Source organism: Neomesorhizobium albiziae, from assembly GCF_900114255.1.
Lineage (GTDB): Bacteria > Pseudomonadota > Alphaproteobacteria > Rhizobiales > Rhizobiaceae > Neomesorhizobium > Neomesorhizobium albiziae.
The window spans coordinates 1-88,429 of sequence record NZ_FOSL01000021.1 but is presented as its reverse complement, the minus strand read 5'-3'; the positions used below and the strand labels follow the sequence as shown (position 1 = coordinate 88,429).

84 protein-coding genes, 1 tRNA gene and 1 pseudogene are annotated in these 88,429 nt (G+C 62.8%); 49 read left to right on the top strand and 37 right to left on the bottom strand.

From position 1 onward, the window contains the following. Both F3H98_RS24265 and F3H98_RS24260 read left to right on the top strand, forming a co-directional pair. On the top strand, positions 1-231 hold a 231-nt coding region (locus F3H98_RS24265), incomplete at its 5' end, for a response regulator transcription factor (RefSeq protein ID WP_149762916.1). 9 nt (positions 232-240) lie between these two features. After that, positions 241-723, top strand: a complete 483-nt coding sequence (locus tag F3H98_RS24260; RefSeq protein WP_149762915.1) for a hypothetical protein — start codon at positions 241-243, stop codon at positions 721-723. A 156-nt stretch (positions 724-879) separates the two neighbouring features. Here the strand turns inward: F3H98_RS24260 and F3H98_RS24255 are convergent. After that, positions 880-1,259 (bottom strand): annotated as a pseudogene (locus tag F3H98_RS24255) (L-2-hydroxyglutarate oxidase); the annotation flags it as partial. A gap of 266 nt (positions 1,260-1,525) precedes the next feature. Between F3H98_RS24255 and F3H98_RS24250 the strand changes: the two are divergent. The 6 genes from F3H98_RS24250 (at position 1,526) to F3H98_RS24225 (ending at position 7,187) form a co-directional block, all read left to right on the top strand. Next, positions 1,526-2,470 carry an alpha/beta fold hydrolase gene (locus tag F3H98_RS24250; protein ID WP_149762914.1) on the top strand — a complete coding sequence of 315 codons (945 nt, stop codon included), beginning with the start codon at positions 1,526-1,528 and terminating at the stop codon, positions 2,468-2,470. Positions 2,471-2,522: 52 nt separating this feature from the next. After that, a complete protein-coding gene (locus tag F3H98_RS24245) occupies positions 2,523-3,731 on the top strand; it encodes an ABC transporter substrate-binding protein (RefSeq protein ID WP_149762913.1) in 1,209 nt (402 codons plus the stop codon). Between the two features lie 90 nt (positions 3,732-3,821). Then, complete coding sequence (locus F3H98_RS24240) at positions 3,822-4,574, top strand: ABC transporter ATP-binding protein (protein WP_149762912.1); 753 nt, start codon at positions 3,822-3,824, stop codon at positions 4,572-4,574. Further along, positions 4,567-5,313, top strand: coding sequence for an ABC transporter ATP-binding protein (locus F3H98_RS24235; RefSeq protein WP_149762911.1), 747 nt, complete (start codon positions 4,567-4,569; stop codon positions 5,311-5,313). Before F3H98_RS24240 ends, F3H98_RS24235 begins: the two co-directional genes overlap by 8 nt. Positions 5,314-5,316: 3 nt before the next feature. Continuing rightward, positions 5,317-6,204: a branched-chain amino acid ABC transporter permease gene (locus F3H98_RS24230; protein WP_149762910.1), complete on the top strand. Its 888-nt coding sequence runs from the start codon at positions 5,317-5,319 to the stop codon at positions 6,202-6,204. Continuing rightward, complete coding sequence (locus F3H98_RS24225) at positions 6,204-7,187, top strand: branched-chain amino acid ABC transporter permease (RefSeq protein WP_149762909.1); 984 nt, start codon at positions 6,204-6,206, stop codon at positions 7,185-7,187. The genes F3H98_RS24230 and F3H98_RS24225 overlap by 1 nt, the downstream gene beginning before the upstream one ends. Positions 7,188-7,384: 197 nt before the next feature. On the opposite strand, the gene lhgO is transcribed toward F3H98_RS24225, so the two are convergent. Beyond that, positions 7,385-8,566, bottom strand: coding sequence for an L-2-hydroxyglutarate oxidase (gene lhgO, locus F3H98_RS24220; protein WP_210249706.1), 1,182 nt, complete (start codon positions 8,564-8,566; stop codon positions 7,385-7,387). 204 nt (positions 8,567-8,770) lie between these two features. Here lhgO and F3H98_RS24215 point away from each other — a divergent pair, with 204 nt between their 5' ends. Continuing rightward, a complete protein-coding gene (locus F3H98_RS24215) occupies positions 8,771-10,996 on the top strand; it encodes an adenylate/guanylate cyclase domain-containing protein (RefSeq protein ID WP_149762907.1) in 2,226 nt (741 codons plus the stop codon). 22 nt (positions 10,997-11,018) lie between these two features. Here F3H98_RS24215 and F3H98_RS24210 read toward each other — a convergent pair whose 3' ends face one another. Both F3H98_RS24210 and F3H98_RS24205 read right to left on the bottom strand, forming a co-directional pair. Then, positions 11,019-11,525: a YHS domain-containing (seleno)protein gene (locus F3H98_RS24210; protein ID WP_149762906.1), complete on the bottom strand. Its 507-nt coding sequence runs from the start codon at positions 11,523-11,525 to the stop codon at positions 11,019-11,021. 38 nt (positions 11,526-11,563) lie between these two features. Further along, complete coding sequence (locus F3H98_RS24205) at positions 11,564-12,178, bottom strand: ankyrin repeat domain-containing protein (protein WP_149762905.1); 615 nt, start codon at positions 12,176-12,178, stop codon at positions 11,564-11,566. A gap of 355 nt (positions 12,179-12,533) precedes the next feature. On the opposite strand from F3H98_RS24205, the gene F3H98_RS24200 reads away from it, so the two are divergent. Both F3H98_RS24200 and F3H98_RS24195 read left to right on the top strand, forming a co-directional pair. Continuing rightward, on the top strand, positions 12,534-13,556 hold the full coding sequence (locus F3H98_RS24200) for a 2-dehydropantoate 2-reductase (protein WP_149762904.1): 1,023 nt from the start codon (positions 12,534-12,536) through the stop codon (positions 13,554-13,556). Positions 13,557-13,595: 39 nt separating this feature from the next. Continuing rightward, complete coding sequence (locus F3H98_RS24195) at positions 13,596-15,257, top strand: FAD-binding dehydrogenase (protein ID WP_149762903.1); 1,662 nt, start codon at positions 13,596-13,598, stop codon at positions 15,255-15,257. A gap of 161 nt (positions 15,258-15,418) precedes the next feature. On the opposite strand, the gene F3H98_RS24190 is transcribed toward F3H98_RS24195, so the two are convergent. Further along, positions 15,419-15,658: a DUF2188 domain-containing protein gene (locus F3H98_RS24190; RefSeq protein WP_149762902.1), complete on the bottom strand. Its 240-nt coding sequence runs from the start codon at positions 15,656-15,658 to the stop codon at positions 15,419-15,421. A gap of 275 nt (positions 15,659-15,933) precedes the next feature. Then, positions 15,934-16,995, bottom strand: coding sequence for a dipeptidase (locus F3H98_RS24185; protein WP_149762901.1), 1,062 nt, complete (start codon positions 16,993-16,995; stop codon positions 15,934-15,936). Positions 16,996-17,227: 232 nt separating this feature from the next. On the opposite strand from F3H98_RS24185, the gene F3H98_RS24180 reads away from it, so the two are divergent. The 15 genes from F3H98_RS24180 (at position 17,228) to F3H98_RS24105 (ending at position 32,422) form a co-directional block, all read left to right on the top strand. Continuing rightward, positions 17,228-18,373, top strand: a complete 1,146-nt coding sequence (locus F3H98_RS24180; protein WP_149762900.1) for an amine dehydrogenase large subunit — start codon at positions 17,228-17,230, stop codon at positions 18,371-18,373. After that, positions 18,373-18,957, top strand: coding sequence for a MauE/DoxX family redox-associated membrane protein (locus F3H98_RS24175; RefSeq protein ID WP_149762899.1), 585 nt, complete (start codon positions 18,373-18,375; stop codon positions 18,955-18,957). The genes F3H98_RS24180 and F3H98_RS24175 overlap by 1 nt, the downstream gene beginning before the upstream one ends. Then, complete coding sequence (mauD, locus tag F3H98_RS24170; protein WP_149762898.1) at positions 18,957-19,562, top strand: methylamine dehydrogenase accessory protein MauD; 606 nt, start codon at positions 18,957-18,959, stop codon at positions 19,560-19,562. The genes F3H98_RS24175 and mauD overlap by 1 nt, the downstream gene beginning before the upstream one ends. Before the next feature lie 10 nt (positions 19,563-19,572). After that, positions 19,573-20,112, top strand: a complete 540-nt coding sequence (locus F3H98_RS24165) for a methylamine dehydrogenase light chain (protein ID WP_149762897.1) — start codon at positions 19,573-19,575, stop codon at positions 20,110-20,112. A 316-nt stretch (positions 20,113-20,428) separates the two neighbouring features. Beyond that, positions 20,429-20,869, top strand: a complete 441-nt coding sequence (locus tag F3H98_RS24155; RefSeq protein WP_149762896.1) for a c-type cytochrome — start codon at positions 20,429-20,431, stop codon at positions 20,867-20,869. Between the two features lies 1 nt (position 20,870). Next, entirely contained in the window at positions 20,871-21,302 is a 432-nt protein-coding gene (locus tag F3H98_RS24150; protein ID WP_149762895.1) for a c-type cytochrome, read from the top strand. Between the two features lie 313 nt (positions 21,303-21,615). Then, positions 21,616-22,752, top strand: a complete 1,137-nt coding sequence (locus F3H98_RS24145) for an MFS transporter (RefSeq protein ID WP_149762894.1) — start codon at positions 21,616-21,618, stop codon at positions 22,750-22,752. A 315-nt stretch (positions 22,753-23,067) separates the two neighbouring features. Then, positions 23,068-24,234: a Gfo/Idh/MocA family protein gene (locus F3H98_RS24140; RefSeq protein ID WP_149762893.1), complete on the top strand. Its 1,167-nt coding sequence runs from the start codon at positions 23,068-23,070 to the stop codon at positions 24,232-24,234. 2 nt (positions 24,235-24,236) lie between these two features. Beyond that, complete coding sequence (locus F3H98_RS24135) at positions 24,237-25,121, top strand: carbohydrate ABC transporter permease (RefSeq protein ID WP_149762892.1); 885 nt, start codon at positions 24,237-24,239, stop codon at positions 25,119-25,121. After that, the gene (locus tag F3H98_RS24130; protein ID WP_149762891.1) at positions 25,118-25,978 is read left to right on the top strand and encodes a carbohydrate ABC transporter permease; all 861 of its coding nucleotides are present in this window, start codon (positions 25,118-25,120) and stop codon (positions 25,976-25,978) included. The genes F3H98_RS24135 and F3H98_RS24130 overlap by 4 nt, the downstream gene beginning before the upstream one ends. A gap of 45 nt (positions 25,979-26,023) precedes the next feature. Continuing rightward, positions 26,024-27,238 carry an ABC transporter substrate-binding protein gene (locus tag F3H98_RS24125; RefSeq protein ID WP_244621865.1) on the top strand — a complete coding sequence of 405 codons (1,215 nt, stop codon included), beginning with the start codon at positions 26,024-26,026 and terminating at the stop codon, positions 27,236-27,238. A gap of 110 nt (positions 27,239-27,348) precedes the next feature. After that, positions 27,349-28,458, top strand: a complete 1,110-nt coding sequence (locus F3H98_RS24120; RefSeq protein ID WP_149762889.1) for an ABC transporter ATP-binding protein — start codon at positions 27,349-27,351, stop codon at positions 28,456-28,458. 96 nt (positions 28,459-28,554) lie between these two features. Further along, positions 28,555-29,439: a MurR/RpiR family transcriptional regulator gene (locus F3H98_RS24115; protein ID WP_149762888.1), complete on the top strand. Its 885-nt coding sequence runs from the start codon at positions 28,555-28,557 to the stop codon at positions 29,437-29,439. 41 nt (positions 29,440-29,480) lie between these two features. After that, positions 29,481-31,508 (top strand): beta-N-acetylhexosaminidase, encoded by a 2,028-nt coding sequence (locus F3H98_RS24110; RefSeq protein WP_149762887.1) that lies wholly within the window; start codon positions 29,481-29,483, stop codon positions 31,506-31,508. Beyond that, positions 31,505-32,422 (top strand): isoaspartyl peptidase/L-asparaginase, encoded by a 918-nt coding sequence (locus F3H98_RS24105; RefSeq protein WP_149762886.1) that lies wholly within the window; start codon positions 31,505-31,507, stop codon positions 32,420-32,422. The genes F3H98_RS24110 and F3H98_RS24105 overlap by 4 nt, the downstream gene beginning before the upstream one ends. Here F3H98_RS24105 and F3H98_RS24100 read toward each other — a convergent pair. Beyond that, positions 32,417-32,683: a hypothetical protein gene (locus tag F3H98_RS24100; protein WP_149762885.1), complete on the bottom strand. Its 267-nt coding sequence runs from the start codon at positions 32,681-32,683 to the stop codon at positions 32,417-32,419. The two genes, F3H98_RS24105 and F3H98_RS24100, sit on opposite strands and share 6 nt — an antisense overlap. Before the next feature lie 142 nt (positions 32,684-32,825). Between F3H98_RS24100 and F3H98_RS24095 the strand changes: the two genes are divergently transcribed. Then, the gene (locus tag F3H98_RS24095; RefSeq protein ID WP_149762884.1) at positions 32,826-33,302 is read left to right on the top strand and encodes a GNAT family N-acetyltransferase; all 477 of its coding nucleotides are present in this window, start codon (positions 32,826-32,828) and stop codon (positions 33,300-33,302) included. A 24-nt stretch (positions 33,303-33,326) separates the two neighbouring features. On the opposite strand, the gene F3H98_RS24090 is transcribed toward F3H98_RS24095, so the two are convergent. Next, a complete protein-coding gene (locus tag F3H98_RS24090; protein ID WP_149762883.1) occupies positions 33,327-34,532 on the bottom strand; it encodes an ROK family transcriptional regulator in 1,206 nt (401 codons plus the stop codon). Between the two features lie 173 nt (positions 34,533-34,705). Between F3H98_RS24090 and F3H98_RS24085 the strand changes: the two genes are divergently transcribed. From F3H98_RS24085 to F3H98_RS24050, 8 genes are all read left to right on the top strand, one after another. Further along, on the top strand, positions 34,706-35,479 hold the full coding sequence (locus F3H98_RS24085) for an SDR family NAD(P)-dependent oxidoreductase (protein WP_149762882.1): 774 nt from the start codon (positions 34,706-34,708) through the stop codon (positions 35,477-35,479). 107 nt (positions 35,480-35,586) lie between these two features. Continuing rightward, entirely contained in the window at positions 35,587-36,612 is a 1,026-nt protein-coding gene (locus F3H98_RS24080; RefSeq protein ID WP_149762881.1) for an ABC transporter substrate-binding protein, read from the top strand. Positions 36,613-36,681: 69 nt separating this feature from the next. Beyond that, positions 36,682-38,187: a sugar ABC transporter ATP-binding protein gene (locus F3H98_RS24075; RefSeq protein WP_149762880.1), complete on the top strand. Its 1,506-nt coding sequence runs from the start codon at positions 36,682-36,684 to the stop codon at positions 38,185-38,187. Beyond that, a complete protein-coding gene (locus F3H98_RS24070; RefSeq protein WP_149762879.1) occupies positions 38,184-39,176 on the top strand; it encodes an ABC transporter permease in 993 nt (330 codons plus the stop codon). The genes F3H98_RS24075 and F3H98_RS24070 overlap by 4 nt, the downstream gene beginning before the upstream one ends. Further along, positions 39,176-40,138: an ABC transporter permease gene (locus tag F3H98_RS24065; RefSeq protein ID WP_149762919.1), complete on the top strand. Its 963-nt coding sequence runs from the start codon at positions 39,176-39,178 to the stop codon at positions 40,136-40,138. Before F3H98_RS24070 ends, F3H98_RS24065 begins: the two co-directional genes overlap by 1 nt. Continuing rightward, positions 40,135-41,175 (top strand): LacI family DNA-binding transcriptional regulator, encoded by a 1,041-nt coding sequence (locus tag F3H98_RS24060; protein WP_149762878.1) that lies wholly within the window; start codon positions 40,135-40,137, stop codon positions 41,173-41,175. The genes F3H98_RS24065 and F3H98_RS24060 overlap by 4 nt, the downstream gene beginning before the upstream one ends. An 11-nt stretch (positions 41,176-41,186) precedes the next feature. Continuing rightward, complete coding sequence (locus tag F3H98_RS24055) at positions 41,187-42,431, top strand: Gfo/Idh/MocA family protein (protein ID WP_149762877.1); 1,245 nt, start codon at positions 41,187-41,189, stop codon at positions 42,429-42,431. Beyond that, a complete protein-coding gene (locus tag F3H98_RS24050) occupies positions 42,421-43,326 on the top strand; it encodes a carbohydrate kinase family protein (RefSeq protein WP_149762876.1) in 906 nt (301 codons plus the stop codon). The genes F3H98_RS24055 and F3H98_RS24050 overlap by 11 nt, the downstream gene beginning before the upstream one ends. A gap of 106 nt (positions 43,327-43,432) precedes the next feature. Here the strand turns inward: F3H98_RS24050 and F3H98_RS24045 are convergent, their stop codons facing one another. The 8 genes from F3H98_RS24045 to F3H98_RS24010 all read right to left on the bottom strand — a co-directional run bounded on the left by F3H98_RS24045 (position 43,433) and on the right by F3H98_RS24010 (position 50,572). Next, the gene (locus F3H98_RS24045; RefSeq protein ID WP_149762875.1) at positions 43,433-43,702 is read right to left on the bottom strand and encodes a hypothetical protein; all 270 of its coding nucleotides are present in this window, start codon (positions 43,700-43,702) and stop codon (positions 43,433-43,435) included. A gap of 160 nt (positions 43,703-43,862) precedes the next feature. Further along, complete coding sequence (locus F3H98_RS24040; RefSeq protein WP_188130540.1) at positions 43,863-44,582, bottom strand: 2'-5' RNA ligase family protein; 720 nt, start codon at positions 44,580-44,582, stop codon at positions 43,863-43,865. Further along, complete coding sequence (locus F3H98_RS24035; RefSeq protein ID WP_149762873.1) at positions 44,579-45,964, bottom strand: NAD(P)/FAD-dependent oxidoreductase; 1,386 nt, start codon at positions 45,962-45,964, stop codon at positions 44,579-44,581. The genes F3H98_RS24040 and F3H98_RS24035 overlap by 4 nt, the downstream gene beginning before the upstream one ends. A gap of 27 nt (positions 45,965-45,991) precedes the next feature. Further along, positions 45,992-47,101 (bottom strand): ABC transporter ATP-binding protein, encoded by a 1,110-nt coding sequence (locus F3H98_RS24030; protein WP_149762872.1) that lies wholly within the window; start codon positions 47,099-47,101, stop codon positions 45,992-45,994. Position 47,102: 1 nt separating this feature from the next. Beyond that, positions 47,103-47,888, bottom strand: a complete 786-nt coding sequence (locus F3H98_RS24025; RefSeq protein WP_149762871.1) for an ABC transporter permease — start codon at positions 47,886-47,888, stop codon at positions 47,103-47,105. After that, positions 47,885-48,790 carry an ABC transporter permease gene (locus F3H98_RS24020; protein ID WP_149762870.1) on the bottom strand — a complete coding sequence of 302 codons (906 nt, stop codon included), beginning with the start codon at positions 48,788-48,790 and terminating at the stop codon, positions 47,885-47,887. The genes F3H98_RS24025 and F3H98_RS24020 overlap by 4 nt, the downstream gene beginning before the upstream one ends. Before the next feature lie 22 nt (positions 48,791-48,812). Continuing rightward, the gene (locus F3H98_RS24015; protein ID WP_149762869.1) at positions 48,813-49,883 is read right to left on the bottom strand and encodes an extracellular solute-binding protein; all 1,071 of its coding nucleotides are present in this window, start codon (positions 49,881-49,883) and stop codon (positions 48,813-48,815) included. A gap of 32 nt (positions 49,884-49,915) precedes the next feature. Then, positions 49,916-50,572 (bottom strand): helix-turn-helix domain-containing protein, encoded by a 657-nt coding sequence (locus tag F3H98_RS24010; protein ID WP_149762868.1) that lies wholly within the window; start codon positions 50,570-50,572, stop codon positions 49,916-49,918. A 249-nt stretch (positions 50,573-50,821) separates the two neighbouring features. Here F3H98_RS24010 and F3H98_RS24005 point away from each other — a divergent pair, with 249 nt between their 5' ends. Beyond that, positions 50,822-51,526 (top strand): DUF2161 domain-containing phosphodiesterase, encoded by a 705-nt coding sequence (locus tag F3H98_RS24005; RefSeq protein WP_149762867.1) that lies wholly within the window; start codon positions 50,822-50,824, stop codon positions 51,524-51,526. Positions 51,527-51,535: 9 nt separating this feature from the next. Here the strand turns inward: F3H98_RS24005 and F3H98_RS24000 are convergent, their stop codons facing one another. Next, positions 51,536-51,994: an Lrp/AsnC family transcriptional regulator gene (locus F3H98_RS24000; RefSeq protein WP_425294868.1), complete on the bottom strand. Its 459-nt coding sequence runs from the start codon at positions 51,992-51,994 to the stop codon at positions 51,536-51,538. Positions 51,995-52,149: 155 nt separating this feature from the next. Between F3H98_RS24000 and F3H98_RS23995 the strand changes: the two genes are divergently transcribed. Both F3H98_RS23995 and F3H98_RS23990 read left to right on the top strand, forming a co-directional pair. Then, on the top strand, positions 52,150-55,596 hold the full coding sequence (locus F3H98_RS23995) for an indolepyruvate ferredoxin oxidoreductase family protein (RefSeq protein ID WP_149762865.1): 3,447 nt from the start codon (positions 52,150-52,152) through the stop codon (positions 55,594-55,596). A 21-nt stretch (positions 55,597-55,617) separates the two neighbouring features. Further along, entirely contained in the window at positions 55,618-56,802 is a 1,185-nt protein-coding gene (locus F3H98_RS23990) for an amino acid aminotransferase (RefSeq protein WP_149762864.1), read from the top strand. Here the strand turns inward: F3H98_RS23990 and F3H98_RS23985 are convergent. The 7 genes from F3H98_RS23985 to F3H98_RS23960 form a co-directional block, all read right to left on the bottom strand. Continuing rightward, positions 56,799-57,833: a trans-3-hydroxy-L-proline dehydratase gene (locus F3H98_RS23985; RefSeq protein WP_149762863.1), complete on the bottom strand. Its 1,035-nt coding sequence runs from the start codon at positions 57,831-57,833 to the stop codon at positions 56,799-56,801. The two genes, F3H98_RS23990 and F3H98_RS23985, sit on opposite strands and share 4 nt — an antisense overlap. 318 nt (positions 57,834-58,151) lie before the next feature. Then, entirely contained in the window at positions 58,152-58,997 is an 846-nt protein-coding gene (locus F3H98_RS23980; RefSeq protein WP_149762862.1) for a sugar phosphate isomerase/epimerase family protein, read from the bottom strand. Further along, positions 58,994-60,340 (bottom strand): DUF6005 family protein, encoded by a 1,347-nt coding sequence (locus F3H98_RS23975; RefSeq protein WP_244621863.1) that lies wholly within the window; start codon positions 60,338-60,340, stop codon positions 58,994-58,996. The genes F3H98_RS23980 and F3H98_RS23975 overlap by 4 nt, the downstream gene beginning before the upstream one ends. Continuing rightward, positions 60,337-61,608, bottom strand: a complete 1,272-nt coding sequence (locus F3H98_RS31255; protein WP_188130539.1) for an AMP-binding protein — start codon at positions 61,606-61,608, stop codon at positions 60,337-60,339. Before F3H98_RS31255 ends, F3H98_RS23975 begins: the two co-directional genes overlap by 4 nt. Before the next feature lie 9 nt (positions 61,609-61,617). Continuing rightward, positions 61,618-63,327 (bottom strand): IucA/IucC family protein, encoded by a 1,710-nt coding sequence (locus F3H98_RS31250; RefSeq protein ID WP_188130538.1) that lies wholly within the window; start codon positions 63,325-63,327, stop codon positions 61,618-61,620. Continuing rightward, entirely contained in the window at positions 63,311-65,083 is a 1,773-nt protein-coding gene (locus F3H98_RS23965) for an IucA/IucC family protein (protein WP_149762861.1), read from the bottom strand. Before F3H98_RS23965 ends, F3H98_RS31250 begins: the two co-directional genes overlap by 17 nt. Before the next feature lie 294 nt (positions 65,084-65,377). After that, positions 65,378-65,454 (bottom strand) — tRNA-Met (locus F3H98_RS23960). 218 nt (positions 65,455-65,672) lie between these two features. Here F3H98_RS23960 and F3H98_RS23955 point away from each other — a divergent pair. Further along, complete coding sequence (locus F3H98_RS23955) at positions 65,673-66,626, top strand: Gfo/Idh/MocA family protein (RefSeq protein ID WP_149762860.1); 954 nt, start codon at positions 65,673-65,675, stop codon at positions 66,624-66,626. A gap of 35 nt (positions 66,627-66,661) precedes the next feature. On the opposite strand, the gene mnmA is transcribed toward F3H98_RS23955, so the two are convergent. Further along, positions 66,662-67,852: a tRNA 2-thiouridine(34) synthase MnmA gene (mnmA, locus tag F3H98_RS23950; protein WP_149762859.1), complete on the bottom strand. Its 1,191-nt coding sequence runs from the start codon at positions 67,850-67,852 to the stop codon at positions 66,662-66,664. Between the two features lie 327 nt (positions 67,853-68,179). Between mnmA and sciP the strand changes: the two genes are divergently transcribed. Continuing rightward, positions 68,180-68,455 carry a CtrA inhibitor SciP gene (sciP, locus tag F3H98_RS23945; RefSeq protein ID WP_146299287.1) on the top strand — a complete coding sequence of 92 codons (276 nt, stop codon included), beginning with the start codon at positions 68,180-68,182 and terminating at the stop codon, positions 68,453-68,455. A gap of 15 nt (positions 68,456-68,470) precedes the next feature. Here sciP and F3H98_RS23940 read toward each other — a convergent pair whose 3' ends face one another. Further along, complete coding sequence (locus F3H98_RS23940; protein WP_149762858.1) at positions 68,471-69,340, bottom strand: LysR family transcriptional regulator; 870 nt, start codon at positions 69,338-69,340, stop codon at positions 68,471-68,473. Positions 69,341-69,462: 122 nt separating this feature from the next. Between F3H98_RS23940 and F3H98_RS23935 the strand changes: the two genes are divergently transcribed. Further along, positions 69,463-71,004 carry an MFS transporter gene (locus F3H98_RS23935; RefSeq protein ID WP_149762857.1) on the top strand — a complete coding sequence of 514 codons (1,542 nt, stop codon included), beginning with the start codon at positions 69,463-69,465 and terminating at the stop codon, positions 71,002-71,004. 58 nt (positions 71,005-71,062) lie between these two features. Here F3H98_RS23935 and F3H98_RS23930 read toward each other — a convergent pair whose 3' ends face one another. Beyond that, positions 71,063-71,440, bottom strand: coding sequence for a flagellar export protein FliJ (locus F3H98_RS23930; RefSeq protein ID WP_149762856.1), 378 nt, complete (start codon positions 71,438-71,440; stop codon positions 71,063-71,065). A gap of 446 nt (positions 71,441-71,886) precedes the next feature. On the opposite strand from F3H98_RS23930, the gene ctrA reads away from it, so the two are divergent. Beyond that, complete coding sequence (gene ctrA / locus F3H98_RS23925) at positions 71,887-72,582, top strand: response regulator transcription factor CtrA (protein WP_149762855.1); 696 nt, start codon at positions 71,887-71,889, stop codon at positions 72,580-72,582. Between the two features lie 85 nt (positions 72,583-72,667). Here the strand turns inward: ctrA and F3H98_RS23920 are convergent, their stop codons facing one another. Together F3H98_RS23920 and chpT are read right to left on the bottom strand one after the other, a co-directional pair. After that, on the bottom strand, positions 72,668-73,036 hold the full coding sequence (locus tag F3H98_RS23920) for a response regulator (protein ID WP_149762854.1): 369 nt from the start codon (positions 73,034-73,036) through the stop codon (positions 72,668-72,670). Between the two features lie 159 nt (positions 73,037-73,195). Continuing rightward, positions 73,196-73,825, bottom strand: coding sequence for a histidine phosphotransferase ChpT (gene chpT, locus F3H98_RS23915; RefSeq protein WP_149762853.1), 630 nt, complete (start codon positions 73,823-73,825; stop codon positions 73,196-73,198). A 341-nt stretch (positions 73,826-74,166) separates the two neighbouring features. Between chpT and F3H98_RS23910 the strand changes: the two genes are divergently transcribed. Then, positions 74,167-74,745, top strand: a complete 579-nt coding sequence (locus F3H98_RS23910) for a DUF1134 domain-containing protein (RefSeq protein ID WP_149762852.1) — start codon at positions 74,167-74,169, stop codon at positions 74,743-74,745. A gap of 234 nt (positions 74,746-74,979) precedes the next feature. After that, positions 74,980-76,125: a coiled-coil domain-containing protein gene (locus F3H98_RS23905; RefSeq protein ID WP_149762851.1), complete on the top strand. Its 1,146-nt coding sequence runs from the start codon at positions 74,980-74,982 to the stop codon at positions 76,123-76,125. Between the two features lie 16 nt (positions 76,126-76,141). Here F3H98_RS23905 and F3H98_RS23900 read toward each other — a convergent pair whose 3' ends face one another. From F3H98_RS23900 to F3H98_RS23875, 6 genes are all read right to left on the bottom strand, one after another. After that, positions 76,142-76,939 carry a TrmH family RNA methyltransferase gene (locus F3H98_RS23900; protein ID WP_149762850.1) on the bottom strand — a complete coding sequence of 266 codons (798 nt, stop codon included), beginning with the start codon at positions 76,937-76,939 and terminating at the stop codon, positions 76,142-76,144. Positions 76,940-76,993: 54 nt separating this feature from the next. Beyond that, positions 76,994-77,335, bottom strand: coding sequence for an ArsR/SmtB family transcription factor (locus F3H98_RS23895; protein WP_149762849.1), 342 nt, complete (start codon positions 77,333-77,335; stop codon positions 76,994-76,996). A 161-nt stretch (positions 77,336-77,496) separates the two neighbouring features. Next, positions 77,497-78,276: a HugZ family pyridoxamine 5'-phosphate oxidase gene (locus F3H98_RS23890; protein WP_149762848.1), complete on the bottom strand. Its 780-nt coding sequence runs from the start codon at positions 78,274-78,276 to the stop codon at positions 77,497-77,499. Positions 78,277-78,310: 34 nt separating this feature from the next. Then, positions 78,311-79,489, bottom strand: a complete 1,179-nt coding sequence (locus tag F3H98_RS23885; protein ID WP_149762847.1) for a CaiB/BaiF CoA transferase family protein — start codon at positions 79,487-79,489, stop codon at positions 78,311-78,313. Positions 79,490-79,499: 10 nt separating this feature from the next. Continuing rightward, on the bottom strand, positions 79,500-80,261 hold the full coding sequence (locus F3H98_RS23880) for a 3-hydroxyacyl-CoA dehydrogenase (RefSeq protein WP_149762846.1): 762 nt from the start codon (positions 80,259-80,261) through the stop codon (positions 79,500-79,502). A gap of 997 nt (positions 80,262-81,258) precedes the next feature. Beyond that, positions 81,259-83,028, bottom strand: a complete 1,770-nt coding sequence (locus tag F3H98_RS23875; protein ID WP_149762845.1) for an adenylate/guanylate cyclase domain-containing protein — start codon at positions 83,026-83,028, stop codon at positions 81,259-81,261. A 149-nt stretch (positions 83,029-83,177) separates the two neighbouring features. Here F3H98_RS23875 and F3H98_RS23870 point away from each other — a divergent pair, with 149 nt between their 5' ends. The 4 genes from F3H98_RS23870 to F3H98_RS23855 all read left to right on the top strand — a co-directional run bounded on the left by F3H98_RS23870 (position 83,178) and on the right by F3H98_RS23855 (position 85,456). Continuing rightward, a complete protein-coding gene (locus tag F3H98_RS23870) occupies positions 83,178-83,507 on the top strand; it encodes an ArsR/SmtB family transcription factor (protein WP_149762844.1) in 330 nt (109 codons plus the stop codon). A 258-nt stretch (positions 83,508-83,765) separates the two neighbouring features. After that, a complete protein-coding gene (locus F3H98_RS23865) occupies positions 83,766-84,179 on the top strand; it encodes a DoxX family protein (RefSeq protein WP_149762843.1) in 414 nt (137 codons plus the stop codon). A gap of 28 nt (positions 84,180-84,207) precedes the next feature. After that, positions 84,208-84,582 (top strand): DUF1801 domain-containing protein, encoded by a 375-nt coding sequence (locus F3H98_RS23860; RefSeq protein WP_149762842.1) that lies wholly within the window; start codon positions 84,208-84,210, stop codon positions 84,580-84,582. Positions 84,583-84,595: 13 nt separating this feature from the next. Continuing rightward, on the top strand, positions 84,596-85,456 hold the full coding sequence (locus F3H98_RS23855) for an alpha/beta fold hydrolase (RefSeq protein ID WP_244621862.1): 861 nt from the start codon (positions 84,596-84,598) through the stop codon (positions 85,454-85,456). 86 nt (positions 85,457-85,542) lie between these two features. Here F3H98_RS23855 and clpS read toward each other — a convergent pair whose 3' ends face one another. Then, complete coding sequence (clpS, locus tag F3H98_RS23850) at positions 85,543-85,848, bottom strand: ATP-dependent Clp protease adapter ClpS (RefSeq protein ID WP_149762841.1); 306 nt, start codon at positions 85,846-85,848, stop codon at positions 85,543-85,545. Between the two features lie 232 nt (positions 85,849-86,080). Here clpS and F3H98_RS23845 point away from each other — a divergent pair, with 232 nt between their 5' ends. Next, on the top strand, positions 86,081-87,994 hold the full coding sequence (locus tag F3H98_RS23845; protein ID WP_149762840.1) for an adenylate/guanylate cyclase domain-containing protein: 1,914 nt from the start codon (positions 86,081-86,083) through the stop codon (positions 87,992-87,994). An 89-nt stretch (positions 87,995-88,083) separates the two neighbouring features. Here the strand turns inward: F3H98_RS23845 and F3H98_RS23840 are convergent. Beyond that, positions 88,084-88,429, bottom strand: a 346-nt coding sequence (locus tag F3H98_RS23840) for a transposase (RefSeq protein ID WP_149762546.1), incomplete at its 5' end; no start/stop codon positions are given.

Sequence of the window (88,429 nt, the reverse complement as noted above, 5' to 3'; positions counted from 1 at the left end):
GAGTTCCAGGTGCTTGCCCTTGTGGCCAATGGGCTGCAGAACAAGGCTATCGCGGCTTCGCTGGGACTGTCGGAGTTCACGGTGAAGATTCATCTCCACAACATCAACACCAAACTCGGCACCCACAACCGCACGCAGGCTGCGGCTCTCTTCCATGCACAGCGCAAAGCGTCGCCCTCGTTCGGGCGGGTTTTGGCCCAGCCATCATACCTGGCGTTACCGCTTTCCTGAGGCTTCCGGATGACCCGTCTACAGGACGTGCTGCTGGTCGTGGGCCAGCTCAACTATACCTGGACAAACACGGAGAGCCTGCTCATCTATCTGATCGCCGGGCTCGCCAAGGTCGATAAAGAGACCGCAATCATCATCTTCCTGACCTTGAATACGACCCGCGCTCGCATCGAGCTGGTCGAGCGCCTGGCCAAGATGAAGAAGACCCCGGCGGACTGCCGCAAGGCCGTGCTGGCGGTGACCGAACAGCTGAACAAACAAGCCAAGCTGCGGAACAAGTATAGTCACTGCATCTATTCCTTTGACGAAACCGGGACCGAAGCCACCACGCAATTGATGCGTATCGCCGACGGCAAGGACGCAGTGCGCTACGGCAAGATCGAGAAACTGGACGATGCAGAGATCAAGCGCATCCGGGCATCGATCGACGCCATCACGAAGATCAACACCGGCGTCTGGGCAATCGTTGACGACTACGGCTTCCCAAAGTGAGCGGTTCCGCCCTGGTGGCTCGCCTGATGCGCAAGCTGAGGCGCAAGGCCATGGGCATTGGTCATGATCTCGGACAAACTGTGATCGTATGGCCGGGCAAAGCAGGATATCAGACCTGACGTCGTGGCGCTGCCCAAGCAGTCCCTATCAACGTTTCTAAGTCACACGGTCGACGATCATCGCAGCTATCGGGATTGCGGAAGTGGCTGCCGGTGACGGGGCGTTGCAGACGTGGAGCATGCGTTCGGTCTGGGCGAAGAGAAAATCATGAATGAGCGCTCCGTCCCTGCGCACCGCCTGCGCGCGGATGCCCGCCTCGCAGGGCAAGAGGTCGACAAGTTCGAGGCTCGGGCAATATTTGCGGCATTCTTCGAGATAACCGGGTTTCCAGAGCGAGTTGCGCAGTTCCGTCACCGCGGACTTGCGGTTGGCAAGAACGGTTTTCCAGAAGCCGGGGAGGAGCGCGTAGTCGGCCATGTCGGCAAGATGGACGAGAGACGCGGACAACCCTCGCGCGCAAAGTCGATCACGGCATTCCGCCAGAGCACCCCGTTGACGAAAGTGAGATTATCAGCCCCGAGCGGCCCGGATCGCCGAGCTTACGGGGTTGCAAATCCCCGACACGGCGCCATTGCTCAGGCGTAAGCTCCTACCGCTTCGGCTTCAAAGGTTTCCAGATCAGCGAACCTGGGAACCCCATGAATCACACATCACTTTTTTTGTTGCCTATACGTTCAACCCCTGATAGCAGGTTCCGCAGGGGAATGGGGTTAGACCATCTTCCGGGAGGGGAAAAATAGAAATGTCTGTCACGGCGCTGGCGGCGCCGGATGACGGTGCGGCCACGCTTTGGCGCGGCGCACCGTTCTATTCCGGCACGCCCGAATGCATCATCTACGTGGACCGGGTCTTTCCGGTTTCGTCCGCTCGATCCACTCCGATCGTCATGGTGCACGGAGGCTGCCACACCGGGGCCTGCTATCTCGGCACGCCTGATGGGCGCGAGGGATGGGCGCAGATTTTCGCGCGGGCGGGATACGATGTGTTCGTCGTCGACTGGCCCGGACATGGGCGGTCTCCGGTCCGGAACGACCTCGCGACGCTTTCTACGCACCAGATGGCCTCCGCGATCCTTGCCTTGATCCGCTCAGTAGGTCCCGCAGTTGTCATGGCGCATTCGGCATCCGGACCCATGGCATGGTGGATCGCAGAGCAGGCTCCGGATTCGGTGGCCGCGATCGTGGGAATCGCGCCGGGCGCACCGGCGAACGTCCTTCGCGTTCTGCCTGAAGACCCGCAAGCCATCAAGCCGTTGCGCAACGACGAGTCGCTGGGGTGTCCGGTCATGTTTCCCGAGCACGAGCCCGTCGTCGTCGATGAGGAGTTCATGAGGAGCTACTGGGCGAACGCGCCGCGTTTCCCACTGGAAGCCTTCGATCAGTATCGCCTTTCGATAGTCCCGGAGAGCGCCCGTCTCTTTAACGAGAGGTTCAACATTGGCGGCCGCGGGCTTCGCATTTCCAATCCCGGGAACATCGCCCGGATCCCCAAAGCGGTACTCACTGGCGGCCACGACCCGCGCCATCCGCGCGAGATGGACGAAGCGACCGCCCGCTACGTCGGGGCGGACTTCGTCTGGCTCCCCGATCAAGGAATCATCGGGAACGGCCACATGCCGATGATCGAGAACAACAACGCCGAAGTCGCGGAGCAGGTCATTCGCTGGCTGAAGAAACACGGCCTCTGAAAGGGGTCGGGTAACTGCCGAACTGAGTTTCAAGTCCTGGGAGAGAGACTACATGTGTTACAAGACCATTATTGCAGGAGCGCTTGCAGCCGCAGCCTATACGTTGCCGGCTCATGCCCAAGTCAGTGACGACGTCCTCAAGATCGGCGTTCTCACCGACATGGCCGGAGTGGCCGCCGACATCACGGGCAAGGGTTCAGTAGTGGCGGCCGAGATGGCCGTCGAGGAATTCAGCAGCACTGTACTCGGCAAACCGATCCAGATCATCTCGGCCGACCATCAGCACAAGGCAGACATCGGCGCGTCGATCGCCCGCAAGTGGCTCGACGTGGAAAACGTGGACGCGATTGCAGACATCCCGAATTCGGCCGTTGCGCTCGCGATCCAGAACCTGGCGCGCGAAAAGAAGCGGATCGCCCTCTTCTCCGGCGCAGGCTCGACAGCGCTCACGAACGATCAATGCTCTCCTTACGGCTTCCACTGGACCTACGACACGTACAGCGTCTCGCACGGCACGGCGTCCGCCGTCGTGAAGGCCGGGGGAGCGTCCTGGTTCATGCTGGCATCCGACTACGCCTTCGGCCATCAGCTCGCGAAGGACGCGGGCGACGTCGTCAAGGCGAGCGGCGGCGACGTTTTAGGCGAAGTCCTTCACCCGCTGGGAACCGCTGATTTCTCGTCCTTCCTGCTGCAGGCCCAGAGTTCGGGAGCGAAGGTCATCGGCATTGCCAACGCCGGAGCCGACACGGTCAACGCCATCAAGCAGGCCGGAGAGTTCGGCATCGTCGAACAGGGGCAGAGTCTGGCGGCCCTCATCCTCTTCCTCCAGGACGTTCACAGCCTCGGGCTGGCAGTGGCGAAAGGCACATACCTGACCACCGCGTCCTACTGGGACATCGACGATCAGTCGCGTGTGTGGTCCGAGAAGTTCAAGAGCCGCACGGGTATGATGCCGTCAATGGTCCATGCCGGGGTGTACGGCTCCGTGCTGCATTACCTCAAGGCGGTCGAGAAGGCCGGGACCGACGATGCCGGCAAGGTCGCCGCGGCTATCCGGGAACTGCCCATCAACGACGCGTTCACGCACGACGCGCATGTCCGTGAGGACGGCCGCGTGCTGCGCGACATGTATCTCGCCCGTGTGAAAGAACCGTCGGCGTCGAAGGGCGAGTGGGACTATTTCGAGATCGTCTCGAAGATTCCCGCGGCGGACACGGTCTGGCCGCTCGATAAGTCGACCTGCCCGTTGGTGAAGAAATAATCAGCCTCCCTAAGGCGTTCGGATGCCACCGTGTCGGCCCGCAGGCTGACCGAGGCATCCGAATGGCCGCTGTGGAGCCAGGATGGACCTATGAATGACGTGATTCTAGCAGCCGAGAACCTGACCAAGGAATTCAAGGGTTTCGTGGCGGTCGATGGCGTGAACCTCAAGATCCGCCGAGGCCAGATCCACGCCCTGATCGGCCCGAACGGGGCAGGCAAGACAACCTGCTTCAACCTCCTGACCAAATTCCTGCGTCCGACCAAGGGCACGATCACCTATGCAGGGAAGGACATCACTTCGCTTGAGCCTGCGGACATAGCGCGCCTTGGGCTGGTCCGCTCGTTCCAGATTTCCGCAGTCTTTCCGCATTTGACCGCGGCAGAGAACGTCCGCATTGCCCTGCAGCGCAAGCGCGGCGCCAGCTTCGATTTCTGGCGCTCCCAGAAGGTTGTATCCGAATACGACGACGCTGCGCATTCCCTGCTGGACGAAGTGGGTCTGTCCGAATTTGCCGCCACCGAAGCCAGCGAGCTGTCTTACGGACGCAAGCGTGCATTGGAGATAGCCACCACGTTGGCGCTGGACCCTGAAATGCTGCTCCTCGACGAACCAATGGCTGGTATGGCCCAGGCCGACATCGAACGCATATCGGCGCTGATCAAGCGGATCTCTGCGAACCGCACGATCCTGATGGTCGAACACAACCTCTCCGTCGTCGCTTCGCTTTCGAACACCATCACCGTCTTGGCGCGCGGCAAGGTCCTGGCGGAAGGCGACTACGCCATTGTGTCCAAGGATCCGCGCGTCGTCGAAGCCTACATAGGATCCGGACATGTCTGAAGAAGCGCTCGCCACTGCGCCCAAGTCGGCGGAAACTTCGGCCCCACTGCTCGCCGTGCGCGGCTTGGAGGCCTGGTATGGCGAGAGCCATGTCCTGCACGGCATCGACATCGACGTGCGGCGGGGCGAGGTCGTTACCCTGCTCGGGCGCAACGGCGCCGGGAAGACGACGACCCTGAAGTCGATCATGGGAATCCTGCCCAAGCGCAAGGGTTCAGTCGTCTTCGAGGGCAAGGAACTCATGCATCTTCCAGCCCGCTGGATTGCGCGGGCAGGCATCGCGTTCTGTCCCGAGGAACGCGGCATCTTCTCCTCCCTTTCGGTCCAGGAGAACCTGATGCTGCCGCCTAAGGTGAAGCCCGGCGGCCTGTCGGTCGAACATATCTTCACGCTGTTCCCGAACCTCAAGGAACGCCTTTCGAGCCAGGGAACCAAGCTTTCCGGAGGTGAGCAGCAGATGCTTGCTATCGGCCGAATACTGCGGACGGGAGCCAACCTGCTTCTTCTCGACGAGCCGACCGAGGGGCTCGCTCCGGTCATCGTCCAGCAGATCGGCCGCACGATCGCGCAGCTCAAACAGCAAGGATTTACGATCGTGCTGGTGGAGCAGAACTTCCATTTCGCGTCGTCAGTGGCGGACCGTCACTACATCGTCGAACAGGGCGAGACCGTGGACATGATCGAGAACAGCGACCTCGAACGCAACATCGGCAAGCTGCACGCCTATCTGGGAGTCTAAGAAATGTTCGAGCTAATAGGAATTCCGCCCCAGGCGCTGTTCGGCCAGCTTCTGCTCGGCGTGATCAACGGAGCGTTCTACGCCATGCTGTCGCTTGGGCTGGCCATCATCTTTGGCCTGCTCAACATCATAAACTTCGCACATGGCGCGCAGTATATGCTCGGAGCGCTGGTCTCTTGGATGCTCCTGGATTATCTCGGCGGGTCTTACTGGTGGGCGCTGCTACTCGCGCCCGTGACGGTCGGCGTCTCCGGAGTGATCCTCGAGCGCGTGCTGATCTCGCGGCTCTACCATCTCGACCATCTCTACGGCCTGCTGCTGACCTTCGGTCTCGCGTTGATCATTCAAGGCCTGGCGCGCAATTACTACGGCATCTCAGGCCTGCCTTACGCCATCCCGCCGGAACTCTCGGGCGGCCAAAATCTGGGCTTCATGTTCCTGCCGAACTACCGCGGCTGGGTGGTCATCGCCTCGCTGGTCGTCTGCCTCGCTACCTGGTTCGTGATCGAGAAGACCCGGTTCGGCGCCTATCTGCGCGCCGCCACCGAGAACCCGACGCTGGTCGGCGCGTTCGGCATAAACGTGCCGCGCATGATCACTCTTACCTATGGCTTCGGTGTGGCGCTCGCCGCCTTCGCCGGAGTGCTCGCCGCCCCCATCTATTCCGTCAACCCGAACATGGGCGCCGACATCATCATCGTGGTGTTCGCGGTCGTCGTCATCGGGGGCATGGGTTCGATCCTGGGTTCGATCGTCACGGGGTTTGGCCTCGGCATCGTCGAAGGCCTGGCGCGTGTCTTCTATCCTGAGGGTTCGGCGATGATGATCTTCGTCATCATGGCGATCGTGCTGCTCGTTAAACCCACCGGATTGTTCGGGAGGACTGCCTGATGACCATCGCCGTCGAGGCCACCAATGATCCCCTTTCCGTCAACCATGCGAGCGGCACGATGCCGGTGACGCACCGCGTGGTCTTCCTCCTGCTGATCCTGCTCTCGCTGATCGCGCCCTTCTTCGTCTACCCGGTCTTCCTGATGAAGGTGATGTGCTTCGCGTTGTTCGCATGCTCCTTGAACCTGCTGCTGGGCTTCGGCGGGCTCATGTCCTTCGGCCATGCCGCTTACTTCGGTGGTGCTGCCTATGTGGCGGCGCATGTCGCCAAGGTCTGGGAAACGACGCCGGAGGTCGCCATCCTCCTCGGTACGCTATCGTCCACGGTGCTGGGCCTCGCCATCGGCTCGCTCGCGATTCGGCGGCAAGGAATCTACTTCGCCATGGTGACGCTCGCCTTCGCGCAGATGGTCTTCTTTGGAGCTCTGCAATTTCCGTTCACGGGCGGCGAGGACGGCATCCAGAACGTGCCGCGCGGCGACCTGTTTGGACTGTTCAGCCTGCGCTCCGATTTCTCGCTCTACTTCGTCGTACTGGTCATCAGTTTCGGCGGCTTCCTCGCGATCTACCGAATCATTCATTCGCCTTTCGGCCTGGTCCTGAAGGCGATCCGGGAGAACGAGGTGCGTGCGGTTTCGCTCGGCTACCAGGTCAACCACTACAAGCTCATCGTCTTCGTCCTGTCGGCGACGCTCGCGGGCCTCGCCGGGGCGACGAAGACAATCGTCTTCCAGCTCGCCTCGCTCACCGACGTCCACTGGTCGATGTCCGGCGAAGCGGTGCTCATGACGCTGATCGGCGGCATGGGAACGGTATTCGGTCCGGTCGTCGGCGCTGCGGTCATCGTGACGATGCAGGACTACCTCGCCTCGCTCGGCGCATGGGTCACGGTGATCCAGGGCTGCATCTTCGTGATCAGCGTGCTCCTATTCCGCGAAGGTATCGTCGGACTGATCGCCAAGGTCTTGCGGCGGCCGCTCTAAGCGGCCTTGCCTGCCCGGCCACTGGACACCATACAGGAGATCCGCCATGAACAAGCTCCCGCTGAGCGGCTATCGCGTTGTCGAATTGTCCCAGATGATCATGGGCTGATGCGCAAGCTGCTGAAGGCGCAAGGCCATGCGCTCCAGACGTCACGCCTGGCATCGTGACGCTGCCCAAGCGGCCCCTATGGACCTTTCTAAATCACACGGTCGACGATCATCGCCGCTATCGGGATTGCCGAAGTAGCTGCCGGTGACGGGGCGTTGCAGACGTGGAGCATGCGTTCGGTCTGCACGAAGAGGAAATCATGAATGAGCGCTCCGTCCCTGCGCACCGCCTGCGCGCGGATGCCCGCCTCGCAGGGCAAGAGGTCGACAAGTTCGAGGCTCGGGCAATATTTGCGGCATTCTTCGAGATAACCGGGTTTCCAGAGCGAGTTGCGCAGCTCCGTCACCGCGGACTTGCGGTTGGCAAGAACGGTTTTCCAGAAGCCGGGGAAGAGCGCGTAATCGGCCATGTCGGCAAGATTGACGGAGAGACGCGGATAACCCTCGCGGGCAAAGCCGATCACGGCATTCGGCCCGACGGTCACGCTGCCGTCGATCATGCGCGTCAGGTGGACGCCGAGGAAGGGCAAGGCGGGGTCCGGGATCGGATAAATGAGGTGGCGGACGATGTCGTTCTTGTCGGCCGGCAGGCGAAAATATTCGCCGCGGAAGGGCACGATGCGATGTTCGATCGAAAGGCCCGCGAGGATGGCCAGCCGGTCCGATTGCAGGCCGGCGCAGGCGACCAGCTTTTTCGCCCGCCAGCTTTCGCCTTCCGACGCGATGTCGACGGCGTCGATCGTCTCGCGGATGCCGGTGACGCGGGTCGAAAGGCGGATTTCCCCACCGAGCGCCATGATGCGCCGGCTCATGGCCCGGCAGACTTCAGCATAGCTGACGATGCCGGTCGAAGGCACGAAGAGTGCGCCGCGGCCGCGGATGTTCGGCTCGCGCTCCTTCAATTCGCCCTCGCTGATGCGGTGGACCTCGATCGTGTTCTGCTCGGAGCGTTCGTAGAGGGCGTCCATGCGTTGCATCTCGAGATCAGAGGTGGCGACGAGCAGCTTGCCGCAGGCCTCGAAGCGAATGCCGTTCTCCGCGCAAAAAATCTTGGTGGCCTCCGCTCCCTTGCGGCACAGCTCGGCCTTGAGGCTGCCCGGCGGATAGTAGATGCCGGCGTGGATGACGCCGCTGTTGTGGCCGGTCTGGTGCTTGCCGAGCGCATCCTCCTTTTCCAGGAGGATCAGGCTGCTGCCGGGCCTCTCTTCGAGAAGACGCATGGCCGTCGCCAAGCCGACAATGCCACCGCCGATAATGCAATAGTCGAAAATCATCTGTCCTGCCCTTACCCCGCCCGATTATGCGGGCGCCGCCTGGTATTCGCCATAGCGACGTTTTCTAATTCCAAGCTGTTTTCTGTGGCTGTGTCTTCGCTCACGATGCAGAACGAGATGGATGAAGGGACAAGGCCAAGTCCACGTCACATGGCTTTTGAAACGACGCTAAGGTAATCTCTTTTTCATGGAGATGTGAGCATGGAACGCCGGCTGGCCGCGGTCCTTGCCTTTGACATGGAAGGTTACTCCCGCCTTATGGGCGCGGATGAGCGCGGCACTCTGGCGGCGTTTCGGCGACACTGCAACGACATCTTCAATCCCCGGGCTGCTCAATATCATGGAAGGATCGTCAAATTCACCGGCGACGGTGCTCTCATCGAGTTCGCCAGCGTGGTGGATTCGGTGTGCTTCGCGGTGGAGATGCAATGCGCGTTGCAGGCTGAAAATTCCGTCATCGCGCCGGAAAGTAGGCTTTGCTACCGCATCGGGATCAACACCGGCGACATCATGGTTGACGACGGCGACATTTATGGCGACGGCGTGAATGTTGCTGCGCGGCTTCAGGAACATGCCGACCCGGGCGGCATCAGCCTCTCAGAAACCGCGTTCAACCAGATCAGGGGCAAGCTGGACCTCAGCTTCGATTACTACGGCAAGCGCCAAGTGAAAAACATCGGAGAGCCCGTGGCGATCTACAAAGTCCGGCTCGACGACAAGGCTCAGGCGCTGCTGACGCCGTTGGTGCGAAAGGCGCCGTGGGCTTATCCTGGCCGTCTTCGATGGTACGCCGTGGCTGCCGCCGCGGTGCTCATCGCGGGCGCCGCCTTGATCTGGATGCGGCCGTGGGAGCCAGCGTCGCTTGCTCCCGAACGTTTCGCCTATCCATTGCCCGACAAACCTTCAATCGCCGTGCTTCCATTCATCAATGTGAGCAACGACACGGAACAGGACCACCTTGCGACAGGCTTGACGGATGATCTGATAACGGAGCTTTCGAAGGTCTCGGGTCTTTTCGTTATCGCTCGGCATTCTGTCTTTGCCCTTCGCACCACCTCGGTCAGCGTCCAGGACGTGGCCGCCGAACTTGGCGTGCACTTCGTTCTGGAAGGCTCCCTGCAGCGGACAGAGTCCAAGTTGAGAATTAACGTCAACCTCATCGACGCCCTTACAGGGCTTTCTCTGTGGGCGGAGCGTTACGACCGGGAGTATTCCGACATTTTCGCCGTTCAGGACGATGTGATCAGCAAGATCATCTCGGCGCTGGCGATCAAACTGACCAAGGGGGAGCGCGATCAGCTGGCGCGAATCCCCACCGATAACCTCGAAGCTTACGATTATTATCTTCGGGCGGAGAAGGAAGGCTTTCTCTACAGCGACGTGGATACATATCGCCGGGCATTGTCCTTTTACCAGAAGGCCATCGATTTGGACCCCGACTTTGCGGAAGCGCATGCCGGCATCGCGCGTATTGCGGTGGATGTCTGGCGCAACGACTACAATCTGATCTGGTCGGCGGCGGTAGCACGTAAGATCGCCTACGACGCCGCCGGGCAGGCGCTCAAGCTGGATTCCGGGAATGCGCGCGCCCATACCGTTCTGGCACTGTTGCAGCTTGTCGACGGACGGCGGGAGGAAGCAACCGACTCTGCCACGAGAGCCATCACCGTTCAGCCAAACGATTCCGAGGCCTTCGGCAACTTCGCCCTCATTCTGGCCCAGACCGGCCAGCGTGAGCAGGCCATCGGGGAAGTCGACAAGGCAATGCGCCTCGATCCGGCGCCGCCCATGAGTTTCCGTCTGCTGGCCGGCATCACACTTTACCTATCGCGGGAGAACGATCGGGCTGTCCCGCTTCTGGAAGCGGCGCGCGACGGCTTGCCGAACGCCGAACCGGCGCGCGAATATCTGGCTGCGGCCTACGCACATCGGGACGACGAGCAGCACGCAAGCCAGGAAGCTGCGAAACTTCTAGAGCTCTTTCCCGACAGCAACCTGACTTATTATGGCTACCTCTACGATTATTGGCGCGAGGAGGATCGCAACTATCATCTGGAGGGCCTGCGGCGGGCCGGAATCACGGATTGGCCGTTCGGCTTCGAAGGCAAGGAAGCAGACCAGATCGCCGGAGACGAGCTGCGCGCGCTGGTGGGCGGCACGACATGGTCCGGCAGGCATAAGAACGGAACTGAATTCATGCAGTATTTCGACAATGCCGGACACACAGCCTATCGCAGCGCAAACACAAACGTCACAGGCATGGTCGAAGTTGACGCCAACCGGATCTGCGAAAAGTTCGAAGGTTATTTCCTGGATCGCATGACCTGCGGATACGTCTATCGCAACACCACGGACGAGGCCCGCGACAAGGACTATGTCCACGTCTCGCCGCAGGCCCTCAAGTTCTTCTCGGTCACGCCACAGTAGGAAGGGAGAGCGTCAAAGACGCTCATTCCCAGCTTTTAAGCGACTTCTCGGCAATCAACGTCTGCTCGACCCCGGGCCAGTATTTTTTGGAATCGACAACCTTGGTTGGCTTTTTCTCGAAGCCATCGGCCGCACCGGGATCGTAGCTGAGATACAGCTTCCCATCGATGATCCTCCACGCTTTCGGATCAATGTTCGTGGTGATCGTGCCGAGTGAGACTCCATCCGCGCAATAGCCGCCGTATTGTGGTGCGTATTTGACCGGTTGGCTGACAAAAAGATCGCGATTCTCTGCGCTGGCGAAGTGCCAGGTCGCGCCGAGCCAACGATACGAAAATTCTGCCGATCCCTGGACGGCCTGATTTTGCGTGAAGTAGGCAACAGGGTCATATCCCTTGATGGCGACGTCGCCGAAATAGCCTGTATTGACGACTTCGTCGGCCGCAACACTGCCCACGAATGCCAGGAGAGACAGAGCGCCTGCAGCCGCATGAATACGCAGGCCGGCCTTTCGTTTAGCATCACACATTATTGTTCTCACTTTTAACTTGCGTTGCGCACGCCAGGTTATTTGGCGCTCGCTGCAGGTGCTGTTTTGCGTTTGTTGCATTCGGTGTAGAGCCATTCACCCACGAGATCGGCCTTTTGACATGTAGCGCCGGCCGCCATCAGCATCGTTGCGGTCGGCCAGTGTTCGCGCCAGCCTGCCTGGGTGAGAGGAGTGTAACCGTTTCGCTCGGTCGCTTCGATTTCGGCATCGTGATCCAGGAGAAACTCAGCCACTTCGGCATGGCCTTCCTCCGCGGCTGCATGCAAAGGCGACATCTTGTAGAAGTTCTTTGTGTCGTTGACGTCGGCTCCTTTTGTGACAAGGAGGGAAGTCACCTCAAGGCTTCCGCCGTACGATGCAGCATGCAGTGGGGTGAGGCCATGTCGGTTACGGACGTGGATATCTGACCCGCGTTCAAGCAGAAGAACGACGACAGCCTTGTTTCCGGCCAGCGAAGCAATGACGAGCGCCGGATCGCCGGCAGGGTCAAGTTCCTCAATGGCGGCACCGGCGTCCAGCAGCTGTTTTGCCTGTTCGACGTCGCCGGTTTTTGCCGCATCGTGCAGGGGACCTGCTAACGCCGTCGAGATCCCGCAAACGAAAGCTAAGCAGGATGCGCAAAGATATTTCATGAGCGATAACTCCACCCCCGCGGGTAGAAGTTCTATTCTATCACGACCGCAAGCAATCCTTCAATATTAAATGCGGGAGTGTAGATAACGATATGAAATACTTCACACATTAATTGCTGGTACTTCAACTCTGAAACCATCGGTCGAGAGAGGAGTGGAGCGGTTATTTACGGTTGCCGAATCGATATTTCAGATCACAGACTTCTCCGCTGCTACGCCCCGTTTCGGTCTGGCCATTGGATGGACGAAGATGGGGACGATGCCTGGGATGGTTCCGCGGCTAGTCGCAGGGGTTGAAGGTTTTGCTTGAGCAAAGCGCCGAGAAAATAGAGGCTGTGCCGGCATCAGGGTGAACATGAGCGCTTCCCAGCCCAAAATCTCGGTCTTCGGGGCCGGCAGCATCGGCTGCTATGTCGGCGGGCGGCTGGCTGCGGCCGGCGCCGATGTGAGCTTCGTCGGGCGTGAGCGGCTGGCCACGGAGATCGCGAAACATGGTTTGCTGCTGACCGACTATCGCGGCGCCGATCTGCGTATTTCGTCTGGCGACGTCGATTACCGCACCGATCCCGCCGGAACTGCCGATGCCGGCCTGATCCTCGTCACGGTGAAATCCGGGGCGACCGCTGAAGCAGGCAAGACGCTGGCAGGACTGGCGCGGCCGGATGCCGTCATCGTCAGCTTCCAGAACGGCGTCGGCAATGCCGAGATCCTGCGCGAAGCCGTTCCCGGCCGCAACGTTCTGGCCGGCATGGTGCCGTTCAACGTCATCCGGCGCGGCCCCGGCCATTTTCATCAGGGCACCGAAGGTGCGCTCGATGTCCAAAAGGATGAAGCACTGGCGCCGTTCCTGCAGGCGTTCGGGCAGGCCGGCCTGCCGCTCCACCAGCATGCCGATCTCGCTCCGGTGCAATGGGCAAAGCTGCTGCTCAATCTCAACAACGCGGTCAACGCGCTGTCGGGCCAGCCGCTGAAGGCCGAGCTTTCGCAGCGCGACTACCGGCGCTGCCTGGCGCTGGCGCAACAAGAGGCGCTCGACGTCCTCGGCGACGCCGTCATTCGCCCGGCGAAGCTGACGCCGCTGCCGCCATCTTGGCTGCCCTTCGTGCTCAGGCTTCCCGACGCGCTGTTCCGCATCATCGCCGGCAGGATGCTTGCCATGGACCCGCTGGCGCGCTCGTCGATGCTCGACGACCTCGATGCCGGCCGCGCCACCGAAGTCGACTGGCTGAACGGCGAAATCGTCAGGCTGGCAGGAAGCGGAAGCCCGGCGGCGCGGGTCAATGCCCGGCTGGTCGAACTGGTTCACGCCGCCGAGCAGGGCGGCCGCCGCAACTGGCCGGGGGATGCATTGCTGGAGCGCTTGCAATCGCCGCGCTGAACGGCTGATGTGGGGACGGTCGGGGAGTAGGGGAACAACATGGCAATGGATGCGGACGCCATCATCGTGGGCGGCGGGCTGGCGGGCCTTGTCGCCGCGGCGGAACTCGCGGACGCCGGCAAGCGAGTGATCGTGCTGGAGCAGGAGGGGGAAAATTCGCTCGGCGGCCAGGCGTTCTGGTCGCTCGGCGGTCTGTTCTTCGTCGACAGCCCGGAGCAGCGGCGGCTGCGCATCAGGGACAGCCGCGCCCTCGCGCTGCAGGACTGGTTGGGTTCGGCGCAGTTCGACCGGCCGCAGGATTTCTGGCCACGGCAGGTGGCGGAGGCGTTTGTCGATTTTGCCGCCGGCGAAATGCGGCCATGGCTGCACAGCCAGGGCATGCGCTGGTTTCCGGTGGTCGGCTGGGCCGAGCGCGGCGGCGCCATGGCGCATGGCCACGGCAATTCGGTGCCGCGTTTCCATATCACCTGGGGCACCGGCCCAGGCGTGATCGAACCGTTCGAGCGGCGGGTGCGGGCGCATGTCGCCAGCGGGCTGATTTCACTGAAGTTCCGCCACCAGGCGAGCCGGCTGGTCAAGACCAAGGGCGCGGTCACCGGCGTTGCCGGCGAGATCCTGGAGCCATCGACCGTGGATCGCGGCCAGCAGTCGGGCCGCACCGTGGTCGGCGATTTCGAGTTCGGCGCCAGCGCTGTTTTCGTCACCTCCGGCGGCATCGGCGGCAACCACGACCTAGTGCGCAGGAACTGGCCGAAGGAGCGGCTGGGCAATCCGCCGAAATTCATGGTGGCGGGCGTGCCGCATCATGTCGACGGCCGCATGGTGGCGATCACCAAAAAGGCCGGGGGCGCTGCGATCAACGAAGACCGCATGTGGCACTATGTGGAAGGGGTGAAGAACTGGGCGCCGATCTGGCCGAACCACGGCATCCGCATCCTGCCTGGACCGTCGTCGCTGTGGTTCGACGCGCGCGGCAACCGGCTGCCGGCGCCCTGCCTGCCGGGGTTCGACACGCTGTCGACGCTGAAGCACATCCTGGCGACCGGCCATGAGTATTCGTGGTTCGTGCTGACCCAGAAGATCATCAAGAAGGAGTTTGCGCTTTCCGGGTCCGAGCAGAACCCCGACTTCACCTCGAAATCGTGGCTGGCGGTGCTGAAAAGCCGCCGCGCCAAGGGAGCGCCGCCGCCGGTGGAATCCTTCAAGCAGCATGGCGAGGATTTCATCGTTCGCGACAATTTGATCGATCTTGTCGAGGCGATGAACGGACTGACGGGCGAGGGGCTGATCGACCACGATCATCTGCTTTCGCAGATCGAAGCGCGCGACCGCGAGATCGACAATCCGTTCAGCAAGGACGCACAGGTGACGGCGATCAACGGCGCCCGAAACTATCTCGGCGACAAGCTCATCCGCACGGCCAAGCCGCACAAGATCCTCGATCCCGCCAACGGGCCGCTGATCGCGGTGAGGCTGCATGTGCTGACGCGCAAGACGCTGGGGGGCATCCACACCAATCTCGACGGGCAGGTGCTGGATGGGCAGGGCGAGGCGGTGCCCGGCCTCTACGCGGCGGGCGAAGTCGCCGGCTTCGGCGGCGGCGGCTACCACGGCTACAACGCGCTCGAAGGCACGTTTCTCGGCGGCTGCATCTTTTCGGGCAGAAATGCCGGAAGGCATGCGGCGAAGACGGTGGGATAGCTTCCGAAAGCGGTGCTGCGCCCGGCCGGCTCCCTGGATCGGTTCACGATTCCATGGAATCGTTCAGCCGCTCCAAGTCCTTGTTTTGTCGCGTTTCCGAACCGGAAAACCGCTACACACTTGTCCTGGAACGCTCTGGATCGATTCCGATTTTGGGGCTATCAGTCGGAAACTTCGGTTTCCGGACGGTCGCTGCCTTTCACGACTTCGCCATGCCAGTTGCCTTCGGCATCCTCATACTGGATGCCCTGGGTCTCGCCGGCGACCTGCTGTTCGGCGGCGGCCGCCTTGGCTGCCTGCGTCGCCTGCTCCCGCGTCCTGAAGGTCTCTGAAAAGGTGGCGCCGACCTTGTAGGCCCAGCCGCCGTCATGCTCGACGATGTCGTATATCACTTGTGCCATGTCTTTCTCCATTGTCGCCGTGCCACAACGAATGGCGGCGGCCAGAGTTCCGGCTGATTGTTAGCTGCATTTGTTCGACGCCAGGCGATTCCACCTGGTTGCAAAATGCTCCATCAGTTCAACCTTCCCGTCGAATTGTCTGGGTCAAGCTGCTTGCGGTCGCGGTCGCGGTGTTCGGCTTACGTCTCCGGTCGCAATGCCGATGTCGATAATACCACCCCGGGATGCCCGGCGCGATCCGGTTTGTTCGACAATCGAGACGGTCCAACTGTCGTTCAGGCCGCCGGCTTCTCGTGCCAGGCCGAACGCAGCACGCGCAGCCAGTTTTCCCGGCAGATTTTGGCAAGCTCCGCATTGCCATATCCGGCCTCGCGCAGCCCGGCTACGAGATTCTGAAGCCCGGCAGCCGAACCGATCGCCTGCGGGATCAGCGCGCCGTCGAAATCGGACCCGAGCGCCACGCCATCGACGCCCAGCCGTTCGACCAGGTAATCGATGTGGCGGATCATCTCGTCGATCGGCGTATCGGCCTTGTCGCGGCCGTCGGTGCGCAGCATGGTGACGGCGAAGTTGAGCCCAACCAGCCCGTTGCTTTCCTTGATTGCGTCGAGCTGCTTGTCGGTGAGGTTGCGGGCCACCGGCGTGATCGCATGTACATTGGAATGGCTGGCGACCAGCGGCTGGTCGCTCAGTTCGGCGACATCCCAGAAGCCCTTTTCCGTGATGTGCGACAGGTCGATGAGAATGCCGAGTCGGTTGCATTCCCTGACCAGCGCGCGGCCGGCCTCGGTGATGCCCGGACCGGTGTCCGGGTCCATCGGATAGGCGAAAGGCACGCCGTGGCCGAAAATGTTGTTGCGGCTCCAGACCGGGCCGAGCGACCGCAAGCCGGCGGCGTAAAAAACCTCGAGCTCGGCGAGATCGGCGCCGATCGCCTCGCAGCCTTCCATGTGGAGCACCGCCGCGAATTTGCCCGTGGCCATGGCGCCCGCAACGTCGGCGCTGTCGCGACAGAGTTTCCATGCACCGGCGCGTTCCAGCTTCAGCGCGATTGCCGCCATCTGCAGCGCGATGTCGAGCGAGGGCGCGCGTTCCAGTGGCGGCGACAGTGGAGTGGTATAGCGGCCCCGGGAGTCCGGCTCCTTGAGCACTAGTTCGCCGGCCGGAATGTAGATGGCGCAGAGGCCGCCGGCGAGACCGCCCTGCCGGGCGCGGGGCAGGTCGATGTGACCCTTCTTGGTGCCCCCGGTGAATTCGTCGACAGGGTCGGATCCTTCGCGGGAGTTTCTCCACAAACGGAGCAACACATCGTTGTGCCCGTCGAACACTGTTTCCATCAAGTGACTCCCGCTTCTGCAGCGATGATGACTAGCCGCCGCCCGAGATCAAGCGAGCAATCCATCAGCATGCAACAAAACTGTCTGTTGGGAACCACATACAACTCTAGATACATTTGTTCTGTTACGAAAAGAAATTGAAGACATGTTCTTTCGTACAGTTTCCCTAACGGCATCGCCGCGATAACGTGATGCCTCAATCCGTTGCCGCCATGCATTGAGGGGAAATCAGATGCGCAGCGCCTTGCTTGGATTGTCTTTTATATCGCTGCTGGCGTCGGCCGCCTTTGCGCAGGATGAAATCCAGCCGGAAACCGTGGGCAATCTGACGATCCCGCGCGGGACCGAGATAGTGTTCTCCGTCGACCTGGCGCTGAACCACGTTGTCGACGGACGCGTCTACGCCCTCAACTCCAAGGACCTGAAACTGCTCGGCATCATCGGCACGGGCAGCCTGGGCATGGTGCATGTGCCGCAAGGCACAAGCGACATCTATGTCGCCACCAGCCATCTGTCGCGCACAACGCGCGGCACACGCAGCGACTTCGTCGAAATCTATTCGGGCGAGGATCTGACGTTCAAGGAAGAGATCCCGATCTCCAACAACCGGGCGCAGGCGCTCAACTACCGGTCGCTGATCTGGACGTCGAGCGACCTCAAATACCTGTTCATCCAGAACGCCACGCCGGCAACCTCGGTGACGGTCGTCGACATGCTCGCCAAAACGCAGGTCGCCGATATCCCTAACCCGGGCTGCTACGGTATCTTCCCGGCCAGCAAGACGCCGACGCGTTTTGCCACCACCTGCGGCGACGGCACCTTCGGCACAATCAACGTCACCGCTGACGGGTCGGCCGAGATGAGGGCATCCGAGCCCATATTCGACGCCGACAAGGATGCCCTGTTCTCCGGGGCGTATCGTTGGGGCGAAAACTGGGTGTTCACCTCCTATGCTGGCAACATCTATGTCGTCGATGTCGAAGGCGAGACCGCCAAGCTGGTTGACAAGATCGCGGTCTCCGAAGGCGTCGAGGGCAACTGGCGGCCGGGCGGATACCAGCCGATCACTGTCCGCAACGACACCGGCATGGCCTATCTGCTGATGCATTCGAACGGCACCGAGGGCAGTCACAAGAATCCGGCCGAAGAAATCTGGGCCGTCGACCTCAAGACCAAGAAGGTCGTTGGCCGCGCGGCCTCGGTGCCGGGCATCGCGCTGTCAGCTAGCCAGGGAGACGCGCCGGCTCTCTTCGTTATCGACGGGTTGAAAGCCGAAATCGTGCGCTACGACCTTCCCGCCGCTGGCCAGGCTTTCGCGCTGACGCCCGGGGTGGCCGCCTCGGGCGGCGCGCTGCCCGACCAGGTGGAGGTGCGCTGATGCAAGCGGGCTTCGCTCTGGCCCACCCGATCTTCATCATCGTGGCGGCGGGCACGCTGGTCTGCGTTTTCCTGCGGGGTGCTACACACAAATTCTTTGATTTCACCTGGTTTTCGCACATCCTGGCCGAATACCGCATCCTGCCGGGGGCGATTGCCGTGCCGGCCGCCGCGCTACTCACTGTTCTGGAGGTTGCGGTGGCGTTCGGCCTGGTCGTGCCGCAGACACGGCCCGTCGCGGCATTCGCCGCTGCTGCTCTGCTGCTCATCTACGTGGCCGCCATGGCGGCAAACCTGTTGCGCGGCCGAACCCGCATCGATTGCGGCTGCGGCGGCGCCGGGCAAGGCATCTCCTGGCTCCTTGTCGCCCGCAATGTGGCGTTGACCGGCCTCGCGCTGATTGCCGCGCAGAACGCCGCGCCGATCGATTTCGGCGCCTTCGGCTGGCTCGTAGCAGGTGCGGGAATCGCTTCTTTCTGGCTGCTGATCATCGGCCTGGAAAAACTCGCCGAGAATCTTTCCTACCTCGCCGCGGCGGACGACAACGCCCATGATCATCAGCATCATCATCTGGAGACGCATTGATGGAACCCTTGATGGTTGCGGTGGTGGTTTTGTGGGCGATCGTGATTGCGCTGCTCATCGTCGTCTTCGCGCTGGCTCGCCAGGTGGGCATCCTGTTCGAGCGGGTGGCGCCGATGGGCGCGCTGATGACCGACGCCGGGCCGAAGATCGGCGAGGCTTCGCCGCGCTTCGACCTGATGACGCTTGACGGCAAGCCGCAGACGGTCGGCGGCGCGTCGGGCAAGAACACGCTGGTGTTCTTCCTGTCGACCACGTGTCCTGTCTGCAAGAAACTGCTTCCCGTGCTGAAGTCGATGCGCAGCGCCGAGGGCCGGACCCTCGACATCGTGCTGGCCAGCGATGGCGAGCACGCAGTGCACCGCGCCTTCCACAAGGCGGCGGGGCTCGATGATTTCCCCTATGTGCTGTCGTCCGACCTGGGCATGACCTACCGTATCAACCGGCTTCCCTTCGCGGTCGTGCTCGACCAGCAGGGCATCGTGCGCGGCAAGGGTCTCGTCAATTCGCGCGAACAGCTTGAAAGTCTGATGAACGCCCGCGACCTCGGCCAGCCGTCGATCCAGAACTGGATCGCGACGGAGACGGCCGGCCGCGCGATCAATTAGGAGGATCCGCATGGCCCGCATCACCGACCGTCTGTTTGGTCTTATCGACGGCTACGCCGAGAACGGCGCGCGCTATATGGCTCAGCGCACCGGCCGCCGCAGCGTCCTGTCGCTTATCGGCAAGGCGGCCATCGGCGGCGCGCTGCTGCCGATCCTGCCCTTCGACCGGGCCGGCGGCGGCACCGCGCGCGCCCAGGCCGAGAAGACCGATGTGGAATGCGAATATTGGCGCTACTGCGCGCTGGACGGGTTCCTGTGCACCTGCTGCGGAGGCTCGGTCAACCAGTGCCCGCCCAACGCCGCGGTATCGAAGGTCACCTGGGTCGGCACTTGCCAGAATCCCGCCGATAGCAAGGAATATCTGATCAGCTACAACGATTGCTGCGGCGTCTCCTCGTGCGGCCGCTGCCTGTGCAACTTCAATCTGAGAGAACGCCCCGGCTATCGCATGGGCGTCCACAACGACATCAACTGGTGCATGGCCAATGAAGCGAGCAACTATCACTGCACCGTCGCGGCCGTGGTCGGGCTCGGCTCAAGCGGTGGCTAGGGCGGCATACGCTCAGGTGGAATCGTTGCGCCGCTCTGTCTCCTTTCTGACACCTGGAACTACAGTTGCGGATTTTAAGTCTTTGGTTGATTGCGCCCTACGTCGCCCCCCTCTGTCCTGCCGGACATCTCCCCCACAAGGGGGGAGATCAGCCGGCCGCTTTGACTTCACCAATCTCAAGCGAAGCAGAATCGGCGAAGTCGGGGAAGCGCATGATCTCCCCCCTTGTGGGGGAGATGTCCGGCAGGACAGAGGGGGGCAACGTAGAGCACAATCTTCATCTGCGTCGAAGCGCAATACCAGGACTGTTCCCGGAATGCTCGCCGCCACGGCGCTGGCTCTTCTGATTTCGGGTCAGCTTGGCAACACCGCCGACGGCAAGGCGGCGTTCGAAAGCGCCTGCGGGGCGTGCCACAAGAAGGACGGCATGGGGGTCGCCGGCCTGGCGCCGCCGCTTGCTAGGGCGGACTGGGCCAAGAGCGCCGATCCCGCGATGCGCACCTATCTGCCGCTGGTGGTGCTCAACGGCATCTCCGGCAAGATCGTTGCAGGCGGCAAGACGTTCATGAGCGCAATGCCGCCGCAGAAGCAGCACTCCGACGAGGAACTGGCGGCGATAGCCGCCTATGTCGTCGGCACCCTGAACCCGCCGCCGGCAGGCTGGACGGACTATACGACCGCCGAGATCGCCACGCTGCGGACCGAAAAGACCGATCGCAAGGCGCTGTTGGAATTGCGCGGCAAACTGGTGGAATAGGGTGATACGGTATCTGCTCCCCGCCCTCCTGGCGATCGCCGCACAGCCGGCGGCGGCAGGTGGCGACGGCCGCTATCTCTACATCCTGCATTGTTCCGGCTGCCATGTGCCGGACGGCTCGGGTTCGACCGAAGGGCGCATTCCGAGGCTCGATGGCGTCACCGGCCATTTCCAGAAGATTCCCGAGGGACGCAAGTTGGTCATCCAGGTGCCCGGCGTGATGAACTCCGGGCTGAACGATGCCGACGTCGTCGCACTGATGAACTGGCTGGTGCCGCACTTCGCCGGCGACTCACTGTCGGCGCCTTTCGTGCCCTACACGGCCGGCGAAGTGGCCGCCGCGCGCACCAGCCGGCCGCTCGATATTTTCGCGGCGCGCCGAAAGGTGACGGCGAAACTTCGCAAGCAGGGCATCGAAATCGCCGACTACTAGGATGTGTTGATATTCAGGTGATGCCGGCCTGCAAATGGCGGCTTTCTCCGCTTCCGGCGCTTACGTACTATAGGTACGCTCCGCTTCGGTTCTCGAAATCCACCATTCTCGGCTCGGTCTGACCGGAATCTCGACACATCCCGGAGCAGCGAACGTCCTCTGGTGGTCGCCTGCCGGTGACCCAACCCAAGCAATCAGGCTGGCCTCTCGACAAACATGCCGGAATCCGCCTCGTTTGCGCCCGGTACTGTTTCCCCGCCATCCCCGCGCGTGACGAGCGTCACCGCCTGCTTACCTTCCTGGACAAAGCACGATGACCCATCAGCGCCTGACCATGCTCGTCTTCTTCCTGCAGCCCATAGCCTTCGGCGCCTGGCTGCCGCGCATCCCCGACATCCAGCGGGCGCTCGGCCTCGGCTCGGCCGACCTTGCGCTGGCGTTGCTCGGCATGCCGATCGGCATCCTGCTGACGCTGCCTTTCGCCGGACGGTTCGTCGCTTATGCCGGTGCGCGGGCAACCATCCTCTACGGGTTTCCCGTCTTCCTGGCGCTGGTATGGCTGCCGACAATGTCATGGAATCTGACGGCGCTGTTTTTCTTCCTGGCGATCGTCGGCATCGCGCTGGCCACCCTGGAACTCGGCCTGAACGTGATGGCGGATGCGGTCGAGAAGGAAACGCGTTCGCTGATCATGAGCACCTGCCACGGCTTCTGGAGCCTGGGCATCATGCTGGGCAACCTGATCGGCGCGGGGCTCGCCGGATTGCATCTCGCGCCGCATTCGGCGGTGATGCTGGTTGCGGCGGTTGTTCTTCTGCCGTCAATGGCATTCGCCCGCGGCCTGCCCAACCCCAGGGGCGGCGCGCACGACCCTTTGCACGCCAGATCAATGCCGTTCAGGCTGCCGGGCGGCGCGCTGCTCGCGGTCTGCGCCTTCACCTTCGGGGTTACGATGACCGAGGGCGCGGTCGCCGACTGGTCGGCGGTGTTCCTGCGCGACGTGTTCGACGCCGGCAGCATGCAGGCCGGCCTCGGTTATTCGGTATTCGCGGTGATGGTCGCCGCCGGCCGCTTTTTCGGCGATCGCCTGAAGGCCCGCTACGGTCCGGTCAGGCTGGCGCGCGCATGCGGTCTCGCCAATGTGCTCGGGCTGGTGCTGCTCTATCTCAGCCCCGACACGGGGGTGGCCTTCCTCGGTTTCGCGGCGATGGGGCTCGGGGTGTCGGTGGGTTTCCCGCTCGCCGTCACCGCCGCCGCTAGCCTGACTGACCGCCCTTCGGCTTCCAGCGTCGCCATCCTGTCGTTCATCGCCCTGCTCGGATTCCTCGTCGGGCCGCCGGTGATCGGCTTCGTCGCGGAACTCGGCGACATGCGATTGGGCCTTGCGATGCTACTGCCGGTTGCGATCGTTTCGCTGCTGTTTACCGGGGCGCTCAAACCGCGCGCCTGATGCGATGCTTCGGCAAGCGCGATACTCTAGCGAAATGGTTGAAATTTACATTTTTGCCGGACCTGCCGTGAATCTGCATGCCAATGTGGTATCGACCAATTTTGTAAGATTGATCGAAGCGGGGTTCCGTGCGCCTGGTTTTCTCTCTTGTTGGGCAATTTTCTCGGGTTTGTTTCGATTTTTCCGAAATTTTCAGCAAATATCTTGCGCATGAAAGTATTTTCAGGCCTGTTTCAAAAGGCTTGACATTCTCCTCTCCCCGAAATTTAGTTATGAAAATTGTTTTCAAAATCTCCAGGGAGAGGAGGGCGCCGCATGAAGGTCGGTATCGTCGGCTTGGGTTTCCGCCTTGGCTATATCGTGCCGCTTTTCGTGGCCGCGCACCCGGATTTCGAAGTCGTGGGTTATGTCGACCCGGCGCCCGCGGGCCTGCCGCGCCTGCAGAATGCCAAGGTGTCTGCGGGCAAGCAGTACAACACCCTGGAAGCGCTGCTCGACAACGAGGAACTCGACCTTCTGATGGTCGGCTCGCCCAACACGATGCATCTCGACCATATCCGGGCCGGGCTCGATCGCGGGCTGAAAATCTTCACCGAAAAGCCGGTGGTCACCACCGAAGCCGAAACGATGGAACTGGCCAGGCTGATCGGCGAACATGGCGCCGACAGGATCATGGTCGGGCTCGTGCTGCGTTATGCGCCGCTCTATACGGACCTGCGCAAGGCGCAGCAGGACGGGCTTCTCGGAGACGTCGCTTCGATCGAGGCTTCCGAGCACATTCCGCCTTATCACGGCGCTTTCTTCATGCGCGACTGGCGCCGCTACGACAGGTATGCCGGCGGCTTCCTGCTGGAGAAATGCTGCCACGACCTCGATCTCTACAACGGCGTGATGGGATGCCGTCCATCGCGTGTGGCGAGTTTTGGCGGCCGCCGGTCGTTCACGCCCACCAACGCGCCGCAAAGTCACGGCGCCAACGACCTGGAAGTCTACCATCGCAAGCCGAGCGGCTGGCTGGGGTCGGACAAGGTCTTCGACAGCGATGGCGACATCATCGATTTCCAGACGGCGATCATCGAATACGCCAATGGCGCCTCGATGACCTTCCACACCAATCTCAACGTTCCCGACGATTTCCGGCGCTTCGCGGTGATCGGCGCCAAGGGCATGGCCGAGGGCGATTTCGTCCGCAACTACTTCAAGGTCACCGACGCCCGCACCTGCGACAAGCTGATCGACAAGACCTACGTCCATTCCGAACTGTCCGACCATTATGGCGCCGACGAGCAGATGGCGGCCGATGTGCTGGCCCATCTGCTCACCGGCGCGCCGCTCCCAGTTTCGGTGGTGGACGCGCTGGAAGCCGGGCTGCTGGCGATCAAGATCGACGAGGCGCGCCGGACAAGATCCGTCATCAACCTTGCCGAAACCTGGCAGCGTTTCGATGCCGCCCTTGCCGGCAAGCAGCGGCTGAGGGCCTGATCATGTCGCGGTCGAAGGGTGCCTCGCTATTCGCCTTTTGCCTGCTCCTTCCGGCGCTGCTCTACATCACCGGTATCGTCGCCTATCCCCTGGTCGAAACGGTCAACCTGTCGTTCACCGACGCGGCGCTGAAGCCGGTGACCAAATGGGTCGGCTGGGCCAACTACGAGAAGATCTTCAACGTCAATTTTTCGACGATCATCGTGCGGACCTTCATCTGGACGTTCTTCTCGGTCGCCATAAAGATGATCATCGGGGTTTGCGCGGCTGTGCTGCTCAACGCCGCGCTACCCGGCCGCGCGCTCTTCCGCATCCTTTTGATGCCGCCATGGATCGTGCCGATGGCCATCGGCATCTTCATGTGGGGCTGGATGTATAACGGCCAGTTCGGCATGATCTCCGGCCTGCTGCAGAATTTCGGCATCACCGACGGGCCAGTGGCCTTCCTCGGCTATGGCCGCAGCGCCTTCTGGGCGACCATCATCACCGATGTTTGGATCGGGGTGCCGCTGGTCACCATCTATATGCTGGCCGCCATCCAATCGATCCCGAAAGATCTTTACGAAGCCGCGTGGACGGACGGGGCAGGGCGCTTCTACCGCTTCCGCCGCATCACCCTGCCGATGATCGTTCCGGCGCTGATCACCATGTCGATGCTGTCGCTGATCGCCACCTTCAATTCGTTCGACATCATCTGGATCCTGACGCGTGGCGGGCCGAGCGGCGAGACGACGACGATGATCATCGACACCTACAAGACGGCGATCGGCTCCTACAAATACGGCGAGGGCGCGGCGCGCGCGGTGCTGATCTGCCTGTTCCTGTCGGTGTTCTGCTTCTTCTATTTCAGGACCGTCAGCCGAATATCGAGCGGAGACATTCGATGAAAAACTCCAAGCCGATGATCGACCGCTACACCTGGTACGAGACGATCGGCATCTACGCCGGCATCGCGGTTCTCATGTTTTTCGTGCTTGCGCCCTTCATCGAAGGGTTCCTGGTCTCGCTAAAGCCGCTGGCGCTGCTGTTTTCGTCGCCCTACAGCTTTTGGCCGGAGAACGGCTCGTTTACGGCCTACTTCACGCTGTGGGATCGCGTGCCGATGATGGGCTGGTACATCTTCAACAGCCTGCTGCTCGCCTTCGTCATCACCGTCGTGGTGATGTGCCTTGTGGTGCCGGCCGCCTATGCGTTCGCCCGCTTCGAGTTTCCCGGGCGCGGCGCGCTGCTCGGCGCCTTCCTGGCGGTGAACATGTTCTCCGGCGCGGTGCTGCTCATCCCGCTCTACCGGCTGATGCGGTCGCTCGGCGTACTCAACACCTATTTCGCCATGATCGTTCCGGGTGTCGCCTTCCTCATCCCGACTGCAATCTGGCTGCTGCGCGCCTACATGATGCGCATCCCGCGCGAACTCGACGAGGCTGCCTGGGTGGATGGCGCGAGCCGCCTTTACACGCTGCGGCGCGTCATCCTGCCGATCGCCATGCCGGGCATCATGGTGGCGGCGATCGCCACCTTCATCGGCGCCTATGCCCAGCAGTTCATCTTCGCGCTCACCTTCAACTCCAAGACCGAATACATGCCCATCGGCGTCGGCCTGTTTGCCTTCTTCGGTCGCCAGGAGGTGATCTGGAACGAGTTGATGGCGGCGTGTTTCATCGGCATCACGCCGGCGCTGCTGATCATCGTGTTCCTGCAACGCTATCTCGTCGCCGGTCTTACGGCCGGCGCCGTGAAACAGTGAACCGCCCGTTCGAGAGGGCACAATAGGAGGAGTACCGGAATGAATATGCATACCAAACTGCTGGCAGGGGTAGCGTTCGCGCTCATCGCCCTGCCAGGCGCCGCCTCGGCCCAGGATAAGGTGATCACCGCGCTGTTCTGTGGCGACACGATGCAGCCGGCGCATGCCGAGTTCATCAAGACCTGGGAAGGCAACAACCCCGGCTTCAAGATCCAGACCGAAGTGGTGGGCTGGGACCAGTGCCAGGACAAGGCAACCACGCTGGCGGCCGCCGGAACGCCCTACGGCATCGCCTATGTCGGCTCGCGTACATTGAAGCAGTTCGCCCAGAACGACCTGATCGTGCCGATCCCGTTCTCTGAAGACGAGAAGAAGGCTTATTTCCCATTCGTCGTCGGGACAGTAACGACCGACGGCCAGCAGTGGGGCATCCCGGTCGCCTTCTCGACCAAGGCGCTCTACTGGAACAAGGACCTGTTCGCGCAGGCCGGTCTCGACCCCGAAAAGCCGCCGCTGACCTTCGCCGAGGAGATCGCCTACGCGAAGCAGATCAAGGAGAAGACCGGTATCGCCGGCTTCGGCGTCGTCGCCAAGGACTATGACAACACCATGCACCAGTTCCTGCACTGGGTGTATTCGAACAACGGCACGGTCATCGACGATGCCGGCAACATAACGCTCGACAGCAAGGAGAACCTGGAAGCGCTGACAGCGCTCAGGGACATTACGGCCTTTGCCGAAGAAGGCCCGACCTCCTATGAGCAAAACGAGGTGCGCTCCATTTTCCTCGACGGCAAGCTGGGCATGATCCAGGCATCGATCGCCGCCGCCAACCGCCTTAAGGAAGCCAACAAGTTCAAGTGGGGCGTCACCAACCTGCCGCTGGGTCCGAGCGCCAAAGGCCCCGGCACGCTGCTGATTACCGACAGCCTCGCCGTCTTCAAGGGCAGCGGCGTCGAGGAGAAGGCGATCGAGTTCGGCAAGTTCCTGACCTCGCCCGAGAACCAGCCGGTTTACGAGAAGCAGGAAGGTCTGACGCCGCTGCGCCCCGGCCCGGCGGTCGACAAGATGGTGGCCGATGATCCGTCGTGGAAGCCGTACATCGACGGCATCTCCTTCGGTGGCCCTGAGCCGCTGTTCACCGACTACAAGGGTCTGCAGAACACCATGATCCAGCTCGTGCAGTCGGTGGTGACCGGCACGGCAGAACCGGCCGACGCCCTGAAGAAGGCGGCTGCCGACCTCGAGCAGTACAAATAAGATCACCCTGAAATCTCCACCGCCGCGCTAAACGCACGGCGGTGGTCTCTTCATGCGCCTTCAGCCTGCCCGCCTGCCAACCACAGGCCCGACAGAGGAAGACTTTTTTCATGAGCCAGCTCGTTCTCTCCGACTTGCGCAAGTCGTTCGGCGACCTCGAGATCATCAAGGGCGTCAACCTCGACGTCTCCGAAGGCGAGTTCGTTGTGTTCGTCGGTCCCTCGGGCTGCGGGAAATCGACGCTGCTCAGAATGATCGCCGGCCTCGAAGACGTCAGTGGCGGCGAGATCGTCATCGGCGGCAAGCAGGTAAAAGACCTGCCGCCGGTGAAGCGCGGCATTGCGATGGTCTTTCAGTCCTATGCGCTCTACCCGCATATGTCGGTGTTCGAGAACATCGCCTTTCCCTTGAGGGTCGAGGGCCTTTCGGAGGACAAGATCAAGGAACGCGTCGGTGCGGCGGCCAAGGTTCTGCAGCTCGAAAGCCGGCTTCAGCAGCGGCCCGGCACGTTGTCCGGCGGCCAGCGCCAGCGTGTCGCCATCGGCCGCGCCATCGTGCGCCAGCCGAAGATTTTCCTGTTCGACGAGCCGCTCTCCAATCTCGATGCGGCGCTGCGCACCGAAATGCGCGTCGAACTTATGAGCCTGCACCAGAAGCTCGGCTCCACGATGGTCTACGTCACCCACGACCAGGTCGAGGCGATGACCATGGCCGACAAGATCGTCGTGCTCAATGCCGGCACGATCGAGCAGATCGGCAGTCCACTGGAACTCTACCACAAGCCGGACAACATTTTCGTAGCCGGCTTCATCGGCAGCCCGAAGATGAATTTCCTGTCGGGAACGGTGACGGCGTCGGACCGCGGCAATGTCGTCGTCGATCTTGGCAAGGTCGGCACCATCAAACTGCCGCGCGGCGGCCATCCCGATCTGGTCGGCAAGACGGTGACGGTGGGCATGCGTCCCGAGCATCTGGCTTTGGGCGAGGATAAGTTCAGTTTCGAGGTGACGCCAGGCATCGTCGAGCGGCTTGGCATCCATACGCTCGCTTATTGCACACTGGCCGACGGCAAGAACTTCGTGGCGCTGTTCGAGGGCGATCCCGAAATCAACCAGGGCGTCAGCTTCACGGTGGGGATAGACCCGGCGAAATGCCAGCTCTTCGACAGCGACGGCATCGCCGTGCACAAGGAAAGCCAGAGCGGAATGCATTCAAGTTGAACCGGGCATTCCGCTCTATCTGTTTGTTTAGCCGCATTTGTGCGACGCCAGGTGGCGCCACCTGGCTGCAAAATGCTTTAAGACCGGCGGTCCGCCATGCTGCAGAGACCTTCAGTGCTTGACCTGGTTGGCCTGTTGCGGCTGGAGAAAGATACGTTCAGCCGCTCGGAACGGCGGCTGATCGATGTCGTGCTCGGCGATATCGAGGTGGCGCTGAATTCCTCTATCGTCGAGCTTGCTGCACTGGCTGATGTGTCGCCGCCGACCGTCACGCGGTTCTGCCGCCGCCTCGGCTGCGAGAGCTTCAGCGCCTTCAAGGTGCGCCTGGCGCAGAGCCGCTTTCTCGGCCAGCGCTACCTGCAGCCGCCTGGCGGACCGGAAACAGTGCCCGACATTGCCCGCCATATCGTCAACTGCGTGCAGTCGACGCTCTACAAATTCTTCGAGAGCATGGATGGCGACGCCGTCCAGCGTGCTTCGGTCAGGATCGCGGAGGCCAGCTATGTGCTGACCTTCGGCTCCGGCGGCGCTTCCTCGATGATCGCGCTCGAACTGGAGAACCGGCTGTTCCGGCTCGGCCTGAAAGTCGCCGCGTCGGTCGATCACCAGGGGCAGCTGATGCGTGCGGCGGGAGCGCCGAAAGGCACGGTGATCGTTGCCTCGTCGATGAGCGGCAACAACGCGCCGCTCGCCAAGGCGCTGGCGATTGCCGGCTGCTACGGCATCACCCGCATCGTCATGACGCGGCCGGAGACGCTGGTGGCGCAGGAGGCCGACATCCTCCTGGGCCTCGACATTCCGGAAGCCCAGGACATCCTGAGGCCCTCCGCCTCGCGTTACGCATTTCTGGCGATGACCGATGTCATCGCCCAGGTCGTCGCGACCCGCATGCAGGCGCCGGCGATCGCCACCATGCGCCGCATCAAGCACCAGCTCGTCATCAACCGCGATGGCGACGACACCCAGGCCCTTGGAGACTGACTCGTCTCAACCACAAGCAGCCCGACAAGAGGAGGCCCATTTTGACCCAGTCCACCCGCGTGCCGTTCACCCTGCAGACCAATTGGATTCCCGCATCGGATGGCCAGGCGCTCGCCTACACGCTGACGCTGACCAACCATTCCGGCAAGCCGATTGAGAATTTTCGGTTGTTCGTCTCGGGTCCGGCCCGTATCGACCCCGCCGCAACCGTCGAGGGCGGCAAACTGGCGATGCGGCTCTCCAATCATTCCGGTTTCGCGCCTGACGCCGGCTTCATGCTGGCGCCCGGCTCGTCGTGGAAGCTCACGGCGCGCGGCCTCTCCTATCCGCTGCGCCACTGGAGCGACGGCGCCAACACGGCCTATGTTGAATTGGCTGACGGCTCCGTTGCGCCGGTCTCGATATCGCCGACACAAGCTAAGGGCGACAACGCCCCGTTGAAGAAGGGCGCCGCCGTGTTTCCCGTGCCGGCCACCGCGCCGGTGACGGTCTCCATCGTGCCCTGGCCGAAGAAGGTGGCGGTCGGTGCGGGGCAGCCTGTGCCGGAGGGGCTGGATCTGCGAGCCGAAGGCGGCCCGGCCGAAAAGGCGGCGGCGGCATTCGCCGATCTGGTCGGGCATCTGTTCCCGGCGGAAGGCATTCTGCGACCGTCGGCCGAGAATGGCTTTCCCGTTGCCTTCGAAGTGTCCCCCATGCTCGCCCATGCGGGTTATTCTCTCACCTTCGCGCGTGATCGCGTCACGGTTCGGGCGGCTCTAGAGACCGGTTTCCTCTACGGCCTGATCACGCTCGGTCAGATCTTGCGCGGCGCCAAGAAACACAAGGGGATATTTGTCTTCCCGGCCTCCGGGTCGATCGAGGACGAGCCGCAGTCAGGCTGGCGCGGCTGCCATCTCGATGTCTCGCGTCAGTTCTACTCAAGCGCCGAAGTCAGCCAGCTTCTGCGCGTCATGGCGTGGAACAAGCTCAACCGCTTCCACTGGCATCTCTCGGATGATGAGGGCTGGCGCGTCGAGATCGACGCCTTCCCGGAACTGACGCAAATCGGCGCCTGGCGTGGCCACGGCTTGCCACTGCCGCCGCTGCTTGGTTCAGGTCCGCAGAAATGGGGCGGCTATTATTCGAAGGCGGCAATCCGCGAGATCGTGGCGCTTGGCCAAAACCTTGGCATCGAGACTGTTCCGGAAATCGACATCCCTGGCCATTGCTACGCAGTGCTGCATTCCCTGCCGCAACTTCGCGACCCCGGCGAGACCGGCGAATATGCCTCGGTCCAGGGCTTTCCCAACAACTGCCTCAACCCGGCCCATGAAACGACCTACACCTTTCTCGAGAAGGTGATCGACGAGCTTGTCGAGCTGTTCCCGTTCAAGACCATCCATGTCGGCGCTGACGAAGTGCCGCTCGGTGCGTGGTCGGGCTCACCACTGGCGCTCGCCATGCTGGAAAAGCTTGCGGGCAAGAAGGCTGCCGATGAGCACGCCAAGCGCAACAACCAGGTCACCAACCTGCATGGCGCCGACGAGATCGAAGGCTCCGGCACGGCGATCCTGCAGGCCGAGTTCCTGCGCCGTGTCCAGACCTATATCGCGTCAAAGGGCTGCGTGACCGGCGGCTGGGAAGAAGCAGCGCATGGCAACGTTATCGACAAGGGAAAAACCTATCTGGTCGGCTGGCGCAACGTCGCGGTGAGCGCGGCGTTGGCGGGAGAAGGTTACGATATCGTCGTTTCGCCGGGCCAGCGCTATTATCTCGACATGGCCAATGGCGTCGCCTGGTCAGAGCCCGGCGCCGGTTGGGCCGGCTGGAGCGGCCCGCGCGAGACCTACGACTTCGATCCGGTTGAAGGCTGGACCGACGAGCAGAAAAAGCACTTCATGGGGGTGCAGGCCTGCATCTGGTCGGAATCGATGACCGACCGCGCCATCTTCGACCGGCTCGTCTTTCCACGTCTTTCGGCTGTGGCCGAGACCGGCTGGACAAAGTCCGACGCCAAGTCCTGGGGACGGTTCAGTGCACTCGTCGGGCTTATGCCGATCCTCTACGGCAACTGGGCGACCGAGGGATGATCCTGCTGGCGAATTCCGAGGCGTGGCCGGGTTTCGTCGAAACGGTCGATCGGCTGAATGCCGGCGAGCATGGCCTCGGCGCCATGGTCGCCGGCATTTCCAAGGTCGAGCATGAGGTGAGCGTGCGCAGCGTCGGCCTTGGCGGCTGGCCGAACATGCTGGGCGAAATGGAATTCGATGCCGGTGTCATGGACGGCACCACGCGCGACGTCGGCTCCGTCGGTGCGCTCCGCGATATCCTGCCAGCCGCCGCATTGGCGCAGGCGGTGATGCAGCGGCTGCCGCACGTGATGCTGACAGGCGACGGCGCCCGTCGTTTCGCGCAGGAGATCGGTTTTCCGCTGGAAAACACCCTATTCGACGATTCCAAGCGCGTCTGGTGGGCGCGCCTGGAAAAGGAACTGACGCCTGAGCAGCTTGCCGCCTTTCCCTATATTCCGCTGGCGCCGCTCAGCCGCACTATTACCGACCCGGAACGTGTGCGCGACACCACCGTCTTTTTGTGTCGCGATGGTTCCACCGGCATCCATGCCGCCACCTCGACTTCCGGGTGGGCGTGGAAATATCCGGGCCGGCTGGGCGACAGTCCCATTCCCGGCGCGGGTTTCTACGCCGATAGCCGCTATGGCGCGGCGGCCTGCACCCACACCGGCGAGATGACGATGCGCTGCGGAACCGCGCGCACCGTCGTGCTTGCCATGCGGCTCGGCCACTCGCTTGGCGACGCGGTGAAGCTCGCCGTCGACGAGCTCTCCGAATTGTCGACGGGCTTTCTCGGGGGCGTGGTCATTCACGCCATCGACGCACAGGAAAACCACAAGGTCGTCAGTTTTCGGTGCGGCGAGGGGATCGAATACTGGCTGTGGCAAACAGGCATGCCAGGACCGGAGAGACGTCTGGCCGAGACTTTATGAGGCTACAGGAACGCCGCGCCGGGCCGTCGTCTTTCGAGCGGCGGCCAAGGATAATTCCGGTGTCGGAAAGGTGCTGGCACCGCGGAATTGGTAGATACCTCTTTGCCAACTAAAATCTTCGAAACAAAGCGTTTCGCCGATTGACGGCATTTCCGACGGTTCGTTGCTGGCGAAAGCGCCAATTTCCTGCGCAGCGCCGAGGAAATCCGGCGGATTTCGCGTCCAGCCTCGGATGGCGTAGATCAGGTCGGGGCCAACCATTTCGTGCGCAGACTCGGCAGCGCCTAGAGCGGAATGCATTCGTGTTGAACCGGCATTTCCGCTCTATCTGTTTTGTTTAGCCGCATTTGTGCGACACCAGGTGATTCCACCTGGCTGCAAAATGCTCTAGTCAGGAATACGAATGGACCTTCTCGTCAAACTGTACTCCCTTGAGCCTAATCCGGAACTCGATGCCCGCGTCGCCAAGGCGGGCGTCAGCATTCGCCGCGCGTTGGCGCCAGAGCTTCATGTCGTGACGGAATGGGTGGGCAGAACGTTCGGCACCGGCTGGGCGAGCGAAACGGCGGTCGCCTTCGCGCGGCAGCCGCCGTCCTGCTTCGTTGCGACTAAGGCCGGCAAGCTGATCGGCTTTGCCTGCCACGAGGCAACCGCGCGGGGCTTCTTCGGGCCGACCGGCGTCGACGAAGCGGCAAGGGGCCTCGGCATCGGCCACGCGCTGTTGCTTGCCTGCCTGCTCGACATGCGCGCGCAAGGCTACGCCTATGGCATCATCGGCGGCGCCGGGCCTATCGAATTCTACGCCAAGGCGGTGGGGGCGGTGCCGATCGAAGGGTCGGAACCCGGCATCTACGCCGATCTTCTGAGGACAGAGAATTGAGCCTGGCGGCCGGCAGGCCGGCCGTTACGAATGCGGCTTCAGCAGCACGTCGAACTGCGGGTTGATCTCAGCAAAGATCGGCAGCGCCGCGGCGCCCAGAACCGAGGTCTCCTTGCCGGCGGCGCCGACCAGCACGCGGGGCACTGTGCGTTCGCGCGTGGCGCTGACCGAGATCGGCAGCGGGTCGATCCGCTTGGCCAGAAGTTCGATCAGCGAAACCGGCATGAAGCCGCCCAGCACCACGGCGTCCGGGTCGAGCGTCAGTTCGAGAATGTTGATGGCCTGCCGCAACGGGTCAGCGGCGGCCGCCAGCCAGGCTTCGATGCGACTGTCATTGCGGGCCAGCAGCTCCTCCAAAATATCGGGCGAAGCATGGTCCGGATCGGGCAGGTCGAGGAACTCGAAGACGGCCCGCAGCGAGACGTAGCGTTCGAGACAGCCGCGCTTGCCGCAACCGCACTCCAGCCCACCGGGCTGGACGACGACGTGGCCGATTTCGCCGGCGTTGTGGCCGCTGCCCTTGTAAAGGTGTCCATTGAGGAACAGCCCTGCGCCAAGCCCGGTGCCGATGAAAAGGTAGACAAAGCTGTCGAGATTGCGCGCCACGCCATGCAGGCGCTCGCCGATCGCGGCGGCCGTCGCATCGTTTTCGACCGTTACGGAAATGCCGGTCAGCGCCTCGAGTTCGCTGGCTACCGGAAAATCCTGCCAGCCAGGCAGCGCGGTCGGCCCGACCGAGGTCATGCCTTCGACATTGAACGGACCGGGCATCGACAGACCGATGCCGAGCAGCCGCGAGCGGTCGAAGCGGAAGGTCGACATGAGTTCGTCCACCGCGGAAGCAAAGACCGGCATCGCCTGCGCCGGCGTCGGGCGATCAACCTTGCGCTCGACGCGCGCGCGAACGGCGCCGGAAAGATCGGTGATGGCGCCGAGCAGCAGCTGGTGGTCGAGCTGCAACCCTATCGAATAGGCGCCGCGGGGGTCGATCGAATAGGGCACCGCAGGCTGGCCGCGCGCGCCCTTCAGGCTTGCCTCGGGCCGCAGGATCTCGGCAGCCTGCAATTCCTCGACGATGTTCGACACGGTCTGCGAGGAAAGCGCTGTCAGCCTGGCAATCGCCGCCCGCGACAGCGCGCCGTTGGTTCGTACCGCCTCGATCACCACGCGGCGGTTGTGCGACTTGGCCTGCTCGAGATTGGTTCCGGCGATAGATTTCTTTGATTTCATTGACTTGACGGGAAATTGAATGGAGTGACTATGTCTGGAAAAATTAATATAATCAACTTGATTTAATTAACTGGTATAGACCACTTTTGCGTTGCTGTGAGTAATACCCATTGGCAGGTTTGCGCGAGAGCAACGGTTATCCCTGGGGTGCTGAAAACAACGGAGGCGAGCGCATGAAAACCGACTTCACGCCGAAGTTCGACCTCGACGGCAAGGTAGCTCTCGTTACCGGCGCGACACGCGGTATCGGGAGGGCCTGTGCGCTGGCATGCGCGGGATCGGGCGCCGACATGATCGTCGGCGTTCGCAACGCGGCGGACGGCGCCGAATTGGTGGCCCAGATCGAGAAGCTCGGCCGCCGCGCGCTGGCCGTCGCGATGGATCTTGCGGATCTCGATCAGGTGCGGGCCGGCATCGCCAAAGCTCATGCCGAATTCGGCCGCATCGACATTCTGGTCAACAATGTGGGGCTAGGACCGGAAAATCTGGCAGAAAACGTCACCGAAGAGGATTTCGAACTCACGGTGAACATCAATCTTAAGGGCACGTTCTTCACCACCCAGGCGGTGGCAAAACTGATGATGGCCCAGAAATCGGGCCGCATCGTCAACATCAGCTCGCAGGCGGGCAGCGTCGTCCTGAAGGGCGAGGCGATCTACTGCATGACAAAGGCTGCGATCAACCATCTCACCCGCTGCCTCGCGGTCGAGTGGGCGCCGTATGGCATCGCCGTCAACAGCGTCGCGCCGACCTTCATCTGGACCGACGGCACCCGGCCGAGCCTCGCCGATCCGGAATTCCACGCCCATGTGCTCGGCCACATCCCGCTCGGCCGCATCGGCGATCCGATCGATGTCGCGGGCACCGTCGTCTTCCTGGCTTCGCCGGCGGCGTCTCTGATCACCGGCGCCAACATCCTGGTCGACGGCGGCTGGTCGGTGGCCTGAGCCCCAACGCATACGCCCGATGTAACGCGGGTCACGCAAAAAAGGTAGTTGAAATCGATTTCATTTCCCCATACAAACGATTTCATTCGCGTATCAGGGAGGAAATCGTGAAGAAACTCACCGCTATTTGTTTGTCCGCCGTCGCCTCGATCGCCATTTCGGCGTTTTCGGCCAATGCGGAAGATTTCAAAATCGGCCTGTCGAACGGCTGGGTTGGCTCGGAGTGGCGCACCCAGATGATCGACGAGGCGAAAGCCGCCGCCGAGAAATGGAAGGAAAAGGGCGTCAACATCGAGGTCGTGGTGCAGAGCGCCAATGTCGACGTGCCCGGCCAGATCGCCCATGTGCGCAACTTCATCTCGGAAGGCGTCAACGCGATCATCATCAATCCGAACAGCCCGACGGCCTTCGATCCGGTTTTCGCGCAGGCCAAGGAAGCCGGCATCCTGGTCATCTCGACCGACGCCGAAGTCTCCTCGCCCGACGCAACCTATGTCGGCATCGATCAGAAGGCCTGGGGCGCGGCAGGCGCCAAGTGGCTTGCCGAGACGCTGGGCGGCAAGGGCAATGTCGTCGCCATCAACGGTGTCGCCGGCCATCCGGCCAACGAGATGCGCGTCGCCGGCTACAAGGAAGTGTTCGGCCAGTATCCCGACATCAAGATCGTCAATGAAGTGAACGCCAACTGGGACCAGGCGCAAGGCCAGCAGGCGATGCAGAACCTGCTAGCCACCTATCCCGACATCAGCGGCGTGTGGGTGCAGGACGGCATGGCTGCCGGCGCCTGGAAGTCGATCATGGATGCCGGCAAAACCGGACAGACCGCTGCCACCGGCGAAATCCGCAAGGACTTCATCGACATCTGGACCAAGGACAAGCTGAACTCCGGCGCTTCGGTCAATCCTCCCGGTGTCATGGCCTCGGCGCTCAACGTCGCGGTGCTGATGCTGCAGGGCAAGGAACTGAAGGAGCCGGCGACGGCGGGACAGTACAAGAATGCCATGTATCTGCCGATTCCGTTCATCGATTCGAAGAACCTCGCCGAAGCTGCAACGCAGCTTGAGGGCAAGCCTGGCTACTATTCCTACACCAGCCAGCTTTCGATCGAAGACGCCGAAGCGCTCTTCAAGTAGAATTCTCCCGGGGTGAGGGTGCGGTCCGGGGCCGGATCGCACTCTCTCCCGCAGGGGACGGGGAAACTCATGCCCAAACTGAAGCTCAGCGGCGTAAGCAAGGCTTACGGCGCAACGGTCGCGCTCAAGCGCGGCGACCTCGAAATCGACGGCGGCGAAGTGCACGTCCTGATCGGCTCGAACGGCTCGGGCAAGAGCACGCTGTGCAAGATCGTCGCCGGCAGCGTCAGGCCGGATGCCGGCGAAATACTGCTTGACGATCAGCCGGTTACGGTTTCCGGCCCGCAGGCGGCCCGCGCGCTCGGCATTGGCATCTTCTATCAGGAACTCAGCCTCGCCGCGCACCGCACGGTGGCGGAGAACATCTCGCTTCCGGACCTGCCGATGAAGGCCGGAATCTTCGTCGACCGTGAGGCCCTGGCGTCGCGCGCGGCACGCTACATCGCGCTTTTCGATGGCGTGACGGGCGACGGGTTTTCCGCCGATGCGACGGTGGAGACCTTGCGCGCCGACCAGCGCCAGCTGGTGGAGATCATGAAGGCGCTGGCCGCCGAAACGCCGGTCCTCATCTTCGACGAGCCGACCTCGGCGCTCGACCGCGCGCAAGTCGACCGTTTCTTCGACATTCTGCGCGACCTCAAGGCCAAGGGCCGCAGCATCGTCTTCATCTCGCACCGGATGGACGAGATTTTTGCTATTGGCGACCGCGTCACCGTCATCCGCGACGGCGAGACAGTGGGCACCCGGCGCATCGCCGATATCGACCCGGCAGGTGTCGTGCGCCTGATGGTCGGCGAACAGGACGAGCTGGCGCCGCCGGCAAGCGCACCGCCTGCAGCGAACCACACAGGCGCAGGGTCCGTGCTCGGCGTCAAAGACCTTTCCGGGCGCGGCTTCGCCAACATGAATTTCGAGGTGGCGCGCGGCGAAATCCTCGGTTTCGGCGGCCTGCACGGGCAGGGCCAGTCTTCCGTGTTGCGGGCGATCTTCGGCGCGACGCCGCCGGCGCAAGGCGCCATCACGCTGAACGGCAAGCCGTTCGCCGCATCGAGCCCGCGCGAAGCGATCCGCAACGGCTGCGCCTACGTTTCCGGCGACCGCACGCGCGACGGCGTGGTGCATGGACGGCCGATCCTGGAGAACGTGACGCCTATCCATTATCTGCGCGACCGGCTGTTTCTGGCGCGACCTTCGGCGCTCAGGGACAAGGCGCTTCCGGCGCTGCAGGCGCTGCACACGAAATTCGCCACGCTGTCGCACCCGATCAATTCGCTTTCCGGCGGCAACCAGCAGAAGGTGGTGATCGCCCGCTGGCTGATCGACCGGCCGGATGTTCTGCTGCTCGACGATCCCACCAAGGGCATCGACCTGTCGGCCAAGGCCGACCTTTTCGCGCTGGTGCGCAAGCTGGCGGAGGAGGGCGTCGGCATCGTGCTTTATTCGTCGGAGGACGCCGAGCTGCTGAACAATGCCGACCGCATCCTCGTCTTCAATGGCGGGCAGGTGACCCGCGAACTGACCGGCACCGAGCGGACACGCTACAATCTCTACCAAGCCGCTTACGAGGCCGCATGATGGCGAGCGCGGTTGCCAACCCAAGGCCAGCATCGAGCGGCATCAAGCGGCTGTTCGAACGGTTTCCCTTCCTGCCCGCGCTGATGATCCTCGCGGTGCTTCTGGCGCTGAACGGGCTTTATCAGCCGCGCAGCGTCAGCTTCATAGGCATGACCGGGCTGGTGAAAACGTATCTGGCGCTGATCATGCTGGCGATTGCCCAGACCTATGTTGTCTTTGCCGGCGATATCGACCTTTCGGCCGGCGCCATCGTGTCGCTGGTCAATGTCGTCATCGTGGTGCTGATGGAGCAGTGGGGAGGCAGCGGACTTTCCGTCATGGCTGCCCTCGGCGTCGGTCTGGCGGTCGGCTTGGCCTGCGGCATCGTCAACGGCATCGTGGTGGCGGCGCTGCGCCTGCAGGCGATCGTCGCCACCTTCGCCACCTCGATCTTCTTCACCGGCCTGGCGCTTTATGTGCTGCCGGTGGCGGGCACGCCTGCGCCGGCAGCCTTCTGGCGCACCTATGGCGGCCGTTTCTTCGAAATCCCCTTCGTGCTTTACGCCGTGGTGGTTCTTGCCATGGTGATCTACGTGCTGGCGCGGACGCGGCTTGCAACGCAATTGCTGGCGATCGGCGACGACAGCCAGGCGGCCTTCCAGAGCGGCCTGCCGGTAACGGCGATCCGCATCAGGGGTTACGCGCTGTGCGGGATCTTCGCCGCACTCGCCGCCTTCTGCATCACCGGCGACACCGCCAGCGGCGATCCGCTGGTCGGCGGCAAGATGACGCTATTCAGTGTCGCGGCCGTGGTGCTGGGCGGCAGCGCTCTTTCCGGCGGCTTCGGCACAGTGGTCGGTTCGCTGATCGGCGCGCTGATCATCGGCCTCATCAACTCGCTGGTGTTCTTCGTCGGCACACCTTCGGAATGGCAAAACCTCGTGCAGGGCCTTGCCATCCTGGTGGCGCTCATGGCCGGCGTCCTGGTCGGGCGGAGGGCGCGGGCATGATGAACGCCACCTTGCTCATGGAATTCGCCAGGAAGCCGCTGGTGATCGCCCTGCTGCTGATCGTGGCGCTGCTTGTGCTGGGTGAGGCGCTGTCGCCAGGCTTTGCCTCGGCGCAGCAGATACTGCGCCTGCTGATCGTCGCCGCCTTGCTGGGCATCGTCGCCGCCGGACAGAACCTCGTCATCCTCGGAGGCCGCGAGGGCATCGACCTTTCGGTCGGCGGCGTCGTTTCGCTGTCGGCGATCATCGCCGGCAATCTGATGAACGGTATGGACAGCGGCATTCCGCTCGCGGTTCTCGGCTGCGTTGCCGCCGGCGCGCTGTTCGGGCTGTTCAACGGCCTCGGCGTCACGCTGTTGCGCATCCCGCCGCTGGTGATGACGCTCGGCATGCTGGGCGTGCTGCAGGGCCTGCTGGTGGTGATCCGCCAGGGAATCCCGTCCGGGCGTGCTGCGCCTGCCTTGTCGAACTTCGTCTCCCAGCCGTTCCTGTTCGGCCTGCCCGGCATCATCTGGCTGTGGATCGTCATCGGCGTGGTGATGGCTTGGCTGCTTGGCCGCACCGTCTTCGGCCATCGCATCTATGCCATCGGCTCCAACGAACAGGCGGCGTTCATGGCCGGCGTTCCGGTCAAGCTGGTACGGATCGCGCTCTTCGTGCTTTCAGGCGTGTTTGCCGCGATCGCCGGCATCTGCCTGCTCGGTTATTCCGGCTCGTCCTTCGCCAATGTCGGCGAGCAGTACATGTTGCCATCGATCATTGCGGTGGTGTTCGGCGGCACGCCGCTTTCCGGCGGCAAGGGCGGCTACACCGGCACGATGGCGGGGGCCGTGCTGCTGGTGATCCTGCAGAGCATCCTGACCACGGTGAATATCGACGAATCCGGCCGTCAGATGGTGTTCGGCGCGACATTATTGGTTCTGATGCTGTTTTATGGCCGTGGCCGGGCGATGCGCGCATGAGCGAGCGCCCGACCATCAAGGATATTGCCGGGAAACTCGGTGTCTCGCCGGCGACGGTGTCACGCGCGCTGAGCGACAGCGGCCTAGTGGCCGAGCCAACGCTGTCGCGCATCCGCGAGGCGGCGCGGGCGCTGAACTACCGGCCGAACGTCAGCGCCAGGAACCTGCGCACCCAGCGCTCGATGGCGGTGCTGATGGTGGTGCGCGATGTCGGCAACCCGTTCTACCTGGAAATCCTGAAAGGCGTTGAGGCGACGGCGCGGGGCGCCGGCTATTCAGTGCTGATGGGCAATACGGAAAACGACCCGGAGCGGGAGATCGAGTATTTCGACATGCTGCGCGACGGCCATGCCGACGGCATGATCCTGATGACCGGCAAGCTGCCCTGGAAGCACGAGGAATATGCCGAGCGGCTGGCCGGACTGTCGGTGGTCGTGGCGCTCGAAATGATCGGCGGCAGCGGCCTGCCCCATGTGCAGATCGATAACGCGGTCGCCGCGAGCGATGCGGTGCGGCACCTGATTTCGCTGGGGCACAAACGCATTGCCCATATCTGTGGGCCGATCCCGGAGATCATGAGCGTGCGCCGCCGCGACGGCTACCGTATCGCCATGAAGGAGGCCGGCCTCGACATTCCTGCCGGCTACGAGCCGGTGGGCGACTATCTGCTGCGATCCGGCGAGGCGCTTTGCCAGCAGCTTTTCGAGCTGACTTCGCCGCCGACGGCGATCTTCGTCGCCAACGACGAAATGGCCTATGGCGCAATCCATGAATTGCGCCGGCTCGGCCTTGACGTGCCCAGCGACGTTTCGGTGGTCGGTTTCGACGACCTCTATCTCAGCGAAGCGTTTTATCCGCCGCTGACGACAGTGAGCCAGCCGCGCGCCGAGATCGGCCAGCAGGCGATGAAGCTTCTCTTGCGGACATTCGCCGGCGAGAGCCAGGCCGGCGAAACGATGGAACTGGCGACGACGCTGCGGATACGCGGATCGACGGCCCGGCCGAAAGAGACCGGCGCCAGGGTACGAACTTTATAAAAGGGAAGAGCATGAAGAATTTGCCGAAACAGCGGTTGCGGATCGGTTTCGTCGGGAGCGGCTTCATCGCCGATTTCCATCTGAAATCGATGCTTGGCGTGCGCAACGTCGATGTCACAGGCGTCTACAGCCGCAAGGCGGCAAACCGCCAGCGTTTCGCCGACAATGTCGCCAAACTCGGTCTCGGCGACTGCAAGGCATATGACAGCCTGGAAGCGATGCTGCATTCGGGCGAGGTGGATGCGGTGTGGATCGTCTCGCCCAACTACACGCGCCTCGACATCATGCGTACGATCCATGCCGAGGTGACGGCGGGCCGTTCGGCGGTTTTTGCCATCGCCTGCGAAAAGCCGCTCGCCCGCACCATCGCGGAAGCGCGCGAAATGCTGAAGCTGGCGGAGGACGCCAGGCTCAACCATGGCTACCTGGAGAACCAGGTCTTCGCGACGCCGGTGCTGCGCGGCAAGGAGATCATCTGGCGGCGCGCCGCCTCGACCACGGGAAGGCCGTATCTGGCGCGCGCGGCCGAAGAGCATTCAGGCCCGCACGAGCCGTGGTTCTGGCAGGGCGACAAGCAAGGCGGCGGCGTTCTGTCGGACATGATGTGCCACAGCGTCGAAGTCGCCCGGCATCTGCTGACGGCGCCCGGCGCGCCGCGCAACTCGCTCAGGATCAAGTCTGTCAACGGCACGGTGGCCAACCTCAAATGGACGCGGCCATCCTATGCCGACCAGTTGCGCAAGCGCTTCGGCGCCGAGGTCGACTACCGCAACCGGCCGTCCGAGGATTTCGCCCGTGGCACGGTGACGCTGGAGGACGAGGATGGCAACGAGCTGATGATCGAGGCGACGACATCCTGGGCTTATGTGGGCGCGGGCCTGCGCATCCAGCTCGAACTGCTCGGCCCGGAGTATGCGATGGAGTTCAACTCGCTCGGCACCGGGTTGAAGATCTTCATGTCGCGCGCCGTGCAAGGGGCGGAGGGCGAAGACCTGGTCGAAAAGCAGAATGCCGAACAGGGGCTGATGCCGGTGCTGGAAGACGAGGCCGGTGTTTACGGCTATACCGACGAGAACCGCCATATGGTCGAGTGCTTCCGCAAGGGCGAGAAGCCGATGGAGACGTTCGAGGATGGGCTGGGCGTGGTCGAGATGCTGATGGGACTTTACCGCTCGGCCGAGCTCGGCGAGACCGTGCATTTCCCGGCGCCCGAGCTTGAAAACTATGTGCCGGTCGTAGCCCGCCATGGCGCCTGAGGCGGCGATTCTCGTTCTTGGCAACGCGAATGTCGACCTCGTGCTGGGCGAGGTCGACGGCTGGCCGGCGATTGGCACGGAAGTGGAAGTCGAGCGCAGCGAAATGCGTGCCGGCGGCTCGGCCGGCAACACCTCGCTGGCGCTGAGCGGGCTCGGTGTGGCGCACCGCTTCGTGGCGTCTACCGGCAACGATCCCAACGGCGTCTGGCTGCGGGAGCAGTTCGATGCCGCCTCTTGCGACTGGATCGTCGACGACTGCGCGACGACGATTACGGTGGGCATCGTGCACAAGGGCGGCGACCGGGTGTTTTTCACCGCGCCGGGACATCTGCAACGCGCACGTCTTGACGACCTGTTGGCCAGGGTGCCGGCAGCGCCGCATGACCGCGCCATCGCGGTCATCGCAGGCGGCTTCCTGATGCCCGACATCCGTTCCGGCACGGTGAAGCTGCTTGCCAGCCTCAACGCCAAGGGCTGGCGAACGGCGATCGATCCCGGCTGGCCTCCAGAGGGCTGGACGGACGAGACCAGGCTTTTGATGCGCAGCTGGATGGAAACGACGGATATCGCCCTCATCAATGCCGAAGAGGCGAAGGGTTATGCGGCCGAAACTTCGCTCGAGGGCGCCAGCCAGAAAATCGCAGCCGGATTGCGTGCAGACCAGGTCTTGATCGTGAAAGACGGCGCGGACGGGGTGCGGGGTTTTCGGGGCGGCGAACGTTTTCGCGCCGTTTCGCCGCCGGTGACGGTGATCGATACTGTCGGCGCCGGTGACACTTTCAATGCGGCGTTCATGGCGGCGCTCAGCACGACGGACGATCTGGCGGCGGCGCTCGATCATGGCGTCAGGACCGCGGCGCGTGCGATTTCAACCTTTCCGCGACGCTACGAATAGCCGGACGCCGGAGCGGCGACCGCGCCGGGAGGGTCGTTGAACTTCCGATCTATATGTTTTCACATAGGATTTTCTGAAAACCGCTTCGCGGTTTTCGATCCAATCTCTAACTTTTGTTCGGCCGTTTGCGTCTTTTGGACGTCTTTTCGGCTTTGTCGACCAGTTCGAGTGCTTCGGCCCGGGCGGCGGAGCTTTCACCCCGGAAAGCCTCGGCGATGTGAATGGCGCCGAATGCTTCCGTCAGCTTGTCCTGCAGCTTAGCGGCGTCGGGTGACGCCAGCCTTGCCGCCTGCTTGGCCAGCTTGCGAGCCTGCTCCCTGGTGAGCGGCTGGTTCTTTATCGACTTGCGCAGGTCGTCGAATTTTCTGTCGGGCATGATGGTCTCCACCCGACGGAAATCGCCGACTTGGATTTTGGTTCCTGACCACCGCGTCCTGACGTCACGATTGCTGGTCTCCATTCCGTCGGGGGCGACGCTGGACGACATTTCGATCTGCCCGCAAGAGCATGCGGAGCGGATCAAGCCTGTGTTGCCTTCAGCCGTGAAGCGGCCAGCGTCCGAGAATGTTGTGTTTCGTCAGGCCGCGCTCGCTGTGGATCAACAGGAATTCGCGGACCGTCCAGCGCAGCGGTGCAACCGGTTGAGGGGCGATGGCCTTGTCGCCATAGATCATCGTCATGTGGGGTACGAACATATCGCTGGGTCTCAGGCCAAGTTTCCGCATCGCTTCCGCGAGCAAGCGGTGAAGCTCGAAAAGAGCGTCGCTGCCGCCTCTCAACACCGCCGGATATTGCCTCGGCCGGTCACGGCGGGGCGGTGCCGGAAAGCTTTCGGCGCGATCGAAAACGACCTCGAACGGCGGCATCGAAATGGCTGCGCCGACCAGGTCCGCGGCAAAGAGGACCTTGCTCTTCAGGCGTTTGTAGTCGCCGATATGTTGAAGCGTGACATGGAGCCGCTGCCTGCGCAGCAGCTCGCCGCGCAGTCCGCTGGCAGCACGCAGCTGCCTTGCCGTCTCTTCTGCCAGCATCGCGGCGGCCGCATCGGGCCGAACGCCCAAGAAAATCCGTTCGGGGAATTTGGGACGACGCCATGCATCCGGATCGTCGTCATCAAGGTCAAGGCGGAGTTGATCGTTCATGACGCGGATACCTCCCAGTACGCGTGAACTGCAATTGCCCCTCCTTTTTCTGATCCTAGAACAAAACAAGAACATAGGGAAGTTGAATTCGGCGCACCAGACAGCGTGGGTCAATGGCCGGTGAGGCGGTCGGCCAAGGCGGCGAGCCGCGAGGTTCGGCCAAGACCGTTGGCCTCGCGTTGATCGGCCATGCGGTAGAGCTGGTACATGGAATGGACGCCGAGCCAGCGCAGCGGCTCCGGCTCCCACTTCTTCACAGTGCGGTTGACCCAGGGCAGCCGCGTCAGTTCGGTGTCGCGGCCGAGCACGAGGTCGCGCAAGGTGCGGCCGGCGAGGTTCGAACTCGACACGCCGAGCCCGACATAACCGCCAGCCCAGCCGATGCCGCTTTCGCGGTCGAAGCCGGATGTCGTGCACCAGTCGCGCGGCACGCCGAGCGTGCCGCACCAGGCGTGATCGAGGCGCAAGTCCCGGGTCTGCGGCAAAAGCCTGATGAGGATTTCGTGCAACTTGTCGATGGTGGCCTGCTGGGTGCGGCCGCGCACGTCGGTGCGTGACCCGAAGCGATAGGGGACGCCGCGGCCACCCATGGCGATGCGGCCTTCGCGAGTGCGCTGCGCGTAGCAATAGGCGTGTGCGGCATCGCCGAGCACTTCGTAGCCGGCCCAGCCGATTTCCTTCCACAGGCTCTCAGGCAGCGGCTCGGTGACGACGATGGCGCTGTTGAGCGGCAGCCACAGGCGTTCATGGCCGGGAATGCCGGCGGTGAAGCCTTCGGTGGCGCGGATTATCTTTTCGGCGCGCACGACGCCGCGATCGGTGGTGACCTTGCCCTTCTCGATCGCCAGAACCTGCGTCTGTTCGTAGATCGGCACATCTAGTCGGGAAACGGCTGCCGCCAGTCCCTGTACCAGCTTGGCAGGCTGCACGCGGGCGACGTTGCGCACGACGAAAGCGCCAAGCACATCCTTGATGGCGATGCGGGCGCGCGCCTCCTCTGCGCCGATGAAGGCAAGCCTTTCTTCAGGCACTTCCCAGTGCCGGGCTTCCTCGTATTCGGCCTTGGCGCGTTCGAGCTGCGCGACATTGGTGGCGACGGTGATGTTGTCGACGCGGCGGATGTCGGCGTCGATGCCTTCGGCTTCGGCGACGGCGATCACTTCCTCGATGGCGCCGAGCATGGCGCGCTGCATGTCGATCACCGCGCCGCGCGACGAGCTTTTGGCGTACTTTTCGCGCGACCAGCCGAAACCGCCCGACAGCCAGCCGCCGTTGCGGCCCGAAGCGCCGAAGCCGGCAAACTCCTTTTCGACGATGACGATGCGCAGCGACGGATCGGCCTTCTTGAGATAGTAGGCGGTCCACAATCCGGTGTAGCCGGCGCCGACGATGCAGACGTCTGCCTCGATCTCACCCGGCAAGGGAGGGCGATAGGCCGGCACTCCGCCGATGTCGGCATACCAGAACGACACATTGCCGTTGGTCGTGGCTTGCATTTTTTTTGGACCCGTTTCGATGCGTTGTCAGGTGAGGGTGAGGTCGGCCTTGTCATCCTCGGCCAGCAGCTTCACATCGCTGCCGGCAAAGAACACATCGACTTCGTCGCCGATGGCAAAGGATTCCGCTTCTAGCGCCGAGCGGACGATGGCCTTCGACCCGTCGGCCAGCAGCACTTCATATTTGGAGCCCGAACCGAGATAGATCGCTTCGCCGACGCGGCCTGCGAGCCGGTTGCGGCCGCCATCGGCGGCGCCGCGACGGGCCAGAGCCAGTTTTTCGGGGCGCAGCAGCATCACCGGCTTGCCGCCGTTCGAAAGCCGTTTGGCGGTCGCCACCTTCTGGCCGGAAATGTCGATTGCGGTTTCGTTGCCGGATGTCGTTGCCCGACCGCGAAGCACCGTGGAGTCGCCGATGAACTTGCCAACGAACAAGGTCGCCGGTTCGTCATAGAGCTGCCTGCCGGTGCCGACTTGCTCAATGCGGCCCTGGTTGAACACGGCGATACGATCTGACAGAACCAGCGCTTCTTCCTGGTCGTGGGTGACGTAGACGAAGGTGGTGCCGAGCTCGCGATGGATGCGCTTGATTTCGAGCTGCAGCCATTCGCGCAGCTTCTTGTCGAGGGCGCCGAGCGGCTCGTCCATCAGGAGCAGCGGCGGATCGAAGACGATGGCGCGGGCGAGCGCCACACGCTGCTGCTGACCGCCGGAAAGCTCGCTCGGGAAGCGGTGGCCGAAATCGACCATCTTGACCATGTCGAGCGCCTGGCGCACGCGGCGCTCGCGCTCCGGCTTGGCGACCCCGCGCAAAGCCAGGGGATAAGCGACGTTGCGGCTCACCGTCATATGCGGGAACAGCGCGTAATGCTGGAACACCACGCCGATGTTGCGCTTGTGGGCCGGTATGCCGACGACGCTCTTGCCGCCGACTTCCAATGCGCCCGAACTCACTTCGGTGAAGCCGGCGACGACGTTGAGAGTGGTTGTCTTGCCGGAGCCGCTCGGCCCGAGCAAGGTCATGAACTCGCCGGCCTCGATGTGCAGTGACACGTCGTCGAGCGCGGTGAACTGGCCGTAACGCTTGCTGACGGAACGGATGTCGATCGCGGCGCCGCGCGTTTCAGATGCGGCCATGTCAGCGTCTCCCCTGGCGCGAGCCGATGATGAGGCCGGCGCCGATGACCAGCGATGTGGTGATGAACAGGATGGTGCCGACGGCAGCGACTGTCGGGTCGGCGTCGCGCGTGATCGAGGAAAAGATCTGGACCGGCAGTGTCTTCAGGTACGGGCTGGTGATGAAAAGTGCGACGATGATCTCGTCGAAGGAAGTGACAAAGGCAAACAGCAGGCCGGACAGAATGCCGGGCGCGATGAGCGGCAGCGTGACGGTGCGGAAGGCAGTCAACCGGCTGGCGCCGAGACTGGTGGCGGCGGTTTCGAGCCGCTTGTCGAAAACTTCGAGGCTGGCCGACACCGCGATGATGACGAACGGAACCGCGAGCATGGTGTGGGCGAGCACAAAGCCGGTCATGGTGCCGACCAGATGCGTGTCGAGATAGACCGCGTAGATACCGACAGCCAGCACGACGCCCGGCACCACCATCGGGGTAATCAAAAGCGCGCGCAACACGCCGCTGGTGCGGCTCTTCATGCGGTCGAGCCCGAAGGCGGCGAGCGTGCCGATGATGGTGGCGAAAACCGCGGTGACGGCGGCGACTTTCAGCGAACTGACGAGGCTAGCCGACCATTCCGGGTTGGTGAAGAAGTTCTGATACCATTGCCAGGAGAAACCATCCGGCGGGAAGGCGAGCGACTTCTTTTCGTTGAACGACATCGGCACGACGACAAAGGTCGGCGCAACCAGCCATACCGCCACCAGCAGGCAGAACAGGCCGAGGATGATGCGGGTGGGAAGCTTCATGCGTCCCGCCCCCGACGGTGCGGCTGCCGCATCAACGGCATAGCGATCGCAAGCAGCACGAAGGTGGCGACCAGAAGCACGACGCCCATGGCGCCGCCGCGCCCCCAGTTGAGCAGGCTCAGCACCTGGTTCTGGATCAGCGTCGAGAGCATGGTGGAGCGCGGTCCGCCGAGCAGCGCCGGCGTGATGTAGAAACCGAGCGCCAGGATAAAGACGATGATGGCGCCGGCGTAAACCCCGGGCAGCGATAGCGGCATGTAGACCTGAACAAAGGCGCGTGCCGGGCTGGCGCCCAGGCTGCGCGCCGCCTGCATGAGCCTCAAATCGATGGTCTTCATCACCGAGTAGAGCGGCAGGATCATGAACGGCAGCAGCACCTGCGCCATGCCGATCACCACACCGGTCTGGGTCCGGATGAGTTTCACGGCGCCGAAGCCGACGCCGCGCAGGATGGAGTTGATGACGCCGGAATCCTGCAAGAGGATCACCCAGGCCAAAGTGCGTACGACGCCCGAGACCCAGAACGGCACCAGCACGCAAAGGATAAGCAGAAGCCTGAGCCGCGGCCCGACCACTGTCATCACGTAAGCGTAGGGATAACCGCAGGCGACGCAGACCAGCGTCACCCAGGCGGAGATGGTGAAGGTGCGTTGCAGGACGGTGAGGTTGACCGGGGAATTGAAGAACCACGCGTAATTCTGCAATCCCCAGTCTGGCTCGGCAAAACTGCGGATGACGATGATGGCGAGCGGCACACCGAGCACGCCAACGAGCAGGACGAGCGCAGGCACGACCAGCCAGAATGGCTGGTCGGCCATGCGTTGCGTCCCGCGTTCCGAGGCCGGGACAGCCGGGGCGTTATTCGCCAGGCTGTCCATCGCCGTCGTGCCAGTGCGTGCCATCGATGCGGCCCGTCAATCAAGCTCAGTTGCCAGCCAGCATGGCGCTCCATTTCTCGTTTGCCGCTTCGAAATTGGCGACCCAGAACTTGATGTTCTGCTGGTAGCCGACCTTCAGTTTGTCCGGCGTGTTGGTCATGAACGCGGCGGTGATCTCGTCGACCTCGGGTTTGGCGTCTTTGTGGATCGGCGTATAGGAGGTGGTCTTGGCGAGCGTCTCCTGCGACGCCTTGCCGAGATAGGCGTTGATCAGCGCATGCGCGGCATCCGGATCCTTGACGCCCATTGGGATGGTCAGCTGATCCATGACGACCAGCCAATCCTGCCACACCGGCGTGTAGGCCGCGCCGTTCTTCACGGCGGTCATAGCCCGACCGGTCCACATGGCAATCATGTCGGCTTCGCCGGATTCAGCGAGCTGCTGCGATTCCGCGCCAGTTTTCCAGAAAATCGTGTCGGGGCCGATCGCCTTGATCTTTTCGACCGCCTTGTCGATATCGGCAACCGTCAGATTGTCGACAGGCTGGCCGGAAGCAAGCAGCGCCTGCTCCATGAAGCCGCCGGAAAAATCGCCACTGCCTTCGATGGCGCGAGAGCCGGGGAATTTTTCGGTGTCGAAGAAATCGGCCCAGCTCTTCGGCGGATTGTCCTTGTATGTCTCGTTCTTGTACATCAGCACGACGCCGTAGTTCATGGCGGGCACGCTGCACTCGCTGACCTGGCCTTCCGGAATGTTGGAGATGTCGATCTTCGAGAAGTCGAGCTTCTGGAACAGCTTGCCGCAATAGACATAGGGCGGGAAATCGGCGGTATCGACAACATCCCAGGTGACATTTCCGGATTCCACCTGCGCCTGGAGCTTCGAGGTCTCCGTCGGACCGTCGCTCAGCAACTGGACGCCCGACTTGTCGATAAATTCCTTGAGCGCGGCGATCTGGCCATCCTGATAGATGCCGCCATAGGACACGAAGGTAAGCGTCTTTCCCTTCAGCGAACCCTCGGCCACTTCGCCGGCGACCGGCTTCGACTGCGCCAGTGCGGCTGTTGTGGCCAGAAGCGCGGCCAAGCCAACTGCACGTCCTATTTTCAGTCTCATGTTCAACTCTCCCATTCGAAGACTCGCGTTTCTTATTCACCCGGATGCGAGCGGTTTCCGGGCCTGTATTGATCGAGTTCAACTGCGCCGCTGGTGGGCGGTGCGATGATCCACAAGACCTCCGCCGGCGTGTCGCCGACATTCACCGTGCGGTGCGGCGTCGAGGTTGCGTATTCGACGCTATCGCCTTCGCCCATGATGTGGCTCTCGTCGCCAAGCGTCAGTTCCACAGTGCCCTTGAGCACGATGAACATCTCGTGATCGCCTCCATGCGTGTAGGCTTCCGCGCCGGTCGAGCCGCCGACTTCGAAATGCCCGGCATAGACCTCGAATTCGTGGATCGGCCGGCGCGACAACAGCATCTTGCGGCCACCGACACCGACCGGAACGACCGGCCGGTGTTCGCGGGTCAGCACCTTGTGCGGTGGCCGGCCGTTGTCTTCGAAAAGGTCGTTGATGCCGAGATCAAGTGCCGCGGCAATCTTCATCAGCGTGGGGGTATTGGCGCCGCAGAGGTTACGCTCGAGCTGGCTGATGAAGCTGGCCGTAGTGCCGATCATGTCGGCAAGCTGGCGCAGCGAAACGCTTCTGGCGGTGCGGAGAGCCTTGATGCGGGGGCCGACGCCACTGGCCTGCTGCGAGCCGGCGCCATTCAGTCCGTCTGTCCTGGAAGCTCTTGCGCGTGGCATGGCTCATCCCGTTTCACTTAACATCGTATTAAGTGAAAACAGGAAAGGCAAGTCGATATGAAATTTTGCTCGAACATTTCACCGAGCCGCTATTTCGGTTCACCGACCGACGGTTGCGAACCAGGCGGGGAGGATGCTTCATGCGGCATGAACTCCGTTGCCTTTGATTCGGCTTTTCGGCCGACATGCCACACCCGGCATTTGCCGGCATTAGGGTCACGGACGCGCGGGGCGAGGGGCTAGATCCTCGTGCCGGAAACTTCGCTCTATATTCCCGTGAAGAATTTCCTCGAGAGGCTGGGGTTTGCCGTCAAAGGCGAGATCGGCGGCTGCGATCTGCTCGCCTTGAGCCCCGGCGAGCCGCCGATCGTCGTCGTTTGCGAACTCAAGCTCCGGTTCAATCTCGAACTCGTGCTGCAAGGCATCGACCGCATCGCGGCGAGCGACGAGGTGTGGCTGGCGGCCTCCATGTCTTCGCGCGGCAAGGGCCGCGAAGCCGATGCGCGGTTCCGCAACCTCTGCCGTCGGCTCGGTTTCGGGCTGCTCGGCATCACCGAACGCGGCGAGGTGCATGTGCTGCTCAGTCCCGTCGCTCCGGCGCCGCGCCGCGATCCGCGCCGACGCTCGCGCCTGATCGACGAACACAAGCGCCGGCAGGGCGACCCCGCCATGGGTGGCGGATCGCGCCGACCGATCATGACCGCCTATCGGCAGGAAGCGCTGGCGTGCGCCGCTGCGATGGCAGACGGTCCGAGGCGGCCGCGCGACCTGAAGGCCGGCATGCCGAATGTCGTGAAGATCCTGCGCCGCAACGTCTATGGCTGGTTCGTCCGCGCCGACCGTGGCGTCTACGACCTCACCGATGCGGGACGCCAGGCGCTGGAGCGCTGGCCGGAGCATGCACGCGTGCGCGTGGCCGCAGCAGCCGATGCGGTGGTGCCGGCGGCGGAATAGCAGGGATTGCTACACGGGAACGCGCGTGTGCAGCTTGATGTCCTTCAGCACCAGATTGGTGCGGACATGCGCAATGCCGGGCAAGCGGAACAGAAAATCCTCCAGAAAGACATTGTAGGCGTCCTTGTCCTGGCAGACGACGCGCAAATGGTAGTCGGCCTCGCCGGTCGTCGAAAAGCATTCAAGTACCTCGGGCCGCTCGACGATACGCGCGATAAAGGTCGCGACATGAGACGTCTCGTGTCGGGTCAGCGTGACATGGACGATGGCGCTGAATTTCAGGCCGGCATTTTCTGCGCTGACGATTGCCGGATAGCCGGTAATGACGCCGGCATCCTCCAGCGCCTTGACCCGCCGCCAGCAGGCGGAAGCCGACATGCCGGCGCGCTCGGCGAGTTCCTGGTTGGAAATGCGCGCGTCGGCCTGAAGCACGCGCAACAGGCGGCGGTCGGTTTCGCTGAGTTCCAAGGATAGTTCTCCCAAATCGAAAAAGTGTTCCGAAATCATACGGTAATTCGGTAGGTTGTGCCGATCTTTGCCTAATCAGAGGGGGATTTGGAGAATTTGTCCAGCGCCATCCGATAAACTGTCTATCGACAGCTTTATGCGGAGGAAGCCAGATCATGGATCAAGCCACCCAGCAGCAGATACAAGGCGCGGGATACCGGCTGGACGACCGCTATCTCAAGGCAGAAGGCCGGGTCTTCATGACCGGTACGCAGGCGCTGGTGCGGGTGGCGCTCGATCAGGCGCGCCGCGACCGCGCCGCCGGCCTCGATACCGCCGGTTTCATCTCCGGTTACCGGGGTTCACCGCTCGGCGGCGTCGACCTCGAACTGTGGCGCGCCGAGAAACTGGTCGCCGAAAACCGGATCGAGTTCCTGCCGGCGGTGAACGAGGATCTGGCTGCGACGGCAGTGCTCGGATCGCAGCAGGTCGAGACCAATCCCGACCGCACCGTCGAAGGCGTGTTCGGCCTGTGGTACGGGAAGGGGCCTGGCGTCGACCGCGCCGGCGATGCGCTGAAGCATGGCAACGCCTACGGCTCCTCGCCGCATGGCGGTGTGCTGGTGGTGGCCGGCGACGACCATGGCTGCGTGTCCTCCTCGATGCCGCACCAGTCGGACGTCGCTTTCATGGCGTGGTTCATGCCGACGCTGAACCCCGCTTCGGTGGCCGAATATCTGGCGTTCGGCGAATATGGCTACGCGCTATCGCGCTTTTCCGGCATGTGGGTGGGTTTCAAGGCGATTTCGGAGACGGTGGAGTCCGCCGCTTCCGTCGACATTTTGCCGCCGCGCGTTTTCAACGAACCCGATTTCGCCGCGCCGCCCGGCGGCCTCCACTATCGCTGGCCGGACCTGCCCGGCCCGCAGATCGAGGAGCGCATGGAGGCGAAGAAACACGCCGTGTTCGCCTTCGCCGAGGCCAATCCGATCGACCGCCATATCTATGTCGTTCCGCATGCGACCTACGGCATCGTCACCACCGGCAAGGCGCACCTTGACCTGATGGAGGCGTTGCGGCTCCTGGGCCTCGGTGAGGCAGAATGCCGGCGCATCGGCATCGACATCTACAAGGTCGGCATGGTGTGGCCGCTGGCGCGTCGCGATGCGCTCGACTTCGTCAAGGAGAAACATGAGGTTCTGGTCGTCGAGGAAAAGCGCGGCATCATCGAGAGCCAGTTCAAGGAATATTTCTACGACTATCCCGGCCACAAGCCGCGCGCCATGGTGGGCAAGCGCGACGAGGCGGGCGAGCGGCTGATCCCATGGACTGGCGAATTGTCGCCGCGCCTTTTGGCGCCGATCGTCGCCAAGCGGCTCGACGCGATGTTTCCCGGTCTTGGGCTCACCGAAAAGGCAGCAGCGCTGTCGCCGGATGCCGGCCGGCTGATCCAGGTTCCGGGTGCGGCGCGCACGCCCTATTTCTGCTCAGGCTGTCCGCACAATTCCTCGACCAAGGTGCCGGAGGGCTCCAAGGCGCTCGCCGGTATCGGCTGCCATTTCATGGCGAGCTGGATGGACCGCGAGACGAGCTCGCTGATCCAGATGGGCGGCGAAGGCGTCAACTGGGCGGCGTCGTCGAAGTTTACCGGCAACGGGCACATCTTCCAGAATCTCGGCGAGGGCACCTATTACCATTCCGGCTCCATGGCTATCCGCCAGGCGATCGCGGCGAAAGCCAACATCACCTACAAGATCCTCTACAACGATGCGGTGGCGATGACAGGCGGCCAGCCGGTCGACGGGCCGGTCAGCGTCCACGCCGTCGCCCAGACGGTGCGGGCGGAAGGCGTCGAGCGGATCGCGCTGGTTTCCGATGATCCGGACAAGTTCGACCGGGCCGAACTGCCGAAAGGCGTCACCATCCATCACCGCCGCGACCTCGATCCGGTGCAGCGGGAGCTGCGCGAGGTGCCGGGCGTTTCGGTGCTGATCTACGAGCAGGCCTGCGCCACAGAGAAACGGCGGCGGCGCAAGCGCGGCACGCTAGAAGACCCCAAGCGTTTCGCCTTCATCAACGAACTGGTGTGCGAGGGCTGCGGCGACTGCTCGGTGGAATCGAACTGCCTGAGCGTGGAACCGAAGGAGACGCCATTCGGTCGCAAGCGCAAGATCAACCTGTCGAGCTGCAACAAGGATTTTTCCTGCCTCAATGGGTTCTGTCCGAGCTTCGTGACGGTGGAGGGCGCAACGCGTCGGAAGAAGGCATCGGGCAGCGGCTACGCGGACAAGGCGAGGGGATTGCCGAATCCGGCGCTGCATTCGCTCGACAAACCCTACGACCTTTTGGTCACCGGCGTCGGCGGCACCGGCGTCATCACCGTCGGCGCGGTGATCACCATGGCAGCACATCTCGAAGGCAAGGGAGCGTCGGTGCTGGATTTCACCGGCTTCGCGCAGAAATTCGGCCCGGTGCTGAGCTTCATTCGGCTGGGCCGCAAGCCGGATGACATCAACCAGGTGCGCATCGACCAGGGCGCCGCCGACGCGCTGATCGGCTGCGATCTCGTCGTGTCCTCCTCGCCGAAAGCATCGACGGCCTATCGCTGCGGAACGAGGGCTGTGGTCAACGCCGCCGAAATGCCGACCGGCGACATTGTGCGTTTCCGCGATGCCGACCTTGCGTCGCGCACGAGGCTCGCGGCGATCGCCAAGGTGCTGGTCAACGAGAATGTCGAGACCTTCAACGCCAATGAACTGGCGGATAACCTGTTTGGCGATACGGTTTTCGCCAACATGATCATGCTAGGTTTTGCCTGGCAGAAGGGGCTGGTTCCGGTGTCCCTGGAGGCGCTGATGCAGGCTGTGACGCTGAACGGCGTCGAGGTTGACAAGAACAAGCAAGCGTTCGCTGCGGGACGCCTGGCCTGCGTCGACCGGGCCTTTGCCGAACCTGATGCCGCGCCTGCCGCTGAGACGCTGGACGAGGTGATTGCGCGGCGCGAGGCTTTCCTGCGCGACTACCAGAACGATGCCTGGGCCGCGCGCTACAGGGCAGCAGTCGAGCGTGTACGGACCGCCGAACAGCCGTTCGCTTCAGAGGCGCTGACCGACGCGGTGGCGCGTTCGCTGTTCAAGCTGATGTCCTACAAGGACGAATACGAGGTGGCGCGGTTGCACATGGAAACCGGCTTCCTTGACGAGCTGCGGCGGAACTTCGAGGGCGATTTCAAGGTGAACTACCACCTCGCACCGCCGCTCCTGCCGCTCGGGAGGGATGCGCGGGGCAGGCCGCGCAAGAAACAGTTCGGCCAGTGGATGCAGGCGCCGTTCAGGCTGCTGGCGCGGATGAAGGGGCTGCGCGGCACCGCCTTCGACATTTTCGGCTACACCGCCGAGCGGCGCATGGAGCGCGACCTGATCGGATGGTACGAAGACCTGGTCGCGACGATGCTGGCGCGGCTCGGCGAAAGCGGGCCGCAGGCGCAGCTCGCGCTTGCCAGGGCGCCGATGGACATACGCGGCTACGGCCCGGTCAAGGAGGAGGCGGTGAAAAAGGTGAAGGCAAATGTCGCTGATATGCTGGCACAGAAGCCCGAACCGGCTTATCAGACGGCGGCCTAATCTTTTTCGGGATTATCTTCGATGTTCGAGACGCTGCAGCCTGCCCAGCCTGACAAGATCCTCGCCCTGATCGGGATGTACCGTGAGGATCCGCGGCCGGACAAGATCGATCTTGGCGTCGGCGTCTACAAGGATGAGCACGGCAAGACCGTCATCATGCGGGCGGTGCGCGAGGCTGAACAGCGGCTTTACCAGACGCAGAGCACCAAGACTTATCTCGGCCTTGCCGGCGATGTCGCCTTCAACGCGGCGATGGTCACGCTGGTGTTCGGCGCGAATGCCGACACGAAACGCATCCGCGCCTGCCAGGCGCCCGGCGGTTCCGGCGCTTTGCGGATTCTCGGCGAACTGCTGGCGAAGGTGCGGCCGGGCGCTACCGTCTGGCTCTCCGACCCGACATGGCCGAACCATGTGCCGATGATGAAGGCGGCCGGGCTTGTTACCCGCGACTATCCCTATTTCGACCCGGCCACCGGCGCCGTGCGTTTCGACGCGATGATGGAAACGCTGGGCGCGGCCAAGGCCGGCGACATTGTGCTTCTGCATGGCTGCTGCCACAACCCGACCGGCGCCAATCTTGACCGGGAACAGTGGTCGGCGCTGGCCGACCTGCTCGTCGCGCGCGGCCTGTTTCCGTTCGTCGACATCGCCTATCAGGGTTTTGGCGACGGGCTCGACGAGGACGCCGAGGGACTGCGCATCCTTGCCGCCAAGGCGCCTGAAATGGCGGTCGCGGCGAGCTGCTCGAAGAATTTCTCGGTCTACCGGGACCGTGTCGGCGCGGCGATGCTGATGGGACGCAACGAAACCGAGGCGAATGTCGCGGTCGGACAATTGCAGTCGGTGACGCGCGGCATGTATTCGATGCCGCCGGATCATGGCGCCGCCGCCGTGCGCATCATTCTCGAAGATGACGCTCTGCGCGCCGACTGGCTGGCCGAACTCGAAACGATGCGCCTGCGCATGGTGTCGCTGCGAGAAGGGCTTGCCGAGGCACTGCGGCGACAGTCCAATTCCGACCGCTACGATTTCGTGGCGCATCACCGCGGCATGTTCTCGCGCCTTGGCATCAGCCCCGAAGAGGTCGAACGGCTGCGTGTGGAGCACGGCATCTATATCGTTGGCGACAGCCGCATCAATGTCGCGGGCCTACCGGGCGACCGGCTGGACTATCTCGCCAAGGCGATCGTGGCCGTCACCAGCTAACCCGCAAGGATGGGCCAGGTGTCGGCGAGCCGGTAGCCGGACGGCCAGGGATCGTCGGGGTCGAGCATCAGCTGGTGTGTGCCGGTGACCCAGGCGCGGCCGGAAATCTCCGGCACTATGGCCCGGCGGCCGGCGACCGCCGTCTCTCTGAGGATGCGGCACTCAAACGTGGAATCGATGATCGAGTGGCCGGTGAAGCGCTGGCCGACCTTCATCAGCCCGCGCGCATGGAGCACCGCCATGCGTGCCGAGCAGCCGGTGCCGGTCGGCGAGCGGTCGAGCTTGGCCGGCTGGATGACGACCGTATTGCGGCCATGCAGCATGCCGTCCTTTTCTTCGATAGGGAGCGTCAGCTGGCAGAACGAGATGTGGTCCCACTCCGGATTTTCGGGGTGCGAGAAGCCGAGTTGCTCGTTGGCCGCGCGAGTGATCTTGATGCCGGTTTCGGCAAGCTCGCGGGCTTCGTCGGGCGACACAGCAAACCCCAGCGCGCGGGCGTCGGCGATGACGAAGCTGTCGCCACCGTAAGCCGTGTCGACCGTCAGCGTGCCGAGGCCGTCGACTTCGAGTTTCGCATCGAGCTTGTCGGCGAAGGACGGCACGTTGGTGACCGCGATCCGCTCGGCCTTGCCATTTCGGCAGGCCGCCGCGACCTCGACCAGGCCGCCGGGCGCTTCAAGCACAAATCGCGTTTCCGGCTCCTGCATCGGAACGATGCCGCTGTCGAGCAGAACCGTCGAAACGCAGATCGAATTGGAGCCGGACATCGGCGGCGTGTCTTCCGGTTCCATGATGATGAACCCCATCGCGGCGCGCGGGTCTTTGGGCGGGACAAGCAGGTTCACGTGCCTGAAGACGCCGCCGCGCGGTTCGTTGAGCACGAAGTTCCGCAAGGTTTTCTCTTCGGCGATGAAACGCCGCTGCTCCCAAAGCGTTTGGCCGGGCGGCGGCGCCACACCGCCGACGATGACGTCGCCCACCTCGCCTTCGGCATGGCAGGAAACGATGTGGATCACCTTGCTGCTGCGCATGCTTGCCCTCCTCGCGACGCGGCCGCCGCAGTCATAGAGCGGAATGCATCCGGGTTGAACCGGGCATTGCGCTCTATCTGTTGTTTAGAGACCGTTTGGAAATCCGTGATGGCGGGCTGCAAATGGCAATTTCTGCGCTTCCGGTGCTCACGTACCCAAATGTACGCTGCGCTCCGGTTCTCGAAATAACCTGTTTGGTCGCTAACGCGCCCATCTTCGATTCCGCCACGCCCTGACGGATTTCCAAATGGTCTCTTAGCCGCGTGTGTGACGCCGGGTGGATCCGCCTGGCGGCAAAACGCTCTGGGAAACGGAGTCTCAGGCCACTCCGGCGCGGATTGGCGCATCCCGGTCAGCCTTGAGAAGGCGCATGTTGCGGGCGTCGTTGGCGAGGATGCTGAAGCAATCGCCGCCGAACCATTCGAGCGACGCATCGACATCGTCGCGCTGGAATACTTCGTCCAGGAATTCCAGATAATCCACGGCGCCGTCGAAGAGAGCCGTCATTCCGGTTCGCTTGCCTGCTGCCGCGTAGACATTGGCCGGCTCGAACACGGCGAGGTCGGCGCGCGAGCGCACGTTTTTCAAATGGTAGTGCCGGATGTGCGGCAGCAGCGCGCGATGCGCGGCAACCGGATCGTCGCCGCCCTCCCAGACATGCAAGGTGTCGAAATTGACGCCGAGCGCCGGGTGATCGGTCTCTTCGATGAGGCGCTGCGTCGACGGCAGCGTGTCGGCAAGCGTTCCCGGGTGTGTCTCGACCAGGAGCTGGCAGCCCTGGTCATGGGCGATCATGCAGGCGTCTTTGAGCCGGGCCGAAAGCCGCCAGCGGCCTTCGGGCGAGATATCGCGGCTGGCTGTTTTGCCCGCGAACGTTCGCACCTTGCCAGCGCCCCAGCGGCGGGCAAGGCGGCAGAGATTCGATGTGGCGTAGCGAAGCGACGCCAGGTCTTCGTCGAGGGGGAGATAGTCGCTGAGCATCGGCACGGAAAGGCCGAACGCCGCCATCCAGTCGGCGTCACGGTCGGTCATGTGCTGCATGTTGCGGGCGTGCGCTGCCCACAGTTCGATGCCCTGGAAATTGTTCGCCGCCGCCCAGCGTGCGATGTCTTCGAGCGACAGCAGATGATGGCGAAACGTTATCGTGCAGAGCGACAGTCTCATGCGACGGCCCCTTCCGGAACGTGGCGCGGAGTGTGAAGAAGGCCGTGCGTGTCGCACCATATCCGGTAGGTCTGGGCGAGACGGCCCTTGAGGCTGCGCTCCATCGCGTCCAGCGCATCGAGCTTTTCGAAGACACGCGCCGCCGCGGCGTCGGAGCCGGTTTGGCTGAGCTTCATGATGGCATAGTGAAGCGACTTGAATTCCTGGATCAGCGCTTCGATGTCGTCGCAAATGATGTCGAATTCGGCGTTCGAAAGCTGCATCGACCGCCAGAAGAAGGCGAAGCCGTGCTCGAGCGCGTATTTGCGGATGGAGAGGACCGGCAGTTCACGCAAGGCCGTGGCAAGCGCAGTGAGCTGGACGCCGTCGCGGCCTTCGACATGGGCGCGGACGATCTCACGGGCGGCGCGCGTCAAAAGATTGTCGTCCTCGTGAAAACAGGCGAGGAAGTAGTCGCGCAGATCGACGGGGGAGGGTTTCCTGATGTCGGCGGCGTCGAAGATGAAGCCCCCCGCCACCGTCGGCTGCATGATCGCGTTGATGACTTTTTCCTTTTCGATCCTGCCTTCCCAGCGGAAGTCGGGGTCCAGAACCATCCACACCGCAGGGTCGTCGGTGTCCTCGAGCATCAGATAGTGCGGAAACGGGTTCTGGTTGAATTTGTTCTCGCGCTCGGGCAGGTGGAAGAGGTCGAGCATGACCATCAGGTATTCGCTCGGCTTCTTGTGCTCCAGAAGCTCCAGCATCGTCGCCAGGTTCTGCTGCTTCGCAGCGTCCGGCCGGTACCATTGGCGGACCTTCGGACCGTACAGACGCTCGAACCAGTCGCGGAAGAAGTCGTGATTGATTTCAGGCGCGTGATAGGCAAGCCGCCAGCTTCCATCGATGGCGAAGCCCGCATCCCAGACGCCAAAGAAGAAAGGCCGATGATCGAGTTGCCTTTGCTTCACGGCGTGGCAGACATTGCTGACGAAGCAGTGAACCTTGATGTCGACATAGTCCTCGCCATGCACGCCGATCCGCTCGTTCGCTTCCTGTTCGGCGCGGGTGAAGGCCAGCGCTTCGCTCGGCTTCACCTTTGTTCGGCCGGAGTCCGATGCTTCGACGAACAGCCGCGCCAGATCGTCGACAGTCTCGAGGTCCTGGCGGCTGATGACCTCCTCCGGCAACGCCACGCCATGCTCGAGTTCGAGGCCGAGCATGATTTCCAGAATGAGCACGGAATCGAGATAAAGGTCCTCGTTCAGCCGCGCATCGGGCGCGAACATGTTCATGTGCTTGTGGTTGAGCTTGTCGCGCAGGATCGTTTCGATCGCACGGAGCACCTGATCGCGGGTCATCATGCCGCCTCCGTCTGTGTTGCCGCGAATTCGCCGGCGCCATAACGAGCAGCCACGTCGCGCCTGGAGATCTTGCCGTTCGCCTGTCGCGGGATCCGCTCCACCTGGACGATTTCGGTCGGCATCTGGTGTGCCGCGAGGCGTTCGGCGCACCATTCCCGCAGCCGTGCCCGGTCAATCGTCCGGTCGGCGCTGAAGAGGAGCGCGACACGCTCGCCCGCGAATGCATCCTGCTTGCGGAACACGACGGCGTCGCCGATGCCTTCTAACGTCATCACCACGTCCTCTACCTCCTTCGGGTAGACGTTGAGGCCGGACACGTTGATCAAATCGTCGAGGCGCGAAAGGAAGACCAGCATGCCGTCCTCGCGGCGATAGCCGAGGTCGCGCGTTTCCACCGTCGTGCCTGCGCGCTCGACGGCGATCTCCTTCGGATCGCCGGCGGAGCCGGCGTCGCGCAGCGAGAAGCGTGGCAGTACATAGCCGACTTCATTCGCCGCCTGGACTTCGGAGTTGATGGCGATGCAGCCTGCTTCCGAGCAGCCATATTGCTGGAACATATGGATGGACTTGCGCCGGATCTGATCGAACCAGGGTTCGGGCAGTAGCGTCCCCGAGGTCATTGTCGCGTGGATTTTTTCATCGGCCGGCATGAGCCTGGCAAGCGTATGCAGGACCGCCGGCGACGAAATCAGGTAGGGCCGCTCCGTTTCCCGCAGTTTGCGCAGCAGGAATTTAGGATTGCCCGTATCCAGTATGGCGGGCGTCCGGCCCCGCTTCAGCGCCACCAGTATGCCGCAGATCAGGCCGTAGGAATGGGTGGTCGGGCAGGCGACCAGCGGCGTCATATCCTGCGGCCCGGTGAACGCAGCCGTATAGTGTTCGATCTCGTTGTCGATGTCGCTCCAGGCGCGCGCGATGCATTTCGGTTCGCCGGTCGTGCCCGAGCTCATCTGCAACAGCTGCCCCGGCCCAACCGACCGTTCCTCGCAGATCGGTTCGCCTTCCAGTCGGTTGTAGAAAAGCCAGTTGCACTTTGCCGTCTCGGCCTGACGGCGCGCCGCGGCATAGGGTGTCGAGGGATGCAGCGGCAGAATGCTCGCGCCGGCAGCGCGTGCGGCGAAGAAGAACGCAAGCCAATCCTGCGCTTCCGAGAAACAGACCGCAAAACGATCGCCGGCGCGCCTGTCGAGATGGGCAGCAGCGGCGACGCGGTCCGACGCGTCCCGGAAATAGGCCTGATCGAAGACCGTGTCGTTAATTCTGATCATTCTGTCTCCTTACGCGGCTACCAGACTGTTGGGGATTTCGTGGGCGCATTCTGCGCCAGGGCGTGAGAGCTTGCGCCGAAGCAGCGATTCGGTGCGGATACGAGGCTGGAAAAGCCCAAGTTCGGCCTCCCGGCGGGTCAGTCCGAACTGTTGGAAATGGCTCTGCAACCGCCGGCCGACGTCGGACCAGAACACCGCTTCGTCGAGGCCGTAGCAGCGGTGGAGGAGGTGTGAGATTTCGGCGAGGTTGTAGACGAACAGGGCGTCGAGGAAGAGTTCGCCGAGCAACGGAGCGCTCTCCATCCAGTAATATTGGTTGGGCGCGGCATCGCGATAGGCGGGGTTCAAGGTGGCGAAGTCGGGAACCCTGTGGGGGTCGCGCAGGAAGGAGGGTACGTATTCGACGCTGTCGTGGAAGTCACGCATCGCCAGCCTGGCCGGCCAGCCGTCGCGATGGATCAGGATCAGGTTCTGGCCATGCGATTCCGTTGCGATGCCATGGGCGACGAGAAGGTGACACACCGGCATCACCACCCTGTCCACAAGCCTGCTGAGCCAGGCATCCAGCCCGTACCGCTCTATCCAGTCGGCGATGAACGGCCGGCCGTCACTCTCCACGGCCATCAGCGCGTTGAGGGGCGCCGCAGATTCGCCGGGCTTCAGGCCGGCTGTCACGTCTTCGCGCCAGATCGCTGCAATCTGTCCGGCAAGCGGACCGTCGCGATCCGCGACCGTGCCGGCATATTCGCCGAGTATCGCAAGCGGGTAGCGCTCCTCGAGCAGTCGATCGCTGGCGACGATCTCCTTGAGCCAGCGACTGATCGTGGGCGCGCTGCACACTGAATGCGGTTCGATGATGCGCATGGCCGACGAGTTGACGAGGTTCATCGGCAGTTTGAGATTGGCGCGTTGCGGATGGTCGCGATTGAAGAGGGTCCGCACGGATTGGCTCGCCGTGTAGCGGTCGCCAACCTCGCCGAGGTAAACGGCCGAACCCTCCGCCAGCCAGCCAGCCAACGCCGATCCCTGCAATGCTCTCCACTGCCAGGGATGCAGCGGCATCAGGCCGAACCGCCCTGCATCGCCACCGAGCCGGGTGCGCCGTTCATTTAGGATCGAATAGGTTTCAGCGCCGAGTTCCTGCGTCCAGAAGGGCTGTTCGTCCGAGGGAAGTGCCGAGTGCAGGCGTTCGGGCGCAATCGCCAGCCAGGCTAGTTGGAACGAATTGCGTGCCTCGGGGCCGTACGCCGCTTGGTCATGGTGGTCGAAACCGGTGCGCGCCTTGAAGCAGGGATGGTAGGGATGCCCCTCGTCCATCGCGCTGTCGAGTTCAGCGAATGGCAGATCACGACGCGGCCGGGGAGAAAGATTTCCGTCGTTCCAGGCGCTTAAATCAAGCGTCCGGTCCAGTTCGAATGCAAGCTCAGCGCGCCTTTGGGGACAGCCACCCGCGCTCGCCAGAAGATCGTCGAGCGTCGCCGGCCGCCATTGGCCGCCACAGCCATGTTCGATCGTTTCGGGAACGATCCTGACGCGGCCGAAGGCGCCGACATGTCCTTCGCAGCGTATCGCGCCGCCATCGTAGGACCATTCGAAGCGATATTTTTCGCCACGGCGAGACACAGCACACTCGACGAGGCCTTCATAGACCAATGCCTCGGCCAACTGGCGCATGACGCGCCGCGCCGGAGTGCCGTGGAGATCAAGAGGCAATGGCATGCGCCATCTCCGCGGCCTTGAAAAGCCCGATGCGGCTCAACGGATTGGGAAAATGCGTATAGATCGTGTTGCCGCTGGCTGCCAATTCATCGACATTGCGCAGCCGTATCGCCAAGTTGGCTTTTGCGGTGATGTTCGGTTTGTCCAGCAGACCGGCAGCGAATTCGCCGCCGGCGCCGGTCATCTCGCCGGCAAGTTTCTTCAGCCTCGTGCGCAGCACACCAAGCAATTCGGCCTCGCTCGCCAGGCCGTCATGTCCGGCGCGTGCGATGACGGAGAAGATCTGGTTGACGATGAGGTAGTAGGAGAACCGATCACGGATTTCACGGTCATCGAAGAAGAGGCCGCGAACCTGCACGATCTCGGGAACCAGGCCATACCACCGTGCCTTGAAAGCGTTCGAGAGGTAGAATCCCTGGCTGTCGCGATAGAGATACCGGCTCGGCAGTCCCTGTTGCGAAAGGTCGAGCAGGCTGTTCTGCTGATGCGCCTCCAGCGCGACGCCAAACCGGTCGTAGAGTCTGACCAGCGGATCGAGCGCACAATCGAGATAGCATTCGAACCAGCGCCGGCAAGCGTGTTGCATGGTGATATCATGATTGCGCGCGACACTGCGGATGACGCTTTCGAACAGCGAACTCCCGCCGGGAGGCGGTTCGGCCGTCAGCGCCGAAACCGTTATCACTGGATCGCCGGCACGCCCCCGGAACGGGTTTTCGCGGAAAATAACCTCAAATCCACTTTCCGCCTGGCCGGGAATATCCAACGTCACATATGCACTGTCGTGGAGGAAGCCGAGACGCGGATCGAAAGTGTCGATCCCGGCTCGTTCGAACAAGCGAGCCACGGCCACGCCGGCCTCCAGTTCATGGCGCCTGTTCAAGCGCCTGGAATTGGTGATGCGGATAGGAAGCGAGAATTTCGGCATCCAGGCGGCGGCGTCGCTGTAGACCGTGCGTACCGAGGAAGTGGCCGTGAACGTAGATCCTGCCGGACCGAGGTGCCGGATCTGGCCGGAAGCCATGAGCGCCCGCACCGGAGGATCAAGCATCAATGCTTCAGCCTGAAGCGGATGCATGGGTAGAAGCGTTTCGCCATTGCCGGCGGCGACTTTACCCGCGTCATTTCCCAGCAGGGATTCGACTATGGAAGCCACCGCGTTGCGGGCGGAATCCCCGCGCACGAGATGGGCAGCGGCAGCGAAATAGGTGAGCTGGAAACAGCCGCGCAGTTCAGGGGCGTAGACGGCCTGTTGCCAGTCCGTCATGCCCTGCAGGCTTTTTGGCGTCGGATGCAGCGGATGCCCGAAATACAAGGATTGCTCCGCGGCAATAAAGCCGACCGGTGAAGGCGCGGTTCGATCGGCGGCGTCGAGATAACGCTTCGTCGCCTGGCAGCTCAGGAAAATCCTTTCGATAAGCTCAACTTCGATCTGCCGATGGGTCGCCGATCCACCCTCCGCGGCTGAGAGCACAAGCATATGCAGGGCCAGCAGAGGCTCTATCTCGCGCCAGTTCAACCCGGCATCCTGGCGAATCCAGATCTGCCCGAAGAGGTGCATTCCACAAAGCGAGCGGGATTTGATTTCGATGCGCAGAACGGCATGCCGCGTGGGCAGGGAAATCTCCACGCAATCGAAATTCCGCTCACCGATGCGATGAAACACCGGAATTCCGGGGTTCAACTCGCGCAGGTAGCTGTTTGCGAAGCTTCGGAACGTAGCCTGTTCCGCTGCAATCTGATTCTTGTCGATCATTCGTGCGAACGCCGTGTGTCATCCAGAGGCCGGGGGCAGGGCGCTCCGTTCGAATTTCCTGGATTTTGAAAACACCGCGCGTGAAGGACCTGCCTTGCTGCGTCCGCGGTTAAAACTTAACTACGCTTGTCATGTTATCGCTGTCAAGTGTGCTGATCAACCTGGAACTGCATATCCGTGTCGATTGTCAACTGACGGAGGTTGAAGCGCTGGCGCGTGTTGGCTAGCCGCCACGCGGACGCAGCGGGCCAGGGTGTCTCTCGTCGCCAGTTGGCACGCAGTTTGTATGAGTGATGGTAGCGGGAGAGGGACTTGAACCCCCGACCCCAGGATTATGATTCCCGTGCTCTAACCAACTGAGCTACCCCGCCATCGGGACGGCGCCTTGCCTGGAGAGCCCAATCGATGAGGGTTCGTCCGGCCAGCGCCAAGGTCGCGCGGATATAAGGTTGCGACGCCGACCCTGTCAAGCGCCGTCAGGAGGCCTGCGGCAAGAAGATCGCAGTATCCCCGGCACTGCGCCGCCGCGGGGTTGAGTTCCACCCGCCGCATCGTTATGTCTCCGCCACGCATTCTTGGTCAGGAATTGATGAAACCGCGTATCGCTGTTCTTGGTTGCGGCTATTGGGGCAGCAACCACATCCGCACGCTCAAATCGCTCGGCGCCCTCTACGCGGTTTCGGACGCCAACCTCGCGCGCGCCGAAGGTTTCGCCAGCGAGCAGGAATGCCTGGCGATCGCGCCCGACGAACTGGTCACCCGCACCGAGGTCGACGCCATCGTCATGGCGCTGCCGCCGCAGTTTCACGCCGAATACGCCATCAAGGCGGTCGAGAGCGGCAAGGACGTGCTGGTCGAGAAGCCAATCGCGCTCACCGTCGCCGATGCCGAGCGCGCCGTCAGCGTCGCCGAGGCCAACAAGCGCATCTTCATGGTCGGCCATGTACTGCGTTTCCACCCGGCTTTCGAGCGGCTGAAAGAGCTGATCGACAGCGGCGAACTGGGCGAGGTCAAATACATCCACTCACACCGGCTGGGGCTCGGCAAGTTCCATACCGAAAACGATGCGCTTTGGGACCTGGCGCCGCACGATCTGTCGATGATCCTGGCGATCACCGGCACGGAACCGCTGGAGATTCGCGGCGAGGGGGCGGCACTGCTCGACCACCTTAGCGATTTCGCGCATCTTCACATGCGCTTCCCCAACGGGCTGCGCAGCCATCTCTTCACCTCGCGCCTCAATCCCTATCGCGAGCGCCGGTTGACCGTTGTCGGCACCAGGGCGATGGCGGTGTTCGACGATGTCGAGCCGTGGGAGCGAAAACTCGCCGTCTACCGGCACGCCGTGTGGCAGGACAGCGGCCAGTGGGCTTTCACCCAGAACGAGCCGTCCTATGTGCCGGTGGATGAGGGCATGCCGCTGACGCGCGAACTGCAGCACTTCCTGCAATGCATCGAGACCCGCGAAGCGCCACGCACCGGCGGCGAGGAAGCCGTCCGTGTGCTGAAGATACTCACAGCCGGAACGGTCACCCACGATTGAGGGGCAGTAGGCAGTAGGCAGTAGAAGAAGACTGCCTATTCCGCCGCCACGCGCGGCGGCTGGCTGACCAGCTTCGACAGCATCGCTTCGGCCTCGGCGCCACGCTCGGAGCGTTCGATGAAGCCGCCGCCGAAGACGCGGGCGTCGTCACCGTCATCGCCATAGAGAACGCAGGCCTGGCCGGGCGCAATGCCGGATTCGCCGTCGACCAGTTCCACCCAGGTCGTGCCGGCGCGCTGATGCAGCACGGCCGGCCGCGGCGGCCGCGCGGAGCGCACCTTGGCGAATAGTTCCATCCCCCCGGCCGGAATGTCCGAAAGATTGCCGTCGCCCAGCCAGTTGACCGAACGCAGATAGATCTTGTGGGTCTCCAGCGCCTCGCGCGGCCCGACGATGACGCGGGCGAGGTCGGCATCGAGATGCACCACGTATAGCGGCTCGCCCGAGGCGACGCCAATGCCGCGCCGCTGGCCGATCGTGTAGCGCAGGATGCCGTCATGGCGGCCGAGCACGCGGCCGTCGATATGCACGATGTCGCCCGGGGAGGCCGCCATTGGCTTCAGCTTGGCGATGATGTCGGAATACTTGCCCTGCGGCACGAAGCAGATGTCCTGGCTGTCGGCCTTGGCGGCGACGCTGAGCCCCATCTCCTCGGCGACGGCGCGGACTGCTGGCTTCGACATGCCGCCGAGCGGGAAACGCAGATAATCGATCTGCTCCTGCGTCGTGGCGAACAGGAAGTAGCTCTGGTCGCGGTCGGCGTCGACCGGACGGTAGAGCGCACGGTGCGCCCCGTTGGCGCGGCTGCGGATATAATGGCCGGTGGCCAGCGCGGCGGCGCCAAGCTCCTGGGCGGTCGCCAGGAGATCGGCGAACTTGACGGTCTGGTTGCACGACACGCAGGGGATCGGCGTCTCGCCCGAAACGTAGCTCTCGGCGAACGGATCGATCACCGCCTTGCGGAAGCGTTCCTCGTAGTCGAGCACATAGTGCGGAATGCCGAGCGTTTCAGCGACGCGCTGCGCGTCGGCGATATCCTGGCCGGCACAGCAGGAGCCGGTTCGGTGGGTGGCTGCGCCATGATCGTAGAGCTGCAAGGTGACGCCGACGACGTCGTAACCCTCGTGTTTCAGAAGGCCGGCGACGACGGACGAATCAACACCGCCCGACATCGCAACGACGATTCGGGTCTCTTCGGGGCGCCCCGGAAGGTCCAGGCTATTCATGATCGCAATTTCCGCTGTTCGACTGCCGGCTTCATGCCAATGCGGGGAATATAGGTCAAGCACCAGCGAAGCGCCACCTCCGCGGCAACGTCAACGAAAAGGGGAGTGGTAGGGCCGCACGGTCGGCGTTTTCCGCTCTGGCCCGGTAAGAGATTGGTTCGCCGTGCGATCGGGAAACTTTGAATTGAAATGGAACATCAAAGCTAACGAGTGCCTCACTATCCTTAACTATCATTACCTTTCGCTTACCAGGCGCTTAGGCAATTTTTAAAGCCATCGCGTTATGGTGATCGTGATTGGGTCTTTTAAGTTTGTGTAGAGAGTAGAATGACCGATCTGGTTAGACCGCGAGTCAAATATGTTATTGGGCCCGACGGCAGCCCGCTTACCATTGCCGATCTGCCGCCGACCAATACGAGGCGCTGGGTTATCCGGCGCAAGGCGGAAGTCGTTGCAGCCGTGCGTGGCGGCCTGCTCAGCCTCGACGAGGCGTGCCAGCGTTACAAGCTGACGGTCGAGGAATTCCTGTCCTGGCAGGCATCCATCGACGAATACGGGCTTGCCGGCCTGCGCACCACGCGAATCCAGCAATACCGGCATTAGGGAGCAGGATCCGGGTCACGAACGCGCAGTTGCGGGAACCTGGCCCATATCCGTCATCATCCGGGCGAACGCCTCAACGGCCGGCGTGCTGCCGCCGGCACCGCAAACCAGTGTGAAATGGCCGTCCGGCAATGCCGGCAGGCCATACTGGCCGTCGACGATCTTCATCCCCGGTTCTACTTCTTCCCGGGTCAGCGTGGTGACGGCGAGCCCCGCCTGCACCGCGGCGCGGATGCCGTGCGGGCTTGGCGAGGTGAAAACCGTGTGCCATTCGACCGGCGTCCCGCTCAGCGCGTCCAAGCCGACCTGCCGGTTGACGCATCCCGGTAGCGACAGCGCAAGTGGCAGCGGAACGCCCTGCGGCGCTTCGAATGTTTCGGCCGCTGCCCAGACGAACTGTGCCTTTCTCAGCACTGTGCCGACATCGGCATCGCGCGCCGTCGACATCAGCACGCCAAGATCGAGTTCGCCGGCCTGAACCATCTTGCGCAGATCGAGATAGGTGCTGACGCTGACGTCAAGCCGGACACCGGGGAAGGCGCAGGCAAAGCGACGCAGCAGCACAGGCAGCCGCTCGCCGAGGAACGGCTCCGGCACGCCGACCCGCACCGCCCCGTGCACGGGCGACGGCCTGAAGCGACCCGACATCGCATCGAGCATCTGCAATATCCGCTCGGCATGGCGCAGAAAATCCTCGCCATCCTCGGTCAGGGTCAGGCTGCGTGTCGTGCGGTACAGCAGCGGCCGGCCAACCTGCTCTTCCAGCCGCCGGATCTGATGGCTGATCGCGGATTGCGTAAGATGCAGCTGCCGCGCAGCGCGGGAAAAGCCGCCAGTCTCGGTGACCGCGACGAAAGCGCGGAGCAGGGTTGGATCGAAATCCATTCATTATAACCCATAATTATTCTGATGAAATTAAATCATTTCTATCATGAATGATGCTCGCCTACAAGCGCGGCTCCGGGGCTGCCACGGCAGACACCTCCCAAGCCAGCTGAGAAAGAGCGATGCATAAATCCAATAACAACACGATTGCCCTTATGGCCGTCTGTCTCGCCGCGCTGATGTTCGGCCTCGAAATCTCCAGCGTTCCAGTGATCCTGCCGATCCTTGAAAAGGCGATGGGGGCGGGGTTCAGCGAACTGCAATGGATCATGAATGCCTACACCATCGCCTGCACCACGGTTCTGATGGCGACTGGGACACTGGCCGACCGCTACGGACGCAAGCGTATCTTCGTCATCAGCCTGACGGTGTTCGGCGTCACATCGTTGCTTTGCGGCCTCGCGGAAAATCCGGCAGTGCTGATCGTTGCCCGGTTCCTGCAAGGCATGGGCGGCGGCGCGATGCTGATCTGCTCCATCGCAATCCTCTCGCATCAGTTCCGCGAGGGCGGCGAGCGCGCCAGGGGCTTTGCCGTATGGGGCGTCATCAGCGGCATAGGCCTCGGTTTCGGCCCCATCGTCGGTGGCGTCATCGTTGCTGCGACAGGATGGCCATGGGTGTTTCTGGTGCATGTCCCTTTGACCGTGCTCACACTTCTTCTCGTCCTTGCCGGCGTGGCGGAATCGCGCGATCCGGAAGCGGAAAAGCTGGATATCGCCGGAATCTTCACCCTGTCGGCCGCTGTTTTTGGCCTCGTCTATTTCATCACGCAGGGACCCGAACTCGGCTTCGCCAGCACCCCGGCGCTCGTCATTCTCGTCGTGTCCGTGCTTGCCTTCATCGCTTTCGTCGGTGCGGAAAGGCTCAGCACACGTCCAATGTTCGACTTTTCCGTCTTCCGCATCCGCAATTTCTCGGGAGCGATCGTCGGCTGCGTCGGCATGAACTTCAGCTTCTGGCCGTTCATGATCTATCTGCCGATCTATTTTCAGGTTGGCCTGGGCTACGATGCGGTCACCACCGGCATGTCGCTGCTGGCCTACACGTTGCCGACGCTCGTCCTGCCTCCGTTGGCCGAGCGCCTGTCGCTGCGCTACCACCCGCGCATCGTCATTCCGGCAGGCCTGGCGACGATCGGGCTGGGCTTCCTGCTGATGCGCTACGGCAGCAACGTCGAGGGGGCCAGCTGGCTGACGATGCTTCCAGGCAATCTACTCGCGGGCATCGGGCTTGGCGTAACTCACACGCCGGTGACCAACACGACCACCGGATCGGTTCCGGGGGCGCGAGCGGGCATGGCCAGCGGCATCGACATGAGCGCCAGGCTGATCACGCTTGCCATCAACATCGCCATGATGGGGTTCGTCTTACGGGAAGGCATCCTGTCCTTCCTGAGGGGCGCCCTGCCTGTCGGGATCGATGCGGCGCGGATGCAATCGGCTGCCGAGAAGATCGCGGCGGGCGATATCGCGTCGCTTGCGCAATATCTACCTGAACTGTCGTCGATGAATACGTCCGGCGCCGTCTTCCATGCCGCGCTCGTCAATGGCTTCAACTGGGTGATGCTTTACGGAGGTGTCGGCGTGCTGGGGCTGGCGGCTCTCAGTCTCGCGATCTTCGGGCGCGCCGAAAAGGTCGTACCTCAGGAATCCAGTGCTGGCTGACTTTCTACTGGCGATTTGGGCATGAGGGAGGCGGACGCAATCGTCTGGCTGATCCAGTTCAGCCGATCATGGCGTTGCGGCCGTCGGTTCCGGTCTCGCGCATCTTGCTGTCGCGGGATTCCAGCATTTCCGCCTTGGAAAGCTCCGCTTCAGCTTCGGCGAGTATGGATTCGGCAGCACTTTTCTGCTGGGCAAGATCGAATTGGGAGTTTTTGAGGTTGTCGCGCCGCAAACGGGCCGCTTTGGCGAAGGTCGGATAGGCGAAATGGTTGATGTCGGTGATCCCCGCCTTCCTTTCCTCGGCGTTGATCTGCACCTCCAGTTCGGTCGCCATGCGGTCGAATTCCGCGATCATCATGTCGAGCTGCTGGAGCTGGCGGCGCTTTTCGTTGACCTGGAACTGCTTCAGCCGAACAAGGTTCTCGCGTGACTTCATGTCTCGGTACTCCAACGCAGTTACCCAGGCCTTGCGGCCGCAACCTACAACACACGCAGCCGTCTCCGACTCACCGGCATTGCGGACCCGCTTTGGAAAACAAATTCCTAAGATTTTGGTCCGCCGGTAACCATTCGTTTACGGGCATTGTTAATCATACGCGTCAGGACTTAAGGCAGGGTAAAAATTCCAGTCCAACCGGTGGGTGCCAAAGGGTCAGCGACCAGAGTCACATATTCCGGTTTGTTAATGTTTTTCGGTGGTCACCGATACGGGCGATTCATCATTAGATTCAAGAGGGTGTGGCCAATAGCTAAAAAATCTGATATCGCATTGCAGGCGGAATTAGATTTTGTTAACCATTCGGTGGCAGCCTCCGATTAAGGCAATCACTGCGCCGGTCCGGATACGCGAAAAACGGTTCGGTCGCAGAAAAGGGGAATGAAATGCGTGTTCTGCTGATTGAAGACGACAGTGCGACCGCACAAAGCATCGAATTGATGCTGAAATCGGAGAGTTTCAACGTCTACACGACCGATCTCGGCGAAGAAGGCGTGGATCTCGGGAAACTCTACGACTACGACATCATTCTCCTCGACCTGAACCTCCCTGACATGTCGGGTTACGAGGTTCTGCGCACGCTTCGCCTGTCAAAGGTGAAGACGCCGATCCTGATCCTTTCCGGCATGGCCGGTATCGAGGACAAGGTTCGCGGCCTTGGCTTCGGCGCAGACGACTACATGACCAAGCCCTTCCACAAGGACGAACTGGTCGCCCGCATTCACGCCATCGTGCGCCGCTCGAAGGGCCATGCCCAGTCGGTTATCTCGACCGGTGACCTGATCGTCAATCTCGACGCCAAGACCGTCGAAGTCGGTGGCCAGCGCGTGCATCTGACCGGCAAGGAATACCAGATGCTGGAGCTGCTTTCGCTGCGCAAGGGCACGACGCTGACCAAGGAAATGTTCCTCAATCATCTTTACGGCGGCATGGACGAGCCGGAACTGAAGATCATCGACGTCTTCATCTGCAAGTTGCGCAAGAAGCTCGACGCGGCGTCTGGCGGCCAGAACTACATCGAAACAGTCTGGGGCCGCGGCTACGTGCTGCGCGAGCCCGAGGACATTCGCGAAAGCGCCTAATCTCTCCCGAGTTTCATAAAAAACCCGGCAGTTCTGCCGGGTTTTTTTCATTATAAGCCGGCTAATTTGCTGGTGAGTATGCGAATCACGCAACCAGTTCGAGGCTGCGGAAGCGTTCCAGCAATTGCGGCCGGTTGAACGGTTTCAACAGATATCCCTGTGCGCCGGCGCGCTTGGCGCGCATGATCGCGCCGATGTCGACCTCGGTCAGGCAGATGGCGATCTGCGGCTTTACGGGGACCTGGATCGCGCGCACGCGCCGGATGAATTCCTCCGCCGACATGTCGGGCAGGGCGGCGTCGACGACGATGATGTCGGGCATGTCGTGCATGCACACCTCAAGGGCGTCGTAGCCGGACGCTGCCTCGATGACGATCATGTCGGGACCGCCAAGGATGCGCCTGGCAACCTTGCGGATGACGCTTGAATCGTCGACGAACATGCAGCGCTTCATTTTCCGGTCCCCCAGGCGCCCGCTCGAGCCGGAAACGCTTGAGCGGGATGGCTCAAACATATCCGTTGCCTGTAAAGAACCGGGAAATCGGAAACGTAAAGTTGTCAGCAAGGGGTGCTGACCCCTGCATTTCCCGTCGATTTTCGCGCAAAGGTTGCCTCAGCTTGCCGAGAGAACGATTTCGTCCGCGGTTGCGCGGATCGAAATTGTCATGCCGGCCTCGCGCGCCAGAAGCAGCGTGTAGTAGGGCTGCACGGCATGGGCGTCGATGGCTTCCTCGGGCTTGTTGCCGGAGTGCATCTCGAGAAATTTCGGCGGCACGCGCACCATCGGCCCTGAGGCGGCAAGCGTGAACTTCGGTTCGGTTTCCAGATTGTCGAGCGTTACCGTGATCTTGCCGCCGCGCGGAATGGCGCCGTTGGCGATCAACACCAGATTGAGCAGAAGCTTGACCTTGTTTTTCGGCAGCAGCGCGCGGGTGCCGTTCCAAACGAGCTCAGGCTTCTCGTTCTTGAGGAAACCTATGGCGACAGCTTCGGCGTCACCGGTGTCGATCAGCATGCCGGCTGAACCGGCGGCCCCGAACGCGATGCGGGCGAATTGCAGGCGTGCGGAGGCGTTGCGGGCGCTCGTGCGGATCAGGTTCATGGCGTCTTCATCCGCGCCCCCCTCGTCGAGCAGCTCGAGGCCGTTGTTGATGGCTCCGACCGGCGAAATAATGTCGTGGCAGACGCGGCTGCACAGAAGCGCGGCCAGATCCGGCGCGGTAAGCGTGAAAAGTTCAGCCATTTATCATGTCCCCGCGTTTCGCGTGCCGGCGTTGCCTGTTTCTGCTCGCCTACCGGCGAATCATACATTCACATCGCCGCAATGTGGTTACACAGCGGGCGCGCAGGCATCAAGAAAACCCGGCTCAAAACATGCGAAAACGGCCTCCTTGCGCAAGTTTTCGTCCATGGAGGCGCGCAAGCGGCGGGCGCAGCCTTCGAACTGCCATGTTCATGCCGGAGCTTAATGGTTGAAAAAGGATTACGGCCTAAATTGACCGTGATATGCCGAATCAAGCGACCGTCAGAGTCGCGCGTGGCAGAGGTGTCGGCGGAAGTGCTCCAGGACGGAGATTTGGAAGCATGTTTCCCAGACAAAACAGCCGAATTCATTTTCGGATCATCGTGGCGTTGATGGCCATTTTCGCGTCGCTTGCCTTCTCGGCGGCGGCACGCGCCGAACAGTACACGGCGCAGGAAATCGTCGATGCCGGGCATGGCTTTTTTGGCGCGACGTCCGGCGGACTGGCGACCCTGGTGGAAAAGGCGTTCGCCTCGTACGGGCTGCCAAACGGCTACGTACTCGGCGAAGAAGGTTCCGGCGCCATTGTCGGCGGCCTCACCTATGGCGAAGGCACGCTCTATACGAAGAATGCCGGCGACCACAAAGTTTTCTGGCAAGGGCCTTCGCTCGGCTGGGATTTTGGCGGCCAGGGATCGCGCTCGATGATCCTCGTCTACAATCTCGACGATACGAACAATTTGTACAGGCGCTTTGTCGGCGTCGCAGGATCGGCCTATGTGGTGGCTGGCCTCGGCTTCAACGTACTGAAGCACGAGAACATGCTGCTGGTTCCGATCCGCACCGGCGTCGGCGCGCGACTCGGCGTGAATGTGGGCTATCTCAAACTCACTGCGAAGCCGACCTGGAATCCGTTCTGAGCGCTGTCCGTCGCAACGCTTGCTGCCCGCCGCCCCTTGACTCAAGGCGCCGCGGCGGGCGATGCGGCTGTGGAGCGGAATGCATTCAAGCTGAACCGGACATTCCGCTCCATTGGTTTGTTTAGCCGCATTTGTGCGACGCCAGGTGTTTCCACCTGGCTGCAAAATGCTCTAGGAATTGGCCTGGCGTCGAAAGAAGGTCGCCGGCCTGCCATGCGGAGCAGGTGATTTCACGTGATCCAGTCGACGCTGTTTTTCATCCTCGGCTTTCTCAGCGCGACTTTTCTCGCCTTAATGGTGGCGCCAGCCGTCTGGCGCCGGGCCGTCTCGCTGACGCGCAAACGCATCGAAGCATCGACGCCGCTGACGCTGAATGAAATGCAGGCTGAGGCCGACCGGGCGCGCGCAGAGGGCGCGATGGCCATTCGCCGCCTCGAGATCAATGTCAAAGCGCTGAAGGAGAGGGCGGCCGACCAACTGATCGAGCTCAACCGCAGCCGCGAGGAACTCCGGCGTCTCACTGGCGAAACCGCCGGCAAGCGCGAACAACTCACCGGGCTTGAGGCCAGGGTGCCCGAGCTTCTGGCGAAGCTAAACGAGCGCGACGAACAGATCGCAGCCCTTTCGGCGCGCCTGCGCGAGGCCGATGACCTGATCGAGAAGCGTGCGGCCGAACTCGACAAGCTTGGCCAGACCTATGAAGAGGTGACGTTCCTTTCCTCCAGCCGCCAGATCGAGATCGCCGGGCGCGAATCCGAGATCGACAAGATGTCGATCGATCTGTCCAGGTTGCGCAGCCAACGCAAGGACATGGAGCGCCGCCTGGCAGAGTTCACGGCCGACAACGCCGCACTCAAGGAAACCATCATGACCGAGCGCAAGCGCGTTGCCGAACTCGAGAAGAAGATCGAGCAGTTGCTTTCTGAAGGGTATAGGGAGCAGGAACTGTCGGGTTTGCGCACAGATGGCGCGGAGATCGACGCGAACGATCCCGGCTTGAAATCCACCAGCGAGAACGATGGCCCGCCACTAGCCGGCCGAAACGGCGAAGCCGATGCAAGCTTCGCACGACTGAGTGCCGAACGGGACCGGCTTGAAAGCCGGCTAACCACGCTGACGCGGGAGAACAAGAAGCTGCGCCAGAAAACGCTGGTCGACGGCAGTGGCATGGAAGCCGGCGGCGATGCGTTGCTGCGCGAGCAGATACATCAGCTCGCGGCGGAGGTGGTGAGCCTGACGGCAATGCTCGACGAGCCGGATTCGGCGATCAGGAAGGCGCTTTCGACACCGGCAGCCGATGTCACGGCAAGCAAAACCGCCGGCGGCCTTCCCAGCCTGGCCGACCGTGTGCGTGCGTTGCAGAAGGCTTCGGGCAACTAGGCGCCGGGAAGCCTCGTCAGCCGTCGCGCAACCGATGCAGGGCGACTGCCGATGCGGCGGCGACATTGAGGCTGTCGAAGCCTTCCGCCATGGCGATCCGCGCGGTTTGCAGCTGGCTAAGTAGCGGTGCCGGCAGGCCTTCCCCTTCGGTCCCGAGAAACAACGCCATCCTGTTCGAGCGCGGGATATCGCGAATGTCGGCGACGCCATTCGGCGAGAGCGCGATCTGGCCGAAACCTCGCCGCGCCAGTCCGGCGGCAAGGTCTTGCGCATTGCCGCCCACGGTGAACGGCACCTTCAGCACGGCACCCACTGAAACCCGGATCGCCTTGCGATAGAGCGGGTCGCAGCAGGTGTCGTCGAGCAGCGCCGCATCCGCGCCGAAGGCCGCGGCGTTGCGGAAAATGGCTCCCATGTTGTCGTGATTGGAAATGCCGACCAGCGCGATCACAAGGGCGCGAGCCGGCAGCGTGGCAAGCGTCTCGTCGACCGAAAGGGGAGCGCGCTTCCTGCCGATCGCAAGAATGCCGCGATGGATGTGAAAGCCGGCGATGGCATCCATGACGGCGCCGGAGGCGACATAGACCGGGAGATCCGAGGGCGCAGCCGCGAGCGTCGCGGCAAGGCCGGCAAGCCGGTTTTCCAGCACCAGCACGGATTCCGCCTCGAACCGCCGTGCCGCGAAAAGCACGTTGAGCACGACCTTGCCCTCGGCCACGAAACGGCCCTGGCGGCCAGCCAGGTCGCGCTCGCGCACGTCACGGTAGGCGGCGACGCGCGGATCCTCGGGATCGTTTATAGGGATCGGCTGCATGAACTCCACTCGTCATAACTCGACGGTGGAGATGGGTCCGATCTCACCCGAAGGTCAAGGGCGAACCGCTGCAAGAACCCGTCTGGGCGGCCTCTGCTCCTCGGTGTCGCCGAAGATGTCGTCCAAGGTCAGGAACAGCCGGCGCACGGCGACCGACTTGCAGCTGTAGTAGATCATCTGCCGGTCCCGTCGCGTCTGGACGAGATCGAGGCTGCGCAGCTTGGCAAGGTGCTGCGACAGGGCCGACTGGCTGAGCGGCACGCGTTCGGCGATGGCCCCGACCGAAAGCTCGCCCTCAAGAAGATGGCTCATAATGACCAGCCGCTTGCTGTTGCCCAGCATCGTCAAAAATTCCGCGGCCTTGTCGGCGTTCCGGATCAATTCCTTGGAAATCATCAAACCCCCGCACAAGCTTCATCACTCGGTCGGACGCTAGGGGGCATAGCGCCGATAATTGCAACCTGTCCGCGCATATATGCGCAAATCCGAATACAGGCCGTATTTGTGCAAACTACCCACTTTCGTCTAAAGTACAAGCGGTCCTGTAGTAGTTTCTATCACATCTGAGGGGAGCTTCCGGCGAGCTTGCGCCGGCCTTCGCCCGCCAGCTCGACCAGAATCTTGCGCAGGTCACCGGAACTGGCCAACGGCTCGGGAAAGAACACGCGCCGCGTCTCGTCGCCGGCCGCAAGATCGAGCCCGTCCGGATCGATGCCGGTGATGGTCCACTTTGCCTCGCTGGCACCGGCAAAAGCCCGCGCATACACGGAAATTGCGTCGGCATGGTCGCTGTTCATGTGATCGATAGCCGATTGCTCCGCGCCGGCAAGGTCTTGCGCCACGTCCGAATCGGCCAGCAGCTCGGAGCGGCCAAGGACATAGGCCTTGCCGAAGCCGCCATTCAGGCTGGCGCCCTCCGGTTCCAGCCTGAAGAAATGGAAATCACCGAGGCCGACATAGAGCCTGGCCTTCGGGTGACGGTTCAAATAACGCCGCTCGGCACGCGCCTGTTCGGGCGTTTCCCTCTGAAGTTGTAACGCTCTGCAAGAAATCGTGATTCGAGGATGGGCGAGAGGATCGCCCTTGCCGGGCTCGCCGACGAGCAGCGAGCACCGCGAATCGGCAAGCAACGAGCGCGTGTGGGCGGCAAGCATCGAGACCAGGATGAGCGGCGCGCCGTCGATGTCGGTTGCTACGCCGACGCGGCTTGCGAGCGGCGCTCCGGTTGCCGGGTCGAGCACCGCGATGGCGCCGAAGCGGGCAGTGCGAATCAGCGTCCTGGCGAGGCGGATCGCCTCGGCGTCGGTTGGACGAATGACTTCCTTTTTCTCTTCCACGCCGGATTCCTAAATGCTGATTTAACAACTCAACTTATTCGCCGATCACTCCCGCATCCGCAAGTGCCGATATCGCGCCGGCGTCCATGCCGAAACGCTGCAGGGCCGTGGAAAGCATGTGCGGGGTGCGCTCGGACGGTCCAGCGATTTCGGCCGGCGTGCGCGAAAACCGCGGCGCCGGCGCCGGGCGTTTCAATGTGCCGGCCATCTGATGGGTCTGCCGGGACCGGTTGTGCGGATGGTCTGGCGCTTCCCTCATGGAAAGAACCGGCGCGACGCATGCATCGGTCGATCCAAAGATTTCCGCCCACTCGTCGCGGGTCTTCTGGCCGATGCGCGTCGCGATTGCCGCGCGCATGCCGTCCCATTGGGTTCTGTCGTATTGCAACGCCGCGTATTTTTCATCGAGCGGCAAGAGCCTGGCGAATTCGGCGAAGAATTGCGGCTCGAGGCAAGCGACAGCGACATGACCGCCGTCGGCGGTCTCGTAGGTGTCGTAGAAGGGCGCGCCGGAATCGAGCAGATTGGAGCCGCGACGGTCCTGCCAGAAACCTGTCGCCATGAAGGCGAAGAAAGGTGATGCCAGCATCGACACGCCATCGATCATCGCCGCGTCGATCACCTGGCCCCTGCCGGAACGCTGGCGTTCGAACAGCGCCGCCAGCACCCCCATGATCAGGAACATGGTGCCGCCGCCAAAATCCGCGGCGAGGTTGAGCGGCGGCACCGGCCTGCCATCTTTGGGACCGATCGCGTGAAGGATGCCGGAATAGGCGAGATAGGTGAGGTCGTGGCCGGCACGGTCGGCCAGCGGACCGTCCTGGCCGAAGCCGGTCATGCGACCGTAGATCAGCCGCGGGTTGCGGGCGAGCGATTCGGCGGGCCCGAGCCCGAGCCGCTCCATCACGCCGGGACGGAATCCCTCGACCAGGATGTCGGCCTTGCCGATGAGCTCGAACATCAGGGCGATGCCTTGCGGCCGCTTCAGGTCGACCTTGACCACGTCGCGGCCATGGCGGTCGAGATCGTAGTCCGGCGGCACGGCGAGGAATGGCCTGTCGCCGTTCCCCTTGCGCTCGATGCGGATCACGTTGGCGCCGAGCTCCGACAGCATCAGCCCGGCCAGCGGCACCGGCCCGAGGCCCGCCATCTCGATGATCCTCAGGCCGGCAAGGGGGCCGGGCTTCTCCTGGTTCTGTGCGCCGGCCGTCATGCGGCCACCGTTATTTCGGCGCCATGCGGATGGCGCCGTCGAGGCGGATGGTTTCGCCGTTGAGCATCTGGTTCTCGACGATATGCACGGCAAGTGCGGCGTATTCCGATGGCTCGCCCAGCCGCGACGGGAAGGGCACCGAGGCGCCGAGCGAATCCTGTACCTCCTGCGGCATGCCCATCATCATCGGCGTCTTGAAAATGCCGGGCGCGATGGTGACGACACGGATGCCGGAGCGGGCGAGATCGCGCGCCACCGGCAGCGTCATGCCGACCACGCCGCCCTTGGAAGACGAATAGGCGGCCTGGCCGATCTGGCCGTCATAGGCTGCGACACTTGCCGTGTTCACGATCACGCCGCGCTCGCCGCTCGTGAGCGGTTCAAGCTTCTGGGTGCGGTCGGCGACCAGCCGGATCATGTTGAAGGTGCCGATCAGGTTGACCTCGATTACCTTGCGGTAGGAATCGAGCGGATGCGGGCCCTCCTTGCCAAGGGTTTTCACGCCGATGGCGATGCCGGCGCAGTTGACCAGGATGCGCGGTTCGCCGAGCTTGCCGGCCACCTCGGCCACCGCTGCCTGCGCCCCTTCGGCGCTCGACACGTCGCATTTGACGGCGATGCCGCCGATGTCGGCCGCGACCTTTTCAGCGCGCTCCATGCCGACGTCGAGCACTGCCACTTTCGCGCCTTTCGCGGCGAGCGCCCGGGCGGTCGCCTCGCCGAGCCCCGAACCGCCGCCGGTGACGATCACGATGTGGCCTGATGGATTCATTTCGGGTTCCTTCCGGGTGATGGCTGTTCGATTTGGCGATAGCCTATGCAGGGCAGTAGGGAAAGGCCAGCGGGGCATTGGTTCGGGCGCTCCCGTAAGGCTTGCCGGCGTCTTTACGTCTGCAAGACCCCCTCTCCGTCTCGGCTTCGCCTCTCCCCCGTTCCGGGGAGCGGATGGGCGTGGACGCTGCCCCTCATCCCAGCCCTGCTTCCGCAGTCCTGCATGTAAAACCCCCTCTCCGGTTTGCTGCGCAAACCACCTCTCCCCCGCTTCGCAGGGGCGAGGAACCCAAGCTGGAGAAGCGCTGGCATCGCGGCAGCGGTTCCTCGCCCCAGCGAAGCGGGGAGAGGTGTCGAGGCGAAGCCGAGACGGAGAGGGGGATTTTCTTTTTTCCATCAGCACAAGCCTCTCCGTTGCCACGCCCGCTTTCGCGTCTGGCCATTGCATGAAAGAAGTCGGGAAGCGGGGCGCTGGGTCAGCACCTCGTAAGTAAGTAATCTGGCGCCTTCCCAGCGCCCCGCCGGCGATTTTCGGCCATCCCATCTCCCAACATCGGACCTTCCGGTATGCACCGGTGGTTTCTACGTGTCAGCGCCAGATCATACCGCGCCTGGTTCCCGTCAACGCGGGAAATCGTAGAGACTCTGGGACAGCCCTCCGTCTCCACGGCCACGTTAGCCGCTTGCCCGAAGCGCCGGTTCCTCCCCGCAAACCACCGTCATGATCGGCGTTCCCGCAGGAGAAACTGCCGACAACTATGCAGGAGGTGGAAAGGGGTGTGGATAAAAGAAAAACAAAGACTGCTGACAGATGCTGACAACTGGGGGGAACCGGCCTCCTCCCTTGTGGGAGAAGGTGCCTGAGCGCAGCGAAGGCGGATGAGGGGTGTTTCCAGCCTGATGCGTCGCGCTTCGCCCGGCACCCCTCATCCGACCTCACCCTCGCAAGCTCGGGCTCGGCCACCTTCTCCCACAAGGGGAGAAGGGGAGGCGCAACATCAGTCCGGCAGGCCGGCGTTGCGAAGCGCGTCGAGGTAGCGGTCCATGATCGCCGGGTCCTTCCACGGCACCCCGGCGCGGGTGCGGGCGATTGTTGTGCCAGGTGCGATCGCGAGCAGGCCTTGGATCGCCGCTTCGGCTTGCGCGGTGAGGCCGAGCCTGCTGTAGCTCGCGGCGAGAAGCCGATGGGCGGTCGGAAAATCCTGCTGCAGATGCATCGCCTTCAGCGCCCATTCGGCGGCTTCCTCGTAATGCCCCTCGGAAAAATCGGCGAGGCCGAAAAAGGCGTATGTCCAGTAGTTGGCGGGATCGCGGGGGCTGAGCCGCAATGCCCGGGTCAGATACTCCCGCGCCTTAACGGGCTCGGAGGTGAAGGCATAATATCCGCCACCCCACATATACGGGAAAGCGAGGTTGGCGTTGAGGCCGAGCGCGGTTTCCAGCCGCCGCGGCGCGTCGTCGAAATCGCGGGTGAACAGGGTGACGACACCCAGAATGGTGTGCGCCTCGGCGTCGCGCGGATCGAGCTCGACGGCGGTGCGCGCCATCTCGTGGGCACTGGCCAGCGATTTGAGCGGATTGCCGCTCCAGCCGTAAAGCACGTCCCAGATATCGCACATGGCGTGCACCACGCGCGCACGCGCCATGCGAGGATCGAGGCCGATCGCCTGGCCGGCAAACCTTTTTGCCTCGGCGTTGTCTTCCACGGTGAGGCGCCAGGCGTGCCAGTTGGCGCGCATCACCAGATCCCACGCGCCCATGCCGGCCGGATCCTTGCGGCGGGCGCGCCGCATCTCGGCGCCGATCAGTTCCGGCGCCACGACGCCGACAATGCTGGCTGCGATCTCGTCCTGGACGGAAAAGATATCGTCGAGCTCGCGGTCGTAGCGTTCAGCCCAGACGTGGTTGCCGGTGGCGGCGTCGATGAGCTGGGCGGTAATGGGGACCCGGCTGCCGCCCTTGCGCACACTGCCTTCGAGCACGTAGCGCACGCCGAGTTCGCCGGCCACCTGCTTTACGTCGACGGGCTTGCCCTTGTAGGTGAAGGAGGAGTTGCGGGCGGTGACGAAAAAGGACTGGCTGCGCGCCAGATCGGTGATGATGTCTTCCGAAATGCCGTCGGCGAAATATTCCTGGTCGCGGTCGGGGCTCATGTCCTGGAAGGGCAGCACGGCGATCGACGGTTTCACGGCGCCGCCCGACAGACCGGATGCCTCGCTTCCGGAAGCGTCGGCCATGATCTCCAGGCGCACCCGGTAGATGCGGACGGGCTTGCGGATGTTCTTCACCTGCTGCTCCCCCAGATTGTCGAAGGCGACATTGAGCTTGCCGACCACCTGTTCGAAGACGCTGGCCGAAACGAAGATGCCGCCGGGCTCCGCCAGCGCTTCGAGGCGCGCCGCAATGTTGACCCCGTCACCCAGAATGTCGTCGCCGTCGATGACGATGTCACCGAGGTTGATGCCGGCGCGATACTGGATACGGCGGTCTTTCGGACCCTTGGCCTCGAGCCTGGCGATGCCGCGCTGGATGCGCAGGGCGCACTCCAGCGCGTCGACGACGCTGGCGAACTCGACCAGCAGACCGTCGCCCATGGTCTTGGCGATGCGGCCCGAATGTTCCTTGAGGATGGGGTCGATGACTTCCTGGCGATGCACCTTCTGACGGGCGATGGTTCCCGCCTCGTCGGCTTCCATATGTCTGCTGTAGCCGACCATATCGATGGCTAGAACGGCGGCTAACCTGCGTACCACGCGATCGGTGGGCAAAAAAACTGTTCCTCGCCTGAAACGCACCGGGCGAAGCTTATGATCCCGGCAGGCGCAAGTCCATGTGGCGGGTCCATCGTGTCCCGCTTGACAGCGAATTTAACGCGGCATATAAAACCAATCAGTTACATAACCGTGTGGTTTTATAAATGGCAACCGACAGTCTGAGCATGACGCTTTCCGCCCTGGCCGACCCGACCCGGCGCGCCATACTGGCGCGGCTGGCGCTCGGCGAGGCCTCGGTGACCGAGCTTGCCGAGCCGTTCGAGATGAGCTTTCCGGCCGTCTCCAAGCATCTTCGCGTGCTGGAGAAGGCGGGGCTGGTGGCGCGCGGCCGCGATGCCCAGTTCAGGCCGCGCACGCTGCGGGCCGAACCGCTGCGCGAGGTGGACGACTGGCTGGGCACCTACCGCCGGCTGTGGGAGGAGCGGCTGGACCGGCTGGAGGACTACCTGGCGCAACTGCAAGGCGGCACCTAGGGGTGTCGATATTCAAGTGATGCCGGCCTGACCTGAATCTCAACACATCGCAGGAAACCGAGACGGCGCTGGCGTTCCGAAAACGCCATCAGGTTTCCCGAAATCCAGCTCCGGCCGAACTCCAGAAACAATAACCGACTGGAATTACTACCGTTTTCCGGCATGCGAAAAAAGTTCGCCGGACATGTCGGCTGGACCGAAGACTGTTCGTCCTCGGTCCAGCAATACGGCAAAGTCCAAATTCAACGAGGAAATGACATGCAAACCACAACCCTGACCGCCCCCGTTTCCAACGCCCAATTGTGGACCGGCCGCGTGCTGAGCGGGCTGTTCATCCTGTTCATGCTGTTCGACAGCAGCATCAAGCTGGTGCCGCTGGCCGTGGTCACCGAAACCTCGGCGCAGATCGGCCTGCCGGCGACAGCGGCGTTTGCCCGCACGCTCGGCATTCTCGGCCTCGTCTCGCTGATCCTCTATGCCTATCCGCGTACAGCGGTGCTGGGCGCCATCCTGCTCACCGCCTACATGGGCGGCGCGGTCGCCACGCATTTCCGCATCGGCAGTCCGTTGTTCACCCACACGCTGTTCGGCGTCTATCTCGGCGTCATCCTGTGGGGCGGGCTGTGGTTTCGCGATCCGCGCGTCCGGGCGCTGATCCCGTTCAGCAACTGAAGAAGAAACGTTTTTTTGAGGCAAGTCGATGAGCAAGAAAGTGGATGACTACATCGCCGGCCTGTCCGGCTGGCAGGCGGCGGTGGCCGCCATGCTGCGTCGGGAAATCCTGGCTACGGGTGCGGTGAGCGAAGACTTCAAATGGGGCCATCCGATCTATGAGGCAGGCGGCGCGGTCGCACTGTTCAAGGCGCACAAGGCACATGTCACGCTGGGTTTCTGGCGGGGCGCGGAGATGACCGATCTCGACGCGAGGCTCGAACCATCGGGCAGCTTCAAGATGGCCTCCATCACGCTCAAGGGGCCGGGCGAGATCGATGGCGCCGATATCGGCAAGCTGGTGGCGGCGGGCGTGGCGCTCAACCGCGAAAGGGGCGACCCGATGAAGATCAAGAAGACCTGACGAGGAGAAGAAAATGCTGAAAATGATCTGTGCCGCGGTTGCCGTCACGGTCGGGCTCTCGGTTGCCGTCCCGGCGGCCGTCGCCCAGCCCGCCAAAAAAGGCTATGCCGACGTCAACGGGCTGAAGATGCACTACGAGGTGCACGGCAGCGGGCGGCCGGTGATGGTACTGCATGGCGCCTACATGTCCACCGAATCGATGAAACCGATGATCGACGGGCTGGCGAAAACCCGCCAGGTGATCGCGATGGACCTGCAGGCGCACGGCCGCACCGCCGACATCGACCGGCCGATCACCTATGAGGCGATGGCCGACGACGTCGACGCGCTGATGGAGGAGCTGGGCGTCGCGCAGGCCGATATATTCGGATATTCGATGGGAGGCACGCTGGCATATCAGCTTGCCATCCGGCATCCGGAACGCGTGCGCCGGCTGGCGGCGGCGTCCGGCACATACAAGACCGCGGGCATGTATCCGGAACTTGTCGCCATGATCGGCCAGATGACGCCGGAGGTGTTTGCCGGCTCGCCGATGGAAGCCGAATACAAGAAGCTGGCGCCGCAGCCGGAGAATTTTTCGAAGCTCGTCGCCAAGCTGGTCAAGCTCGACACGACGCCGCAGGATTGGCCGGCCGACGCGATCAAGGCGATCAAGGCGCCGACGCTGGTGATTTCGACGGATGCGGACGTGATCCAGCCGGAGCATTCGGTGGAGATTTTCCGGTTGCGCGGCGGCGGCCACTCGCCCGACTTCATGAGCGCGGGGACCACCGAACTCGCCATCCTGCCGGGCACCTCGCATATGGCGGTGATGGAGCGCACCGATATACTGGTGCCGATGGTCACCAACTTCTTCGACAAGGAGGTCAAGTAGCAGCGTAGCTGCCGCTCACCCCGACCCTCGCCCCGCCGGAACGGGGCGAGGGGTACTTCGGCGTCAGAGCTTGATCCTTCTCGCGCCTATTCCTCGGGCTCGGTAGTGAATTGCAAGGGATAACCCTTGGCCTTGCCGGCCTCGGTGGCGCGGGTCGCCTTGGTCTCGGCGACATCCTTGGTGAACACGGCAACGACGCAGACGCCACGTCGGTGCGCGGTGATCATGATCTTCTGCGCGAGGTCCTCGCCGACATGGAATTCGGCCTTCAGCACGCTGACGACAAACTCCCGCGGCGTGTAGTCGTCGTTGAGCAGAATGACCTTGTGCAGCTTCGGCCGCTCTGTCTTTGGGCGGACTTTGGTGCGGGGTATGGTGAGGGAGTCGGGCATCTGGGCGACAACAGCGGCGCGTCGACAAAGTTTCGCATATCCGTCGCGGCTGGTCCACCGCTTCCGCGCCCCGCGCGATGCAGCCAATCCAGCGCTGCATGTACTCAGGCCATCTGCGCTCCAACAAAATGCGGGCCGATGCGGTAGCTCGCCGGGCGTCGCACCGAACCGTGATTGGCCTGTGAAGGGCTGCGTGTGTTAGGGCGAAAATGCGGGGCAATTTGAGGTCGAGATGGAACGCAAGCTTGCCGCGATCGTTGCCGGCGACATCGTCGGCTACAGCCGACTCATGGCGGACGATGAAGCGGCGACCTATTCGGCATTGCGCTCCGCTTTCGATGACCTCATCGTGCCCGTGCTGCAGCGCCATGGCGGACGCACCTACAAGAGCACCGGCGACGGGTTCCTGGCGACGTTTCCGAGCGTCAACGAGGCGCTGGACGCGGCAATAGAAATCCAGGCCGGCTTCGAGGACCGCCCGTTTGATCTGCGCATCGGCGTCAATCTCGGCGACGTCATCGAAGACAATGGCGACATGTTCGGCGACGGCGTGAACGTCGCCGCACGGCTGGAGGCGATGGCCGATCCCGGCAGCATCTTTGTCAGCGACGCGGTGGTGCGCGGCGCCGACAGGAACCGCGGCGCGCATTTTTCCCGCGTCGGGCGCCGGCACATCAAGAACATCCGCGAGTCGTTCGACGTCTATGCTGTCCGGCTGAAAAACGGCGGAAACGGCATGGCGCCCCGGCTGAGGCGCGCGCTCGGAGGCAGACGGGCGATCGCCGCCTACGCTGCCGGTGCAGCAGCAATCGCGATGATCGCGTTCGCAGCCAGCGACACGGCCAGATTCCAGAGCATCGCCGGCGGCATCACCCAAAGTCTGGCCGGACTGGTTGGTGTCGAGCGCGCCGATGCGCGGCCGGCGGTTGCGGTGCTGCCCTTCGATAATATGAGCGGCGATGCCAACGAGACTTATTTTGTCGACGGACTGACCGAGGACATCATCACCGAGCTTGCCCGCAACCCCGAACTGCAGGTGATCGCCCGCAACTCGACATTTGCGCTGCGCGGCCAGCCGGCCGACACACGCGAACTGGGCAGGCGGCTGAATGCCGGCTACATCGTCGAGGGCAGTGCACGGCGGGCCGGCGACCAGCTCCGCGTCGTCGCGCAGCTCATCGATACGCGCAGCGGCGCGCACCTATGGTCGCGCAGCTATGATCGCCGCGTCGATGACGTCTTCGCCGTGCAGACGGAACTGACCTCGGAAATCGTGGCGCACCTCGTTTCCTATGTTCGCCAAACCGAAGCCAACGCATCCGCCGAACGTCCGACCGAGAACCTGCAGGCCTACGACCTTCTGCTGCAGGCCCGCAATCGCTACAAGCACGGTTCCGGAGATGGCGAAGCCCTGCTTGCGTCCCGTGCGTTGCTGCACCGGGCGCTGGAACTCGATCCCGGCTATGCGGCCGCCCGCGCACATCTCGGGATGACGTATATCGTCGATGCGGTGCAGGGTGTAAGCGGGCGCGCCACGAAAGCCGACATCGAGACCGGTTTGAGCGAAGTGCGCCAGGCAATCCGGCTCGATCCCAACCTTGCCGCCGGCTATCAGGCGCTGAGTTTCGGACTGGCGGCCAGCGCCGACTATGAGGGTGGCCTGCAGGCCGCGCGTCGCTCGGTGGAACTGAACCCCAACGACCCCGACAGCATGATGGCCCTGGCGAAGGCGCAAGTGCGCTTCGGCGATTATGCCGAAGCGGTCGTCAACGCCGAGCGCGCCCGCCGTCTTCATCCCCTGGCGCCCGAATATTATACCTACGTGCATGGGCAGGCTCTCTACGCTGCCGGGCGCGTCGACGAAGCGGACCGCGTGCTCAACGAATGCCTGATGCGGTCGCCGCAGGAACAGGACTGCCTGCTGATCCGCACCGCGCTGCTGGTGGGCCGTGGAGAGATGGACCAGGCACAGGCGACGATGGCGCGACTGGTTGCCGCCAACCCACAGTTTTCGCTGGCTGGAGAACGCGACTACCGGCGCTTCGGCAATTCGCCCCTCATGGATCGGTTCCTCGCCGATCTCGCCCGGGCCAAGGCGCCCGAAACGGCGGCGCGGCAACCGCGGGTGGCGGCAACGGCGACCTAGAGCATCGGGAAATCCCTCTAGCGATTACGTTGGCCACACGTTAGCGCGTTTCCGGTTCTTTCAGGACCGGAAACGCGCTCTAGAGCATTTCAGGTTTTGACAGAAGCGTATCCGGCGTTTGCGAAGTAGTTGGAGCATTCGTGGGGCTCGATGTTTGCGGCGAGGTTGCCGACATCTCGCCAGGTATCCTCAATGGTTCGCTTCTGTGCGAGGCGCATCCAATGCTTGATCTTGGCGAAAGCCTGTTCGATCGGGTTGAGGTCTGGCGAGTAGGGCGGCAGGTACCAAAGCCTGGCGTCGGCGGCGCGGATCATTTGCCGGACGGCTGCCGACTTGTGGGAGCCGAGATTGTCCATCACGACGATGTCGCCGGGCCTGAGCACCGGTACGAGCTGCTGCTCGACATAGGCGCGGAAGCACTCGCCGTTGATTGGC

Excerpts from the sequence above, each read along its gene's own strand:
- F3H98_RS24055 (WP_149762877.1), top strand. The coding sequence starts at position 41,187 with ATGAAGAATTTGCCGAAACAGCGGTTGCGGATCGGTTTCGTCGGGAGC.
- mnmA (WP_149762859.1), bottom strand. The coding sequence starts at position 67,852 with ATGAATAGCCTGGACCTTCCGGGGCGCCCCGAAGAGACCCGAATCGTC.
- F3H98_RS23935 (WP_149762857.1), top strand. The coding sequence starts at position 69,463 with ATGCATAAATCCAATAACAACACGATTGCCCTTATGGCCGTCTGTCTC.
- ctrA (WP_149762855.1), top strand. The coding sequence starts at position 71,887 with ATGCGTGTTCTGCTGATTGAAGACGACAGTGCGACCGCACAAAGCATC.
- F3H98_RS23855 (WP_244621862.1), top strand. The coding sequence starts at position 84,596 with ATGCTGAAAATGATCTGTGCCGCGGTTGCCGTCACGGTCGGGCTCTCG.
- F3H98_RS24190 (WP_149762902.1), bottom strand. The coding sequence starts at position 15,658 with ATGGCACAAGTGATATACGACATCGTCGAGCATGACGGCGGCTGGGCC.
- F3H98_RS23895 (WP_149762849.1), bottom strand. The coding sequence starts at position 77,335 with ATGATTTCCAAGGAATTGATCCGGAACGCCGACAAGGCCGCGGAATTT.
- F3H98_RS24105 (WP_149762886.1), top strand. The coding sequence starts at position 31,505 with ATGATCCTGCTGGCGAATTCCGAGGCGTGGCCGGGTTTCGTCGAAACG.
- F3H98_RS24025 (WP_149762871.1), bottom strand. The coding sequence starts at position 47,888 with ATGAAGCTTCCCACCCGCATCATCCTCGGCCTGTTCTGCCTGCTGGTG.
- F3H98_RS23880 (WP_149762846.1), bottom strand. The coding sequence starts at position 80,261 with ATGAATCCATCAGGCCACATCGTGATCGTCACCGGCGGCGGTTCGGGG.
- F3H98_RS24175 (WP_149762899.1), top strand. The coding sequence starts at position 18,373 with ATGCAAGCGGGCTTCGCTCTGGCCCACCCGATCTTCATCATCGTGGCG.
- chpT (WP_149762853.1), bottom strand. The coding sequence starts at position 73,825 with ATGGCTGAACTTTTCACGCTTACCGCGCCGGATCTGGCCGCGCTTCTG.
- F3H98_RS24030 (WP_149762872.1), bottom strand. The coding sequence starts at position 47,101 with ATGGCCGCATCTGAAACGCGCGGCGCCGCGATCGACATCCGTTCCGTC.
- F3H98_RS24195 (WP_149762903.1), top strand. The coding sequence starts at position 13,596 with ATGGCAATGGATGCGGACGCCATCATCGTGGGCGGCGGGCTGGCGGGC.
- F3H98_RS24035 (WP_149762873.1), bottom strand. The coding sequence starts at position 45,964 with ATGCAAGCCACGACCAACGGCAATGTGTCGTTCTGGTATGCCGACATC.
- F3H98_RS24180 (WP_149762900.1), top strand. The coding sequence starts at position 17,228 with ATGCGCAGCGCCTTGCTTGGATTGTCTTTTATATCGCTGCTGGCGTCG.
- F3H98_RS24115 (WP_149762888.1), top strand. The coding sequence starts at position 28,555 with ATGCTGCAGAGACCTTCAGTGCTTGACCTGGTTGGCCTGTTGCGGCTG.
- F3H98_RS24235 (WP_149762911.1), top strand. The coding sequence starts at position 4,567 with ATGTCTGAAGAAGCGCTCGCCACTGCGCCCAAGTCGGCGGAAACTTCG.
- F3H98_RS23845 (WP_149762840.1), top strand. The coding sequence starts at position 86,081 with ATGGAACGCAAGCTTGCCGCGATCGTTGCCGGCGACATCGTCGGCTAC.
- F3H98_RS24140 (WP_149762893.1), top strand. The coding sequence starts at position 23,068 with ATGAAGGTCGGTATCGTCGGCTTGGGTTTCCGCCTTGGCTATATCGTG.
- F3H98_RS24135 (WP_149762892.1), top strand. The coding sequence starts at position 24,237 with ATGTCGCGGTCGAAGGGTGCCTCGCTATTCGCCTTTTGCCTGCTCCTT.
- F3H98_RS23975 (WP_244621863.1), bottom strand. The coding sequence starts at position 60,340 with ATGATGACCCGCGATCAGGTGCTCCGTGCGATCGAAACGATCCTGCGC.
- F3H98_RS23940 (WP_149762858.1), bottom strand. The coding sequence starts at position 69,340 with ATGGATTTCGATCCAACCCTGCTCCGCGCTTTCGTCGCGGTCACCGAG.
- F3H98_RS24090 (WP_149762883.1), bottom strand. The coding sequence starts at position 34,532 with ATGAAATCAAAGAAATCTATCGCCGGAACCAATCTCGAGCAGGCCAAG.
- F3H98_RS24225 (WP_149762909.1), top strand. The coding sequence starts at position 6,204 with ATGACCATCGCCGTCGAGGCCACCAATGATCCCCTTTCCGTCAACCAT.
- F3H98_RS24100 (WP_149762885.1), bottom strand. The coding sequence starts at position 32,683 with ATGGTTGGCCCCGACCTGATCTACGCCATCCGAGGCTGGACGCGAAAT.
- F3H98_RS23865 (WP_149762843.1), top strand. The coding sequence starts at position 83,766 with ATGCAAACCACAACCCTGACCGCCCCCGTTTCCAACGCCCAATTGTGG.
- mauD (WP_149762898.1), top strand. The coding sequence starts at position 18,957 with ATGGAACCCTTGATGGTTGCGGTGGTGGTTTTGTGGGCGATCGTGATT.
- F3H98_RS24045 (WP_149762875.1), bottom strand. The coding sequence starts at position 43,702 with ATGCCCGACAGAAAATTCGACGACCTGCGCAAGTCGATAAAGAACCAG.
- F3H98_RS23985 (WP_149762863.1), bottom strand. The coding sequence starts at position 57,833 with ATGCGCAGCAGCAAGGTGATCCACATCGTTTCCTGCCATGCCGAAGGC.
- F3H98_RS24075 (WP_149762880.1), top strand. The coding sequence starts at position 36,682 with ATGCCCAAACTGAAGCTCAGCGGCGTAAGCAAGGCTTACGGCGCAACG.
- F3H98_RS23900 (WP_149762850.1), bottom strand. The coding sequence starts at position 76,939 with ATGCAGCCGATCCCTATAAACGATCCCGAGGATCCGCGCGTCGCCGCC.
- F3H98_RS31255 (WP_188130539.1), bottom strand. The coding sequence starts at position 61,608 with ATGATCAGAATTAACGACACGGTCTTCGATCAGGCCTATTTCCGGGAC.
- F3H98_RS24245 (WP_149762913.1), top strand. The coding sequence starts at position 2,523 with ATGTGTTACAAGACCATTATTGCAGGAGCGCTTGCAGCCGCAGCCTAT.
- F3H98_RS24215 (WP_149762907.1), top strand. The coding sequence starts at position 8,771 with ATGGAACGCCGGCTGGCCGCGGTCCTTGCCTTTGACATGGAAGGTTAC.
- F3H98_RS24230 (WP_149762910.1), top strand. The coding sequence starts at position 5,317 with ATGTTCGAGCTAATAGGAATTCCGCCCCAGGCGCTGTTCGGCCAGCTT.
- F3H98_RS24120 (WP_149762889.1), top strand. The coding sequence starts at position 27,349 with ATGAGCCAGCTCGTTCTCTCCGACTTGCGCAAGTCGTTCGGCGACCTC.
- F3H98_RS24065 (WP_149762919.1), top strand. The coding sequence starts at position 39,176 with ATGAACGCCACCTTGCTCATGGAATTCGCCAGGAAGCCGCTGGTGATC.
- F3H98_RS23995 (WP_149762865.1), top strand. The coding sequence starts at position 52,150 with ATGGATCAAGCCACCCAGCAGCAGATACAAGGCGCGGGATACCGGCTG.
- F3H98_RS24210 (WP_149762906.1), bottom strand. The coding sequence starts at position 11,525 with ATGTGTGATGCTAAACGAAAGGCCGGCCTGCGTATTCATGCGGCTGCA.
- F3H98_RS24020 (WP_149762870.1), bottom strand. The coding sequence starts at position 48,790 with ATGGCACGCACTGGCACGACGGCGATGGACAGCCTGGCGAATAACGCC.
- F3H98_RS23955 (WP_149762860.1), top strand. The coding sequence starts at position 65,673 with ATGAAACCGCGTATCGCTGTTCTTGGTTGCGGCTATTGGGGCAGCAAC.
- F3H98_RS23920 (WP_149762854.1), bottom strand. The coding sequence starts at position 73,036 with ATGAAGCGCTGCATGTTCGTCGACGATTCAAGCGTCATCCGCAAGGTT.
- F3H98_RS24050 (WP_149762876.1), top strand. The coding sequence starts at position 42,421 with ATGGCGCCTGAGGCGGCGATTCTCGTTCTTGGCAACGCGAATGTCGAC.
- F3H98_RS24240 (WP_149762912.1), top strand. The coding sequence starts at position 3,822 with ATGAATGACGTGATTCTAGCAGCCGAGAACCTGACCAAGGAATTCAAG.
- F3H98_RS23990 (WP_149762864.1), top strand. The coding sequence starts at position 55,618 with ATGTTCGAGACGCTGCAGCCTGCCCAGCCTGACAAGATCCTCGCCCTG.
- F3H98_RS24095 (WP_149762884.1), top strand. The coding sequence starts at position 32,826 with ATGGACCTTCTCGTCAAACTGTACTCCCTTGAGCCTAATCCGGAACTC.
- clpS (WP_149762841.1), bottom strand. The coding sequence starts at position 85,848 with ATGCCCGACTCCCTCACCATACCCCGCACCAAAGTCCGCCCAAAGACA.
- F3H98_RS24060 (WP_149762878.1), top strand. The coding sequence starts at position 40,135 with ATGAGCGAGCGCCCGACCATCAAGGATATTGCCGGGAAACTCGGTGTC.
- F3H98_RS23980 (WP_149762862.1), bottom strand. The coding sequence starts at position 58,997 with ATGAGACTGTCGCTCTGCACGATAACGTTTCGCCATCATCTGCTGTCG.
- F3H98_RS24085 (WP_149762882.1), top strand. The coding sequence starts at position 34,706 with ATGAAAACCGACTTCACGCCGAAGTTCGACCTCGACGGCAAGGTAGCT.
- F3H98_RS24125 (WP_244621865.1), top strand. The coding sequence starts at position 26,024 with ATGCATACCAAACTGCTGGCAGGGGTAGCGTTCGCGCTCATCGCCCTG.
- F3H98_RS24010 (WP_149762868.1), bottom strand. The coding sequence starts at position 50,572 with ATGCCACGCGCAAGAGCTTCCAGGACAGACGGACTGAATGGCGCCGGC.
- F3H98_RS31250 (WP_188130538.1), bottom strand. The coding sequence starts at position 63,327 with ATGCCATTGCCTCTTGATCTCCACGGCACTCCGGCGCGGCGCGTCATG.
- F3H98_RS23860 (WP_149762842.1), top strand. The coding sequence starts at position 84,208 with ATGAGCAAGAAAGTGGATGACTACATCGCCGGCCTGTCCGGCTGGCAG.
- F3H98_RS24145 (WP_149762894.1), top strand. The coding sequence starts at position 21,616 with ATGACCCATCAGCGCCTGACCATGCTCGTCTTCTTCCTGCAGCCCATA.
- F3H98_RS24260 (WP_149762915.1), top strand. The coding sequence starts at position 241 with ATGACCCGTCTACAGGACGTGCTGCTGGTCGTGGGCCAGCTCAACTAT.
- F3H98_RS24250 (WP_149762914.1), top strand. The coding sequence starts at position 1,526 with ATGTCTGTCACGGCGCTGGCGGCGCCGGATGACGGTGCGGCCACGCTT.
- F3H98_RS24205 (WP_149762905.1), bottom strand. The coding sequence starts at position 12,178 with ATGAAATATCTTTGCGCATCCTGCTTAGCTTTCGTTTGCGGGATCTCG.
- F3H98_RS24165 (WP_149762897.1), top strand. The coding sequence starts at position 19,573 with ATGGCCCGCATCACCGACCGTCTGTTTGGTCTTATCGACGGCTACGCC.
- F3H98_RS23930 (WP_149762856.1), bottom strand. The coding sequence starts at position 71,440 with ATGAAGTCACGCGAGAACCTTGTTCGGCTGAAGCAGTTCCAGGTCAAC.
- sciP (WP_146299287.1), top strand. The coding sequence starts at position 68,180 with ATGACCGATCTGGTTAGACCGCGAGTCAAATATGTTATTGGGCCCGAC.
- F3H98_RS23965 (WP_149762861.1), bottom strand. The coding sequence starts at position 65,083 with ATGATCGACAAGAATCAGATTGCAGCGGAACAGGCTACGTTCCGAAGC.
- F3H98_RS23870 (WP_149762844.1), top strand. The coding sequence starts at position 83,178 with ATGGCAACCGACAGTCTGAGCATGACGCTTTCCGCCCTGGCCGACCCG.
- F3H98_RS24185 (WP_149762901.1), bottom strand. The coding sequence starts at position 16,995 with ATGGAAACAGTGTTCGACGGGCACAACGATGTGTTGCTCCGTTTGTGG.
- F3H98_RS24155 (WP_149762896.1), top strand. The coding sequence starts at position 20,429 with ATGCTCGCCGCCACGGCGCTGGCTCTTCTGATTTCGGGTCAGCTTGGC.
- F3H98_RS24130 (WP_149762891.1), top strand. The coding sequence starts at position 25,118 with ATGAAAAACTCCAAGCCGATGATCGACCGCTACACCTGGTACGAGACG.
- F3H98_RS23885 (WP_149762847.1), bottom strand. The coding sequence starts at position 79,489 with ATGACGGCCGGCGCACAGAACCAGGAGAAGCCCGGCCCCCTTGCCGGC.
- F3H98_RS24015 (WP_149762869.1), bottom strand. The coding sequence starts at position 49,883 with ATGAGACTGAAAATAGGACGTGCAGTTGGCTTGGCCGCGCTTCTGGCC.
- F3H98_RS23910 (WP_149762852.1), top strand. The coding sequence starts at position 74,167 with ATGTTTCCCAGACAAAACAGCCGAATTCATTTTCGGATCATCGTGGCG.
- F3H98_RS24070 (WP_149762879.1), top strand. The coding sequence starts at position 38,184 with ATGATGGCGAGCGCGGTTGCCAACCCAAGGCCAGCATCGAGCGGCATC.
- F3H98_RS24200 (WP_149762904.1), top strand. The coding sequence starts at position 12,534 with ATGAGCGCTTCCCAGCCCAAAATCTCGGTCTTCGGGGCCGGCAGCATC.